This window comes from Streptomyces sp. NPDC053367, from assembly GCF_044545925.1.
Taxonomy (GTDB): domain Bacteria; phylum Actinomycetota; class Actinomycetes; order Streptomycetales; family Streptomycetaceae; genus Streptomyces.
The window spans coordinates 149,226-263,166 of the sequence record NZ_JBITYN010000003.1 but is presented as its reverse complement, the minus strand read 5'-3'; the positions used below and the strand labels follow the sequence as shown (position 1 = coordinate 263,166).

Below are 113,941 nucleotides of genomic sequence, written 5' to 3'. Positions count from 1 at the left end.
ACCCGTGCCGTTGCCCAGCGGATCGCCGCCCTGGATCATGAAGCCGCTGATGACCCGGTGGAAGACCGTGCCGTCGTAGAGCGGGGTCGCGGACTTCACACCGGTCTCGGGGTTGGTCCACTCACGCTCGCCCTGGGCGAGCTCGACGAAGTTCTTGACCGTCTCCGGCGCGTGGTTCGGGAACAGTCGAACCTCGATGTCGCCGTGATTGGTCTTGAGGGTGGCGTAGAGCTCTTCGGCCACGATGTGCCTTCCGTTGTCTTCCTGTGACCCCCCGATCCTCGCACGCCGTGCACCGTGCGTCGTCCGGCCCGGGCGTTTCCCAGCAAGACCGGGCAATCCGTGGCATTGTCGACGACAAGCTCCCGTTACTACCCGAATGCCCGCCCTCACATGCCGCGGCGCGTTCGGGGAGGCATGATCCGTAAAAGGGTGGAAAGTCGAAATACCGTACGCCACCGAGGAGGAGGATCCCGTGACCCGCATCGACAGCGTGCGCGCCGCGACCGGCTCGGCGAAGGACAGCGTGCTGCACGCCGCGGAAGTGGTGGCGCCCTACGCCGACACCGCCAAGGAAAGGGCCGCGCTGTACGCGCACGAGGCACGCCTGAAGATCGCGCCCAAGGTCTCCCAGGCCGCTGGGCAGGCCCGTGTGCAGTACGCGTCCCACGTCGCACCGCGACTGGCCGAGGCGAGGGCGCATGTGCCGCCCAAGGTCGACCATGCCGCGCAGGAGGCCGCCGCGCGCACGCGTGTCGCCGCGCGGCAGGCCGCCGAGTATTCCAGGCCCATGATCGAGCAGGCCATGGCCGCTGCCGGGCCCGCGAAGGACGAGGCCGCGGCGCGCGGTGCCGCGGCGCTGGCCGCGCTGCGCGGCCAGGTCACGGCGGAGGACATCCGCAAGCTGGTCCGCAAGCACGAGCGGCGGGCCCGCGCCGGCCGCGCCGTGAAGTTCGTCGCGATCTGCGGCGTGGTCGCCGGCGGCGCCTTCGCCGCGTGGAAGTGGTGGGACAAGCAGGCCAACCCCGACTGGCTGGTCGAACCGCCGGCCGCCACCGAGGTCCCCGAGCCGACGACGCTGACCTCCGTCGACGGCAGCGGCGTGCTGGACCCCGAGGTCGAGGCCAAGGAAGCCAAGGAGGCGGAGGAGGCGGCGGACCGCGACGACCAGCGCTGAGCGCTGTCGCGGTTCGGCGGCCCGCGAACCGGCCGCTCCCGGCGATACACCGAACCGGCCGTTCCCGGCGAAGCCTCGAACGGCCGCTTCCGGCGAACCCCGTCCGATCCGTGCGTCCGCACGCGGTCCGGCGGGGTTTCCGCCATCCGCCGCGACGGCGGCAAAAAAAGCCCTCCGAACCGCGTTCTCGCAGTTCGGAGGGCATTTCGCGCGTGGAGCCTAGGGGAGTCGAACCCCTGACATCTGCCATGCAAAGACAGCGCTCTACCAACTGAGCTAAGGCCCCGCGACAAGCGGCCCGCCGGAAGTGCCTCGCACCGGCGGGTGCCGCAGACCAGAGTACCGGGTCACCCCGGGGATCTCGCAAAAAGATTGGGGCTCCCTGCGGCCGACCACTCTCCGTAAGATGCTCGGCGTGGTTCGCTACAGCGAACCGCGTTTTGGGGAAGCGATGGGGAGACGCAATGGACGCCGCACAGCAGGAAGCCACCGCGAGAGCGCGGGAACTGCAGCGGAACTGGTACGGGGAGCCGCTGGGGGCGCTCTTCCGTAAGCTCATCGACGATCTTGGCCTCAACCAGGCTCGTCTCGCGGGGGTACTGGGACTGTCGGCACCGATGCTGTCGCAGCTGATGAGCGGTCAGCGGGCGAAGATCGGCAACCCTGCCGTCGTCCAGCGCGTGCAGCTGCTCCAGGAGCTGGCCGCGCAGGTCTCCGACGGCAGCGTGAGCGCCGCCGAGGCCACCGAGCGCATGGACGAGATCAAGAAGTCGCAGGGGGGCTCCGTGCTGAGCAACGTGACGCAGGCGACGAGCACTTCGGGTGCGCCGACCGTCAAGCGGGTCGTCCGTGAGATCCAGTCGCTGCTGCGTTCCGTCGCCGCCGCCGGTGACATCATCGACGCCGCCGACACCCTCGCCCCCACGCACCCGGAGCTCGCCGAGTTCCTCCGTGTCTACGGCGCCGGCCGCACCTCCGACGCCGTCGCCCACTACCAGGCCCACCAGGCCTGACCACCGGGTCCGGCCGGCCGAGGGGGTCGGACGGCCGGACCCGCACCGATCACCCCGGCCGGTGCCGGGGAGTACGGACGAGATGCCTGGGGAGTAAGGGGAGCGAGGGACCGGGGGCGGGGCCGACGTCGGCCGCAGGGGGAGGAGCAGCGCACAGCGATGGGTGAGGTGTTCGCCGGCCGGTACGAACTGGTCGACCCGATCGGACGCGGCGGCGTCGGAGCAGTCTGGCGCGCCTGGGACCACCGCCGGCGGCGCTATGTCGCGGCGAAAGTGCTCCAACAGCGCGACGCCCACTCCCTGTTGCGCTTCGTCCGCGAGCAGGCGCTGCGGATCGACCACCCCCATGTCCTCGCTCCCGCCAGCTGGGCGGCCGACGACGACCAGGTCCTGTTCACCATGGACCTCGTCGCCGGGGGCTCGCTGGTCCATCTCGTCGGCGACTACGGCCCCTTGCCGCCCGCCTTCGTCGCCACGCTGCTGGACCAGCTCCTGTCGGGCCTCGCCGCCGTGCACGCCGAAGATGTGGTGCACCGCGACATCAAGCCCGCCAACCTCCTGCTGGAGGCCACCGGGACCGGGCGCCCCCGGCTGCGCCTGTCCGACTTCGGCATCGCCATGCGGCTGGGCGAGCCGCGCCTGACGGAGACCAACCTCGTGGTGGGCACGCCCGGCTATCTCGCACCCGAGCAACTCCTCGGCGCGGAGCCGGACTTCTCCGCCGACCTGTTCGCCGTCGGGCTGGTCGCCCTGTATCTGCTGGAGGGCGCCAAGCCGGACACCAAGGCGCTCGTCGAGTACTTCACGGCGCACGGCACGCCGAGCGCGCCCAAGGGCATTCCCGAGCCGCTGTGGCAGGTCGTGGCGACCTTGCTGCAGCCCGATCCCGAGGCCCGGTTCCGTACGGCCACGGGGGCGCGCAAGGCACTCGCCTCCGCGGTGGAACTCCTGCCGGAGCCGGGGCCCGACGACGAGTTGATCGAGATCTTCGACCAACTCGGTCCGCTGCCCCCGGGGTTCGGGCCGCACGGGCCGCTGAAGCGGGCGCCCGGGGTGGAGGACCCTTCGGGGGAGGTGCCGAGCTCCCCAGGGCCTGGCGCGACGGCAGGTGATCCTCGTCAGGCCACGGGCTCCACGGGGTCGTCCCGGCCGCCGGCCCCCCAGGACGCCCATGACCTCCGAGCCCCTCACGCGTCCCCCGCACCTCCGACACCTCCGGCGTCCCCGGCCTCCTCGCCGTCCCCGGCCTCCTCGCCGTCCTCGGCTCACCAGGTCCGCCAGGTCTCCATGTCGGACACGGGCAGTTTCCCTCTGCCCCCGCCGATGCCGCCCGGGCCCTCGGCTTCCCACCAGCAACCCCCGCCCCAGGGACAGTCCGGGCAGCACGTACCGCACGCACATCACCCACAGCCGCCGGATCCGGCGCGCTCCGGCGACCGCCGCCCCCGCGCCCCCCTGGCACCGCCGCAGACCCGTCTCGCGCCTTCGCCGTACGAGCCCACCCACGGCCCCTTCTCCCTCCAGCCGCGTGCCGACGCCTCCACCGCCTCGTACACCGCTCGGGACCCGCAGGTTCCCGCCCCCGCGCCAGAGATCCGGCAGGCCGTGCCCCACGGCTCGGACGAAGGCCGGCAGCGTCCGCACCGTCGACGCCGTCGACGCCCTGGGCCGCCCGCCAAGGTGACCGTCCCGGTCCTGCTGCTCGCCCTGGTCTGCTACGCCGTGGGCTTCTGGGCCCTCACCCGGCTCTGACGCCCCGCCTCCGCGCCACCGCCGTCCACACCCCGAGCCCCGCCAGCAGCGCGCTGCCGCCGCCGATGCCGCCCACCGCCAGGGCCCTCATCGCGGCCTCGTCCGCCGCGCCCCCGCCGGACCCTCCCGGCAGCGAGGACGATCCGCCCGCCACGTCGAAGATCCCCCGCGGCAGGGGCTCCCCCGCGTAACCGGGCCCCGAGCCGGCCGCTCCCGAGACGCGCAGGCGCAGGGTCAGCCCCAGCGGGCCGTCGCCGAAGCGCTCGGCCACCTGGGAGGAGAGGTGGACGGCGAGGTAGTACGAGCCGGCGAACCGCATGCCGCTGACCCGGTCGGCGACGGCGAACCGGTTCTCGTGGCCGACCGGCGGCAGCGGATCCAGGTCGGCGGACTGCTGCCGCCCGTAGTAGCCGGTGCTCGTGCCCTCGACCGGACCGCGCGCCGGGTTGTAGAGGGTCAGGTCCAGCGCCCCGGCGGTCGCCCCGGTCCGCCCGGGCGAGCTGCCCAGCTCGGCGGCGACGTACACCTGCTGGCCCCAGCCCAGCGGGACCTCGTAGTACAGCGTCTGCCCCGGCCGGATCCCGTCCCGCCAGACTCCGTGGCCGAGGCGGGTGGCCCGCGCGAAGCCGGGGCCGCCGGTGCGGGCGACCGGGTCGCCGGTGAGCTCGGCCGGCGGAGCGGAGTTCCAGCTCTCGGGCGCCTCGGTCGCGCCGGTCCGGGACAGCCCCGGTTCCGACACGGTGGTCAGCTCCAGCTCCCAGTCCCCCGACACGAACGCGTCCGCCCCGTCGCGCTCCCTGCCGGCCTCCTCCACCACGACGTAGAACGTCCCCGCCTCCTGGCAGCGCGACCTCCGCGAGGTCAGCTCCCGCATCCCCCACACCGTGAGGGGACGCGCACTGCGGACGCTGCCGAAGGTCTCGGTGTCCACGGAACAGATGCCGCCGTCGACGTCCTGGACGGACACCCTGACGCCGTCGAGCGCGGAGACGTCGGCGTTCGAGGGAGGCACGGCGGTGGCGGAGACGTACGCGTTGGCGGTCGAGTCGAGTTCCAGGCGGTAGTAGGCCTTCGCGCCGTGCGGCAGGGAGCTGCGATAGGTGCCGCCGAGCTCCAGGCGCTCGGCGTCGGTGCTGCTGCCCGCCGCGGGGACGCTTCGCGCATCCTCCGTGAAGGCGAAACCGCCCGCTGGATCGGCCGCCCGGGCCGGCCCGGCCCCGAGCGCCGGCGCCAGGACCAGCGCGGCGCTCGCGCAGAGTACAGCCGCACCCGTCCGCCCGCACGCCCACGCCGTACGCCGCCGCCCCATCGCGCGCCACCCCTCCCGTCGGCCGGGGCCCATCCTGCCGCGCGCCCCGGACACACAAAACCCCGGCCGCGCGAGCGGCCGGGGTCTGCTCGAATCAGGAACTCACGAACCCGTGGGCACGGAGTCAGTCGCCTCCGTCCACAGATCCTGCTCGGCGCGATCCGCCTGGATCTGGCGGTACACGAGGAGCCCGCCGATGGCGGCCAGTGCGACCAGGAGAAGCTTCTTCACCGCGCGACCTCGTCTTTCCTTGACGTAGGGGACCTCTGGCGCCCGACTATACACACCGCCCGATATCGATCGGTGACCTGCGCGGGCCCCCCAACTCGGGTCCCGTACACCGTAGTAGACGGCCGTTCACCACGGTGATCTGAGGGTGATCACACCCCTACGGGTCGTGACCATTCGCACCGGCTTCTCCCCTCTCACGGCTTTTTACGGGCTCTTGCACCCATTCGTGTGGTGTTCATCTGAAGATCGACGCGCCGGGGGCGTCGGTCCACCACTTCCCGAGCCGCATACACATCATGAGGAAAGTACGCAAATCGCCCAACCCGAAAGTGAGGGGTCATGGCCCGGAACAAGGTCATGCAGCTGTGGACCGCCTTCGTCACCGCCTTCCTCGCGCTGTGCACGGCGCTCGGTCTCGTCACCACCACCGCCGCCACGGCCGCCGCCGCGCCGGTACCGCAGACCGAGACCCCGCGCAACAGCAGCGCCCCGCTCGCCGTGCCGGCGGCGATGCCCCTGTGGGCCTGGTCCCACGCCAGGTCACTGCCGCCCACGATGAAGCAGCGCATCCGCGCCGAGGCCCACGGCAAGAGCCCGAGCTGCCGTCACCTGCCCCTGAACGACACCGAGGACACGACCGCCCAGGAGACCGGCCCCTGCGCGGAGGACGCCGAGGGCGCCGAGACCGCCGGCAACAGGGGAAGCGGTGGCAGCACCGACAACGCCGGCCACACGGGTTACGCAGGCAGCACCGGTTACGCAGGCAGCGCCGGCACCGGCAGCACCGGCAGCACCGGCGGCACCGGCACCGTCAGCGCCCTCGGCAGCAGCGGCGCCGACCGCGCCGAGGGCACCCCCCGGCACCAGGAGCACTGAAGCCGCCCACGGCTCTCACCGCTCCAACACCCTTCAGTGCAGCACGGCTTGAAGTGACACCCCTTGTATCCCCACCGACGGACACCCTCCGTAGGCTGATGCCGATGATGAGCAGCAGCAGCCGCCACGAGCACCGGTGACCGCAGGTGACCCAGAACCCCGAGCCACCCCCTCCCCGCACCCGCGCCGTGCATGACGACCGGCGCCACCGAAGGGAGAAGGACCGTGCCCGGCAGCCCCTCGTCCGACGGACGAGCACCGGAGCCACCGAGCACGAGACCGGGCTCACCGCACAAGAACCGCCGCGAGACCTGACGCAAGACGTACCGGCCCCATCCCTGCTGACCCAGGCCCCCCTGACACAGGACCACCCGCAGGACCCGCTCCTCCACACCGAGTGCGACGCCGTGACGGCCTCCGAGGAACTCGTCGAGGCCTTCGGCGTACCCGAGGGCACGCCCCTTCCGCACCGGCGCATCACCGTCGTCACCGCGGTCCACGCGCCCTCCGCGCCCTTCCTCCGCGATGCCTACGACTCGCTGTGCGCGCAGGAGCTGCCCACGGGCTGGGACTGGCACTGGCTGATACAGGAGGACGGCCGGACCGACGCCGTGGCCCCCCATGTGCCCGGCGACGCGCGCGTGACCTTCCGCCAGGGCCGCCCGGGACGCCCCGGCGGGCCCGGAGTGGCCCGCACCCTGGCGCTGGCGCACGCCGACGGCACGTATGTGAAGGTCCTCGACGCCGACGACCGGCTCACCCCGGGCGCCCTGGCCCGCGACCTCGCCGCGCTGGAGGCGGACCCCTCGATCGGCTGGGCCACCTCACGCGTCCTCGACGCGCTGCCGGACGGCTCCACCGTGGGCTTTCCGGGCGACCCGGAACCCGGCCCGATCGAGCGCGGCGCGGTCTTGGCCGCCTGGAAGGCCGCGGGCTTCCGCGCCCCGGTCCACCCGGCCAGTCTCTTCGTACGACGGGAGCTGCTGCTCGCGCTCGGCGGCTGGATGGCGTTGCCCGCGTCCGAGGACACCGGCCTGCTGCTGGCGCTGGACGCCGTGAGCCGGGGGTGGTTCACCGCGGAGGTGGGGCTGCTCTACCGCAAGTGGGAGGGGCAGGAGACCGGTCAGGCGGCCCATGCCGACCCGGCCGAGCGGGCGGCGCGCATGGCGGTCGCGGAGGCACGCGCGCGTGCGCTGAGGGACCTGGAATGGCGGGCCGCCGTCTGACCGGCCCGGCTCGACCCGCTCCGGCTCAGTCCTCGGTCCGTATCGCCTGCGACGGGCACTTCTCCGCCGCCTCCCGCACCAGCGGGTCCGCCCCGGTGCCCTCGCGGCCCGGCAGGACGGCGCCGAACCCGTCCACGACCGTGAAGACGGTCGGCACGCGGTACGCGCAGTCGCCGGAGCCGTAGCAGAGTTCCCGGTCGATGGACACCTTCATGCGCACTCCTGCCCTCGGGGTCGACACGAGGGGTGACTGCCCAGGGACCGGTGCCCCGAACCGGCCGGTCGCCGACGACCCGTCAGACGAACCGAGGCGCAGACGAAAAGGGCCCGATCGCTGGCGACGGGGGATGCACCAGCGATCGGGCTGACACCAACCCTAACAAGGCTGTCAATGCCCGGGAACAGTGCCGTTCCGGCCGGTGTCTCAGTCGTCCCCGCACGGCGCCGAATAGGACAGCCGGGGCAGGTATTCCCGCCACTTCTCCGGCGTGAGCACTCCCCGGGTGACCCGGCAGATCCGCTCCACCGCCGCGTCGACGTCCAGGTCCCACAGCCGTACGGTGTCGGTGCCGCTGGAGACGCCGAGCATATGGCTGACCGGGCTGAAGGCCAGGAACGTGCCGGTGCGGGCGTTGGGGCTCATCGACTGCCCGATCGCGGAGGCGTCGGCCGGGTCGGACACGTCCCACAGCCGGACCGTGTCGTCGTTGCCTCCGCTGGCCAGCCTGCGGCCGTCCCGGCTGAACGTCAGCGACACGATCGCCTCGCTGTGCCCCCTGAGGGCGGACAGCGGGACCGCCCTCAGCGGGTCGGCGATGTCCCACAGCCGGACCGTGTTGTCGTCGCTGCCCGCGGCCAGGGTGCGGCCGTCCGGGCTGTACGCCAGCGCGTTCACCGGCCCCGAGTGCCCGGTCAGGGGCACCCCGAGCCGCTCGGCGCGGCGCGGGTCGGCCACCCGCCACAGCCGGATCGTGCCGTCGGCCCCGCCGCTGGCCAGGGTGCGCCCGTCCGGGCCGAACACCAGCGCGTTCACATAGCCGGTGTGCCCCTTCAGGGGCGGCCCGTAGGGGCGCGGGTGTGCCGGGTCCGTCAGGTCCCACAGGCGCACGGCACGGTCGTCGTACGCGGTCGCGAGCGTCCGGCCGTCCGGGCTGAACGCGAGCGTGCTGGGCCCGGCGAACCGGGTGCGCAGCGGCAGTGGCCGGCCGTGGGGGACCGGGCGGGCGGGGTCGGAGACGTCCCACAGCTGCACCGCACGGCTGCCGGTGACCACCGCGAGGGTACGGCCGTCGGGGCTGAACGCCAGTGACTGCGCGTCCCCTTCGGCCGGCCGGAACGGCCTGCCCAGCAGGACGGGCCGGGCGGGGCGCCGGATGTCCCACAGCCGGACGTGCTCGTCCCGGGAGGACGTGGCGAGCACCCGCCCGTCCGGGCGGAAGGCGCCGATCCGGCCGACCATGTCCGAGGTCGGGATGGACCACAGCCGTACGAGGCTGTCACCGCTGCCGGTGGCGAGGGTCCGCCCGTCGGGGCCGAAGCCGACCGCGTACATCTCCCCGCTGCTGCCCGCGAGCGGCTCGCCGACCTGCGAGGGGAAGGCCGGGTTGCGGACGTTCCACAGGCTCGCCGTGCTGTCGGCGCTGCCGGCCGCCAGCATCGTCCCGTCGGGGCTGAACGCCACGGACCACACGGGCCCGGTGTGCCCGGTCAGCGGCGAGCCCAGGGCCGTGCCCCGGCGCGCGTCCCACAGCTGCACGGTGTCGTCCGCGCTGCCGGAGGCGAGGGTGCGGCCGTCGGGACTGAAGGCAACCGAGTGCACGGTGCCCCGGTGCCCGGCCAGCGGCCCGCCCTTCTGATGCCAGTCGGCCGTGTTCCACAGCCGTACGGTGTCGTCGTCGCCGCCGGTGGCGAGGGTGCTGCCGTCCGGGCTGAAGGCGACGGCCCGCACCGCGTCCTCGTGCCCGGTCAGGACGCCGGTGCGACGCGGGCGGGACGGGTCCGCCAGGTCCCACAGGCGGACGACGTGTTCCTCGGTGGCGGCGGCGAGCGTACGGCCGTCGGGGCTGAAGGCGAGCAGGTAGACGGTGCCGTCGTCGGCGCTGACGGGCTCGCCGAGCGGGCGCGGACGCGCCGGGTCCGACACGTCCCAGCGGCGGATCGTGCCGTCGTCGGAGGCGCTGGCCAGGGTGCGGCCGTCCGGACTGAAGACGGCCGTGCTCACCCAACTGGTGTGCCCGGTCAGCGGCTTGCCCAGCGGCTTGGGGCGGGTCGGGTCGGACACGTCCCACAGGCGGACCGTGCGGTCGTAGCTGGCGGTGGCCAGGACCCGGCCGTCGGGGCGGAAGCTGGTGAGGTAGACGGCGCCCCTGTGCCCCCTCAGGGGCGTGGCCAGGGGCGCGTTGACGATCGAGACCAGCCGGTTGCCGGTGCCCTCGTCGCCGGGGCGCAGCCGGTGCGCGACCAGGTCGAGCTGCGCCGACAGCGACGGGTCGGTGTACTGCACCCGGTCCGCCTCGGCGAGGACGTGCTCGAACACCGCGTCGTCGCGCTGCTGCCACGCCACCACGGCCGCGCCGACGGCCACCACCGCGAGGACGAGCAGCGCCGACACCGCGGCCCGGCCGAGCCACACCGTGCGCCGGCGCAGCCGGACCGAGGCGGCCAGGAACTCCACCGCGCTGCGGGTCAGCAGCGTGCCCCCGGCCGACCTGGCCCAGCCGTGGGCCTGTTCCAGCCGGGAGCCCCGGTAGAGCAGGGCGGAGTCGCGGCGGGACTCCTCCCAGGCGCGGCCGTCCTCCTCCAGGCGCTGGCGCAGCAGATTGCCGGTGCGGTCCTCGTCGATCCAGTCGCGCAGCCGGGGCCAGGCGTGCAGCAGCGCCTCGTGGGTGATCTCCACCGTCTCGGCGTCCAACGTCACCAGCCGGGCCCGGACCAGCGCCTCCAGGGACTCCTCGGTCTTGTCCGGGTCGGTCGACTCCTGCGCCAGCTGGCGCCGGGTGCCGCGGCGGCGCGTGGCCTGGGTGTCCTCGCCGAGCCGGACGAGCCTGAGCAGCAGCAGCCGGGCGGCCGCGCGTGCCGCCGGGTCCAGCCCCGACCAGGCCCGCTCCGCGGTCGCCGCCACCGCGCCCTGGATGCCGCCCGCCGCGCGGTAGCCGGCCAGGGTGAGCCGGCCTCCTTTGCGGCGCTGCCAGGTGGCGAGCAGCGCGTGGGACAGCAGGGGCAGCACCCCGGCGTCGTGCGCGCCGCGCGGCCCGTCGGCGCTCACCTCCCGCACGATCAGCTCCGCGAGGCCCGGTTCCAGCTCCAGGCCGACCGCCTTGGCGGGGCCGGTGACCGCCGCGCGCAGCTCCGCCGTGGTCAGCGGGCCCAGCACCATGTGCCGGTGCTGGAGGGCGTCGGCGAGCTCGGGGTGGCTCAGGCACTGCTCGTAGAAATCGGCCCGGATGCCCAGCACGACCAGCACGGGCGCCGGTTCGCCCCCGTCTCCGGGCGCGGCCGCGGCGTGCAGCGTCCGTACGAACGTCCGCCGGGCCGCCTCGTCGGGGCAGAGGGTGAAGGCCTCCTCGAACTGGTCGACGATGACGACGGGCCGGCCGCAGGGGGAGGCCTCCCGGCCGGCCCACGCGCCGACGGCCGTCCGGACGGCGCGGGCGAAGTCGTGGCTGTCGGGGTCGGGGAGGGGAGCCGTGCGGGGGCCCAGGACCGCGCGCCCTCCTGGCGGTGCGTCAGCGCCGTCCGGTGTCCCGGGCCCGGCCGGCTCCGCCCGGGCCGTCACGGCCACGCCCGCCAGGTCCGGGATGCGCCGGATCAGCTCGGCCGTGGGGTCGGCGCCCGGGACCAGCTGGAGCACGGTGCGCGGCTGGTCGGCGTCCTCGCGCAGGGCGGGTACCAGGCCGGCGCTCAGCAGCGAGGACTTGCCCGCGCCGGAGGCGCCGACCAGCATCACCAGGCCGCCGGTGGCCTCCACCTCGCGCAGCTGGGCGACCAGCGCGGCCGTACTGCGCTCACGGCCGAAGAACCAGCGGGCGTCCTGCTGCCGGTAGGAGGCGAGCCCGCGATAGGGGCAGACACCGGAGACGGGCTGCTGCCGCTCCGGGTCCTCGCCCGGCTCGGCCGGGCCGGCCACCGCGCTCTCCCACAGCCGCTGCCACTGGGCCAGTTCGTACAGCCCGGGCGACACGGGTGTGGGCCGCAGACGGCGCGCCTGGGGTATCAGCACCTGGAGCACGGCCGCGAGGGCGGTGAACTGCGCGGGTACGTTGCGTGCGCGCCGCCAGTCGCTGATGCGCTGCGCTGAGACCCGTACGGGCCGCCCCCGCTCGTCGACCCGCTGCAGCCGCGTCACGGCCTCGGACACCCGCTTCAGCGGCGGGTTGCCGGCCTCCCTGTAGAGCAGGGCGAGACGTTCGGCGAGGGCTGTGCGTGCCTCTGAGACGGCGCTCAAGGTGTCCACCCCCTGCTTCCCTCCGCACCTCGGCGTCCGGACCGGAAAACTCACCTTATACGGCTGACCTGCGACAAAGCCTCGATCCGGACACCGGACGCTCCTCCCGGAAGGCCTCACCAGGCAGGATCATGCTGCGGTCGCGTACGCGCCGGTCAGTCCGGGGACGTACGCGCGTCCGCTCGATCCACGCCGACAGGATCGACCCGACCCCACCGTCCGGTACCGGTCCCCACGAGGGGAGGGACCGGTACCGGACGAGGGGGGCGGCAGCTCCCCCGCGGCCGTTCCACAGGACCACACGGAAACGCAGATCGGGCGCCTCCCGCAGGGGAGACGCCCGATCTTCTGCTGTGGGGCTAACAGGATTTGAACCTGTGGCCTCATCCTTATCAGGGATGCGCTCTAACCAACTGAGCTATAGCCCCGCCGCGCTCTGCGGTGTGTGTCCCGCGCGCTGACTCCTGAAGATTAGCGCACGACCGGCGCAGTCCCAAAATCGGTATCCGGCAGGTGGCGCGGGGGACCGCTCACTCGTCTCACTCGTCCTCGGCGAGCGTCAGCTCCACACCGCCCACGAAGCCCGCGGACAGGTTGTAGATGAACGCGCCGAGCGTGGCCAGCGCCGTCGCCAGGACGACGTCGATGACCGCGATGATCGTGGTGAACATCAGGACGTTCGGCAGCGACAGGAACGACTGCAGGTCGAAGCCGTTGGACTCGTTCGACCCGGTCGCCTCGGAGATGGTGCCGCCGACCGTGGAGAAGACGCCCATGGCGTCCATGACCATCCACAGCACCGCCGCGGCGACGATGGTGCAGATGCCGAGCGCGATGGAGAGCAGGAAGCTGACCTTCATCACCGACCACGGGTCGGCCTTGGCCACCCGCAGCCGTGCCTTGCGCACGCGCGGCGTGGTCCGTGCCCCGGTGCGCGGCCGGCGCACCGTGCCGGTGGACCCGCCCTGGGTCTGGTAGGCCTGCGGCGGGTGGTAGGGCCCCGCCGGCTGCTGCGGCTGCCGCTCGCCGGGCAGCGGTGACGCAGCCTGCTGGGTGTCCGTCACAGTTCCCCCCTGGGATCCATGAGTGCCGTACGAGGATGTGGGTGTGGTGGGCCCGCCGCTGGTGGCGTGCGCGGCGGAGCCACGGCCGCCGCCGTCCGTTCCGGTACCGGCAGTGGCACCGGTCGACGTACCGGACGGTCCGGCGCCCGTGGCTCCGCTCACGTGACTCACTCCTCGTGCTACTCGGCCGAGGGCGCCTCACCCTCGTCCGTGGCCGTGGGCGCTGCGCCTTCGGCGGTCTCGTCGACGGCCACGTCGCCGTCGACCTCCTCCGCCTCGCGCCCCGCCTCGGCGTTGCGTGCGATGCCGACCACGGCATCGCGCTTGCCCAGATTGATCAGTTGGACGCCCATGGTGTCACGGCCCGTCTCCCTGACCTCGTTGACTCGCGTACGAATCACACCGCCGCCGAGCGTGATGGCGAGGATCTCGTCGGTCTCCTCGACCACCAGCGCGCCGACGAGCGACCCGCGGTCCTCCACGATCTTGGCGGCCTTGATGCCGAGGCCGCCGCGGCCCTGGACGCGGTACTCGTCGACAGCGGTGCGCTTCGCGTACCCGCCGTCTGTGGCAGTGAACACGAACGTACCGGGTCGCACGACATTCATCGAGAGCAGCTCGTCGCCCCCGCGGAAACTCATGCCCTTCACACCGGAGGTGGCGCGGCCCATGGGGCGCAGGGCGTCGTCCGTGGCCGTGAACCGGATGGACTGCGCCTTCTTGCTGATGAGCAGCAGGTCGTCCTCGGCGGAGACCAGCTCCGCGCCGATCAGCTCGTCGTCGCTGCCGTCCTCGCGCTCGCGCAGGTTGATGGCGATGACACCGCCGGAGCGCGGGGAGTCGTAGTCCTTCAGCGGGGTCTTCTTCACCAGGCCCGCCTTGGTGGCGAGGACCAGGTAGGGCGCGGCGTCGTAGTCGCGGATCGCGAGGATCTCGGCGATCGCCTCGTCCGGCTGGAAGGCCAGGAGGTTGGCGACGTGCTGACCGCGCGCGTCCCGGCCGGCGTCGGGCAGCTCGTAGGCCTTGGCGCGGTAGACGCGTCCCTTGTTGGTGAAGAACAGCAGCCAGTGGTGCGTGGTGGAGACGAAGAAGTGGTCGACGATGTCGTCTTCCTTCAGCTTCGCACCGCGCACACCCTTGCCGCCGCGCTTCTGGGCGCGGTAGTCGACCGTCTTGGTGCGCTTGACGTAGCCGCCGCGCGTGACGGTGACGACGATGTCCTCCTCGGCGATGAGGTCCTCGATGGACATGTCACCGTCGTAGGGGATCAGCTGGGTCTTTCGGTCGTCGCCGTACTTCTCGACGATCGCGGCGAGTTCCGCGCTGACGATGCCGCGCTGGCGGACCGGGGAGGCCAGGATCTCGTTGTACTCGTTGATCTTCGCCTGGAGTTCGTCGTGCTCCTGGACGATCTTCTGCCGCTCCAGGGCCGCGAGGCGGCGGAGCTGCATCTCCAGGATCGCGTTGGCCTGGATCTCGTCGATCTCCAGCAGGTCCATCAGGCCGGTGCGGGCGACGTCGACGGTCGCGCTGCGCCGGATCAGCGCGATGACCTCGTCGATGGCGTCCAGGGCCTTCAGCAGACCGCGCAGGATGTGCGCGCGCTCCTCGGCCTTGCGCAGCCGGAAGCGCGTACGGCGGACGATGACCTCGATCTGGTGCTGCACCCAGTGGCGGATGAAGGCGTCCAGGGAGAGGGTGCGCGGCACGCCGTCGACCAGGGCCAGCATGTTGGCGCCGAAGTTGGTCTGCAGGTCGGTGTGCTTGTAGAGGTTGTTCAGCACGACCTTGGCGACCGCGTCGCGCTTGAGGACGATCACCAGGCGCTGGCCGGTGCGCGAGGAGGTCTCGTCGCGGACGTCGGCGATGCCGCCGATCTTGCCGTCCTTGACGAGGTCGGCGATCTTCTGCGCGAGGTTGTCGGGGTTGACCTGGTAGGGCAGCTCGGTGACCACCAGGCACTGGCGGTTCTGGATCTCCTCGACCTCGACGACCGCGCGCATGGTGATGGAGCCGCGGCCCGTGCGGTAGGCCTCCTCGATGCCCTTGCGGCCCACGACCAGCGCGCCGGTGGGGAAGTCCGGGCCCTTGATGCGCTCGATGAGCGCGTCGAGCAGCTCCTCGTGGCTGGCCTCGGGGTTCTCCAGGTACCACTGGGCGCCGGCCGCGACCTCGCGCAGGTTGTGCGGCGGGATGTTGGTCGCCATGCCGACCGCGATACCGGCGGAGCCGTTGATCAGCAGGTTCGGGAAGCGGGCCGGCAGGACGGTCGGCTCCTGGGAGCGGCCGTCGTAGTTGTCCGTGAAGTCGACGGTCTCCTCGTCGATGTCGCGGACCATCTCCATCGACAGCGGCGCCAGCTTGCACTCGGTGTAGCGCATCGCCGCCGCCGGGTCGTTGCCCGGGGAGCCGAAGTTGCCGTTGGAGTCCACCAGCGGCATCCGCATCGACCACGGCTGGGCGAGGCGGACCAGGGCGTCGTAGATGGAGGAGTCGCCGTGGGGGTGGTAGTTGCCCATGACGTCGCCGACGACACGGGCGCACTTGTAGAAGCCGCGCTCGGGGCGGTAGCCGCCGTCGTACATGGCGTACAGGACGCGGCGGTGGACGGGCTTGAGTCCGTCCCGGACGTCGGGCAGCGCACGGGACACGATGACGGACATCGCGTAGTCCAGATACGAGCGCTGCATCTCCGTCTCGAGCCCGACGGGCTCGACACGCTGGGCGATCACGCCGTCGCCCTCGGGCGGGACAGGGGTGTTCTCGTCGGCCATTGCTGGTGAAGATCCTTCCTGGTGCGGTCAGCTGAGACCGACTCAGATGTCGAGGAAGCGGACGTCCTTGGCGTTGCGCTGGATGAACTGGCGCCGGGCCTCGACGTCCTCGCCCATCAGGACCGAGAACAGGTCGTCGGCCTGGGCGGCGTCGTCGAGGGTGACCTGGCCGAGGACGCGGTGCTCCTGGTCCATGGTGGTCACGCGCAGCTCCTCGGCGTTCATCTCGCCGAGACCCTTGAAGCGCTGGATGGAGTCCTCCCGCACCCGCTTGCCGCGCTGGCGGCCCATCTCGATCAGCGCGTCGCGCTCGCGGTCCGAGTAGGCGTACTCGATGTCGTCCCGGCCCCACTTGATCTTGTAGAGCGGCGGGCGGGAGAGGTACACGTGCCCGGCCTCGACCAGCGGCCGCATGAAGCGGAACAGGAAGGTCAGCAGCAGGGTGGAGATGTGCTGGCCGTCGACGTCGGCGTCCGCCATCAGAATGATCTTGTGATAGCGGAGCTTCTCGATGTCGAAGTCCTCGTGCACGCCCGTGCCGAAGGCGGAGATCAGCGCCTGGATCTCCTGGTTCTGCAGGATCTTGTCGATCCTGGCCTTCTCGACGTTGAGGATCTTGCCGCGGATCGGGAGGATCGCCTGGTACTCGGGGTTGCGGCCGGACTTGGCCGAACCGCCGGCGGAGTCACCCTCGACGATGAAGATCTCGCACTTGGTGGGGTCGTTCGACTGGCAGTCGGACAGCTTGCCCGGCAGGGACGCCGACTCCAGCAGGCCCTTGCGGCGGGTCAGGTCGCGCGCCTTGCGGGCCGCCACGCGCGCGGTGGCCGCCTGGATGCCCTTGCGGACGATGTCCGCGGCCTCGACCGGGTTGCGGTCCAGCCAGTCGCTGAGGTGCTCGTAGACGGCCTTCTGCACGAAGGTCTTCGCCTCGGTGTTGCCCAGCTTGGTCTTGGTCTGGCCCTCGAACTGCGGCTCGCTCAGCTTGACCGAGATGATCGCCGTCAGACCCTCGCGGATGTCGTCACCCGTGAGGTTGTCGTCCTTCTCCCGCAGCAGCTTCTTGTCGCGCGCGTACTTGTTGATCAGGTTCGTCAGCGCCGCGCGGAAGCCCTCTTCGTGGGTGCCGCCCTCGTGCGTGTGGATGATGTTCGCGAAGGAGTAGACGCCCTCGGCGTAGCTGCTGTTCCACTGCATCGCGACCTCGAGGGACAGGCTCTTGTCCTTGTCCTCCGCCTCCAGGTCGATGACGGTGGGGTGCACCACGTCTCCCTTGCGGGAGTTGAGGTACCTCACGAAGTCGACGATGCCGCCCTCGTAGTGGTACGTGACCGTCTTCGGCTCGTCCTTCTCGTCCGCGCCCGCCTCGTCCGCGCCGGAGGTGGCCTTGGCCGACTCGCGCTCGTCGGTGAGCCTGATGGTCAGTCCCTTGTTCAGGAACGCCATCTCCTGGAAGCGCCGCGAGAGCGTCTCGAAGGAGTACTCGGTGGTCTCGAAGATGTCGCCGTCGGCCCAGAAGGTGACCGAGGTGCCGGTCTCGTCGGTCGCCTCGTGCTTGGCCAGGGGGGCGGTGGGCACGCCCATCTTGTATTCCTGCGTCCACCGGTGGCCGTCGGTCCTGACCTCGACGGAGACCTTGCTCGACAGCGCGTTCACGACCGAGACGCCGACACCGTGCAGACCACCGGAGACCGCGTAGCCGCCGCCACCGAACTTGCCGCCCGCGTGCAGCACGGTCAGCACGACCTCGACGGCCGGCTTGCCCTCGGAGGGGACGATGCCGACCGGGATGCCACGGCCGTTGTCGACGACGCGTACGCCGCCGTCGGCCAGGATCGTGACGTCGATGGTGTCCGCGTGGCCGGCCAGGGCCTCGTCGACGGAGTTGTCGACGACCTCGTACACGAGGTGGTGCAGTCCCCGCTCACCGGTCGAGCCGATGTACATGCCGGGTCGCTTGCGGACCGCGTCCAGACCCTCGAGGACGGTGATGGCACTGGCGTCGTACGCCGTTGCAGAGGCCTCGGCGACTCCGGCCGGGGCCTCGGTGGACGGGATGTTCTCGTTGGGGTTGCCGGAATCGGCCACGAAGCGCCCTTTCTGGCACAGCACGAGCCGAGCTCGTCGGCATTTGCCGGAGCGGCTGCGGCATGTTGCGTGGGTAAGCCTTGATCAGCGTTGCTCAGCTTCTCCCGGGCCTCCCCGCGTCGCGGGGCGGGATTGTCTTCCAGTCTACCGGTAGCACTGACACTGATGGGGGTTTGCCGGTACCTGAGTCCTCATGTGCCGCCCTGAACCGGCCTCGGCCGACTCCCGATATGCGGATGGGGGCTCCAAGAGGCTCACAGCGCCGCCTAGCGCTTCGAGCCGTCAACCCCTCGCTACTCCCGGGTCAGGTGGCGATTCGCATCCGCGTGCAGTTGTACGACAAGACGACGGAGCCTGTGGAAAGGCCGCGGGAGCGGGATCACAGATGTGATCTCGCTCACTTCGATCCCTGGCGGTGGCGGCTGTGCCGGCCTGTGGCTGTGCGCCGCGCGGACGCGAGCCCGTCAGCCGTACGTGTCCCCCGGCCCCGAACTCCCCGGCGCCCGCAGCGGCCCGTAGCGGCGGGGGGCGCTGCCTGGACCGAGCACCTTCAGCAGCCGCACCGCGCCGTGTCCGAGGTCCTGGTTCAGCCGTGCGACCAGCGTCGGCGCGAGCAGCCGCAGGTTCGTCGCCCACGCGGTGGAGTCGCAGCGCACCACGAGCACCCGCTCGTCCTCGTCGTACCGGTCCGGCACACAGTGCTTGGCCACGTCCTCGCCGACGATCTCCGGCCAGCGCCCCATGACCCCGCCCACCGCCGCCGGTGTCTCCCAGCCTCGGTCGGTGAGCAGCCGGTTGATCGCCGCGCCCAGCGCCATCGGGTCGCGTCCGTCGGCGCGCGCGCCGGAGCGCAGGCCGCCGCCCCGCCGCGCCTGCTTCCTCTGCTGCGCCGCGTCTCCACGCGCGCGTGCCGCCTCCTTCGCCGCCCGCAGCGCCACGCGCGCGAGGTCGACCCCGGAGGGTTCCTTGCCGGCAGGGGGCTTCTCGGTGCTCATACGCGTTCCACCGTCCCACCCGACACCGCGTACCGCGCGCCGGCCAGCACCTGCGGTACGTCGTCGTCGACCGCGGCCGTCACCAGCACCTGCTCGCCCGGCGCGACCAGCTCCGCCAGCCGCTCCCGGCGCCGGGCGTCCAGCTCGGCGAACACGTCGTCGAGGATCAGCACCGGCTCGTTGCCCTCGGCCCGCAGCAGGTCGTAGGAGGCGAGCCGCAGGGCCAGCGCGTACGACCAGGACTCCCCGTGGGAGGCGTACCCCTTGGCGGGCAGCTGACCGAGTTTGAGCACCACGTCGTCCCGGTGGGGGCCGACGAGCGTGACGCCCCGGTCGACCTCCTGCTTGCGGGCCTCCGCGAGCGCCGCCATGAGCTGGGCGTAGAGATCCTCACGCGTGTGCGCCTCGCCGGGCGCCGACGGCTTGTACTCAAGGCCGACCGGCCCGCCCCCGGGCGCCAGCTGCTCGTACGCCTTGTCGGCCAGCGGCTGCAGCGCCGCGATCAGGTCGAGCCGCTGTGCGAGCAGCTCGGCGCCGGCCCGCGCGAGGTGCTGGTCCCACACGTCGAGCGTGGACAGGTCCATCGACCGCCCGCCGTGCCTGCGCGCGAGCGCGGCTGTCTTCAGCAGGGTGTTGCGCTGCTTGAGCACCCGCTCGTAGTCGGAGCGCACCCCCGCCATGCGCGGGGAGCGCGCGGTGATCAGCTCGTCGAGGAAGCGCCGCCGCTCACCGGGATCGCCCTTGACCAGCGCGAGATCCTCCGGCGCGAACAGCACCGTCCGTACGATGCCCAGCACGTCACGCGGTCTGACCTGCGACGACCTGTTGATGCGGGCGCGGTTGGCCTTGCCCGGGTTCAGCTCCAGCTCGACCAGCTGCTGCCGCTCGCCCTGCCGGACCTGCGCCCGGATCACCGCGCGGTCGGCGCCCAGGCGCACCAGGGGCGCGTCGGAGGAGACGCGGTGGCTGCCGAGGGTGGCGAGGTAGCCGACGGCCTCGACGAGGTTCGTCTTGCCCTGTCCGTTGGGGCCGACGAAGGCCGTCACGCCCGGGTCCAGCGGGACCTCGACCCGGGCGTAGGAGCGGAAGTCGGCCAGCGACAGATGCGTCACGTGCATGTCGTTCGCCGACCTCCCCCGGCGTGCAGGTGCGGCCCGGGTTTCCCCAGGCTGTGGACTACTTCTTCTCGACCGCGTGGCCGCCGAACTGGTTGCGCAGCGCGGCGATCATCTTCATCTGCGGGGAGTCCTCCTGGCGGGAGGCGAACCGCGCGAACAGCGACGCCGTGATCGCGGGCAGCGGCACGGCGTTGTCGATCGCGGCCTCCACCGTCCAGCGTCCCTCGCCGGAGTCCTGTGCGTAACCGCGCAGGCCGTCCAGGTGCTCGTCCTCGTCGAGGGCGTTGACCGCGAGGTCCAGCAGCCAGGAGCGGATGACGGTGCCCTCCTGCCAGGAGCGGAAGACCTCGCGGACGTTCTCCACGGAGTCGACCTTCTCCAGCAGCTCCCAGCCCTCGGCGTAGGCCTGCATCATGGCGTACTCGATGCCGTTGTGGACCATCTTGGCGAAGTGGCCCGCGCCGACCCGGCCGGCGTGCACCGCGCCGAAGTCACCCTCCGGCTTGAGCGCGTCGAAGACCGGCTGCACCTTGGCGACGTTCTCCGCGTCACCGCCGTACATCAGCGCGTAGCCGTTCTCCAGGCCCCAGACACCGCCGGAGACACCGCAGTCGACGAAACCGATGCCCTTGGCCGCCAGCTCCTCGGCGTGCTTCTCGTCGTCCGTCCAGCGGCTGTTGCCGCCGTCCACGACCACGTCGCCGGGCTCGAGCAGCTCGGCGAGCTCGTCGATCGTCGACTGGGTGGGACCGCCGGCCGGGACCATCACCCAGACCACGCGCGGGCCCTGGAGGCTGTCCACAAGCTCTTTGAGGCTGTGGACGTCCGCGAGGTCCGGGTTGCGGTCGTAGCCGATGACGGTGTGGCCCGCGCGGCGTATGCGCTCGCGCATGTTGCCGCCCATCTTGCCGAGGCCGACGAGACCAAGCTCCATCAGTTGTTCCTTAGGTTGCTGTGGCGTGTGAGGCACCTTCGTACCCATGTCCGAGCCTAAACCCGGACGGTCACGCACAGCTGTGGGCATACGCGCTCATACGTACACCTTCGGCCGCGCCCTCACCTGCGGTTTCCCCACAGGCCGGGGACGCTTTTCCCACGGCCTGTGGACAACTCCGCTAGCGTCAGCCGCTGAGCCGCACCGGCATGATCAGGTACTTGTAGGCGTCGTCCGCCTCGGCGTCCAGCGCCGGCTTGCCGCTGAGCAGCGCCGGCTTGGTCGAGGTCGTGAAGGACAGCTGCGCCACCGGGGAGTCGATCGCGCTGAGGCCGTCCAGCAGGAAGGTCGGGTTGAAGGCGATCGAGATGTCGTCGCCCTCCAGCTGGGCGTCGACCCTTTCCACAGCCTGTGCGTCGTCGCTGGAGCCGGCCTCCAGGATCAGCACGCCCTGCTCGAAGCTGAGCCGCACCGGGGTGTTGCGCTCGGCGACCAGGGCCACACGCTTGACGGCCTCCACGAAGGGGGCGGTCTCGATCACGGCGACGGAGTTGAACTCGGTCGGGAAGAGCGTGCGGTACTTCGGGAGGTCGCCCTCCAGCAGGCGGGTCGTCGTCCGGCGGCCGGCGCCCTCGAAACCGATCAGTCCCTCGCCCGAGCCCGAGCCGGACAGCGCCAGCGTGACGCTGTCGCCGCTCGTGAGGGCCTTGGCGGTGTCCAGGAGCGTCTTGGCGGGCACCAGGGCGACCGCGGAGGCGTCCGGGTTCTCCGGCTTCCACAGGAACTCGCGGACCGCGAAGCGGTAGCGGTCGGTGGAGGCCAGCGTGACGGTGTCGCCCTCGATCTCGATGCGCACACCGGTCAGCACGGGCAGCGTGTCGTCACGGCCGGCCGCGATGGCCACCTGGGACACGGCGGAGGCGAAGACCTCGCCGGGGACCGTACCCGTCGCGTTCGGCATCTGCGGCAGCGCCGGGTACTCCTCCACAGGCAGGGTGTGGAGGGTGAACCGCGAGGAGCCGCAGACCACGGTCGCCCGTACACCGTCTGTGGAAATCTCCACCGGGCGGTTGGGGAGGGCGCGGGAGATGTCGGCCAGCAGCCGGCCGGAGACGAGGACGGTGCCCTCCTCGTCGACCTCGGCCTCGACGCTGACCCGCGCGGAGACCTCGTAGTCGAAGCTCGACAGGCTCAGCTGGCCGTCCTCGGCCTTGAGCAGCAGGCCGGCGAGGACAGGCGCCGGCGGACGGGCCGGGAGGCTGCGCGCCGCCCAGGCCACTGCCTCCGCGAGTACGTCGCGTTCCACCCGGATCTTCACGGTTAGCCGCCTCCTGCTGTTGCCGGCGCTTCTCGCCCTGCTTCGCTTCGTCGTCTGTCTCGGTGTCGGCGACCCGTGGGACGGGAAGGACACCGGGGACCAGTCTGACGCACCGCACTGACAGTCGGTGCCCCTCGGGGTCAAGTCGTGACGGGCCGCGGACAAGCGCCGGAGAGCAAGTTGTGCACAGCCCCCGCTTCGAAACGGATTCCGGGCTCTCTCTAGTCGTTCGTAGTAGTAGGGCCTGTGGATACCGTGGATAACTTCGTTTCCGCAGGTCAGGCCCCAAATTTTGTCCCCAGGCCCTGTGGGCGGAGCCGGTGGACAACCGGGGTGGTCTGTGGAGAACAGAAAGTTCTGCACACCTCGTCCCCAGGGAGGGCGGAGTTCTCCCCAGACTCGTCCCCAGCTTTACCCGGCTTTCCCACAGGGCAACCCGGCAACTTCGTGTGACGCCTTTCACTCGACCCGGTGGGCGGCTGCGTCGGGTTGCCGAACAGTGGACAGGCATGTGGAGAAGCCGGGGATCATTGGGGACAACCGGCCTCAGCCTGTGGGTTGTCGGTGGAAAACTTCATGCACAGCCTGTGGATACTTTTTTCGTCCACACCCTGTGGACAGTCTTCGTCCACGAATCCACAGGCATGTGACCTGGCCTGATGATCCTTCAACAGGCTCGCCTGTGGACAGAGTTCGGGACAACTTCAGCGTCCCCACCCTGGGGACGGAAGAAAGTCGCCGAATCTGTGGAGAGCGGCCGTAACCCCGCCCGGAATCGAACAGAGGATGACCCCGGGGAAACGAGAAGGGCGCCCCGGGAATCGTTCCCGGAGCGCCCTTGGGTGTCGTAGGAGGGCCGTGATGGGGCCGTGGTGAGGGTTGGGCGGGGCTCTGAACGGGGCGCCTGCGGTGCCCCGCGGGCACCACTGCGGCGGACCGGGGCAGGGCTGATCCACGCCTGAGCGGGTCGTGAGGCGGTCCTGAGGCGGCTGTCAGCCGGCCTTGATGCGGTTGGTGAGCTCGGTGACCTGGTTGTAGATCGAGCGCCGCTCGGCCATCAGATTGCGGATCTTGCGGTCGGCGTGCATGACCGTGGTGTGGTCGCGTCCGCCGAACAGCGCGCCGATCTTCGGCAGCGACAGATCCGTCAGCTCACGGCACAGGTACATGGCGATCTGCCGGGCCGTGACCAGCGCGCGGCCGCGCGAGGTGCCGCACAGGTCCTCCACGGTCAGCCCGAAGTAGTCCGCCGTGGCGCTCATGATCGCCGTGGAGGTGATCTCGGGGGCCGAGTCCTCGCCGCCCGGGATCAGGTCCTTCAGGACGATCTCCGTCAGGCCCAGGTCCACCGGCTGCCGGTTCAGCGACGCGAACGCCGTCACCCGGATCAGCGCGCCCTCCAGCTCGCGGATGTTCCGCGAGATCCGGGACGCGATGAACTCCAGCACCTCGGGCGGGGCGTTGAGCTGCTCCTGCACCGCCTTCTTGCGCAGGATCGCGATCCGCGTCTCCAGCTCGGGCGGCTGCACGTCGGTGATCAGGCCCCACTCGAAACGGTTCCGCAGCCGGTCCTCCAGCGTCACCAGCTGCTTGGGCGGCCGGTCGCTGGAGAGCACGATCTGCTTGTTGGCGTTGTGGAGCGTGTTGAAGGTGTGGAAGAACTCCTCCTGCGTCGACTCCTTGTCCGCCAGGAACTGGATGTCGTCGACGAGCAGGATGTCCATCTCGCGGTAGCGCTTGCGGAAGCTGTCGCCCTTGCCGTCGCGGATGGAGTTGATGAACTCGTTGGTGAACTCCTCCGAACTCACGTACCGCACGCGCGTGCCCGGGTAGAGGCTGCGCGCGTAGTGCCCGATCGCGTGCAGCAGGTGCGTCTTGCCGAGGCCCGACTCCCCGTAGATGAACAGGGGGTTGTAGGCCTTCGCGGGTGCCTCGGCGACGGCCACCGCGGCCGCGTGCGCGAAGCGGTTGGACGCGCCGATCACGAACGTGTCGAAGAGGTACTTGGGGTTCAGCCGCGCGGTCGGCTCACCGGGGCCGCCGGCCGCGGCGGACTGCCCGCTCATCGAGCCGAGCGAGGGCGATCCCGCGGAGGGAGGCGTCGCCGGGCCTCCCGGGGCCGTGCCGCCGCGGCGGACCGGACCGGAACCGGGGCCCGGCTCGGGCAGCTCACGGCGTCCGTTGCGCTGGTCGTAGTCGCCGCGCCCGCCGTCGAAGTCCGCGCGCTGCTGCTCGTACAGCGGCCGCTCCGGGGGCTTCGGGCGGTAGTCCTGGGCGCCGTAGGAGGTGTCCTGGCCGCCGTAGGTGTCCTGCGAGGAGGGCGAGGCGTACGGGTCGCGCTCGGGGAAGCCGAGGCGGGGCTGCTGCCAGCTGTACTCGTCCTGCGCGGGGCGCGGCCAGGCGCCCGGCTCGGGGCGCTGGTACTCCGAGGGGTAGGCCGGCCGCGCGGAGGGGAGCTGCTCGCCGGTGCCCGGGAGCGGCTCGGCGCGGTGGCGGCCGTAGCCGTCGTAGGAGGCCGGCTCGGACTCCTCGTAGCGGGACTGCGGCTGCGCGGGTGCCGAGGGCTCGCCCGCGGAGTCGTCGACGGTGATCGCGATACGGATCGGGCGACCGCACTCACGGCTCAGCGTCTCGCTGACGATCGGCGCGAGACGTCCTTCGAGCACGTTCTTCGCGAACTCGTTCGGTACGGCCAGCAGCGCGGTGTCTGCGACCAGCGCGAGCGGCTGGCAGCGGCGGATCCAGTGCTCGTCCTTGGCCTCGACGCCCTGTCCGCGGCCCTCGCCGAGAAGCTGCTCGAGTACTCGTGGCCACACTGCGGCAAGATCGGCAGGTACGTCAGCCACAGGGCACGCTCTCTCACAGGTCCCACGAACGTGTGGTTCGCGGAACGGCTCGGGATGTAGATCAGATGGTCGGCGGGGACGAACCCGCCGGGCCGGGGACAAGGGAACGAATCGGAGTCCAGCCACGGTAGTCAGCGCGGCGGGTACGGTTCAAGTTGTTGTCCCCAGGCTGTGGACAGTGTCTCCCGTCCGCCGTTGGTTTGACCGGATGGCGTAGCCCCGCGTACCGTAACCAGGTCGAGTTGTCGATGGCTGCTGCCGCCTGCCTCCGATGGGCACAGATCGCGTCAAGGTGATCGGAAAGCGGTGCACTCGGGCGTAACGCGAGCTACTCGTGGGCGCACGGTGACAGCCAGGACGGCACCCCGCAACTACTGATTCTTTCTGGAGCCCCCGAGTGAGCAAGCGCACCTTCCAGCCGAACAACCGTCGTCGCGCGAAGACCCACGGCTTCCGGCTGCGGATGCGTACCCGTGCCGGCCGCGCCGTCCTGGCGTCCCGCCGCAGCAAGGGTCGCGCCCGTCTGTCCGCCTGATCCCGGTCAGGTCATGACGTCGTGCTGCCCACCGAGAACCGGCTGAGGCGGCGCGAGGACTTCGCGACCGCGGTACGACGAGGACGCAGGGCCGGTCGCCCTCTGCTCGTCGTCCATCTACGAAGCGGTGCCACGGACCCGCACGCGCCTGGGGAGAGCGCTCCTCCGACGCGTGCGGGTTTCGTCGTGAGCAAGGCAGTGGGTGGAGCGGTCGTGCGCAACAAGGTCAAGCGCAGACTTCGTCATCTGATGCGCGACCGGGTGGCCCTGCTGCCCCCCGGTAGCCTGGTAGTGGTACGAGCGCTGCCCGGTTCGGGCGACGCCGACCATGAACAGCTGGCCCAAGACCTGGACGCCGCCCTTCAGCGGCTTCTGGGAGGGGGCGCGCGATGAAGTACCCGCTGCTGGCATTGATCAAGCTGTACCAGTGGACGATCAGTCCACTGCTCGGGCCGGTGTGCAAGTACTACCCGTCGTGCTCCCACTACGGCTATACGGCCATCGACCGGCACGGTGCGATCAAGGGCACGGCCCTGACCGCCTGGCGCATCCTCCGCTGCAATCCGTGGTCGCTGGGCGGTGTGGACCATGTCCCGCCGCGCAAGCGCCCGCGATGGCACGAGATGGTGCGCACTGCCTGGCGCGCACGCAAGGGCGGGCCCTCCTCCGCCGAACCGGCCACCGAGGGACAGAATGCGTTGAGCTCTTCGAGTCCTTCGAGCCCGGCCGCAGAGACCCCGTCCCATGCCCAAGGAGCATGATTAGTGGACACGATTGCCAGCCTCTTCAGTTTCATCACCACACCCGTCTCATGGGTCATCGTGCAGTTCCACAGCCTGTACGGTGCGATCTTCGGACCTGATACGGGCTGGGCCTGGGGCCTGTCCATCGTGTCCCTGGTGATCGTCATCCGGATCTGCCTGATCCCGCTCTTCGTGAAGCAGATCAAGGCGACGCGGGCCATGCAGACGCTCCAGCCCGAGATGAAGAAGATCCAGGAGCGCTACAAGAACGACCGGCAGCGCCAGTCCGAAGAGATGATGAAGCTGTACAAGGAGACGGGTACCAACCCGCTCTCCTCGTGCCTTCCCATCCTGGCCCAGTCGCCGTTCTTCTTCGCCCTGTACCACGTGCTCAACGGCATCGCGAACGGCGACACCGTCGGTGTCATCAACCAGAGCCTCCTGGAGAGCGCGCAGAAGGCGCACATCTTCGGGGCCCCGCTCGCCGCGAAGTTCACCGACAGCGGCTCCGACGTCGCCGCGCTCGACGCCTCGCTGACCAGCGTCCGCATCGTCACCGCGGTCATGATCGTCCTGATGTCGCTGTCGCAGTTCTACACGCAGCGCCAGCTGATGACGAAGAACGTCGACACCAGTGTGAAGACGCCGTTCATGCAGCAGCAGAAGATGCTGATGTACGTCTTCCCGGTCATCTTCGCCGTCTTCGGCATCAACTTCCCGGTCGGTGTCCTCGTCTACTGGCTGACCACCAACGTGTGGACCATGGGCCAGCAGATGTACGTCATCCACAACAACCCGACCCCGGGTTCCAAGGCCCAGGCCGCCTACCTGGAGCGCCTGACCAAGCACGTCACGCACCACGGCAAGGTCCGCCGGCGCAGCGAGCGCACCATTATCAAGGCCATCGTCGCCAAGGGCCGGGACCGCAACGATTACGAGCGCAAGTTCATCAACGGCCTCAGCAAGGCGGGCCTCGCGGCCCAGGCCGACGGCACCGTGGTGAAGAGCGAGACCGCTGTCGCCGTGGAGGTCGCCGAGGACGGCACGACCACGACGGCCGCCGGTACCGCCCGTCGCCAGCAGCCCAAGCGCCAGACCAAGGCCAAGCGCCAGTCCGGCGTCACCACCAAGGCGGCCGGCGAGCCCACCTCGCTGGAGAAGCCGGCGGCGGCCAAGACCTCACTGGAGAAGTCCGACGAGGCCGAGGGTCCCGCTCCGGCCGCGCAGAAGAAGGCCGCTCCCAAGGCCGGCTCCGGTGGCCGCAGCAAGGCGCAGTCCGGCCAGCGCAAGGGTCCGCAGCGCCCCAAGTCCCCGTCCAAGAAGTAAGAAGGAGTCCATCCCGTGACGGAAGGCACCACCTCCGCCGCTGCCGAGGGTGCAGACACCCTGACCCGCCTGGAGCAGGAGGGTGACATCGCGGCGGACTACCTTGAGGGTCTGCTGGACATCGCCGACCTCGACGGCGACATCGACATGGACGTCGAGGGCGACCGCGCCTCTGTCTCGATCATCAGCGACACGGGCAGCCGCGACCTGCAGAAGCTCGTCGGCCGGGACGGCGAGGTGCTGGAGGCCCTCCAGGAGCTCACGCGTCTCGCGGTGCACCGGGAGACCGGGGACCGCAGCCGCCTGATGCTGGACATCGCGGGCTACCGGGCCAAGAAGCGCACCGAGCTCGCCGAGCTGGGCGCCAAGGCCGCGGCCGAGGCCAAGAGCACGGGCTCCCCGGTGAAGATGAAGCCGATGACGCCGTTCGAGCGCAAGGTCGTGCACGACGCGGTCAAGGCGGCGGGCCTGCGCAGCGAGTCCGAGGGCGAGGAGCCGCAGCGGTTCGTCGTCGTGTTGCCCGCCTGATCGGTCCATACGTTCCACCGGCCCCGTCTGTAGCGCAGGCGGGGCCGAATTTTGTCAGCCTGATAGTTCTGGTGGTTCTGGTGTCGGCGCTTGATCGCGCTGATGCGGTACGGAAGGACGGTCCCCCGTGACGGAGGCAGCGGAGCTCCCCCCTGCGCCCGAGCAGGCACGTGAGGTGTTCGGCGATCGCTTCGCGGACGCGGTCCGGTATGCGGAGCTGCTCGCCGAGGCGGGCGTGCAGCGCGGCCTGATCGGCCCGCGCGAAGTGCCGCGCCTGTGGGAGCGGCATCTGCTGAACTGCGCGGTGCTCTCCGAGGTCGTGCCCGAGGGCGTCACGGTCTGCGACGTCGGTTCGGGGGCCGGCCTGCCCGGCATTCCGCTGGCGCTCGTCCGTGAGGACCTGAAGATCACGCTCCTCGAGCCGCTGCTGCGGCGTACGACCTTCCTGACCGAGGTCGTGGAGCTGCTCGGCCTGGACCATGTCACGGTCGTGCGCGGTCGTGCCGAGGAGGTCATGGGCAAGCTCACACCGGTGCATGTGGTGACGGCGCGTGCCGTCGCCCCGCTGGACCGCCTCGCCACTTGGGGCATCCCGCTGCTGCGGCCCTACGGGGAGATGCTCGCGCTCAAGGGCGACACGGCGGAGGAGGAGCTGAAGAGCGCGGCCACCGCGCTGAGCAAGCTCGGTGCTGTAAGCACCTCCGTCCTCCAGGTGGGCGAGGGTGTCGTCGACCCGCTGTCCACGGTCGTACGGGTGGAGGTCGGCGAGAGCCCGGGCGGCGTGCGTTTCGCGGCGAAGCGGGCGAAGGCCGCGCGCACGGGACGGACACGGCGACGCCGCTGAGCGGTACTCCACACCAGCTTCCCCTGTCACGCGTGACGGAGTGTCGCCGGGGTTCGGCCGTAGGCGCTGTGCATCGTGTTTCACGTGAAACGTCGCTCACTGCTGCACGGCATCATCAGTCGGGGCCGCGCTGCGGCCGAACCTCGCGACCGTAAGCGTCTCGGCTCGCTCGACAAGCCCACGAAGGCGGTCGAGGAGCCGGTCGGTTCACCCGATGCGGAAACGGAGTTGTCCACAGAGGTGGATTTCTCCACAGAAGCCCCGGCCTCACTGGTTCACGACCCCGAAGACATGGGAGGCTCTGTTCATTGCGAGCCTGAAGTCGAGGAGAGTGAATCCTTGCGGTCCGACGCCAACATCGCGGGACCGATGACCGATCCGGTCCCCGGTCCCCGTACCGAGTCGCCGGGGATGGATGTTTCACGTGAAACACCGCCCCCGATGGACGACACTCCAATCGGTCGTGCCGCCCAACTGGCGGTCGAGGCTCTGGGACGTGCCGGTGAGGGCCTCCCGCGGCCCGAGCAGACGCGGATCATCTGCGTGGCCAACCAGAAGGGCGGGGTCGGCAAGACGACGACGACCGTCAACCTCGCCGCTTCCCTGGCTCTGCACGGCGGCCGGGTCCTCGTGATCGACCTCGACCCTCAGGGCAACGCCTCTACCGCTCTGGGTATCGACCACCACGCCGAAGTGCCGTCGATCTACGACGTACTGATCGAGGGCAAGCCGCTCGCGGAGGTCGTGCAGCCCGTCCCCGATGTCGAGGGCCTCTTCTGCGCCCCGGCCACGATCGATCTCGCCGGTGCGGAGATCGAGCTGGTGTCCCTGGTGGCCCGGGAGAGCCGGCTGCAGCGGGCCATCCAGGCGTATGAGCAGCCGCTCGACTACATCCTCATCGACTGCCCGCCCTCCCTCGGTCTGCTGACGGTCAACGCACTCGTCGCCGGCCAGGAGGTCCTCATCCCCATTCAGTGCGAGTACTACGCGCTGGAGGGCCTGGGGCAGCTGCTGCGGAACGTCGATCTGGTGCGAGGGCACCTCAACCCCGCCCTGCATGTGTCGACGATCCTGCTCACCATGTACGACGGCCGGACCCGGCTGGCCTCCCAGGTGGCGGACGAGGTGCGCAACCACTTCGGTGACGAGGTGCTGCGGACGAGCATCCCGCGCTCGGTCCGTATCTCCGAGGCGCCGAGCTACGGACAGACGGTGCTGACCTACGATCCCGGATCGAGCGGCGCCCTGTCCTACCTTGAAGCAGCCCGAGAGATCGCGCTGCGGGGCGTGGGCATCACCTACGACCCGACCCGCGCCCACATCGGCGCACAGAGCAATCCGAACATGGTGGAGGGGATCCAGTGAGCGAGCGACGGAGGGGACTGGGCCGTGGCCTCGGCGCGCTGATCCCATCTGCCCCGACGGAGAAGACGCCAGCCGCAACGGCGGTGGGGGGTGCGGCCTATCCCTCTGCGGTGGGGGGATCGGTGCTGACCTCCGACCGTGGAGTGGCCGCCGGCAAGGTGATCGAGGCTCAGCCTGTTTCACGTGAAACAGAGCAGCCGCCGACTCCCGCCGCACCGGAGCTGCCCGCGCCTCCCATCGGCGCGCACTTCGCCGAGATCCCGCTCGACGCGATCACGCCGAACCCGCGCCAGCCGCGTGATGTCTTCGACGAGGACGCGCTGCAGGAGCTGATCACCTCCATCAAGGAAGTCGGTCTCCTCCAGCCCATCGTCGTCCGGCAGCTCGGACCCGCCCGCTATGAGCTCATCATGGGTGAGCGGCGCTGGCGGGCCTGCCGTGCCGCGGGGCTTGAGGCGATCCCGGCGATCGTGCGGGGCACCGACGACGAGAAGATGCTCCTGGACGCTCTCCTGGAGAACCTTCACCGCGCCCAGCTGAACCCGCTGGAAGAGGCGGCCGCCTACGACCAGCTGCTGAAGGACTTCAACTGCACGCACGACCAGCTGGCGGACCGCATCGGGCGTTCTCGTCCGCAGGTCTCCAACACCCTGCGTCTGCTGAAGCTGTCCCCTACGGTCCAGCGCCGCGTTGCGGCCGGGGTGCTGTCCGCCGGTCATGCGCGGGCGCTGCTCTCCGTCGAGGACCCGGAGGAGCAGGACCGCCTCGCCCACCGGATCGTCGCCGAGGGGTTGTCGGTGCGGGCGGTCGAGGAGATCGTCACCCTCATGGGGTCGCGGCCGCAGAAGCCCGCCCGTGCCAAGGGGCCCCGGGCCGGTGCCCGGCTCTCCCCGGCGCTCTCCGACCTCGCCACGCGTCTGTCGGACCGCTTCGAGACCCGGGTGAAGGTCGACCTGGGCCAGAAGAAGGGCAAGATCACGGTCGAGTTCGCCTCGGTGGAGGACCTGGAGCGCATCCTCGGCACCCTGGCCCCGGGTGAGGGGCCGGTGCTGCAGAAGAGCCTGCTGGACAACGACGCGGACGACGACTCGGAGGACTGAGCCGAGGCGCGTCGAGCGCAGGCCGAACGCCAGCAGAGCGGGCCGTGTCCGGTGTGTACCGGAACACGGCTCGCTCTTTGCTTTCTGCCGGTATCGAGCGAATCCCTGGGTGGTTACGATGCGAACGGGAAGGGATCATCCACCTGCCGCCCGTGGTGCCGCGGGCGAAGGAAGTGAGGAACAGCCTTCATGGGGCGTCGGCTCGTACCGCTCACGCTGGACAACCTTCAGGACCTTCCCCAGCGCTGCCGCTCATGCGTCTTCTGGGAGCTGGACCCCGTCAGCGGCGAGGCCGCGGTGAAGTCGGGGACATCGGCGCTGGAGAAGGAGTCGTGGATCTCCGCCGTCCTGCTGGACTGGGGTTCCTGCGGCAGGGTCGTCTATGTCGATGACGTCCCGGTGGGCTTCGTGCTCTATGCGCCCCCTGCCTATGTCCCCCGCTCCTCCGCCTTTCCCACGAGCCCTGTCTCCCCGGACGCCGTACAGCTGATGACCGGCTTCATCCTTCCCGGCTTCCAGGGGCAGGGGCTGGGCCGGGTGTTGGTGCAGACGGTGGCCAAGGATCTGCTGCGGCGCGGCTTCAAGGCGATCGAGGCGTTCGGGGACGCCCGCTGGAAGGAGCCCGCCTGTCTGCTGCCCGCCGACCATCTCCTCGCCGTCGGCTTCAAGACGGTGCGGCAGCATCCGATTCATCCCCGGCTGAGGCTGGAGCTGCGCTCCACCCTCTCCTGGAAGGAAGACGTGGAGATGGCGCTGGACCGGCTGCTGGGAGCGGTGCAGAAGGAACCGGCGCTGCGACCGCTGTGACATGAGGAAGGGCCGGCCCTCACGGGCCGGCCCCTTCATGTTTCACGTGAAACGTCGTTCCGTCTCACCCGCACATCACTCGGCGATGAAGTCCTCGAGGTCGCGCAGGATCGCGGCCTTCGGCTTGGCGCCGACGATGGTCTTGGCAACCTCGCCACCCTGGTAGACGTTCAGGGTCGGAATCGACATGACGCCGTACTTGGCAGCCGTGGCCGGGTTCTCGTCGATGTTGAGCTTGACGATCTCGATCTTGTCGCCGTACTCCTCGGCGATCTTCTCGAGCGACGGAGCGATCTGGCGGCACGGACCGCACCAAGCGGCCCAGAAGTCCACCAGGACGGGCTTGTCGCTCTTGAGGACGTCCTGCTCGAAAGAGTCGTCGGTCACGTTCTTCAGGTTGCCGGCCACGAGGGGCTCCTTAACTGATGGGGCGTGGGGCGAGTGCGGGAGGGGGTCAGACAGCGGTCTTCTCGGGCTCGGCCTTGTCGCCGTCCGAGAGGGCCGCGAGGAAGCGCTCGGCGTCCAGGGCGGCGGAACAGCCGGTGCCGGCCGCGGTGATCGCCTGGCGGTAGGTGTGGTCGACGACGTCACCGGCGCCGAACACACCCGTCAGGTTCGTCCGCGTGGAGGGGGCGTCGACCTTCAGGTACCCCTCCTCGTCCAGGTCCAGCTGGCCCTTGAACAGCTCGGTGCGCGGGTCGTGGCCGATCGCGATGAACAGGCCGGTCACCGCAAGCTCCGAGAGCTCGCCGGTCTTGAGGTTCCGAAGCTGCAGGCCGGCCAGCTTCTGCTCGCCCTGGATCTCGGCGACCTCGCTGTCCCAGACGAACTTGATCTTCGGGTCGGCGAAGGCGCGCTCCTGCATGGCCTTGGAGGCCCGCAGGGTGTCCCGGCGGTGGACGATCGTCACGGACTTGGCGAAGCGCGACAGGAAGGTGGCCTCCTCCATCGCGGTGTCGCCGCCGCCGATGACGGCGATGTCCTGGTCCTTGAAGAAGAACCCGTCGCAGGTGGCACACCAGGAGACGCCACGGCCGGAGAGCGCGTCCTCGTTCGGCAGCCCGAGCTTGCGGTGCTGGGAGCCGGTGGCGACGATGACGGCCTTGGCCTGGTGGACCGTGCCCGCGGTGTCCGTGACCGTCTTGATCTCACCGGTCAGATCGACGGAGACGATGTCGTCCGGGATGAGCTCGGCGCCGAACCGCTCGGCCTGGGAGCGCATGTTGTCCATGAGCTCGGGGCCCATGATGCCGTCCTGGAAGCCCGGGAAGTTCTCCACCTCGGTGGTGTTCATCAGCGCACCGCCCGCGGTGACGGCGCCCTCGAACACCAGGGGCTTCAGCGACGCGCGCGCGGTGTAGAGCGCCGCCGTGTAGCCGGCGGGCCCGGAGCCGATGATGATCACGTTACGGACGTCGCTCACGGCTTGATTCCTCGTCTCTGGACTGCGTCGTTCGACCGGTGGGAGCCTTTCGGAACTCTCACCCCACCCAACGGATCCTAAGGGGCGCGCATTCCCGCTGTGTCCGGGCACACGAAGGGGAGACCCACCGGTGACACAAGAGACGAGGTGAGGGGTCAGGGACGGGCGTAGGAGTCCTTCAGTAGAACCTCCGCCTTGGCGGTGGAGTCCTGCTCCACACAGCGGGCGTCGACGATGTAGACGCTGACGCGGCTGCTGTCGGAGGTGTCCGGCAGTACGACGAGGAGCGCCTCGCGACCCTTGTAGACGCCTTCCTCGGTGGCGAGCGCCGTGTCTTTGCGGCCGATGCCCTGTTGCACGCAGTCGGGCACCACGGGCTGCTGGAAGACCCTGGGCCGCCCGGTGTCGGGTCCGCCCTCCACGCCGAGGCTGTGGGGAGTGCGGGACCCCTCGCGCAGGCTCTCCTTCGTGGAGAGGAGGCCGGTGACCTCCCGCTCGAGCGTTCCCGCGGCGAAGGTGTCCGAGGCGGAGGACTGCTCGTCGCGATCGGGCGACGCCGGCGAACCCCCGCCCCACGACGACAGCAGTACGGAACCGAGCCCCAGGGCGGCCGCGGTGAAGGCGGCGCCGAGGACGGCGACCCTGCGCCTGCTGCCCGGACGGCGGCCCTTGCGGCCGGGGCCGGTGGTGGCGGTCCGGGCGTTCCCCGCGGGCCGGTCGGCCGATGTTTCACGTGAAACACGCGCGCTGTTGGCCGCGGTCGGCACGCTGCGCTCGGCGCGTTCCGTGTCCTCGGAGGCCGGCGCGGTGGAGTTCAGCAGTGCTTCCGCCGCCAGCGCCGCGTCGATCCGTCCGGCGACGTCCGCGGGCATCCGCGACGGGCCGGGGAGCGTGCCGAGCAGGCCCCGGATCTCTTCCAGGGACGCGTAGACGTCCGCGCAGAGCTCGCACTCCTCCAGATGCCGTCGTACGTCCGTACTCCGGGTCGGGGGGAGCAGACCCTCGGTGAGGTCGGAGATCTCGGCGACGTCCGGGTGCCCGGCCGTGTCCGTCGTGGAAGTCACGCTCGCCCACCTCCGCCCTTCACTGCAGCTGAGTCGCTTGGCCCGGGTTGCCGGGGACCGGCAGAGCGCGGTCCCGCTGCCGGTGGGACGGATGTCCCCTGCGTCCGGTTCCGTCCTTCGTCCTTCGAAGTGCCCTCACCGGGTCTGTCCGGCCGCAGATGGGTGAGAAGCGGCAGGAGTCTGGCTCTGCCGCGCGCGCAGCGGCTCTTCACCGTCCCGGTCGGCACATCCAGGACGCGGGCGGCCTCGGCGACCGGGTAGCCCTGCATGTCCACCAGGACCAGGGCGGCCCGCTGGTCGGGCGGGAGGGTGCCGAGCGCCTCGATGAGCTGCCGGTGCAGGTCGTTGCGCTCGGCCGGGGCCGAGGCCGACTCGTGCGGCTCCAGCAACTGCTCCAGCCGCTCGGTGTCGTCGACCGGGGCGGTCTTGCGGGAGGCGGTCTTGCGGGCACGGTCCAGGCAGGCGTTCACCGTGATGCGGTGCAGCCAGGTCGTGACGGCCGACTTTCCCTGGAAGGTGTGCGCGGCCCGGTAGGCGGAGACCAGCGCGTCCTGGACGGCGTCCGCGGCCTCCTCCCGGTCGCCCAGCGTCCGCAGGGCCACCGCCCACAGCCGGTCGCGGTGCCGCCGCACCAGCTCACCGAAGGCGTCCGGGTCCCCGGCGACATGCCGGGCCAGAAGGGCCTCGTCCGGTGGTTCCTGCCGGTCGCTGCACACGCCCGCGCCCCCGCTTCCTCAGCTGGTCACCTTGATGTCGACCACGCGGCCGCGGTACTCACCGTTGGACTGCATCGGCAGTTCGGTCAGCCAGACCAGTACATAGCGGGACTTCAGCTCCTTCGCGGGCTTGAGGTCCACCGTGTCACCCGCGCCGTCGGCGACCTTGGTGAACTCCTCGAAGGTCTGCGGCTCGACGTCCCCGTCCGCGGCGAGGAGTTCGACGGACGTGGTGCCCTCGAAGGTGACGGTCACCTTGCCGACGTCCTGGACCTTGCCGAGGTCGAGGATGACACCGACACCGCTCTTGAGGTTTCCGAACTTGGCGGCGAACTCGCCGTAGTACTTGGCCGTCTCCCAGTACGTGCCCGGCGCGCTGTCATAGACCTTGTCTATGTCGCCGGGCTTCTCGGAGCTGTCGCCGAAGGGGTCGAAGTCCCGGGCGCCCTGGATCGCGATCGGCCTGGACGGCTTGGGTTTGTTCTTGTCTCCGCCCTGGGTCGTCTGTGTCTGCGGGGTCTCGGACTTGCCGCCCCGCTCCATCAGGGCCTCCGCCAGCTGCCAGCTGCCCAGGCCGAGGGCGGCGATCAGAAGCGCGGAGACGGCCCACTTCAGGGCCTTGCCGGGGCGGCTCTGCAGCGGGGGCGGCGGGGCCGTCACCGGCTGGGTGACGCCGGGGTGCGGCGCCGGACGGCCGTAGTTGCCCTGCTGGTAGGTGGTGCGCTGGTACTCGGGCGGTGCGGTGAAGGCCGGCTCCGGCGGGCGGATGCGGGGCATCTCGCCGATGGCCTTCACCAGCTCCTCCGGCGTGGTGCACGCGGCCTCGTGCCGGGAAGCCGTCGCCCCGTCGTTGACCAGCGCCCGCATGGCGAGCTCGGACAGCCCGCGGTGCACGCCCGCCCGCACCTGGTCGGGAGCGATCAACCCGATGTCCTTGGGCAGCCCGGACAGACCGTACGCGTCGTTCTCGTACGGCCAGCGCTGGGTGAGGGAGGCGTACAGCAGGGCGCCGATCGCCTCCGTGTCGGTGCGCTGCGGGGAGTCGGAACTGGCGCCGCGCAGGGCCGCGTTGACCGCGAGGCCGCGGATGCGCCACTGGCCGGTGGAGGTGCGCAGGACGGCGTTGGGGTTGAGCCGCAGATGCGCCAGGCCCTCGCGGTGGGCGGCGGCCATCGCGCCGGCGATCTGGCTGACGAGCTGGTAGGCGTCGTGCGGCTCCAACGGCCCTGCCGCGAGCAGCGCCGTCAGTTCGGTGGCGTCGGGCAGCCACTCGTGCACCACGTACACGAGGTCGTTCTCCTCGACGGCGTCGAGGACCTGGACGAAGCGGGGATCACCCAGCAGGGCCGCGGAACGGGCCGCGGCGAGGACGGAACGGGCACGGGAGTGGTCGGCGGGCAGGATGTGGACGCCGACGGCCCGCCGGAGCTTCTCGTCGACGGCGCGCCAACTGCTGAAGCCGTCCAGACGGGTGACGCACTCTTCGAGGCGGTAGCGCCTGGCGAGCTTGTGACCGCTGTGCAGTTCGGGCGGTGAGGCCTTTCCGGGACCTTCGGTCCCGCCGCTCCCCTGTGCCTCGTCGTTGTCCGTGGTCCGCTCCCCGGTCTGGTCCGCCCCGTCGGCCGTGGACTGGTCCGCCTGGTCCGCCTCGGCGGTCAGCGGCGTCTCGCCGCTGTTGTCTGCCACGTCGACGGCAGCCCTGCTCCGTTCCGCCACCGTCGTCCTGCCTCCCCGATCCGTTGCGCGCCGTCCGACGCCGAAACCAATTGTGCCCACAGTCCGCCCCTGTGCACGACACACAGGAGCCGACGATGGTTGTGCGCCTACCCCGCCTCAGCGACCCAGTCGTCCGCGCACCATGCCGACCATCGAGTTCAGCTCCTCGATGCGCATACGTCGGGCCGCGATGTAGAAGACGCCCAGCAGCACGGCACCGCCGAGCAGCAGCGAGGCGAAGGAGCCGAGGACGCCCAGGCCGAGCGCCTGGGTGATGCCGTAACAGGCCGCGCCGCTGAGCAGGGCCGCCGGGACGGAGGCGATGCACAGCCGCGCGTAGGTGCGCAGTACGCGGGCGCCGTCCAGGTCGCCGCCGAGCCGCTTGCTCAGCCGCTGCCAGGCGACGCCGACGCCGATGACATAGGCCAGGCCGTACGAGGCGGCCATGCCGATCACGGCCCAGCGGGCGGGCAGCAGGAGGTAGCAGAGCGCCGAGGCGCCCGCGTTCACTGCGGCCACGATGACCGTGTTGTAGAAGGGGGTGCGGGTGTCTTCGTAGGCGTAGAAGGCGCGCAGGACGACGTACTGGACGGAGTACGGGACCAGACCGAGGCCGAACGCCATCAGCATGTAGCCCATGTTGGTGGCGGCCGCGGTGCCCGAGGAGCCGAAGATCAGGGTGCACATCGGGACGCCGAGCGCGACGAACCCGAAGGCGATCGGGACGATCGCGACGGCCGTGGTGCGCAGGCCCTGCGAGATGTCGTCCCGGACGGCGCCGGCGTCGTCCTCGGCGGCCGACCGGGAGATGCGCGGCAGCAGGGCGGCCATCAGCGAGACCGTGATGATCGCCTGCGGCAGGCCCCAGATGAGCTGGGCGTTGGCGTAGGCGCTGTACCCGGTGCCGCCGATGTTGCCGTCGACGATCGACGCGGTGGCGAGCTGGGACACCACCAGCGCACCCGCCTGGTTGGCCAGCACGAACAGGATCGTCCACTTGGCGAGCACCGCCGCCTTGCCGAGGCCGTGGCCCTTCCAGTCGAAGCGCAGCCGTACCTTGAACCCGGTCTCGCGCAGGTACGGGATCATCGCCAGGGCCTGGACGACCAGGCCGAGGAGGATGCCGATACCGAGGAGGCGCTGGCCCTCCGGCGGGATCGTGTCGACGGTCATGTGCGAGTTGGCCGCGCTGCCGTACACCCAGACGAACATTCCGAGGGTGACGATGATGACGATGTTGTTCAGGACCGGGGTCCACATCATCGCCCCGAACCGGCCGCGGGCGTTGAGGATCTGGCCCATCACCACATGGATGCCCATGAAGAAGATCGAGGGCAGGAAGTAGCGGGTGAAGGTGATGGCGACGTCGTTGGCCGCCGCGTCGGAGGCGACGGGGTTGGACAGGGCGCGGACCAGCAGCGGCGCGGCGAACATGCCGGCCACGGTGAGGGTGCCGAGCGCCACCATGACCAGGGTCAGCAGCCGGTTGGCGTAGGCCTCGCCGCCGTCCTCGTCGTCCTTCATGGCGCGCACGAGCTGCGGGACGAAGACGGAGTTGAGACCGCCGCCGACGGTCAGGATGTAGATCATCGTCGGCAGCTGGTACGCCACCTGGAAGGTGTCGCCGAGAAGAGCGGTGCCCAGCGCCGAGACGATCAGCACCGAGCGGATGAGCCCGGTGAGCCGGGACACCATCGTGCCCGCCGCCATCACCGCGCTGGACTTCAGCAGGCCCGACGCGCGGCCGCCCTTCCTCGCCGGGGAAGCGGGGGAAGCGGGGGGAGCGGTGGCCGCGGCAGCGGGCGCGGGCGCCGGCGCGGCCGGCTCGACGGGGGACGGCACGGGCGCCTGGTACTGCTGCGCGGCTGGGTACTGCTCCGGAGCCGCGGCCTGGGGCGTCCCGTACGGGGCCCCGGGTGCGCCCTGGTACGGCGCCGCCGCGGGCCCCGGCACGGACGGGTGGTCGGACGGATGGCCGCCGCCCTGCTGCTGGTCGCGGAAGAGATGCGCGAAGGCGTCCGGCTCGTGGTGCTCCTCGGCGGCCTGGGTCACCAGGTCGTCGACGCCCACGTACTGCGTGGTCCGCGGGTCGTCGCCGTAGGGCAGGTACTGGGTCGCGCCGTCCGGCTCGGGGGCAGGCGTCTGGGCCCATACGCGCGGATCGGGCGCGTACGGCGACTGCGGCGGCTGGGCGTACAGCGGCTGCTGCGGATAGCTGCCCGGGGGCGGCGGCGGGTGCGCGGCGCGATCGTAGAGCGCCTCGGAGACCGGGTCCTGGGCGGAGAGGTCCTGTGCCCGGTAGGGGTCCTGGTCGTAGGCGTCCTGGAGGTACATGTCCGCCGGGTGCTGCGGCGGCACCTGGCCGTGCTCGGGCGGCGGGCCCTCGGGGTGGCCCGGTTCGCCCGCGGCCCGGCCGCGGTCACCGTCGTACGGCGCGTTCATGGTTACCCCACCTCATCGTCCCGGGCCCACCGGCCACGACATCCTCAACGGTCCACTCTCTCACCCGTGCCGGACGGGTCCGTGTTTTCCGCTGCGGTGTCCGGTGTCGGGTCACTCGGCTGCTGCGGCTCGCCTGCCCGGGAGCGGGCGTCCGACTCCTCGGACGTCCCGGTCTCCTCGGTGAGACGGCCATCGGGGCCGTCCGGGTTCACCGGTCCTTCGGCGGACTCGGTCGTCTCCTCGGGGCCGTCCTCCTCGGCGTCGCGGGCCGCGGCACGCTTGCGCTGGGTGTACATCCGGAAGCCGGCCAGTACCAGCAGCAGGACACCGCCGCCGATGACGAGCATGACCGTCGCGGTGAACTCGGTGACGCGCACGTCGAAGGTGACGGGAGAGCCGTAGGGCCGGCCGTCCTCGGTGAACAGCTGGGCGATCACCGTGACCTTGCCGTTGGCGTTGGCGGAGGTGGTGAACTTCACCGACTGGCTGTGCCCGCCGGAGACGGCGACCGCCTGCTCGTCGTACGCCTCGCCGCCGATCTCCAGCCGGTTGGGGCTGGTGGAGGTGAGCCGCAGGACGAGGTGGTCGACGCCCTGCACCAGGTTGTTCTGGACCGTGACCGGGATGGTGGCGCTGCGTCCGGAGAGCTTGGTCTCGGACTTCTCGATCAGGCTGACCTGCTGCGCGATGTCGTCGAGATAGCCCTCCACGCCGTCGCGGAAGTTCTGGCCGGCGACCTTGTGGCCGCGCCAGGACGTGGACATCTCGCGGTTCATGGCCCGGCCGAACGGGGTCACCACACGGGACTCGTCGCTGAGGATCACCGTGAAGTTGTCGAGCTTCTCCTGGGTGACCGCGATCTGCTCGAACGCCGCGCGCGGCAGCTCCCGCCTGCGCAGCGATGCCGGGTAGCGCGACGCGGAGGGCACCTCGGTGGTCGCCTCGGGGTCCGGCTTGGCGGCGGCGGTGTCCGTGAGGGTCTGGGTCTCGTTCCAGGGGCTGCCCTGGAGGGCGGCGATCGCCTGGGCCATCGTGTGGGCCTGGCTGATGGTGGGGGTGCGCTGCGGCGCCACCACGATGCTGCGCTGCTTGTCCGTCTGGAGGTTCAGGGCCAGGTGCTGCGCGAGGAAGCGCTGCACGGTGAGCGTCCCGGCCGACGCCGTCGCCAGATCGCCCTGGAAGGCGGTCGACAGCCGGGCGTCCGCGACGACCGCGGTGGTGCCGCCACCGATGGGCCGCGGCGCCGACGGCGTGTAGGTCAGTCCGCTGGTCTCCTCGAGGCTGTCGCTGCGCGCGATCACCTTGTCGGCGCCCGCAGAGGTGGCGACCTTGACGATCGACGGGTCGACGGCGCCGTTCACGGGCCACGCGAAGTCCGTGGAGGGCTTCACATGGATGATCGTCTCCACCGTCCGTGCGGCGACCTCGGTGGCCTCCTTGAGGTGGCTGAGCGAGCCGGTGACCTTGGTGCCGTTGTGGGCCAGTGACGCCAGGTCGGCGTCACCGAAGGGCAGCGCGACGATCTCCTTGCCCTCGACGGCCTCCTGCAGCTCGGCCAGCCACTGCTTGGCGACGTTCTGGCTGCGGCCCGGCGTGGTGGTGCCGCCCTCGCCCTGGATCTCGTAGCTCTCCGTCATGGCGTCGACGGATGCGAGCAGGTCCGGGTCGATCACCCAGGTGACGTCGAGTTCCTTGCCGAGCGCCACCATCTGTTCCAGGCGGCCGCCGGGCGCGAGGTCCCCGGCGAGGCTGTCGTCGAGGAAGACCGGCGTCTGCTTCTCGTTGGAACCCGTCCGCGCGGTCATATGGGGCTCGGAGATCAGCGGCCACAGGAACGTCGTCCGCGTGGTGCTGTCCGCCTCGCCGGGCTGCCAGGGCAGGAAGGTCCGCTGGAAGCCCAGCACCTGCTCCCACTGCTGGATGGACGTCTCTCCGGAGAGCGCGACGCCGAGCTGGTAGACGCCCGCCTCACCGAGGTCGAGGTCCTCCACGGGCACGGAGATGCTGAAGCGCTCCGCGACACCGGGAGTGAGTTCGGGCAGCTTCTCCGCGTACTCGTCGCCGATCTCGGTGCCGTCCGAGCCCGCCGTGTACTCGCCGCCCGCGGCGGCGTCGTCGATCCCCGAGCGGGTGTCCAGCTCCGGCCCGAGGAGCAGATCGAGGCGGGCGTCCGTGATCGTCTGCCGGCCGTTGTTGGTCACGGTGCCGGAGACGGTCAGGGTGTCGTCCTCGGTGGGGACGGCGGGACTGAGCGAGTCCAGCGAGACGGCGACCGTGCGCGAGCCGGAGGCGGCCTTCGCCGAGGCGGGGGCCGCGGCCTGCGCGGTGGAACCGACGGTCAGCTGCAGCAGCCCGGCCAGCAGAGGAGCGGTGGTGAGCACGGCCGCGGTGCGCCGCAGACGGCGGCGGGCAGGTGAGGGAGTGGTCCCCTGGAAGTCTGCCGCCTCGGCCACGCGCTCGCCCGTCCCTCGTCGTCGTCAGTGGTCGTTCCCATGTGCGTCCACGCATGGTAACGATGCGCGCTGAGAGGAAGTGCCGCGGACTGCTCCACAAGATCGGTCCGGGGTGGTTGTCCGCTCTATATGTGCGCTTGGCCTGCGCAGGCGCCGAATGCGTTGAGTTACGTCACAACAGCAGGCTTTGGGTGTGTGCGACGGGTGACCGTCCGTGATCCCGCCGGAGCCGGCGACCGCTTAATGGGGGCGCTGGGCGATGCTTCGGCCACGTACCCTCTTCTTTTGTGCCGAACGCCAACGAACACCACCCCATTGCCCCGGAGCACGACCACGCGGTGACCGAGCCGCTGCAGGTCGCGCCAGTCGCCGACGACCTGGCCCGCCGTTTCCAGGCGGCCGGATTCTCGCTCGCCCTGGTCGGCGGCTCGGTACGGGACGCGCTCCTCGGCCGGCTCGGCAACGACCTCGACTTCACCACGGACGCGCGCCCCGAGGACGTCCTGAAGATCGTGCGGCCCTGGGCGGACGCCGTGTGGGACGTCGGCATCGCCTTCGGCACCGTCGGTGCGCAGAAGGACGGCTACCAGATCGAGGTGACCACCTACCGGTCCGAGGCCTACGACCGGACCTCGCGCAAGCCCGAGGTGTCGTACGGCGACTCCATCGAGGAGGACCTCGTCCGGCGTGACTTCACCGTCAACGCGATGGCGGTCGCGCTTCCGGAGAAGAAGTTCATCGACCCGCACGGTGGCCTGGACGACCTAGCCGCGCGAGTGCTGCGCACCCCGGGGACGCCCGAGGCGTCGTTCTCGGACGACCCGCTGCGGATGATGCGCGCTGCGCGGTTCGCGGCGCAGCTCGACTTCGAGGTGGCTCCCGAGGTCGTCACCGCCATGACGGAGATGGCCGACCGTATCGAGATCGTCTCCGCCGAGCGGGTGCGCGACGAGCTGAACAAGCTCGTCCTGTCCGCCCACCCTCGCAAGGGCCTGACCCTTCTGGTCGACACCGGGCTCGCCGAGCATGTGCTGCCCGAGCTGCCGGCGCTGCGGCTGGAGAGGGACGAGCACCACCGGCACAAGGACGTGTACGACCACACGCTGATCGTCCTGGAGCAGGCGATGGCGCTGGAGGAGAACGGCCCCGACCTGACACTCCGGCTGGCCGCGCTGCTGCATGACATCGGCAAGCCGCGCACGCGCCGCTTCGAGAGCGACGGCCGGGTCTCGTTCCACCACCACGAGGTGGTCGGCGCGAAGATGACCAAGAAGCGCATGACGGCGCTGAAGTACTCCAACGAACTGGTCAAGGACGTCTCGCGTCTCGTCGAGCTGCACCTGCGCTTCCACGGCTACGGCACCGGCGAGTGGACCGACTCCGCCGTCCGCCGCTACGTCCGTGACGCCGGCCCGCTTCTCGATCGTCTCCACAAGCTGACCCGCTCGGACTGCACCACGCGCAACAAGCGCAGGGCGGCGCAGCTGTCCCGGGCGTACGACGGTCTGGAGGAGCGCATCGAGCAGCTCAAGGAGCAGGAGGAGCTGGACGCCATCCGGCCCGACCTCGACGGCAACCAGATCATGGAGATCCTCGACGTCAAGCCGGGCCCTGCCGTCGGTCGCGCCTACAAGCACCTGCTGGAGCTGCGCCTGGAGCACGGGCCCATGGGCCGCGATGCTGCGGTGGAGGCCCTGAAGGAGTGGTGGGCCAAGCAGGAGCGGAACTCCTGAAGCCCGGTCAGCGAGAGGGGGCGCCATGTTTCACGTGAAACATGGCGCCCCCTTCGACGTTTCACGTGAAACACCGCTGGTTTCACGTGAAACACGGCTTCTTCGCCGCGCGTCGTGCCCTACTTGACTTCCTTCAGGCACAGAACGAGGTCGCGGCCCTCGCCCGTCTGGTAGTACGCGATCTCGGTGCCCGTCACCGTGTTGCACTTGTCGGTGTCGCTGGTGTCGTCGAACTTCTCGATCACCTTGTACTGGGCGTCACTGGACGAGCAGTCGACCGTCTCGAGGTCGGCCGAGGTCATCGAGCCCTTGTTGTGCATGCAGTCGCCGACGGCCGTGGTCTCCGCGTCGGTCTTGCCCATCTGCCACTTGACCACGGCGATGATGATGGCGACGAGGATGAAGCCGCCGATGCGCAGCAGCTTCTTCCTGAAGGGCTTGGCAGGCGCGGGCGGCGGCACGGGCGCACCCTGGGGCGGGAAGCCCGGCTGCCCCGGCTGCTGAGGCGCCATCTGCCCCTGAGCGTAGGGGTTCTGACCCTGGGCGAACGGGTTCTGGCCCTGGGGCGGCGGAGTGGACATGCGGGGGTCCCCCTTGGAGCGCGCTCGTGTGACGCACATAAGAAATGGATAAGACCCACGTAAGGTAGCGGCCCCCTCTGACAACGGGAGTGGCAGGAGGGGCTCTGTGGCATTGATGTGACACTCAGCGGTGTTCAAAACGAGCCAAAGCCACCGCAACCGCCCCGTAGACAGCAGCCACCGTCAGCACGAGCGGCACCGAGCGGCCGTCGGACGGCAGCATCAGCGCGGCCACACCCGCCGCGCCGACGAAGGCGATGTTGAACAGGACGTCGTAGACGGAGAACACCCGGCCGCGGAAGCCGTCCTCGACCGAGGACTGGATGATGGTGTCGGTCGAGATCTTCGCGCCCTGCGTGGTGAGCCCCAGGACGAAGGCGGCCGCCAGCAGCGGGCCCGTGGCGAACGGCAGCCCGAGAACCGGCTCCAGCACCGCGGCGGCCGCCGCGCACACGGCGATCCACCGCCCGGGCCCCAGCCGCCCCGCCGCCCAGGGCGTCAGCACGGCCGCCGCGAAGAAGCCCGCTGCGGAGAGGCCGAGGGCCAGACCGAGCAGCGCGAGCCCGTCATCGGACTCGGACGTCAGGGCGTACCGGCACAGCATCAGCACCATGACCGTCAGGGCGCCGTAGCAGAACCGCATCAGGGTCATCGCGCCGAGTGCCCAGGCGGCCTCGCGGCGCGGGGGCTCCGCCAGGTGACGGACGCCTGCGGCCAGGTCCCGGGCCGTGCCGGACAGGGCCGTCGCGAGCCGCGGCCGTACGAGAGCGAGGTCGGGGCCCAGCAGTTCGCGCGGGATGCGCAGTGCGGCGACGGCCCCGCAGAGGTAGAGCGCGGCGCCGAGGAACACCACGGCGGCGTCGGAGTCGGCCGCCAGCAGCCGGACGCCGAAGGCGAGGCCGCCGCCCGCGGTCGCGGCGAGGGTGCCGGCGGTCGGTGAGAGGGAGTTGGCCATGACCAGGCGCTCGCTGTCCACCACCCGCGGCAGCGCGGCCGAGAGACCCGCCAGGACGAAGCGGTTGACCGCGGTGACGCACAGGGCTGAGACGTAGAAGAGCCAGTCGGGGGCCTGGCCGACGATCAGCAGCGCGGTCACGGTCGCCAGCAGCGCGCGCAGCACGTTGCCGTGGACGAAGACCTGCCGGCGGCGCCAGCGGTCGAGGAGCACACCGGCGAACGGGCCGACGAGGGAGTAGGGAAGCAGGAGCACGGCCATCGCGGAGGCGATCGCGGCCGCGGAGGTCTGTTTCTCCGGGGAGAAGACCACGTAGGTGGCGAGTCCGACCTGGTAGACGCCGTCGGCGCCCTGGGAGAGCAGTCGTACGGCGAGCAGCCGCCGGAAGTTCCGGAGGCGCAACAGGACCCGAAGATCACCTACGACGGCCATGGGGCACAGCCTCACATACGGCGAGGGTCCCCGGGCGCGATGCCCCGGGGACCCTCGAACAGCCCGTCGGAAAGGTGAGCCCTGCTTAGCGCTCGACCTCGCCCTTGATGAACTTCTCGACGTTCTCGCGGGCCTCGTCGTCGAAGTACTGCACCGGCGGGCTCTTCATGAAGTAGCTCGACGCGGACAGGATCGGACCGCCGATGCCGCGGTCCTTGGCGATCTTCGCGGCGCGCAGGGCGTCGATGATGACACCCGCGGAGTTCGGGGAGTCCCAGACCTCGAGCTTGTACTCCAGGTTCAGCGGGACGTCACCGAAGGCGCGGCCCTCGAGGCGGACGTAGGCCCACTTGCGGTCGTCGAGCCACGCGACGTAGTCGGACGGGCCGATGTGGACGTTCTTCTCGCCGAGGTCCCGGTCGGGGATCTGGGAGGTGACGGCCTGCGTCTTGGAGATCTTCTTGGACTCGAGGCGCTCGCGCTCGAGCATGTTCTTGAAGTCCATGTTGCCGCCGACGTTCAGCTGCATCGTGCGGTCGAGGACGACACCGCGGTCCTCGAACAGCTTCGCCATGACGCGGTGCGTGATGGTGGCGCCGACCTGGGACTTGATGTCGTCGCCGACGATCGGGACGCCCGCCTCGGTGAACTTGTCCGCCCACTCCTTCGTACCGGCGATGAAGACCGGAAGGGCGTTGACGAAGGCGACCTTGGCGTCGATGGCGCACTGGGCGTAGAACTTCGCCGCGTCCTCGGAACCGACGGGCAGGTAGCAGACGAGGACGTCGACCTGCTTGTCCTTGAGGATCTGGACGACGTCGACCGGGGCCTCGGCCGACTCCTCGATGGTCTCGCGGTAGTACTTGCCGAGGCCGTCGAGGGTGTGGCCGCGCTGGACGGTCACGCCGGTGTTCGGCACGTCGCAGATCTTGATGGTGTTGTTCTCGGAGGCGCCGATGGCGTCGGCGAGGTCGAGACCGACCTTCTTCGCGTCGACGTCGAAGGCAGCGACGAACTCCACGTCACGGACGTGGTAGTCGCCGAACTGGACGTGCATCAGGCCCGGGACCTTGGACGCCGGGTCGGCGTCCTTGTAGTACTCGACGCCCTGCACCAGCGACGCGGCGCAGTTGCCCACGCCGACGATGGCTACGCGAACCGAACCCATTCCGGTTGCTCCCTGTGTGTGTACTCGGTGAAGCCCTTTTGGGACCTTCACGTGGCGGTGTCGTCGGGCGTATCCGGCCGGGGCGTGTCCCCGGACCGGGGCAGGCCGCCCGTCGCTCCAGATGTGGTGTCCTGCTGAGCGGGCTCCCCGGTGGCGGAACCCCGAAGGTCCCGCCCGGCCCGCTCGCTCTCGATGAGCTCGTTCAGCCAGCGCACTTCGCGCTCCACGGACTCCATACCGTGGCGCTGGAGCTCGAGGGTGTAGTCGTCGAGGCGCTCCCGGGTGCGCGCGAGCGAGGCGCGCATCTTCTCCAGGCGTTCCTCCAGGCGGCTGCGGCGGCCTTCGAGCACGCGCATGCGTACGTCGCGCGAGGTCTGCCCGAAGAAGGCGAAGCGGGCGGCGAAGTGCTCGTCCTCGTACGCGTCGGGCCCCGTCTGCGACAGCAGCTGCTCGAAGTGTTCCTTGCCTTCCGCCGTCAGCCTGTAGACGATCTTGGCGCGCTTGCCGGCGAGGGAGGCGGCCAGGGCGTCCTCGGGGGCGCTCCCCGGCTCCTCGATCAACCAGCCGTTGGCGACCAGCGTCTTCAGGCAGGGGTAGAGCGTCCCGTAGCTGAACGCACGGAACACACCCAGTGACGTATTGAGTCGTTTGCGCAGCTCATAGCCGTGCATAGGGGATTCGCGGAGCAGGCCGAGTACGGCGAACTCGAGGATCCCGGAACGCCGGCTCATTGTCGCCTCCTCTCTGCCGCGACCCGCGTGACGGGCCCTTTGACGGTTCTTATGTCGTGCTGATGTATCGACTCGATACATCAGCACGATAGAACGGCGGTGCTGGTGCGACAAGAGGGGGGATGGTGAGCGGCGTCACATCACTGATTCGCCGGGGGCAAGTTGCCTGATTTGGGGTGAACTCCGGGGCTAGGCAGGTTTTGGCGGTGCGTAGTCTGTGCGGCATGCATACCGCCGGGAACCGCGTGACGCCTGGGGACGTCCTGGTCCCTGGTGCAGTACGGGTGAATGCGGAACAGACCGCGTCCGTACTTCGGGGGGACCGGAAACCAGCTGCCGTTTCCAGGCGCGCAGGGGTGCGCCTGCCCGAGGAGTAGTCGTTCGATGAGCGAGCACCGTCGCAAACCGCCGCAGCCGCAGGGAGGCGGACGGGCCGCGGCCAGACGCGGCCCGTCCGGCTCGTCCTCCGGCCGCCGAGCGGCACCGCGAGGCGCCACCGGATCTCCTTCCGACGCGTACGGGCCGGGAGGCGAGGAGCCTATGTACGGCGGCCGCGCCGAGGCCCGGCGCGCGGCACAGCGCAGTGGAGGCGGCCGTCGCCGGGCCGCCGAGCCCGGCCGTGGCGGCCGGCGCGCTGCCCCCGGTCCGGGTGGCCCCGGGCGGGGCAGGGCGCGGGCCGCGGATCCCGGCCGCAAGCGGTTCATCGACTACCCGCGCGCGGGCCGGTACGGCTGGAAGCGCTGGATGCCGTCCTGGAAGCTCGTCTCCGGCCTGTGCCTCGCCTTCCTGGGCGGCCTGGTCGCGATCGCGGGCGTCGGCTACGCGCTGGTGACCGTCCCGAACGTGCAGGACACGGCGACCGCGCAGAACAACGTCTACTACTGGTCCGACGGCACCGAGATGGTCGCCACGGGCGGTGAGACGAACCGGCAGATCATCAACCTGTCGCAGATCCCCGAGGAGATGCAGAACGCCGTCATCTCCCAGGAGAACAAGACGTTCCGCACCGACAAGGGCGTCGACCCCAAGGGCATCGCCCGAGCCATGTTCAACATGGCACGCGGCGGCAGCACCCAGGGCGGCTCGACCATCACCCAGCAGTACGTCAAGAACGCGATGCTGGGCGACCAGTCGCAGACGCTGTCCCGGAAGTTCAAGGAGCTCTTCGTCTCGATCAAGGTGGGCGCCAAGCTCTCCAAGGACGAGATCATGGAGGGCTACCTCAACTCCGCCTACTACGGCCGTAACGCCTACGGCATCCAGGCGGCGGCCCGTGCGTACTTCAACAAGGACGCCATCGACCTGAACCCCGGCGAGTGCGCCTTCCTCGCGGCCACCCTCAAGGGCGCCACGTACTACGACCCCGCGGGCGCCCCCCAGATCGACCCCGCGGAGGCCACGAGGGAGAAGAACCAGCGCCGGGCACTGCGCCAGCAGCAGGACACCCTCAACAAGATGGTCGAGTACGGCCACCTCGACCCGGCCACGCGCGCCAAGTACAAAGAGCTGCCCAAGATCCAGAACCCGCGCTTCAACACCGCGCTGAGCGGCCAGATCGGTTACCTGGTCGACCTCGCCAACGGCTACATCGTCAGCCACAGCGAGGAGACCGGGATCACCCAGGACAAGCTGCAGCAGGGCGGCTACTCCATCTACACGACCTTCGACAAGAAGAAGGTCAAGGCGCTGGAGGCCGCGGTCAAGAAGGTCCGCAAGGAGAACATCGACCCCAAGAAGCGCCCCGACAAGGACTCGCACGTCCAGTTCGGCGGTGCCTCCGTGGACCCGGCGACCGGTGCGATCAGGGCCATCTACGGCGGTGAGGACGCCACCAAGCACTTCACCAACAACGCCGACGAAACCGGTGCCCAGGTCGGTTCGACCTTCAAGCCGTTCGTGCTCGCGGCGGCGATGACGTGGGGCGTCCGGGATCCTGACGGCCCCGAGGTGCAGGCTCAGGACGAGCGCACGGTCGTCTCCCCCAAGAGCCTGTACAGCGGCCAGAACAACCTCAAGATCAAGAAATACGACGGGTCGGTCTGGACGAACGAAGAGGGCAAGGAGTGGCTCCAGGAGAACGACGGCAAGGAGTCGGTCGGCAAGGCGCCCAAGTACATGATCGACCTGCGTGAGGCGATGCGTCAGTCGGTGAACTCCGCCTTCGTGCAGCTCGGCATGGACGTCGGCCTGGACAAGGTCAAGGAGGCCGCGGTCGCCGCCGGCCTGCGCGAGGACAGCCTGGCCGGTACCGGCTACCCGTCCTTCTCCATCGGTATCTCCGACCCCAGCGCCATCCGCATGGCCGGCTCCTACGCCACCTTCGCCGCCAGCGGCAAGCAGCGTGAGCCGTTCTCGGTGCAGAAGGTCACCAGCAAGGACGGCGCGGTCTACACGCACAAGACGCAGACCAAGCAGGCGTTCACCTCGAAGGTGGCCGACAACGTCACCGACGTGCTGAAGACCGTCGTCGAGGAGGGCACGGGTACCAACGCGGCGCTGCCCGGCCGGGACGTGGCCGGTAAGACCGGTACCACCGACGAGAACAAGTCGGCCTGGTTCGTGGGCTACACGCCGCAGCTGTCGACCGCGATCACCATGTTCCGGTACCCGGACGACGAGAAGATGAAGAACCGTACGTTCCTGCCGATGTACGGCACCGGTGACCAGGACTCGATCCACGGTGCGTCGTTCCCCTCGGAGATCTGGCACGACTACATGGACGAGGCGCTGGACGGGCTGCCGGCGGTGAAGTTCCCGGAGCCCGAGCCCATCGGTGAGGTCATCAACGCGGAGCCGACGCCGACGCCCACGCCCTCGCCGACCGAGTCGGAGGAGGAGCCGACCCCGACGCCGTCGCCCTCCAAGGACAACAAGCCCGAGCCGTCGCCCACGCCGACCCCGAGCGACACCTGCAACAACTGGTGGAAGTGTGACGACACCACCACGGGCGGCACGGACACCGGAGGCACCGACACGGGAGGCCTGGACACGGGCGGTACCGACGGTGGGGTGAGTACGTCACCGACGCCCTCACCCACGGACGGTGGCAACGGCAACGGCAACGGCGGCAACAACAGCGGAGGAATCTTCGAAGGAACGACCGGTTAGCCACCGTCGGCTTCCGTAAGCCGTCGTTCGTTGCCGTTTCGCCAGGAGCGGGTGTTTCACGTGAAACAGCCCTCGATCCGCCGAAGCAGGTGTTTCACGTGAAACATCGGGCCGCCGCACCCACCCGGGTGCGGCGGCCCTCGGCGTTTTCCCAGCCATCTACGGCAGGATGTGCCCCATGCCCAGTGCAGAAGGAACGCAAGCCCGTCCGACCGACCCGGTGGCGCCGAGCCGGGCCGACTCGGTCGCCGCGAGTGGCAGCGAGCTGATCGGCGGTCCCCTCGGACGGCACGCCCTGCTCGGCACGTCGTGGTGGACGCCCGTGCGGATCATCGCGCTCGTGGCGATCGGCATGTTCGCCCTCGGCCTGGTCCAGAAGGCGCCCTGCTACAACGGGGGCTGGTTCTTCGGCGCCAGTACGCAGTACACCCATGCCTGCTACTCCGACATCCCGCACCTCTACAACGGGCGCGGTTTCGCTGACGGGCTCGTGCCGTACTTCGACCGGCTGCCCGGCGACATGGAGTACCTCGAATACCCGGTGCTGACCGGTGTGTTCATGGAGGTCGCCGCCTGGCTGACACCCGGCAGCGGCAGCATCCAGGACCAGGAGCAGTGGTACTGGATGGTCAACGCCGGGATGCTGATGGCGTGCGCGGCGGTCATCGCCGTCTGCGTCACCCGCACCCATGCCCGTCGGCCCTGGGACGGTCTGCTGGTCGCGCTGGCGCCCGCCTTCGCGCTCACGGCGACCATCAACTGGGACCTGCTGGCGGTCGCCCTGACGGCCTCGGCGATGCTGATGTGGTCCCGTGGGCGGGCCCTGGCCTTCGGAGTGCTGCTGGGGCTCGCCACGGCCGCCAAGCTGTATCCGTTCCTGCTGCTGGGGCCGCTGCTCGTCCTGTGCTGGCGAGCGGGGAAGTGGCGGGAATTCGGCACGGCCCTGGCAGGTGCCGCCGGGGCCTGGGTGGTGGTGAACCTGCCGGTGATGGTCTTCGCCTTCGACGGGTGGTCGAAGTTCTACACCTTCAGCCAGGAGCGGGGCGTCGACTTCGGCTCCTTCTGGCTGATCATGGCGCAGAACTCGAAGGACCCGCTGGAGACCGACACCGTCAACACCCTCGCCACCCTGCTGATGCTGCTGTGCTGCGCGGGTGTCGCCGCACTCGCGCTGATGGCGCCGCGCCGGCCCCGCTTCGCCCAGCTGGCGTTCCTGATCGTCGCGGCGTTCATCCTCACCAACAAGGTCTATTCGCCGCAGTACGTGCTGTGGCTGGTGCCGCTGGCCGTACTGGCCCGGCCCCGGTGGCGCGACTTCCTGGTCTGGCAGGCGTGCGAGGTCGCGTACTTCCTCGGGATCTGGCTGTACCTCGCGTACACGACCAGCGGCGACGCCCACAAGGGCCTGCCCACCGACGGCTACCACTGGGCGATCGGCGTACACCTGGCGGGGACGCTGTACCTGTGCCTCGTGGTCGTCCGCGACGTCCTCATGCCGCACCGGGACGTGGTCCGCCGGGAGGGAGACGACGATCCCTCGGGCGGCGTCCTCGACGGTGCGGAGGACGTCTTCGCCCTCGGCCGCGCGGCCCGTCCCCCGCGGCACGCGGCTCACTTCGAGGGGCCGCAGGTGGAGTGGGGCGCCTCGGAGAAGAGTTCGCCCTGAGCGAACAGGGCACGGCAGCCGTCACGGCGGCGGGCCCTGCGCGGCCACGCCCTTGCAGCCGGCCAATGCAGAAGGCCGTACACGGAGGTCCGTGTACGGCCTTCTTGCGTGTCCTGCGGGGTGAACCCCCTGGAGCCTCAGCGGTCGACGAGCCGGTCGAACTGCGTGGTGGTGTGCCGCAGATGGGCCACCAGTTCGTCGCCGACCTTCGGCTCGGGGGCGTCGGCCGGCACGAACAGGATCGACACCTGCATGTGCGGCGGCTCCGCGAACCAGCGCTGCTTGCCGCCCCAGACGAACGGGGAAAGGTTCCGGTTGACCGTGGCGAGGCCGGCGCGTGCGACCCCCTTGGCGCGCGGCATGACGCCGTGCAGCGCCTTGGGGGCCTCCAGGCCCACGCCGTGGGACGTGCCGCCCGCCACGACCACCAGGAAGCCGTCCGAGGCCGCCTTCTGCTGGCGGTAGCCGAAGCGGTCGCCCTTGGCCACCCGCGTGACGTCCAGGACGGCCCCGCGGTACTCGGTGGCCTCGTGGTCGCCCAGCCACAGCCGGGTGCCGATCCGCGCGCGGAACCGGGTCTGCGGGAACTGCTGCTGGAGCCGGGCCAGTTCGTCAGCCTTGAGGTGGCTGACGAACATCGTGTGCAGCGGCAGCCGGGCCGCGCGCAGCCGGTCCATCCAGCCGATGACCTCCTCGACGGCGTCCGAGCCGTCGGTGCGGTCCAGGGGCAGGTGGATGGCGAAGCCCTCAAGCCGGACGTTCTCTATGGCGGCGTGCAGCTGCGGCAGGTCCTGCTCGCTGATGCCGTGCCGCTTCATCGAGGACATCACCTCGATGACCACCCGGGCGCCCACCAGGCCGTACACGCCGTCCACCGACGACACCGAGCGGATGACCCGGTCCGGCAGCGGCACCGGCTCCTCGCCGCGCCGGTAGGGCGTCAGCACCAGCAGGTCACCGCCGAACCAGTCCTTGATGCGCGCGGCCTCGTAGGTCGTGCCGACGGCCAGGACGTCGGAGCCGAGCCGCGTGGCCTCCTCCGCGAGGCGCTCGTGGCCGAAGCCGTAGCCGTTGCCCTTGCAGACCGGCACGAGCCCCGGGAACTGCTCCTGCACGTGCTTGTGGTGCGCCCGCCAGCGCGCGGTGTCGACGTAGAGCGTGAGCGCCATGGCCGGACCTGGAACCTTTCTCGTGGCTGCGGTGTGTCAGAGGTAGGGGAGCTGTCGACGGTACCGAAGCGCGTGACGCGCGGTCGGTGACGCGACGAGAAGCGCCGGGACGGCTGCTCGGTCAGCGGCGCGACATGTAGATGTCGAGCGCCTTGTGCAGCAGCTTGTTCAGCGGGAAGTCCCACTCGCCGAGGTACTCGGCGGCCTGTCCGCCCGTGCCCACCTTGAACTGGATCAGGCCGAAGAGGTGGTCGGACTCGTCCAGCGAGTCGGAGATGCCGCGCAGGTCGTAGACGCTCGCGCCGAGCGCGTAGGCGTCGCGCAGCATCCGCCACTGCATCGCGTTCGAGGGCCGGACCTCACGGCCGATGTTGTCCGAGGCGCCGTAGGAGTACCAGACGTGCCCGCCGACGATCAGCATGGTCGCCGCGGACAGGTTGACGCCGTTGTGGCGGGCGAAGTACAGCCTCATCCGGTTGGGGTCCTCGGAGTTGAGGGCCGTCCACATGCGCTGGAAGTACGACAGCGGGCGGGGCCGGAAGTGGTCGCGCACCGCGGTGATCTCGTAGAGCCGCTGCCACTCCTCGAGGTCGTGGTAGCCGCCCTGGACGACCTCGACGCCGGCCTTCTCGGCCTTCTTGATGTTGCGGCGCCACAGCTGGTTGAAGTTCTTGTGGACCTCTTCCAGGGACCGGTTGGCCAGCGGCACCTGGTAGACGTACCGGGGCTGTACGTCGCCGAAGCCGGCGCCGCCGTCCTCGCCCTGCTGCCAGCCCATGCGGCGCAGCTTGTCGGCCACCTCGAAGGCGCGCGGCTCGATGAAGTCGGCCTCGATGTCGCGCAGGCGCTTCACGTCCGGGTTCTGGATGCCGGCCTTGATGGAGCCCGCTTCCCAGCGCCGGATGATCACCGGCGGGCCCATCTTCACCGAGAAGGCGCCCTGCTGCTTGAGGTGGGCCAGCATCGGCTGGATCCAGTCGTCGAGGTTCGGCGCGAACCAGTTGATGACCGGGCCCTCGGGCAGATAGGCGAGGTAGCGCTTGATCTTGGGCAGCTGCCGGTAGAGGACCAGGCCCACGCCGACCAGCTCGCCGGTCCGCTCGTCGAACCAGCCGAGGTTCTCCGAGCGCCACTCCGCCTTGACGTCGGCCCATGCCGGGACCTGCATGTGGCTCGCCGACGGCAGGCTCTGGATGTAGGCCAGATGCTGCTCGCGGCTGATGGTCCTCAGGGTCAGGCTCATTCGGGGCGCTCCTCGGGCTGGTGTGTCCCCATGGGTACAGGGGCTCCGGCTCTCGCGCCGAAGCCTACTGCGCCTTGCGAGCGCCCTCACTGGGACGTACGGGGGCAACGCCCCGGTCCGTGGGCCACCGGGGCGTGCCGGGACGTGTCGTCAGCGGTCCCTCAGCGCCGTTGCGGCGCGGGTGTCCTCACCACAGGCTGCCGAAGAGGCCCCCGTGCGCCATGCCGAGGAAGAAGCCGACGGCGCATGCACCGAGGCCCAGGATCAGCCCGAAGCGCTCACGGGTGGTCTCGGAGACCCACTGTCCGTAGGCGCCGGTGATGATCCCCACCAGACCCGTCCAGGAGCTGAGCAGATGGAGGTTGTGGAACATCGCCGTGATGAAGGAGATCAGCCCCAGTACGACGGTCACGGCGAGCAGCGTGTCCTGGAGGGGGTGGGGCTTGCCGTCAGTGGCGAAGAGGGATCCGGCGGTGTTGGGTCGCAATGCTTGTGCCATGGGGCACCTCCTGCGGAGAACGGCGCATCGTAGCGCCATACACACCCGATGTGTACAGATTGACGGTCCCCGCGGCCTGATTTCAACCGGAAGCCGGTGTGCGGGTACTCTGTACCGTCTGCACCGGTGTCTGCCCAGACCGCGGCCAGGGAATCGCCCAGCGGGAACCTGATTGTCAGTGGTGGCCGATACCGTTGTCCACGCATCACAACCCTCCTGCCACGGAACGACCGTGGCCGCTGAGTCCAAAGGAGGTGGGTTCCACATGCGTCACTACGAGGTGATGGTCATCCTCGACCCCGATCTCGAGGAGCGCTCTGTCTCCCCGCTGATCGAGAACTTCCTTTCTGTCGTCCGTGACGGTGGCGGAAAGGTCGAGAAGGTCGACACCTGGGGCCGTCGTCGTCTCGCGTACGAGATCAAGAAGAAGCCCGAGGGCATCTACTCGGTCATCGACCTGCAGGCCGAGCCTGCGGTCGTCAAGGAGCTCGACCGCCAGATGAACCTGAACGAGTCGGTCCTCCGGACCAAGGTCCTCCGTCCCGAGACCCACTGAGCTTCCACGCCCAGCTGATCTCGGGTTTCGAGTAGTACCGCAAGCAGCCAGCAGCAAACCCGCCGAGAGGTTCCCCCATGGCAGGCGAGACCGTCATCACGGTCGTCGGCAACCTTGTCGATGACCCCGAGCTGCGCTTCACCCCCTCGGGTGCGGCGGTCGCGAAGTTCCGCATCGCGTCCACCCCCCGCACCTTCGACCGTCAGACGAACGAGTGGAAGGACGGCGAGAGCCTGTTCCTGACCTGCTCGGTCTGGCGTCAGGCGGCGGAGCACGTCGCCGAGTCGCTCCAGCGAGGCATGCGCGTCATCGTGCAGGGCCGGCTGAAGCAGCGGTCGTACGAGGACCGTGAAGGTGTCAAGCGCACGGTCTACGAGCTGGACGTCGAGGAAGTCGGTCCCAGCCTGCGCAACGCCACGGCCAAGGTCACCAAGACCGCCGGCCGCGGTGCCCAGGGTGGTGGCGGCGGCTTCGGCGGCGGCGGTGGCGGCGGCCAGCAGGGCGGCGGCTGGGGCGGCGGCTCCGGTGGCGCCCAGCAGGGCGGCGCTCCGGCCGACGACCCCTGGGCGACCGGCGCTCCCGCCGGTGGCCAGCAGGGTGGCGGCGGTGGCTGGGGCGGTGGCTCCGGCAACGGCGGCGGCTACTCGGACGAGCCCCCCTTCTAGACCCTCGGTCTGAGGCGGGGCTTACCCCAACTTCTTGATCACACAGGAGAAACACCATGGCGAAGCCGCCTGTGCGCAAGCCTAAGAAGAAGGTCTGCGCGTTCTGCAAGGACAAGGTCACGTACGTGGACTACAAGGACACGAACATGCTGCGGAAGTTCATTTCCGACCGCGGCAAGATCCGTGCCCGCCGCGTGACCGGCAACTGCACGCAGCACCAGCGTGACGTCGCCACGGCCGTCAAGAACAGCCGTGAGATGGCGCTGCTGCCCTACACCTCCACCGCGCGATAAGGGAAGGGTGACCGAAACATGAAGATCATCCTCACCCACGAGGTCTCCGGCCTCGGTGCCGCGGGCGACGTCGTCGACGTCAAGGACGGTTACGCTCGCAACTACCTGATCCCGCGGAAGTTCGCGATCCGCTGGACCAAGGGCGGCGAGAAGGACGTCGAGCAGATCCGCCGCGCTCGCAAGATCCACGAGATCCAGACCATCGAGCAGGCCAACGCTGTCAAGGCCCAGCTCGAGGGCGTGAAGGTCCGTCTGGCCGTCCGCTCCGGCGACGCCGGCCGTCTCTTCGGCTCCGTCACCCCGGCCGACATCGCTTCGGCGATCAAGGCCGCCGGTGGCCCCGAGGTCGACAAGCGTCGCATCGAGCTCGGTGCGCCGATCAAGACCCTGGGCGCCCACGAGACGTCCGTGCGTCTGCACCCCGAGGTTGCCGCCAAGGTCAACATCGAGGTTGTCGCGGGCTGATGACCGCGATCGGCTGAACAGCTGACAGGAAGGGGCCGCATCCCATGGGGTGCGGCCCCTTCTGTGTGCCCGATGCGGTTCCGTCCGGGGCTTGGACGCGGTTACAGCCGGCTCGCCGCCGCGGTTCCTTCCGTAGCTCGATACGGCTCCTCCCGGGTGCCCGACGCGCTTCCGTCCGGCCTGTTTCACGTGAAACGTCGGCTCTCGGCAGGAGCGGTCGGCAGCGACAGCCCTGGCCGGGAGGGGTCAGCGTGTCGCACCCGTGACGAGCCAGCGGCCTGAGCGGGTGCGCAGCCACAGGGTCGCCATCCGCACGGTCATCATCAGGGTCATGGCTGCCCAGAGGGCCGTGAGGCCTCCGCCCAGGGCGGGCACGAGCAGCGCGACCGGGGTGAACACTGCCAGGGTCACCAGCATCGCCCAGGCGAGATACGGGCCGTCCCCGGCGCCCATGAGCACCCCGTCGAGGGTGAAGACCACACCGCAGACCGGTTGGGACAGCGCCACGACGATGAGCGCGGGCAGCGCGGCGTCCGTCACGGTGGTGTCGCTGGTGAACAGTGGCAGGAACACCGGCCGGGCCGCGACGACCAGAGCGCCGAGCAGCACGCCGACCCCGATGCCCCACTGCACCATGCGACGGCAGGCGTCACGGGCGCCCTGGCTGTCTCCGGCGCCGAGGTAGCGGCCGATGATGGCCTGTCCGGCGATCGCGATGGCGTCGAGGGCGAAGGCGAGCAGGCTCCACAGCGACAGGATGATCTGGTGTGCGGCGACCTCGGCGTCTCCCAGGCGGGCCGCGACCGCGGTGGCGATCATCAGGATCGCCCGCAGCGACAGCGTGCGTACGAGCAGCGGTACACCCGCGTGCGCGGAGGCCTTGATCCCGGCGGTGTCGGGACGCAGTGACGCTCCGTGCCTGCGGGCTCCGCGGACCACGACCACGAGATAGGCGGCGGCCATGCCCCACTGGGCGATGACCGTGCCCCAGGCGGAGCCGGCGATGCCCAGGTCGGCGCCGTAGACGAGGCCCGCGTTCAGGGCGGCGTTGGCGACGAAGCCCGCGACGGCGACATAGAGCGGTGTCCTGGTGTCCTGCAGGCCGCGGAGCACTCCGGTGGCGGCGAGCACGACGAGCATGGCCGGGATGCCGAGGGCGGAGATCCGCAGATAGGTCGTCGCGTGCGGAGCGGCTGTCTGGGAGGCACCGAAGAGGTCGATCAGGAATGCCGCGGTCGGCAGGACGACGGCTATGACGCCGGCGCCGAGCAGCAGGGCCAGCCAGATGCCGTCCATGCCCTGGCGGATGGCGGCCTGGAGGTCGCCGGCGCCGACCCGGCGGGCGACCGCGGCCGTGGTGGCGTAGGCGAGGAAGACGAAGACGCTGACGGCTGTCGCCAGGAGGGCCGAGGCGACGCCGAGCCCGGCGAGCTGTGCGGTGCCGAGGTGGCCCACGATGGCGCTGTCGGCCATGAGGAAGAGGGGCTCGGCGACGAGTGCGCCGAAGGCCGGGACGGCCAGCGCGAGGATCTCGCGGTCGTGCTGTCGTCGGGTGGCCTCGGGGGGCGCGGGAGCCTGCGTCATGACTGCCAATGTAGTCGTCCACAGGTAAGAGATGCAAAGCATTAGCACCCCTTACTCGTCGTCACTGTGAGTGTGCTTCCCCACAGGTTCAGAGCTGATCTTGGCCCGACTGGGGAAGTTTTTCTTCTGCACAGCCGGTGGATGGGAAAACCGCAGGTCAGCGCCGTGCCCGCGCAGACTCTGGGGGCTTGTTCACAGGGCTGTCCACCGGGTCGTGCACAGGTTTCGCGGAGTTCTCCACAGCATCTGGGCCGTCGTCCACATGGCCTGTGGATAACCAGATTGGCTGACGGTGCCCGGGGGCCTACCGTGGTCCGGCGCCCGCTCCGTCCGTCGGTCGTGCAAACGACACAAAACCGACGTGCCAGAAACGGAGTTGGGCTTCTCGTTTTGTCAGTGCCGTGCCGTAGAAAAGAGGGGCACGGCGAGGTCCGCTCGGCGGACGGGAGGAGGTGGCTCGGTTGAGCATTTCCGAGCCCTTGGACGACCCGTGGGCCGACAGTGGGCCGGGGGATCGTCTGCCGGCCTCCCGCAGGCGCAGCGACGGCGGCCGAGGCCGCGAGGAGCAGCACGACCGCGGTGAGTGGGAGGGCGGGGGCCAGGCCTTCGAACGCGTGCCGCCGCAGGATCTGAACGCCGAGCAGTCCGTCCTGGGCGGCATGCTGCTCTCCAAGGACGCGATCGCCGACGTCGTGGAGATCCTCAAGGGCCACGACTTCTACAAGCCCGCCCACGAGACGATCTTCCAGGCGATCCTCGACGTCTACGCCAAGGGCGAGCCGGCCGACCCCATCACGATCGCCGCCGAGCTCACCAAGCGCGGCGAGATCAACAAGGTCGGCGGCGCCTCGTATCTCCACACCCTCGTCCAGACCGTCCCGACGGCCGCGAACGCCGAGTACTACGCCGAGATCGTCCACGAGCGGGCCGTGCTGCGCCGCCTGGTCGAGGCGGGCACCCGTATCACCCAGATGGGATACGCGGGCGAAGACGACGTCGACGAGATCGTCAACCGCGCCCAGGCGGAGATCTACGCCGTCACCGAGCAGCGCACCAGCGAGGACTACCTCCCGCTCGGCGACATCATGGAGGGTGCCCTCGACGAGATCGAGGCGATCGGCTCGCGCAGCGGCGAGATGACCGGTGTCCCCACCGGCTTCACCGACCTCGACTCGCTCACCAACGGCCTGCACCCCGGCCAGATGATCGTCATCGCCGCGCGTCCCGCCATGGGTAAGTCCACACTCGCGCTGGACTTCGCCCGCGCCGCGTCCATCAAGCACAACCTGCCGAGCGTCATCTTCTCCCTCGAAATGGGCCGCAACGAGATCGCGATGCGTCTGCTGTCCGCCGAGGCCCGCGTCGCCCTGCACCACATGCGGTCCGGCACGATGACGGACGAGGACTGGACCCGGCTGGCCCGCCGGATGCCCGAGGTGTCCTCGGCGCCCCTCTACATCGACGACTCCCCGAACCTGTCGATGATGGAGATCCGCGCGAAGTGCCGTCGGCTGAAGCAGCGCAACGACATCAAGCTCGTGATCATCGACTACCTCCAGCTGATGCAGTCCGGCGGCTCCAAGCGTGCCGAGAGCCGTCAGCAGGAGGTCTCGGACATGTCCCGTAACCTCAAGCTCCTCGCCAAGGAGCTGGAGGTCCCGGTGATCGCGCTCTCGCAGCTCAACCGTGGTCCCGAGCAGCGCACGGACAAGAAGCCGATGGTGTCCGACCTGCGTGAGTCCGGCTCCATCGAGCAGGACGCCGACATGGTGATCCTGTTGCACCGCGAGGACGCGTACGAGAAGGAGTCGCCGCGCGCGGGCGAGGCCGACATCATCGTCGGCAAGCACCGTAACGGCCCCACCGCGACCATCACGGTCGCCTTCCAGGGCCACTACTCCCGCTTCGTGGACATGGCTCAGACCTGATCCACGCCGAGGCCAAGGGGCGCGGCGCTCGGCAGCCGGAAGCCGCCGGCGGACAGTGAGCGGGTGGGAGTCCGCCGAGGACGCTGTCACGCCTCGGGCCGAAACCGGCTCGACGGGGAGCCGTCCCGGCGGGTGGACTGGGCCCATGACACCAGCTCAGGAAGACCTTCTGCCCGCCACGCGCCGGGCGCTGCTGCACCGCGTCGCCGTCGGTCAGGCCGAGGGGCGGGCCCCGTCGCTCGTGGCGGCCGTGGTACGCGGCGGGCGGGCCGTGTGGCACGGCTCGAGGACGTCGGTCGAAGGCCATGGCCCCGACGAGAACGTGCAGTACAGGATCGGCTCGATCACCAAGACCTTCACCGCAGTGCTCGTCATGCGCCTGAGGGACGAAGGGGTGCTCGACCTGGGCGACCCCCTGGAGAAGCATCTGCCTAGCACAGGTGCCGGAGAGGCGACGATCCGGGAACTGCTCGCCCACACCGGCGGACTGGCCGCGGAGTCCCCGGCGCCGTGGTGGGAGCGCACACCGGGCTCACTGCGCCCAGAGCTCTCCGACGTGCTGGGCGAGCGGCCCTTTGCGCACCCGGCGGGCGCGCGGTTCCACTACTCCAACCCCGGCTATACGTTGCTCGGCGCGCTCGTCGAGAAGTTGCGAGGGGCGCCCTGGGAGGACGTGCTGCGCCGTGAAGTGCTCGAACCCCTCGGTCTGGAGCGCACCGGAGGACAGCCGCAGGCTCCTCACGCGGGCGGCTGGGCGGTTCATCCGTGGGCCGATGTGATGATGCCGGAACCCCTGGAGGACCTCGGCCGGATGGCACCCGCAGGGCAGCTCTGGTCCACCAGCGGTGACCTGGCCCGTTTCGCGGTCTTCCTCGCCCGGGGCGACGAGCGGGTGCTGAGCGCGCAGAGCCTCCGGGAGATGCGGACCCCCGCGGCGCCGGCCGAGGCCACGGAAGTGGTGGACGGCACCGCCTACGGGCTCGGTCTGCAGATCCAGCACCGGCACGGCCGGCTGCTCGTCGGCCACTCGGGATCACTTCCGGGCTTCCTGGCCAACCTCACCATCAGCGTGGCCGACGACGTGGCTGCAGTGGTCCTCGCCAACTGCACCTCGGGTCCGCAGATCGCGGCGCTGGGTGCCGACCTGGTCCGGCTCGTGGCCGAGGCCGAGCCGCGCATCCCCGAGCCCTGGCGGCCCCTGCGCGAGGCCGACTCGGCGACGCTGGACCTGGCCGGTCCGTGGTACTGGGGAACCAGCGCCTTCGGGCTGCGCCTGACGGCCGACGGACTGCTCTGGCTCGGTCCGCTATCGGGAACGGGCCGCCGCTCGCGGTTCCGGGCGAACGGCGACGGTACCTGGACGGGCCTGGAGGGCTACTTCGCCGGCGAGGTGCTGCGAGCCGTGCGACGGCCGGACGGTTCCGTGAGCCATCTCGACCTCGGCTCGTTCGTGTTCACTCGTAAGCCGTACGACGAGACAGCCGATGTGCCCGGCGGGGTGGACCCGGGCGGCTGGCGGGGGATCGGCTGACGCGCTCGTGGCGCTCCAGGGGCTGTGTTTCACGTGGAACGACGAAGGGCTCTCGTTTCACGTGAAACAACATGAAGGGTTCGGAGCCCCTGGGCGCCCCGGCTCTCACAGGGGGAGCTTGAAGCCCACGTGGGAGGCGACGAAGCCCAGCCGCTCATAGAAGCGATGGGCGTCGGTACGGGTCACATCAGACGTCAGTTGCACCAACTGGCAGCGCTGGCGCCGCGACTCCTCGATCGCCCACTCGATGAGCTGGGTACCTAGTCCGCTGCCGCGCTCGTCGGCGTGGACCCGGACGCCCTCGATGACCGACCGGGTGGCGCCGCGGCGGGAGAGGCCGGGGATGACGGTCAGCTGAAGCGTGCCGACGACGGCGCCGTCGCGCACGGCCACGACCACATGCTGATTCGGATCGGCGGCGAGCCGCTCGTACGCCGTCAGATAGGGCGTCAGATCGTCGGGCGACTCACGCTGGGCCCCCAGCGGGTCGTCCGCGAGCATGGCGACGATCGCGGGGATGTCCTCCGCCGTGGCCCGGCGTATCTCAAGATCTTCCATGCCCGCAGCCTAGGCGGGCACCTTCAGAGACTCCACGACCCGCACCAACGGGGCCAGTTCAGGGTTTCTGGCGGCCTCGTCGAGCGCTTCCCGCAGAGCGGTGTCGTTGGTCGGCCGGGCCTCCTCCAGGAGCTTCAGGCCGGCCGGGGTGACGTTGGTGTAGATGCCGCGTCGGTCGGTGGGGCACAGATAGCGCTCCAGCAGCCCGCGGTCCTCCAGCCGGGTGACCAGGCGCGTGGTGGCGCTCTGGCTGAGGACGACCGCGTCGGCGACCTGCTTCATCTGCAGATGGCCGCCCTCTCCGTCGTGCTGCCGGCTGAGGACGTCCAGCAGGGAGTACTCGCGCACGCTCAGGTCGTGCCCCGTCTGCAGGGCGCGCTCGATGTGCGCCTCGATCCTCCCGTGGAGCAGGGAGAGGGCGCACCAGCCCTGGGACAGGGCGGTGAGCGCGGGGTCCGTCGCTGTCATGGGCGTTCCTCCTCCGAAGCGGCTGCTACCAGGGTAGAGCACCGATGCAATAGCCCGCTCTTGCATCTAACGCGCGTCTGCAACTATTGTGAGGACACGTAAAGCGCACCTGCAAACGTCTGGGAAGGTCTACCCCCATGCCTCTCGCGCTTCTGGCCCTGGCCATCGGGGCCTTCGGAATCGGCACGACCGAGTTCGTGATCATGGGTCTGCTGCCCGAGGTCGCGAGCGACTTCGGGGTCTCCATCCCCACCGCCGGCTTCCTCGTGACCGGTTACGCACTGGGCGTGATGTTCGGCGCCCCGCTGATGACGGTCCTCGGCACCAAGATCCCGCGCAAGCGGATGCTGATGCTGCTGATGGGCCTGTTCATCGCAGGCAACCTGCTCTCCGCCCTGTCCCCGGCCTTCTCCTTGATGCTGGCCGGACGCGTGGTCGCCTCACTCGCCCATGGAGCCTTCTTCGGTATCGGCGCGGTCGTCGCCGCCGAACTGGTCGCGCCGGACAAGAAGGCCGGTGCCATCGCGATGATGTTCACCGGTCTGACCGTCGCCAACGTCGTCGGCGTCCCGCTCGGCACCCTCGTCGGACAGTCCCTCGGCTGGCGCGTCACCTTCGGTCTCGTCGCCGCCCTCGGTGTGGTCGGCCTCGCCGGCATCGCCCGGCTGGTCCCCGACCTGCCCAAGCCGGAAGGCGTCCGGCTGCGCCATGAGCTGGCCGCGTTCAAGAACGTCCAGGTCCTGCTCGCCATGGCGATGACCGTCCTCGGTTTCGGCGGCGTCTTCGCGGCCATCACCTACATCGCGCCGATGATGACCCATGTCACCGGCTTCGCCGAGGGCTCCGTGACCTGGCTGCTGGTCCTCTTCGGGCTCGGCATGGTCGGCGGCAACCTCGTCGGCGGCAAGTTCGCCGACCGGGCCCTGATGCCCATGCTGTACGTGTCCCTGGGCGCGCTCGCCGTCGTCCTCACCCTGTTCACGCTCACCGCGCACGACAAGATCCTGTCGGCCGTGACGATCACCCTGATCGGCGCCCTGGGTTTCGCCACCGTGCCGCCCCTCCAGAAGCGCGTCCTGGACCAAGCGCACGGCGCGCCCACGCTGGCCTCGGCCGTCAACATCGGTGCCTTCAACCTGGGCAACGCCCTGTCCGCCTGGCTCGGCGGCCTCGTCATCGCGGCCGGTCTCGGCTACACCGCCCCGAACTGGGTCGGTGCCGTGCTCGCCGCCTCAGCGCTGGTTCTCGCCGTCCTCTCTGCCGCCCTGGAGCGCCGGAGCGGCAGCCCGAGCACCGTGGTCGCCCGGTCCACGGCAGACACGGAGCGGGTCGCCGTACACGGCTGACCCCGCCCGGAAGAGTCGCCGTCCCCGGCTTCTCCGCCAGAAGACACGTGAGCGCCGGTCCCCACGCAGGGACCGGCGCTCACGACGTCTTCGACGTCAGCCCGCCGCCACCGTCAGCGGAGCGAACCGGCGGCTCCAGTCACCCGGCAGCTCCCCGATGCCGTACGTCATGACGGCGTTGAAGGCGACGGACTGCAGGCCCCGCTCCTTGGCCCAGCCGATCAGCTCGCTGTGCCGTACGTCGATGTCGGTGCGCAGCGGCCGGTCGGTGCGTGCGGCGAGCGAGGTGATGAGGGCCTTGGCCGTGTCGGTGTCACGGGCGATCAGTGGGCCTACGACATGGGTGTCCATGTTGGGCCAGGCGGCGGCGTAGCCGATGATCCGGCCGTCCTCCTCGGCGACGTGGAGCAGATCGGCGAAGGCCGGCAGCCGAGTGATCATGTGCGTGCGGTCGGTGCCGAAGACCGGCTCGTCGAGCCGCAGGACCGAGGTGAGGTCCTCGGCGGTGGCCGCCCTGGTCGAGACCCCGGGCCCCGCGCTCTCGGGGCTGAAGCGGCCGCGCAGCATCTCGGCCCGCCCGACGGCCTTGAACCCGAGCTCCTCGTACAGCGGGCGACCGTGGGGAGTCGCGTGCAAGGTCAGGGGGGTGGTGCCCATGGTCGCGACGACATGCCGCATCAGACGGCGTCCGACGCCCTGCCGGGCGTACCGCTCCGAGACCAGGACCATGCCGATGGCCGCCAGATCGGGGCGGTCCTGTGGGCCGTACTCGGTGACGACGCAGGCGCTCACGAGCCCGCCGTCGGGGTCGTCGATGCCGTACCCCCTGCCGGCCGTGAGGAGCAGGCCCCACTTGTGCTCCTCGCGCGGCCACCCCCTGTTCTCGGACAGGTCGGCGCAGGCGGTGAGATCGCGGAGCGTCAGACGGCGGATGGGCAGAGCGGAGAGGGAAGGTGTCGGCACGCAGGTCAGGCTGTCCGACGGGGACCCTCGGCGTCCACCTGTTTGGGCCGAGACGTAGGCCCTTTTGGCCACGCTGTGGCGCACTGCACGGCCGGTCGGCGGATATGCGCCGTTTCACGTGAAACAACGGCGAACACCGGGCGACCGACGCCTGACGCTCAAGGGCGAACGGGGAGGGGAGCCTCGCTCAGGGACCGGACGCAGGGCCTCCTCGATCACCGACCCCGTTAGCCTCAGGGCTCATGGCACGCCTTCACCTCTTCGATCTCGACGGCACTCTGCTCCATGGCACGAGCGCGCCGCGGGAGATCTCCCGGCAACTCGGTCTGGAGGCCGAGACGGTCGCCCTGGACCGCGCGATCTCCACGGGGCTCATAGAGCCGCCGGAGTACGCGCTGCGTGTGCACACCCTGTGGGCGAATCTGACCGAAGAGCATGTGGCTGCGGCCTTCGAGTGCGCGCCCTGGCTGACCCGTATCCGTGAGGTGTGGGCCGAGATAAGGAGCCGGGGCGAGTACTGCGCCGTTGTCTCGCTGTCCCCGTCGTTCTTCGTGGAGCGGCTCACGGACTGGGGTGCCCACGCCGCCTACGGCTCTCGCTTTCCCGCCGTGCCCTTCACCGAGCCGGTCGATCCGGCCGGGGTGCTGAGCGCGGCGGCCAAGGTGATGATCGCCGACCGGCTGTGCGCGGAGTTCGGCGTGAGCCGGTCGGCGTGTGTGGCGTACGGAGACTCGCTGTCGGACAAGGATCTGTTCGCCGTGGTGCCGACCTCCGTCGCCGTCAACGCGGACGATCACCTGGCGGGCCTCGCCACCCACGCGTACGCGGGCAGGGACCTGTGGGACGCCTACGCCCTGGTCCGGGACCCACGCTAGGCGGCTCGGCCCGGAAGCGGCGGGCGGCGGCTCAGCCCAGATCCGGCGCGTGCATCGCGCGGACGCCCTCGATGTTGCCGTCCAGGTAGTGGCGCAGCGACAGCGGTACGAGGTGGACGGAGGCGATGCCCACGCGCGTGAAGGGCACCCGGACGATCTCGTACTCGCCCAGGGGCTCGTCGATCTCGGGGCCGTGGCGCAGCGTGGGGTCCATGGACTCCAGTCGGCAGACGAAGAAGTGCTGGACCTTCACTCCGGTCGCCCCGCCGTCCTCGCCGATGTGCTCGACGGTGTCGACGAAGCAGGGCACCACATCGGTGATCTTCGCGCCGAGCTCCTCGTGCACCTCCCGGTGCAGGGCGTCGACGACGGTGGGGTCCTCGGGCTCGACGCCGCCGCCGGGGGTGAGCCAGTAGGGATCCATGCCGGGCTTGGTGCGCTTGATCAGGATCAGGTCGTCGCCATCCAGCAGGACGGCGCGGGCGGTGCGCTTGACCACGGGTCGGACGGTCATGGGAGAAATGTGGCCCCGGTTGTTCCACGTGAAACATCGCGAAGCGTCACCGACCGAGCTCGCGGCGTGACAGGGGTGGTGGCCGGCTCAGGACCAGTCGGCCGCCGCGCGCAGCAGCCACTCGTGCGCCCGTGCGATGTGCGGCATGGCGAGCGTCCCGGTGCGGACGACCAGGAAGTACGTCCGCAGCGGCGGCACGGCGGGGTGGTGCAGGGCGACCACGTCCCCCTGCTCCAGGGCGGGCGCACACAGATAGCGGGGCAGCACCGCGAGCCCGGCGCCCCCGATCGCGCAGGAGAGCACCGCGCGAAGGTCCGGGACGACGACCGTGCCGGAGGCGGCCGGGCGGCAGTCGAAGACGGAGGCCCAGTAGCGGGAGACGAAGGGCAGCGACTCGTGCACCTCCACGACAGGGAGGTTCTCCAAGGCGGCGGCGTCCTTGTCGTTCAGGGCTCCCGGGCCGATCCAGTCCGCCCAGCGCGGGGCGGCGACCAGGACATGCTCCTCGTCACACAGCGCAGTCGCGGTGAGCAGAGCGCCGCGTGGCTGGGCCGTGCTGATGGCGAGATCGTGATGCCCGGCGGCCAGGCCCTCCAGGATGTCGTCGGCGTTGCCGAAGGAGACGCGCAGCGCGAAGCCCTGGCCGTCGTCACCGGTCAGCTCCACCAGTGCGGGCAGCGCGCGCTCCGCGGTGAACTCGGGCGGCCCGGCGAGATGCAGGGTCCTCAGCGAGGACTCGTCGTCGAGGCCGGACTCCGCGATCTTCACCAGGGCGTCGAGGTGCGGCGCGGCCTTGTGGGCGAGTTCGTCGCCGATCGTCGTGGGGGTCACTCCGCGGGCCTGGCGCAAGAACAGCGGGCGTCCCAGTTGCCGCTCCAGCGTGCGGATCTGGGAGGTCACGGCCGGCTGGGACAGACCCAGCAGGGCGGCGGCGCGGGTGAAGGAACCGGCCCGGTGCACGGTCACGAACGTGCGCAGCAAGGCCAGATCCATGGCACGCCCTCTCCTTCTCCGCTCTCCCGAAATCTTGGGAAGGGGCCAACTATAAATTTGTCGATAGGCCTCTGTCGCTACCGTGATTGGACACTGACACGCAGTCAACTAGCCTTGGTCGCGCGGTTCTTCGCGCGCAGAACCGAGGGCGGTCCGAGCCACGAGGGGGGAGGCTCGGACCGTCCGATCGCCGCGGCGGGCTCCGTTCGAGTGTCCTGACAGCCGGTCACTCCGCCGACTCCGCCAGCGCCCGCAGGACGTCCGCCACCAGGTCCTCGGCGTCCTCCGCACCGACCGACAGCCGGACGAACCCCTCCGGCACCGCGTCCCCTCCCCAGCGCCCGCGCCGCTCGGCGGTGGACCGTACGCCACCGAAGCTCGTCGCTTCGTCCACGAACCGCAGCGCCTGCAGAAAACGCTCGGCACGTGCCCGCGTGGGCAGCGTGAACGACACCACGCACCCGTAGCGGCGCATCTGCCGTGCGGCGATCTCGTGCGAGGGATCGCCCGGCAGGCCCGGGTAGCGCACGCCGAGATCCTCGGGCCAGTCGCGCAGCGCCTCGGCGACCGCGAGGGCGGTGGCGCTCTGCCGGTCGACGCGCAGCTGAAGCGTGGCCAGCGAGCGATGCGCGAGCCACGCCTCCATCGGCCCCGGAATCGCTCCGACGATCTTCCGCCAGCGCCGTACCGCCGTCATCGCCTCACCCGTGCGACCGGCCACATAACCGAGGAGGACGTCCCCGTGCCCGGTCAGCTGCTTGGTGCCGCTGGCCACCGCGAAGTCGGCACCCAGCTCCAGCGGGCGCTGGCCGAGCGGGGTGGCGAGGGTGTTGTCCACGGCCACCACGGCGCCACGCGCGTGTGCCGCCTCGACGAGCCGGCGCACGTCGCACACGTCGAGCCCCGGGTTGGACGGTGTCTCCAGCCAGAGCAGCCGCGCCCCGTCCAGCACACCGAGCTGGGCGTCCCCGCCGGTAGGCGCGGTGCGCACCTCGATGCCGTACGCCTTCAGCTGGGCGCGCACCAGCGGCAGCGCCTGGTAGCCGTCGCCGGGCAGCACGACTGCGTCGCCCGCGCGCAGCTGGGAGAAGAGCACCGCCGAGACGGCGGCCATCCCGGAGGCGAACACCAGCGTCTCGACGCCGTCCTGACCCGGAGCCTCGAGCTCGCCGACGGCCCGCTCCAGATGGGTCCAGGTCGGATTCTCGTCACGGCCGTAGGTGTACGGCCCCGTCGGCTCGCCCGGCAGATGGAAGTGCGCGGCGAACACCGGCCCTGGCAGGGTCGGCTCGTACTTGACCGGATCGGGAAGCCCCGCCCGCGCCGCGCGCGTGCCCTCACCCTGCCCGGGGCCGGTCATGCCGCCCGCCCTTCCAGCCGCGCACGGACCGCGTCGAGCAGCCCGGTGCTCGCCGACTCCACCATCTCCAGACACTCCTCGAAGCCGTCCATCCCGCCGTAGTACGGATCCGGTACGTCGAGATCGTCGCGCGCGGCAGGATCGTAGGAACGCAGCAGTCGTACTTTCGCCGCGTCCTGCTCGGTGGGTGCCAGGCGGCGCAGGGCCGTGAGGTGGCCGGCGTCGAGGGCGATCACAAGGTCGAGCCGGGAGAACCAGGAGGCGTGGAACTGCCGGGCGACATGGTCGCCGTCGTAGCCGTGCTCCTCCAGGACGGCCACCGTGCGCGGGTCGGCCGGGTCGCCCTCGTGCCAGCCGCCCGTGCCGGCGCTGTCCACCACCACCTCGCCGTCCAGCCCGGCCTCCGCCACCCGCGCGCGGAAGACGGACTCGGCCATCGGCGAGCGGCAGATGTTGCCCGTGCAGACGAAACAGACGCGGTACGTCATATCTGCTCAGTCCTGGTCGGGCAGGACGACGTTCAGCGCCCAGGAGACGATCGAGATGATCAGGCCGCCCAGGACGGCGGTCCAGAACCCCTCGACATGGAAGCTCAGGTCGAGCTGGTCGGCCAGCCACGACGTGAGCAGCAGCATCAGCGCATTCACGACCAGCGTGAACAGGCCGAGCGTCAGGATCAGAAGCGGCAGGCTCAGCAGCTTCACCAGCGGCTTGACCAGGGAGTTCACCAGACCGAAGAGCAGCGCCACGAGCAACAGCGTGCCGACCTTCTTGCCGGTGCTGTCACCGGTCAGGGTGATCTTGTCCAGCAGCCACACGGCGACGGCCAGAGCGCCGGCGTTGGCGAGCGTCTTGACTAGGAAATTCATCATGTGTCTGATCGTGGCAGACCAGATCCGCTACGAGCAGGGGCGCGAGGCAACAAGGCGATGAAGGCATTCCGGCTGGACGAACTGGAGGCGGAGCGCGCCGCCAACGAAGGCGCCTACCTGCAGTTCCTGCGGGAGCGGAACATGTCGGTCGGTCTGTACGCGCTGGCCGCGGGCGAGCAGGACCCGCAGCAGCCGCACAACCAGGACGAGGTGTACTTCGTCGTCAGCGGCCGCGCCTCGATCACCGTGGGCCCGGAGACCACCCAGGTGGCCCGCGGCAGCGTCGTCTACGTCCCGGCCGGAGTGCCGCACAAGTTCCACCACATCAGCGAGGATCTGCGGGTTCTCGTGGTGTTCTCTCCGCCCGAGAGCTGAGGTCCGGCCCCTGGATTCCCTAGGGGATCGGTCAGGGGAGGACAAGGGGTGCGAGGCCCCCGTCCGACCCCTCCACCGCCCTAGCATCGAGGCAGGACATCGGGAGAACCCGAAGGGCGACAGGAGCCCCACGGGACACGAGAGAAGGACGAGGGCGATGCGAGAGATCTTCGCGGGGCTGCCGTGGTGGGTGAAGTGGGTCGCGGTGCCGGTCATCGCTCTGGTGCTGTTCGGCGGGCTGATAGCCGCGGTCGCCAAGTTCGTCGTGGTCCTGCTGTTCAAGCTGCTGATCTTCGTGGCGCTGATCGGCGGACTCATCTACGTCGTACGGAAGTTCACCGCAGGCTCCTCCTCACGCGGCGACTGGTGACGGTGCGGGGAGCCGGTGGACGGCAATAGGAACCACCGGTTCCCTCGGGCGAGGGAAGTTTCGCGGGCAGGTCGTCCGCGGGCGCTGACGGGCCGTTAAAGTCCGGAACTCGACGCGGGGAATCCCCCGCGAACGGCGTACACCCCCGTACACCCCTCCCGTGTCCCCCCGCACGGGCAGCACCCTCGCGCTTCGGGAGTGACCCCTTGGCCACGGTTGACACCAGCACCCCCGCTTCCCCCCACGCACCGCCCGACGCCGCCCGGATCCTCACCAGGCCCCCCGAGCAGCCGGCCCCGGCGGGAGCACGGCCCCCGCACCCGGCCACCACCCTCATCAGCTCCGTCCAGCGAGCGATGCGCCTGCTGGAGTGCGCCGCCGGACACCAGCACGGCGCCCCCGCCAAACAACTGGCCAGGGAGACCGGCCTGGCCCTGCCGACCGCCTACCACCTGCTGCGGACCCTGGTGCACGAGGGCTATCTGCACCGGGACAAGGGCCTGTTCTTCCTGGGCGAGGCAGCCGAACGCCTCAGCAGCAACGGAGCGCAGCAGAAACGTCGCAGCACGGTGGTCGAGGCTCTTGCGCAATGGCGTGATTCGATCGGTGTGCCGGTGTACTACGCCCAGTACCGCGACGGCGAGATCGAGGTCGTCTGCGTCTCCGACACCCCCGGCAACCCCGCTGTGGAGGAGTGGGCCGACTTCCGCGAGACCGGGCACGCGCACGCCATCGGCCAGTGTCTGCTCTCCCAGCTGGACCAGGAGGCCCGCCGCGACCACCTGGACCGCTACCCCGTCCAGCCCATCACCCCGTACACCGTGCGGGACACCGGTGCCATACTGCGCCGCCTCGACCGGACGGAGCGGATGGGTCCGGTGACCGAACGTCAGGAGTACGCCCTGGGCACGGTCTGCGCGGCCATTCCGATCACTGTGGGTAGCACCGCGGCGACGATGGCCATCTCCCTGCCGGTCCAGCATGAGGCCCGTCTGCTCTCGGCGGCCAGGCAATTGCAGTGCGAGGTCGGGCGTCTGCTGGGGTCGCTGGCGATCTCTATCAGTATCTGAAAACTCACTCCTTGTGATCTGGTGTGCACGTTGAGCAAGATGCCACCACGATCAGGGTTCATTCCCGGCCAGTCGACGGCGAAGACGGGGTAGGCGATGCGCGAGTCGGTGCAGGCAGAAGTCATGATGAGCTTTCTCGTCTCCGAGGAGCTCTCCTTCCGGATCCCGGTCGAGCTGCGCTACGAGACCTGTGATCCCTACGCCGTTCGGCTGACCTTCCATCTTCCCGGGGATGCCCCGGTCACCTGGGCGTTCGGGCGCGAGCTGCTCATCGACGGCGTGGGCCGGCCGAGCGGCGAGGGCGATGTGAGGGTCGCGCCGGTCGAACCGGAGTCCCTGGGCGAGGTGCTGCTCCGGCTTCAGGTCGGCAGCGACCAGGCGCTGTTCCGCTCCTCCACAGCGCCGCTGGTGGCGTTCCTCGACCGCACGGACAAGCTGGTGCCGCTCGGTCAGGAGACCTCGCTGGCCGATTTCGACACCCATCTCGACGAGGCCCTGGACCGGATCCTCGCGGAGGAACAGAGCGCGGGGTGACGCGTGACGTCCAGGGAGGTGGCGTAACGCTTCACCACGGAGAGCGTGGGGCGGGGCGGGGCGCCTGGCCATTGGGCCGGGTCGGTGGCCGGGGGATGGGCTGGGGCCGGTGACCGTACGCCCGGTCCGGGCCGGTGACCGTGTGTCGGGTCCGGGTCGGTGACCGTATGCCGTCCGGGCCGGTGACCGTTCGCCGGGTCGGCAGGCCGTGAGAGGGCGCTGGGCCGGGAGGCTGTGACCTGCGCACTGGGCACCGGTCCGTGATCCGCGCACTGGGCACCGGTCCGTGACCCGCGCACGGGGGCGCCAGCTCGTGACCGCGCCCCCGGTCGGCCGGCCCCCGGCCGTGCTCCGGGCAGCTGCCGCTGAAGGTGCCGCCGAGCGTGCGGCGGCACTCAGCGCTTGCGCCGCCTGCCCCTGCCGGTCCGGACCGCCACGGCGGGCGACGGGCTGGCCTCCGAGGGCGCGAGCGCCGGACGGTCGGCGGAGACCATGAGCGCGGCCAGGGCGGTCGTGACCGGAACGGACGCCACCAGGCCGATCGAGCCGACCAGCGTGCGCACGATCTCCTCCGCGACCAGCTCGCTGTTGACGACCGCCCCCACGCTGCTCTGCGCGATCGAGAACAGCAGCAGCAGCGGCAGAGCCGCGCCCGCGTAGGCGAGGACGAGCGTGTTGACGACCGAGGCGATGTGATCGCGGCCGATCCGGATGCCCGCCCGGTACAGGCCGCGCCAGCCCATCGTCGGGTTGGCCTCGTGCAACTCCCACACCGCCGACGTCTGGGTGACGGTCACGTCGTCCAGGACCCCGAGCGAGCCGATGATGATGCCCGCCAGCAGCAGACCGCTCATGTCGATCGACGGGTACAGCCCGTGGATCAGGCCGGTGTTGTCGTCCGTGTTGCCGGTGAGGGCGGCCCAGTCGATGAACCACGAGCCGAGCACGCCGATCAGCAGCAGGGAGATCAGGGTGCCGAGCACGGCCACCGAGGTCCGGGCGGACAGGCCGTGACACAGATACAACGCGATCAGCATGATCGCGCTCGCCCCGACCACCGCCACGACCAGCGGGTTCGAGCCCTGAAGGATCGCGGGCAGGATGAAGAAGTTGAGCACCACGAAACTCATGGCCAGAGCGACCAGCGCCATCACCCCGCGCATCCGGCCCACGAGCACGACGGCGATCGCGAAGATGCCGGCGAGCACACCCAGCGGAAGCCGGCGGTTCACATCCACGACGGAGTACTGCAGGTCCTTCGGCGCGGAGGGCTCGTAGGCGACCACGACCTCCTGGCCCTCGTGCAACTGCCGTGACTGGTCCGGCTGCACGATCTCGGTGAACGTGCGCCCGCTGTCCTCGCCGGAGTCGACCCGGATCGTCGCCCGCTTGCAGGTGCCGTTCTCCTGCTGCTGCGCCGAGGAACCCTCCGCGGTGGAGGTGTCGCCTGTCGGGGGGACGCCGGAGGCATTGACCGACTTGCAGTCCAGCTCCTCGACCTTGGTGACCGTCGCCTGTTCCGTCTGCCGGTCGAAACCGACACCGGTGCGCTCGTGTGGCGGCGCACCGCCGGGCCACAACACCGCGAGGCCCACCACGACCGCGGCCGCGAACGGGACGAGGATCGCCGCGATCACCTTGCGCAGATGCTTGGAGACGGGCGCGGCCGGTCCATGACTGTGACTGTGCGAGTGACCGCCTCCGTGGCCGCCTCCGTGGCCGCCTCCGCCACCGTGACCGCCTCCGTGGCCGCCGCCGCCTCCGTGACCACCTCCGCCTCCGTGGCCGCTGCCTGACCCGTGACCGCCTCCGTGGCCGCCGCCGCCTCCGTGACCACCTCCGCCTCCGTGGCCGCTGCCTGACCCGTGACCGCCGCTCACGTCGCGGCCGCTGCCACGTCCGTGCCGTCCAGCGAGACCATGCCCGCCCTCGGCACCGCCTCCACCACCGGAGCCGTAGCCCCCGTCTCCACCGCCGAAGCCGTAGCCGCCGCCGGCCTCGTGTCCGCCGCCAGAGCCAGGGCCGTCTCCGGAGCCAGGGCCGCCACCGGCCCCAGGACCGCCACCGGCCCCGGTCCACCCGCTCTCTCCACGCCCGTGCCCGTGCCCCTGGCCATGGCCACCGTCACCCGGTCCGTGTGCCTGCCCGCCCTCGGAGCCTGCCGCGGTGCCGGGCGCCGCGCCGCCTCCGGTGCCGTATCGGCCGCTCCCGTCGCCCGGGAAAGAGGGTCCGGGCCCGTGCCCGGAACCGTGTCCGTTTACGGCTGCGGGGCCGGCCCCGCAGCCGCCGATGTGACGACCGCCGGAGGCCCTCGCGGTGGGTCCGTCACGGCGCGGTTCGGGCGGCGGGAACGGGGGCTGCTGTGTCGTGGTCACTGACCGATCATCGCAAGAACGACAGGGGCCCCCTGTTCACCGCGCCCGAAGTGACGCTAGCGTGGAGGCACCTTTGTACACGCGGGAGCTCGGAGCACCGGGCTGAGAGGGCGCTGACCTCCGTCTTCGCGATGTTTCACGTGGAACACGTGGTGTTCCACACGAAACACCGGGAGACGGTGACCGCTGCGTCGACCGCCGAACCTGTTACCGGGTAATGCCGGCGTAGGGAGTAGGTCTCATGACCAGCAAGGACGTACGCACGCCTGCCTCCACGCAGCAGGGGACCTCCGCGGTCTCCGAGAGCGACGACGTCAGGAAGTCCATCGGATGGCACAAGGCGTATGTCGAGGGCTCGCGCCCCGATATGCGCGTGCCGGTCCGTCAGGTGCACCTCACCAACGGCCAGTCGGTCACGTTGTACGACACATCAGGCCCTTACACCGATCCATCCGTCGAGACGGACGTCCGCAGGGGCCTGGCGCCGCTGCGGGAGAACTGGATCATCGCCCGTGGCGACACCGAGGAGTACGCGGGCCGTCCCGTCCGCCCCGAGGACGACGGCCTCAAGCACACCTCGCCGCGTGGTGGACTGCGCAATCTCGACGCGGTCTTCCCGGGCCGCCCCCGGCTGCCGCGCCGCGGCCGCAGCGGTCAGGCGGTCACGCAGCTGGCCTATGCGCGCCGGGGCGAGATCACGCCCGAGATGGAATACGTGGCCATCAGGGAGAACGTTTCCCCCGAGGTGGTGCGCGAGGAGATCGCGGCAGGCCGGGCCGTGCTGCCGGCGAACGTGAACCACCCGGAGATCGAGCCGATGATCATCGGCAAGCGGTTCCTGGTGAAGGTCAACGCCAACATCGGCAACTCCGCGGTGACGTCCTCCATCGAGGAGGAGGTCGAGAAGATGACCTGGGCGACCCGCTGGGGCGCCGACACGGTCATGGACCTGTCCACCGGCCGCAACATCCACACCACCCGCGAGTGGGTGCTGCGCAACTCCCCCGTGCCCATCGGCACGGTGCCGCTCTACCAGGCCCTGGAGAAGGTCGACGGCCGGGCCGAGGAGCTGACCTGGGAGATCTACAAGGACACGGTCATCGAGCAGGCCGAGCAGGGCGTGGACTACATGACCGTCCACGCGGGCGTCCGGCTGCCGTACGTGCCGCTGACCGCCAACCGCAAGACGGGCATCGTCTCGCGCGGTGGCTCGATCATGGCCGCGTGGTGCCTGGCGCACCACAAGGAGAGCTTCCTCTACGAGAACTTCGAGGAGCTCTGCGAGATCCTCGCCGCGTACGACATCACGTACTCGCTCGGCGACGGCCTGCGCCCGGGTTCGATCGCGGACGCCAACGACGAGGCGCAGTTCGCGGAGTTGAGGACGCTCGGGGAACTCAACCGGATCGCCAAGCGTTTCCATGTGCAGACGATGATCGAGGGCCCCGGTCACGTCCCGATGCACAAGATCAAGGAGAACATCGACCTTCAGCAGGAGATCTGTGATGAAGCTCCGTTCTATACGCTCGGCCCGCTGACCACGGACGTCGCGCCCGCGTACGACCACATCACTTCCGGCATCGGTGCCGCGATGATCGCCTGGTGGGGCACGGCCATGCTGTGCTACGTCACGCCCAAGGAGCACCTGGGCCTGCCCAACCGTGACGACGTCAAGACCGGCGTCATCACCTACAAGATCGCCGCGCACGCCGCCGACCTCGCCAAGGGGCACCCGGGGGCGCAGGAGTGGGACGACGCGCTGTCCGACGCCCGGTTCGAGTTCCGCTGGGAGGACCAGTTCAACCTGGCCCTCGACCCGGACACGGCACGGGAGTTCCACGACGAGACCCTCCCGGCCGAGCCTGCCAAGACGGCTCACTTCTGCTCCATGTGCGGGCCGAAGTTCTGCTCGATGAAGATCTCCCAGGACATCCGCCGTGAGCACGGCGGCAGCAAGGCGGAGATCGAGGAGGGCATGGCCCAGAAGTCGAAGGAGTTCGCGGCGGCCGGCAACCGGGTGTACCTGCCGCTCGCGGACTGACACCGACAGGCGGCCGACCGGGTCGTACGGCCATGGGTCCGCGGACCTGCCGTACGCCTCGGGTCGGCGGCCTGCCGAAGCTCCCGGTGGCCCGGTGTGCGGCTTGCGCTCCCCTGGGCGGGCGGCGCAAGCCGGGGTCAGTCCGGCTGGTGCTCGGGGCCCCCGAAGTCGGGGCTGCTGAAGTCGGGACTGGTGTAGCTCGGGCGAGGGCTCGCGGAGGCGCCCTCGCCGGGGCTGGTGAAACCCGGGCGGTCGTAGCCGAGATGGGGCATGCGCCCGGCCGGTGTCGGTGGACTCGTGCGGGGCAGGGCGACCGGGCTCGACGCGGCGAGCGCGTCGCGCAGGAACGGCACGATGCCGCGCTCCAGCAGGGCCTCCCGCCAGGCCTGCCTGGCCTGGTCCAGCTCCCCGCCCGGATCGTCGTAGGAACTCGGGCTTGGTGTGGGCCTGTTGCGCAGGGCGGTGAGCAGCAGGCCGACGGCGGCGACCAGGATGGCGACGGCGGTCAGGGCGCCGAACGCCCATCCGGTCGTGAGCATGGTGTCGGCGAAGGACCGGTCCGGATCGAGCACCTTCAGGAGGTAACCGACGAGCAGGAAGATCGCGGCGGCGGTTCCGGCCAGGACAGGGGCGAGGACGGCGACGACCGCGACGGCCCCCGCGCCGGCGGTCTCGGTGACCTCCCCCATGACGGAGGCGAGTCCGCCCGTGCCCGCACCGGGCTCGGAGCCGGACTCGCGCAGGGACGACGAGGTGGGTGGTGTGGGCCGGCGCAGTTCCTCGCGGACCTTCACATAGTGCTGGTACTCGGTCGCCGCGGCGGCCGTGATGAGAGCGGTGGCGCCCAGCGCCATGGTGCGCAGTTGTTCGGGGTTGAGCCGCTGACCGACAGCGGCCAGTTCAGGACGGTGCGGGGCGGAGCGCAGCGCCTCATCGAGGATCCGCTCGTACTCCTGGCGGTCCTCGCTCAGCAGGTGCTGCGGAACGCTGTTCATGTGCATCCCCCGATGCTCCGTAGGGCTTGGGGCTCGCACGCTGACGAGCCGTCGGGCAGAAACGGAGGGGAGCCTGCTACGGATAAGCCGATGGTAGAGCGGTGACGGCACACGTCGACAGGGGGTTTGCAGAAATTGCCCTCCGGTCCGCGCCCTCGGGCTCGCGCTGTCACCTTCCGGGCCTGCGACGGGGTACCACGGCCCGGTGAAGTCTCACTTGTCCAGCGGGAGTTGCTGCACGAGCAGCTTTCCGGCCATGGTCACTCCGCCGTCCATGGCGATGGCGAGGCCGTCGGCGTAGACGTGCGGTCCCTCGACCACGGGGCCGGCGTTGTCCTCGCCGTCCTCGGAGCCGACCTCGCCCAGGAGGTAGGGGATGGGGCTGTGGCCGTGGACGATGCGGCTGCCGCCGAAGACCTCGAGCAGCGAGCGCACATGGTCGGCGCCGCCCTCGTCACGGAAGGAGAAGCGCTTGGTGAACTTGCGGAACAGATCCCAGACCTCGTCCGCGTCGTTGCGGGTGAGGGTCTCGCGGATCGTGTCGTTGACTTCCTCGATGGAGTCGCCGTAGTCCAGATAGGCGGTGGTGTCGGAGTGCACCAGCAGATGGCCGTCGACCTGCTCCAGGGCGTCGAGGCGGGACATCCACTGCAGATGGTGGTCCTGGAGGCGGTCCATGTCGGTCTTCTGGCCACCGTTGAGCAGCCAGGCCGCCTGGAAGGTGGCGGTGCCCGCGCCGGAGTTGACGGGGGTGTCGCCGAACCGCTTGGCGCCGATGAGCAGCAGCTCGTGGTTGCCCATCAGGGCCTTGCAGTAGCCGCCGGCCGCTGCCGCCTCGGCGGACAGCCGCATCACGAGGTCGATGACGCCGATGCCGTCCGGACCGCGGTCGGTGAAGTCGCCGAGGAACCACAGCCGGGCGGTGCCCGCGCACCAGTGACCCGCGGCGTCGATCAGGCCCTTCTCCTGAAGAGCGGCGATCAGCTGGTCGAGGTAGCCGTGCACGTCGCCGACCACGAACAGCGGGCCGGGGCCGGCCGCGGGCTGGGGGACGGGCGCGGGGGCCGGGTCGACGGTGACCTGGAGAGTGTCACCCCGGTTGATGACGGGCAGGTCGCGCTGGGTGGGCGTGTACCCCTCCGGGTAGTCCACCGGCTCCGGGACGGGGGCGGCCGTCTCACCGGGGTGGCTGCCCTGGGCGGGGTACGGGCCGGTCTCATGGACGTACGCGGGCACCCGGAAGTCGCGCAACGTCGCCGTCCGCTCCACCTCGGGTCCCTGACCGGCCCCCTGAGTCATCGACCCCTCCACCATCGCGCCGCAGCTGCACCGATCGGACTGCCTGGTCGCAGCGGCCCGCGGTGCCGTGGGCCCATCATAGGAATGCGGATCGTGCCATGTGATGACCCAGGGGTGGTGAAAAGAAGCAGGACTCCGGTTTCACCGTGGCTTTCGCCCCGATTGGGCCGGGCTTCGCCCGAGCCGTCGGCCGGTCCGGCGCTATCCCTCTTCCGGGGAGCGCGGGGGGCTGACGGTCCGGCGCGGCGGGCGCCGTTGCGAAGAGGTGCGCACGATCAGCTCCGTCGGTATCACCTGTTCGACGGGATGATCCGACTCGACTCCCTCGATGGCGTCGATGAGGAGCTGGACGACGGCCGTGCCGATGCGGCGCGGCTTGAGCGACAGCGTGGTGATGGGCGGCTCGGTGTTGGCGTACACGGTGGACTCGCTGCAGCACACCAGCAGCAGGTCCTCGGGCACGCGCAGGCCGTAGCGGCGGGCGGCGGCGAGCAGGTCGGTGCCGTTGGGGTCGAACAGCCCGTAGACGGCGTCGGGGCGGTCGGGCCTGGCCAGGAGCCGGTCGGCGGCGACGGCGCCGGCGCAGGGGTCGTGCGCCGGGTAGGCCTCGTAGACCGGGTCCTGGCCGACGCGCTCGCACCAGCGCAGATAGGCCGTGGTCGACAGGTGGGTGTAGGTGTCGGTGGTCGTGCCGGTCAGCAGGCCGATCCGGCGGGCGCCCGCGTCGGCCAGATGGTCGAGGATGCCGAGGACGGCGGCCTCGTGGTCGTTGTCGACCCAGGCGGTGACGGGAAGGGAGCCGGCCGGGCGGCCGTCGGAGACGACCGGTAAACCCTGCCGGACCAGCTCGCTGACCACCGGGTCCTGGTCGGAGGGGTCGATGACGACCGTGCCGTCCAGGGCGACGTTGGACCACACGTCGTGGCGGGAGGTCGCGGGAAGGATGACGAGGGCGTAGCCGCGGGCGAGCGCGGCGGAGGTGGCGGCACGTGCCATCTCCGCGAAGTACGCGAACTCGGTGAAGGTGAAAGGTTCATCCCCGTACGTCGTCACGGTCAGGCCGATGAGTCCCGACTTGCCGGTACGGAGGGTTCGGGCGGCTGCCGAGGGGCGATATCCCAGTCGGTCGGCGACCTCGCGGACATGGCGGCGGGTGGCGTCCGGGAGCCGGCCCTTGCCGTTGAGGGCATCGGAGACGGTTGTGATGGAGACCCCGGCGGCGGCGGCCACATCTCTGATGCCCGCCCGTCCCGGCCGGCTGCCTCGGCGTGAGGTTTCCGCGCGGCTCACCTGGTGCTTCCCTGCTGCTGTCATGGCGTGCCGATAGTAGGGCTCATGCGGTGGGGTAGTGCGGACGCATATGCACCCGTTGACAGGCACGATTCTGCAAGGCTGTCAGGCCGGAAAAACCTTTGAAAGCAAGGGAGTTGGCGGCTTCTGCTGTAGGACGTGGCGTCTCGGCGCGTGCACGCCTGCCAACTGCCCGATGTTTCGAAGAGGTCTCAACTCACCTTCACGAGGGACGCGCGCCACGGCGCAAGCCACCGGCGCATAGATATATGTATGGTGCGCCCCCGATTCATGGCCCTTCGTACGGTGATGCCCCTGTTGTCAGTGGGGCTGCTGGGACATCCCCGCTCGGCGCCTGCCTCGCGCCCGCTCCGGGCCCACCCGGTCCAGGTGGTGGACGCGGACCCATTCGCAGCGGGCCCGAATCCTCTTAAGGTGAGAAGCATTGGAAGCCGGCGGTGCTGACGGTCCGCCGGTGATCGCGAGGAGGACTGCGGTGAGCGAGACGAGCCCGAAGCTGCGCGCCGAGCTGGAGGGTATCCCCACCTACAAGCCGGGCAAGCCTGCCGCGGCCGGGGGGCCGGTGGCGTACAAGCTGTCCTCCAACGAGAACCCCTATCCCCCGCTGCCGGGCGTCATGGAGAGCGTCACCGCCGCAGCCGCGTCCTTCAACCGCTACCCGGACATGGCCTGCATGGGGCTGATGGAGGAGCTGGCCGAGCGCTTCGGTGTGCCGGTCTCGCACCTGGCCACCGGCACCGGTTCGGTCGGTGTCGCCCAGCAGCTGCTCCAGGCCACGTCCGGCCCCGGCGACGAGGTCATCTACGCCTGGCGGTCCTTCGAGGCGTATCCGATCATCACCCAGATCAGCGGCGCGACCTCGGTGAAGGTGCCGCTGACCCCGGGCGATGTGCACGACCTCGACGCGATGGCGGACGCCATCACCGACAGGACCCGCCTGATCTTCGTCTGCAACCCCAACAACCCGACCGGTACGGCCGTGCGCCGGGCCGAGCTCGAGCGCTTCCTGGACCGGGTGCCCGGCGATGTGCTGGTCGTGCTGGACGAGGCCTACCGCGAGTTCGTGCGGGACACGGAGGTGCCCGACGGCGTCGAGCTGTACCGCGACCGGCCGAACGTCTGCGTCCTGCGGACCTTCTCCAAGGCGTACGGCCTCGCCGGCCTGCGCGTCGGGTTCGCGATCGCGCATGAGCCGGTCGCCGCGGCGCTGCGCAAGACGGCCGTCCCGTTCGGCGTCAGCCAGCTCGCGCAGGACGCGGCGGTGGCCTCGCTGCGGGCCGAGGACGAGCTCCTGGGCCGGGTCGGCTCGCTGGTGTGCGAGCGCACGCGTGTGGTCGACACGCTGCGCTCCCAGGGCTGGACGGTGCCGGACACCCAGGCCAACTTCGTGTGGCTGCGGCTGGGGGAGAGCACGGTGGCGTTCGCGGCCGCCTGTGAGCAGGCGGGGGTCGTGGTGCGGCCGTTCCCCGGCGAGGGTGTGCGGGTCACGATCGGCGAGACCGAGGCGAACGACATCTTCCTGAAGACGACGGAGGGCTTCCGCAAGGAGCTCCAGGGGTGAGGAGTCCTCGGACCCGATCCGGTCGGTGGCACTAGTCGGTGATCGCTTCGACCCGGATCGGGTCGCCTGCGCGCACGGTCGCCAGTCGGCGGGGGTCCCCGTCGAGGCGGCCGAGGACGTTGCAGGGGCTCGCGAGGCGACACTCGTCGCCTCGCGAGATCGGGGTGGGGCCATAGGGAAGTGCGAGGGCGTCGCCGTCGGTCCAGAAGGCGACCGTGCCCGGCTCGACGACCTGTCGGGCGTCCGTTTCACGTGAAACCGACACGCTTGTGTCGAAGTAGACCTCCTCACCCCAGGTCTGGGCGGTGGAGGTGAAGGGAAGCGCCTCCATCAGGGCCTGAGTGGTCGGGGTGCTGTCGAGGCTCGCGGTGAGATGCCCCGCGGGCCAGGAGATCCGTATACGGGTCGGTGAGTGCTGCGTCTGCATGGCGCGCAATTCAACAAGACGTTGAAGTCTCTGCCAAGGGATTGACGCGGAGGCCAAGGAGGGACCCCCCCTCCCGGGCCGAAAATCAGTGCGTCATAATTGCTTGTGAATGTGAACGCGTTCACAAGCAAGTCCCGGTTGTTCCATGTTGCGTGTGACAAAAGGGGCGAACCGCCGCTGTGTCCACGGCGAGTAAGGAGACGACGACGTGGAATTGGCTTTGGCGCCGGAGACTCTGGCGCGTTGGCAGTTCGGCATCACCACCGTCTACCACTTCCTGTTCGTTCCGCTGACGATCTCGCTCGCCGCCCTCACGGCCGGCCTGCAGACCGCCTGGGTCCGGACGGAGAAGGAGAAGTACCTCAGGGCCACCAAGTTCTGGGGCAAGCTGTTCTTGATCAACATCGCCATGGGTGTGGTCACCGGCATCGTGCAGGAGTTCCAGTTCGGCATGAACTGGTCCGACTACTCCCGCTTCGTCGGTGACATCTTCGGCGCCCCGCTCGCCTTCGAGGCGCTGATCGCCTTCTTCTTCGAGTCGACCTTCATCGGCCTGTGGATCTTCGGCTGGGACAAGCTGCCCAAGAAGATCCACCTGGCCTGCATCTGGATGGTGTCGATCGGCACGATCCTGTCGGCGTACTTCATCCTCGCGGCCAACTCCTGGATGCAGCACCCGGTCGGCTACCGGATCAACGAGGCCAAGGGCCGGGCGGAGCTCACCGACTTCTGGCTGGTCCTCACGCAGAACACCGCGCTCGCCCAGGCCTTCCACACCCTCTCCGCGGCCTTCCTCACCGGTGGCGCGTTCATGGTCGGCATCTCCGCCTTCCATCTGCTGCGCAAGAAGCACATCCGCGAGATGAAGACCTCACTGCGGCTCGGCCTGGTCACTCTGGTGATCGGCGGAATGTTCACCGCGGTCAGCGGTGACGTCCTCGGCAAGATCATGTACGAGCAGCAGCCGATGAAGATGGCCGCCGCCGAGGCACTGTGGGACGGCGAGGCTCCCGCGCCGTTCTCCGTCTTCGCCTACGGCGATGTCGAGAAGGGCCACAACAAGGTCGCCATCGAGATCCCGGGCCTGCTGTCCTTCCTGGCCAAGGACGACTTCAGCTCGTACGTCCCTGGCATCAACGACGTCAACAAGGCCGAGCAGGAACGGTTCGGCCCCGGTGACTACCGGCCCAACGTGCCCGTCGCCTACTGGGGCTTCCGCTGGATGATCGGCTTCGGTATGAGCTCCTTCACCCTCGGCCTGGCCGGGCTGTGGCTGACGCGGAGGAAGTTCCTGCTCCCCCAGCACCTGAGGGTGGGTGAGGACGAAGTGCCGCATCTGGTGCTGTTCAAGAACAAGACCCTCAGCCCGAAGCTCACCACCTGGTACTGGCGCATCGCGTTCTGGACCGCGGCCTTCCCGCTGATCGCCAACTCCTGGGGCTGGATCTTCACCGAGATGGGCCGCCAGCCGTGGGTCGTCTACGGCGTGCTCCAGACCCGTGACGCGGTCTCGCCCGGGGTGTCCCAGGGCGAGGTGCTCACCTCGATGATCGTCTTCACCACGCTCTACGCGATCCTCGCCGTCGTCGAGGTCAAGCTCCTGGCCAAGTACGTCAAGGCCGGCCCGCCCGAGCTGACCGAGGCCGACCTCAACCCGCCCACGAAGATCGGCGGCGACACCCGTGACGCCGACAAGCCGATGGCCTTCTCGTACTAGGCCGAGGGAGCTGCACAGTCATGGAACTGCACGACGTCTGGTTCGTCCTGATCGCCGTCCTGTGGACCGGTTACTTCTTCCTGGAGGGCTTCGACTTCGGGGTCGGCATCCTCACCAGGCTGCTGGCGCGCAACCGGCTGGAGAAGCGGGTGCTGATCAACACGATCGGCCCCGTCTGGGACGGCAACGAGGTCTGGCTCCTCACGGCGGGCGGCGCGACCTTCGCCGCCTTCCCGGAGTGGTACGCCACCCTCTTCTCCGGCTTCTACCTGCCGCTGCTGCTCATCCTGGTCTGCCTGATCGTCCGGGGCGTCGCCTTCGAGTACCGCGCCAAGCGGCCCGAGGAGAACTGGCAGCGCAACTGGGAGACCGCGATCTTCTGGACCTCGCTGATCCCGGCGTTCCTGTGGGGCGTCGCCTTCGCCAACATCGTGCGCGGCGTGAAGATCGACGCCGACTTCGAGTACGTCGGCGGAGTCCTGGACCTGCTCAACCCGTACGCGTTGCTCGGCGGTCTGGTCACGCTGACGCTGTTCACCTTCCACGGCACGGTGTTCACCGCGCTGAAGACCGTCGGTGAGATCCGGGAGCGGGCGCGCGCCCTGGCCCTGAAGGCCGGCCTGGCGACCGCCGTGGTGGCGCTGCTCTTCCTGTTGTGGACCCAGGTCGACAGCGGGGACGGCAAGAGCCTGGTGGCTCTGGCTGTGGCGGTCGCCTCCCTGGTCGCCGCGCTCCTGGCCAACCAGGCCGGGCGTGAGGGATGGTCGTTCGCCCTGTCCGGCGTCACCATCGTGGCTGCCGTGGCGATGCTGTTCCTGTCGCTCTTCCCGGATGTCATGCCGTCCTCGCTCGACGAGAACTGGAGCCTCACGGTCACCAACGCCTCGTCGAGTCCCTACACCCTGAAGATCATGACCTGGTGCGCGGCGATCGCCACGCCGATCGTCCTGCTCTACCAGGGGTGGACCTACTGGGTCTTCCGTAAGCGCATCGGTACGCAGCACATCGCTGTCGAAGCCACGCACTGAGTCCCACCGGGAGGGTGTTTCACGTGAAACAAGCCGTGGCGTTGCACGTGAAACACCGTCAAACAGCCTCCCAGGACCGAAGGGCATGTTTCACGTGAAACCGATCGATCCCCGTCTCCTGCGTCACGCCCGAGCCACTCGGTTGTTCCTGTCGGCGGCCGTCTCCCTGGGCGCCGTCGGGGCGGGGCTGGTCGTCGCCCAGGCGATGCTCATCGCCGAGGTCGTGGTCGGCGCCTTCCAGCGTGGCCTGTCGGTCGGTGAACTGCGCACTCCCCTGCTGCTGCTCGTGACCGTGGCGGTCGGCCGTTCGCTGATCGCCTGGCTCACCGAGCTCGCCGCTCACCGTGCCAGCGCGGCCGTGAAGTCCGAGCTGCGGAGGCGGCTGCTGGAACGTGCCGTCCAACTTGGGCCGGGCTGGCTCAGTGGGCAGCGGACCGGATCGTTGGTGGCGCTCGCCACACGGGGAGTGGACGCGCTCGACGACTACTTCTCCCGCTATCTGCCGCAGTTGGGTCTCGCGGTGGTGGTGCCGGTGGCCGTGCTGGCCCGCATCGTCACCGAGGACTGGGTCTCCGCCGCGATCATCGTCGGGACCCTGCCGCTCATCCCCGTCTTCATGATGCTGATCGGCTGGGCCACCCAGGCGCACATGGACCGTCAGTGGCGGTTGCTGTCCCGGCTGTCCGGACACTTCCTGGACGTGGTCGCCGGGCTGCCGACGCTGAAGGTGTTCGGGCGGGCCAAGGCGCAGGCCGACTCGATCCGGCGGATCACCGGCGAGTACCGCCGGGCGACCATGCGGACGCTGCGGATCGCCTTCCTCTCCTCCTTCGCCCTGGAACTGCTCGCCACGATCTCGGTGGCGCTGGTCGCCGTGACGATCGGCATGCGGCTCGTCCACGGCGAGATGGACCTCTACACCGGCCTGGTCATCCTGGTCCTCGCTCCTGAGGCATATCTGCCGCTGCGGCAGGTGGGGGCGCAGTACCACGCGGCGGCGGAGGGGCTCGCGGCGGCCGAGGAGATCTTCGAGGTCCTGGAGACGCCGGTACCGGACTCGGGCACCCAGCCGGTGCCCACGGGTGCACCGGACTCCGGCACTCGGGCGGTGTCCCCGGGGTCGCTCGCCTTCGACGGCGTCACCGTCCGCTATCCCGGGCGGTCCGAGGACGCCGTCACGGCGGCCACCTTCACCGTGGAAGCGGGGGAGACGGTGGCGCTCGTCGGACCCAGCGGGGCCGGCAAGTCGACGCTGCTGAACGTCCTGCTGGGCTTCGTACGCCCGACCGCCGGGCAGGTGCGGATCGGTGGCACGGACCTCGCCGACATCTACCCGGAGCAGTGGCGTGCGCAGGTCGCCTGGGTGCCGCAGCGGCCTCATCTGTACGCGGGGACGATCGCGGAGAACGTCCGGCTCGCACGGCCCGACGCAGACGACACGGCCGTACGGCAGGCCCTGCGCGACGCGGGGGCGCTGGACTTCGTGGACGCGCTGCCGCTCGGTGCGGGCACCCTGCTCGGCGAGGACGGGACGGGGCTCTCGGCCGGGCAGCGGCAGCGGCTCGCGCTCGCCCGGGCCTTCCTCGCCGACCGTCCGGTGCTGCTGCTCGACGAGCCGACGGCCGCGCTCGACGGGGAGACCGAGGCGGAGGTCGTGGCCGCGGTACGGCGGCTGTCGGCCGGACGTACCGTCCTGCTGGTGGTCCACCGGCCGGCCCTGCTGTCGGTGGCGGACCGGGTGGTGCGGCTGGAGCCGACGGGGGTGCCCTCCGGGAGCCCTGCGCGGCCGGTCGCCACCCAGCCGGCGAGGCCGGCTCCCACCCCCCTCTCGGAGCCGTCCGGCGTCCAGGAGAGCGAAGAGGCTCCTGCTGAAGCGGGCCCTCGTGGCCCCCTCGCCCGGGTCCGGGCCATGGCCGCGCCCCGGCGCGGCCGGCTGCTTCTCGCCCTGCTGCTCGGAAGCCTGGCGCTGGGCAGTGCCGTCGGGCTGATGGCGACCTCCGGGTGGCTCATCTCGCGGGCCTCTCAGCAGCCGCCGGTGCTGTATCTGATGGTGGCCGTGACGGCGACCCGGGCCTTCGGGATCGGCAGGGCCGTGTTCCGGTACGGCGAGCGGCTCGTGTCGCACGACGCGGTGCTGCGGATGCTGGCCGACACCCGGGTCGCGGTCTACCGGCGCCTGGAGCGGCTGGCGCCCGCCGGGTTGCGCGACACGCGCCGGGGCGATCTGCTGAGCCGTCTGGTGGCGGACGTGGACGCGCTGCAGGACTACTGGCTGCGATGGCTGCTGCCCGTCGGCGCGGCGACACTGGTGTCGGCCGGGTCCGTCGCCTTCACGGCCTGGCTGCTGCCGGAGGCGGGCGCGGTGCTCGCGGTCGGCCTGCTGGCTGCCGGTGCCGGGGTTCCCCTGCTCACGGGCGCGGTCGCACGGCGGGCCGAACGCCGGCTCGCCCCCGCCCGAGGAGTGCTGGCCACCAGCGTGGCCGACCTGCTCACCGGCACTGCCGAACTGACCGTCGCGGGTGCCCTGCCCCTCCGTACGGCCCAGGCGCGCAAGGCGGACGCGGAGTTGACCCGGATCGCCTCGCGCACCGCCACCGCGACCGCGCTCGGCGACGGGCTCACCGCGCTGATCTGCGGTCTGACCGTCGCCGCGGCCGCTCTCGTCGGTGCCCAGGCGGTGGCCGCCGGGCGGCTGAGCGGTGTGGTCATGGCCGTCGTGGTGCTGACCCCGCTGGCCGCGTTCGAGGCCGTCCTCGGGCTGCCGCTCGCCGTGCAGTTCCGACAGCGGGTGCGCAAGAGCGCCGAGCGGGTCCACGAGGTGCTGGACGCCCCTGTGCCCGTACGGGAGCCGGAGCGTCCGCGGCAGGCGCCCGCCTCGCCGTTCCCGCTCGTCGTCAGGGGGCTGACCGCCCGGCACACGGGCCAGGACCGCGACGCCCTGGCGGGCCTCGACCTGAGGCTGGAGCAGGGACGTCGGGTGGCCGTGGTCGGCCCGTCCGGTTCCGGCAAGACCACGCTGGCCCAGGTGCTGCTGCGCTTCCTGGACGGCGAGACCGGCTCGTACACGCTGGGCGGCGTGGACGCCTGCGCGCTGGACGGCGACGACGTGCGGCGGCTGGTCGGCCTGTGTGCGCAGGACGCGCACCTCTTCGACAGCTCCGTCCGCGAGAATCTCCTGCTGGCCCGGCGGGAGGCGACCGACGCCGAGCTGCGCGACGCGCTGGACCGGGCGCGGCTGCTGGACTGGGTGGAAGGGCTGCCGGACGGACTGGACACGCTCGTGGGGGAGCACGGGGCCCGGCTGTCCGGTGGGCAGCGGCAGCGGCTCGCGCTGGCCCGCGCACTGCTCGCCGACTTCCCCGTCCTCGTCCTCGACGAGCCCGCCGAGCATCTCGATCTGCCCACCGCCGACGCGCTCACCGCCGACCTGCTGGCCGCCACCGAGGGCCGTACGACGCTGCTGATCACACACCGGCTGGCCGGTCTCGACGACGTCGACGAGGTGATCGTGCTGGATCGCGGCCGGGTGGTGCAGCGGGGCGCCTTCAAGGAGCTGACCGCCGTGGCGGGGCCGTTGCGGGAGATGGCGGCGCGCGAGGCGGCGGCGGAGGGCCTGTTGGCGGAGACACACGACTGAAGGACCTCCTTCGGCGGCGGCTTCCGGTACGGCCGCCGCGCGTCACCGAGTTGACGGCCAATCACCCCGTAGGCACCCCATTTGCAGCAACGCGTCCCCCAGGCGTACGACGTGAACGGGACGCGGAGCACCGGGGCGGGTCACGATCGCTGACATGCGTTCACCTCGCCGCCGCCATCCACTGCTCGTTCCGGCGCTGTTGTGCGCGCTCGCCGTACTCGCGGCCCGCCCCACCGCCGCCTCGGGCTCGGCGGAGACGGGTGCCGACGGGGGGACGGCGGTGGAGGTGGCACGGCTGTACGCGGACGTGGCGGTGGCCACCCAGCGGTACGAGGAGGGGCGGCGCGAGGCCGACGCGCAGCGAGCCCTCGCCCAGCGCTACGAGGAGCTGCTGGACGGCCGCCGACGGGAGATCGCGGTGCTGCACGAGGACCTGGGCCGGATCGCGCGGGCCCAGTACCGCGAGGGTGGTGGGCTGCCGGTCGCCGCGCAGATCGTTCTCGCGGGCACCCCCGAGGAACTCCTGCGCGGCCAGCACGTGTTCTCCCAGGCCGACACGGTGCTCGACAACGCGATCGACAAGAGCCGCCGGGCGGAGGAGCGGCTCGCGGCGGACGAGGCGAGGGCCGCGGCGGCGTGGCAGGAGCTGGAGAAGCGCAACGGCGAGCTGGCCCGGCTCAAGCGGTCCATCGAGCACAACCTGGAGGAGGCACGCTCGCGGCTCCAGGGCGAGGCGGACGCCGCGGCCCTCGCGGGCTCCTGCCGGGGCGCGGTACGGCTGGAGCAGCCGCCCGCCTCGTACGCGCAGGGCTGGGTCGCGCCGGTGGAGGCGTACGAGCTGTCGGCGGGCTTCGGCAGCGGGGGCGAGCGCTGGGCGAACCGGCACACCGGGCAGGACTTCGCCGTGCCGATCGGGACGCCTGTGCGGTCGGTCGGCGAGGGCCGGGTGGTGAGCGTGTCCTGCGGGGGCTCGTTCGGCATCCAGATCGTCATCGAGCACCCCGGCGGCTACTACACGCAGTACGCGCATCTCGCCTCGGTCGCGGTGGACCCGGGCGAGCGGGTGACGACCGGGCAGTGGATCGGGCAGGCGGGCACGACCGGCAACTCCACCGGCCCGCACCTGCACTTCGAGGTGCGGGTCACGCCGGAGCTGGGGTCGGGGGTGGACCCGGTGCCGTGGCTGGCGGCGAGAGGCGTGAACCTGGGGTAGGCCCCTGGTCAGGCGCCCTTCGCCTCCACCAGCAGCTGCTCGATCACCACGGCGACGCCGTCCTCGTTGTTGGCGACCGTGCTCCCGGAGGCAGCGGCGATCACATCCGGGTGGGCGTTGCCCATCGCGTAGGAGCGGCCGGCCCAGGTGAGCATCTCGACGTCGTTCGGCATGTCACCGAAGGCGACGACCTCCTCGTGCGAGATGCCGCGCTCGGCGCAGCACAGGGCGAGTGTGCTGGCCTTGGAGACCTCGGGACCGCTGATCTCCAGCAGGGCGCTGGGGCTGGACCGCGTGACGTTCGCGCGGTCGCCGATGGCGAGACGGCCCACGGTGAGGAAGGCGTCGGGGTCGAGCGTGGGGTGGTACGCGAGGATCTTGAGCACGGGCTCGTCGGCGCCGGGCGCGTCCGGTCCCAGCAGTTCCTCGGCCGGCGCCAGGGTGTCCGGGATCTCCATGTGCAGCTTGGGATAGTCCGGCTCCTGGTTGAAGCCGTACGTCTGCTCGACCGCGTACACGGTGCCGGGCGCCGCGTCCCGCAGCAGGCGTACGGCGTCCAGCGCGTTCTCCCGCGCCAGCTCGCGCACCTTGACGAACCGGTGGGCGCCGGGACCGCCGTGCAGGTCGACCACGGCGGCGCCGTTGCCGCAGATGGCGAGGCCGTGGCCGTGGACGTGCTCGCTGACGACGTCCATCCAGCGGGCGGGGCGGCCGGTGACGAAGAAGACCTCGATGCCGGCCTCTTCGGCGGCGGCCAGCGCGGCGACGGTCCTCGGGGAGACCGACTTGTCGTCGCGCAGCAGTGTGCCGTCGAGGTCGGTGGCGATCAGCCGCGGGCGGATCGGGGCGTCGGGGGAGTCCGGGGGCTCGGGCTTTCTCGTCGCTGAGGTCACCCCGTCATTCTCGCGCATATGCCCGCACGGGCGTGCGGGCATCCGCACATCTGAGGGCCGCCGGGTCCGGCCTGGGCTCAACCCGGCTCTCGGGACGGGCCGATGGCCTGGCTCGGCCGGGCTCCGCATACGGCCCCGCCCCGGAAACAGCCCGGCCCGGAAACAGCCCGGCCCGGAAACAGCCCGGCCCGGAAACAGCCCGGCCCGGAAACAGCCCAGCCCGGAAACAGCCCGGCCCGGAAACAGCCCGGCCCGGAAACAGCCCGGCCCAGTTCAAAGACGCCTTCTTCGGACACAGCCCGGCCCGAACGCAGCCCCGCCCAGTTCGAAGACGCCTTCGGACACAGCCCTCGCTCGGTTCAGATACGCTCCGGACCCAGCCCGACCCGGCCGCCAAGCCGGCCGCCCCGCTCCGACTCAGCCCAGCTCCGCGGCCGCCTCCATCGCGATCTGCTCGAACACCTTCTGGTCGGCGGCGAAGACCGAGTCCGGGATGGGCCAGTGGATCACGATCTCGGTGAAGCCCAGCTCCCGGTGGCGTCCCGCGAAGTCGACGAACGCCGACAGCGACTCCAGCGGACGCCCCCGATCCGGGGTGAAGCCGGTGAGCAGGATCTTGTCGAGCTGGTCCGCGTCCCGCCCGATGGACGCGCACGCGTCGGCCAGCTTCTCGGTCTGCTCCCGGATGGCTCGCACCGACTGCTCGGGCGTGCCGGTCTCGTACAGCTTGGGGTCACCGGTCGTCACCCAGGCCTGGCCGTACCGCGCGGCCAGCTTCAGCCCGCGCGGGCCGGTCGCGGCCACCGCGAAGGGCAGCCGGGGCCGCTGCACACAGCCGGGGATGTTGCGCGCCTCGTGCGCCGAGTAGTAGTCGCCCTCGTACGACACCGATTCCTCGGTCAGCAGCCGGTCCAGCAGCGGCACGAACTCTCCGAACCGGTCGGCCCGCTCGCGCGGGGTCCACGGCTCCTGGCCGAGCGCGGTGGCGTCGAAGCCGGTGCCGCCCGCCCCGATGCCGAGGGTGAGCCGGCCGCCGGAGATGTCGTCGAGGGAGATCAGCTCCTTGGCCAGCGTCACGGGGTGCCGGAAGTTCGGCGAGGTGACGAGCGTGCCCAGACGGAGTCGCTCGGTGATCGCCGCGGCCGCGGTCAGCGTCGGTACGGCACCGAACCAGGGCCCGTCCCGGAAGGTGCGCCAGGACAGATGGTCGTAGGTGTAGGCGGTGTGGAAACCGAGTTCCTCGGCACGCTGCCATGCCTCACGACTTCCCTCGTGCCACCGGCGGTACGGAAGGATCACAGTGCTCAGACGCAGACTCATGCGTCGAGCGTATGTGGCCGCCCGGTTTCACGTGAAACAGTCACGGAACGCGACCGGGGAACCACCCGCAGACCATTGATCACGCTTGTCAGTGCGACGGGGCACCGCTCCGTGCGACGGGGCACCGCTCCGTGCGGCGCGGAAAACCGCTCTGTGCGAAGCGAGTAACCGCTCAGCGCGGCGCCGGCAACCGCTCAGTGCGCCGAGGGGAACCGCAGATACCGCGGCGGCACGGCCTTGGTCAGCCACACCCCGTTGGCGCTGACGTGGAAGACATGGCCGTCCCGGTGCATGGCAGCCGCGTCCACGGCCAGCACGACGGGGCGTCCACGGCGGGCGCCGACCCGGGTGGCGGTCTCCCGGTCGGGGGACAGATGCACGTCGTGGCGGTTCATGGGCCGCAGCCCCTCGGCGCGGATCGCGTCCAGGTTGCGGGCCACGGTGCCGTGATAGAGGTACGGCGGCGGGGTCGCCGGCGCGAGGCCGAGGTCGACCTCGATGCTGTGGCCCTGGCTGGCGCGGATGCGGGTGCCCTCGACGGCGAAGCGCTTCTTGTCGTTCGCGGCCACCACATGGTCCAGCTCCTCGCGCGTGAAGCGGAACCCGTGCGCGGCGGCCGCCTCGATCAAGGCGTCGATCTCCACCCAGCCGCCCTCGTCCGGCGTCAGCCCGATCCGCTCCGGCTGGTGGCGGAGATGCTTGGAGAGGTACTTCGACACCTTCACGGTGCGTTGTTCGTCCATGGGCCTCAGCATGACGACCGAGACGCGGATCACGCGACGAGTTTTGCGGACCAGGTTTGATCCACAAGCAACTCGGTTTATCCACAGTCCACTTGACTTAACTGTGGACAACCCGTGGCCGGTCTGAGGTAGTTCGCGAAGTCTTGGGCTTAGGGTGGGCGTTGGGCAACACCGGCCACGCTTGCTCTGCTTGTCCGTCAGAGCTTCGGCTGCACGCGAGCCAGCCGCCTCAACAGCCCTGGAGCAAAACGAGACAAAGCGTGTGCGCCGCGCGCCTCTGGGGTCACCGGGACAACCGCCTCGTTGCGCACCACGGCCCGCAGGATCGCCTGAGCGACCTTCTCCGGCGGGTAGTTGCGCCTCCCGTACAGCCGCGCGGTGTTCTTCTGCCGGCGCTTCTCCTCTTCCTCGCCGACTCCGACGAAGCGTGCCGTGGAGGTGATGCCGGTGTTCACCAGTCCGGGGCAGATCGCGCTCACCCCGATTCCCTGGCCCGCCAGTTCGGCGCGCAGGCACTCGCTGAGCATCAGCACGGCCGCCTTGGAGGTGCAGTACGCGGGCAGCGCGCGTGAAGGCTGGAACGCGGCCGCGGACGCCGTATTGACGATGTGGCCGCCTTGGCCGCGCTCGGCCATCTGCCGTCCGAAGAGGCGGCAACCATGGATGACGCCCCACAAGTTGACGTCGAGGACCTTCTTCCAGTCCTCGGGGCTGGTGTCGAAGAAGGAGCCGGACAGTCCGATGCCGGCGTTGTTCACGAGCACGTCGACCACGCCGTACTCCAGCGCGACCTTCTCGGCGAGCTTCTCCATCGCCTGCGCGTCGGACACGTCGACGGTCTCCGCCCAGGCGGTCGGCGCGCCGATCAGCTGGGCCAACTCCCCGGTGCGAGCGGCGCTTTCCGCGTCGCGGTCGACGGCGATGACACGGGCCCCGGCCTCGGCGAACGCGAACGCCGTGGCGCGGCCGATGCCGCTGCCCGCACCGGTGACGAGGACCAACTGGCCGCCGAACCGGTCGAAGTGGCACCCGGTCGCCGCCACCTCCGTTCGGCCGCCCTCGACGCCGCTGACGAACTCGGTGATCCAGTTCGCCAGTTGCTCGGGCCGGGTGCGGGGGATCCAGTGCTTGTCGGGCAGGGTGCGGCGCGTGAGCTGCGGCGCCCACAGCTCCAGTCCGTCGTAGAGCCGCTCGGAGAGGAACGCGTCACCCTGCGGGGTGATGAGCTGCACGGGCACATGTGCGTAGGCGTCCGGGCGCGGCCTGCGCAGCCGTGCGCGGACGTTGTCCCGGTACAACCAGGCGCCGTGGGCGGCATCCTGGGGCAGCGACGAGGTCGGGTAGCCGCCGGCGGGCACCCGCTCGACGCGCTCCAGGATGCGCGGCCAGCGCTTGCCGAGGGGGCCGCGCCAGGCCAGCTCGGGCAGGAGGGGCGTGTGCAGCAGGTAGACGTACCAGGACTTGGCGCCCTGGCCGAGGAGTTGGCCGACCCGGCGCGGGGTGGGGCGCTTCACGCGCTGCTTGATCCAGTGGCCGAAGTGGTCGAGGGACGGGCCGGACATCGAGGTGAAGGAGGCTATCCGTCCCTCGGTGCGCTCGACCGTGACGAACTCCCAGGACTGCACCGAGCCCCAGTCGTGGCCGACCAGGTGCACGGGCCGGTCGGGGCTCACCTCGTCGGCGACGGCCAGGAAGTCGTCCGTCAGCTTCTCCAGCGTGAACCCGCCGCGCAGGGGTTGCGGGGCGGTGGACCGGCCGTGGCCGCGGACGTCGTAGAGGACGACATGGAAGCGGTCGGCGAGGCGCGGCGCGACCTCGGACCACACCTCCTTGCTGTCCGGGTAGCCGTGCACGAGCATCACCGTCGGCTGCTCCGGGTCACCCAGTTCGGCGACGCACAGCTCGACGCCGCCGGTCCGCACCCAGCGCTCACGCGCGCCTTCGAGCATGGTCACTTCTCCTCCGCCCAGCGCCGCACGTGCGGCAGATCGTCGTCCAGCCAGAAGGCGCTCTCCTCGGGGTCCCGCGAGTCGGTGACGACCAGGATCTCCTCGAACTTCGCGCCGGTCCCCCGGAAACCGAGATGGGGCTCGACCGCCCACAGGCCCGGCTGCGGCGGGTGATCGGAGAAACGGTACGGCGACCACAGCGGCGACCATCCCTCACGATGGCCGTGCAACGCGTCGGACGCGAGCCCCTTGAGGGACTGGGTGCCGAAGCCGAAGACGTGCGGCGAGAAGCGGCGGGCCTTGACCCGGTCGACCTTGTGCGCGATCACCCCGAAGGGGTAGGCGCGGTGCCGGTTGGCGTAACCCTGGCGGACCATGAGGCGCTCCACGTCCTCGTAGATCTCGCGCAGCGAGCGGCGTTCGCGCACCTCGCGCAGGATCAGCTCGCGGTGCGCCTTGAGGTCGTCCATGAGCCGGTCCTGCACCGGGTTGAGGCCGAGGGAGCCCGAGTAGCCGATGTCCGCGGTGCAGCCCTCGTAGACGGGGGCCATGTCGAGGATGAACGGCATGCCCGGCTCCAGGGCGCGGTCGGTGGGGAAGAACTGCAGCGGGATGCGGAAGTTCGTGAACGCGGTGCGGTCGCCGAACCAGGCGAAGGGCAGGTGGAACCAGTCCTTCACGCCGCGCTCGCGCAGCCACGCGCGCTGCATCCGGGCCGCCTCGCGCTCGGTGACACCGGGCTCGAGCTGGGCCGCCACCGCCTCCGCGCACTCGTAGGCCAGCCGCTGCACCGTCCTGAATCCGCGGAGTTCCGCGGAGATCTCGTCTGCCACTGCCGTCGTCATGCCGCCCCGTCCCACCCGGTCCACACTGACTGCGGTACGTGTCCGTAACTTGACACCGCCGAATCTCGCACCTTGTTAGAGGCGGCGTCAATAGGGAGGCTGCCGCCCGATGCGTCACCTCGATGCGCCACCTCGTCACCTCGATGCGTCACCTCGTCACCTTGATGCGCCACCTCGTCACCTCGATAAGCCTCACGTGGCCCCTCATGCGGCGCCCGACCTCAGGGTGACCCTGAGTTCCCCGTACGACTCCAGGGTGACCCCAAGACGGCTCTGGAGTCTGACGACGTCCGTGGCGCGCGTCACTACTGTCGAAGACGTGACTGTGATCGCGACCGAAAGCCTGAGCAAGCGGTTCCCCAGGGTGACCGCGCTCGACCGGCTGTCCGTGGACATCGGAGCCGGTGTGACCGGACTCGTCGGAGCCAACGGCGCCGGCAAGTCCACGCTCATCAAGATTCTCCTGGGCCTGTCCCCCGCCTCCGAGGGCCGTGCCGCCGTGCTCGGACTCGACGTCGCCACCGAGGGCGCCGCGATCCGCGAGCGCGTGGGATACATGCCGGAGCACGACTGCCTGCCGCCCGACGTCTCGGCCACCGAGTTCGTCGTGCACATGGCCCGCATGTCCGGCCTGCCGCCCACCGCCGCCCGTGAGCGCACCGCGGACACCCTGCGGCACGTCGGGCTGTACGAGGAGCGCTACCGCCCCATCGGCGGCTACTCCACCGGCATGAAGCAGCGCGTCAAGCTCGCCCAGGCCCTGGTGCACGACCCTCAGCTGGTGTTCCTGGACGAGCCCACCAACGGCCTCGACCCGGTCGGCCGGGACGAGATGCTCGGCCTCATCCGGCGCATCCACACCGACTTCGGCATCTCGGTCCTGGTCACCTCCCACCTGCTGGGCGAACTGGAGCGCACCTGCGACCACGTCGTCGTCATCGACGGCGGCAAGCTCCTGCGCTCCAGCTCCACCACCGACTTCACCCAGATCACCACCACCCTCGCGATCGAGGTCACCGACACCGACGAGCACCCGGACGGCACCCGCGCGGTGCGCGAGGCGCTGCACGCGCGCGGGGTCACCGTCCAGGACGGCAGCGGCCTGCCCGGCGCCGGACACCTGCTGCTGCTCACCGCGCAGGGCGAGGAGACCTACGACCTGGTCCGCGACACCGTCGCCGACCTCGGCCTCGGCCTGGTGCGCATGGAACAGCGCAGGCACCACATCGCCGAGGTCTTCACCGACGAACACGATCAGCGAAAGGAGGCCGTCGGCCATGGCAGTTGAGCAGCCCCTGTCCCAGCCCCTGGCAGCGGGCGACCAGACCCGCATCCACAACATCGGCTACCGCTCCTACGACGGCCCCCGCCTGGGCCGCTCCTACGCCACCCGCTCCCTGTACTCGCAGTCCCTGCGCGGCGCCTACGGCCTCGGCCGTTCGGTGAAGTCCAAGGTGCTGCCGATGCTGCTGTTCGTGGTGATGTGCGTCCCCGCGGCCATCATGGTCGCCGTCGCGGTCGCCACCAAGGCGAGCAAGCTGCCGGTGGACTACACGGAGTACGCGATCTTCCTCCAGGCCGTCATCAGCCTGTACGTCGCCTCGCAGGCGCCCCAGTCCGTGTCGCGGGACCTGCGCTTCAAGACGGTCCCGCTGTACTTCTCGCGGCCCATCGAGACCGCCGACTACGTCCGCGCCAAGTACGCGGCCCTGGCCTCGGCGCTGTTCATCCTCACCGCGGCCCCGCTGCTGGTGCTCTATGTGGGCGCGCTGCTCGCCAAGCTGGACTTCACCGACCAGACAGAAGGATTCGGGCAGGGACTCGTGTCCGTGGCACTGCTCTCGCTGCTCTTCGCCGGGCTGAGCCTGGTGATCGCCTCCGTCACCCCGCGCCGCGGCTTCGGCATCGCCGCCGTCATCGCGGTGTTCACCATCTCCTACGGCGCCGTCTCCGCCCTCCAGGGCATAGCCGAGCTCCAGAACAGCAGTGACGCGATCGCCTGGATCGGACTGTTCTCGCCGGTCACCCTCATCGACGGCGTGCAGACCGCCTTCCTCGGCGCTTCCTCCTCCTTCCCCGGAGGCGCCGGCCCGTCCGGCGCGGAGGGCGCGGTGTACGTGCTGTTCACCCTCGGCCTGATCGCCGCGTCCTACGGCCTCCTGATCCGCCGCTACAAGAAGGTGGGCCTGTGACCACCCTCAAGATCGACCACGTCTCCCGCTGGTTCGGCAACGTGGTCGCCGTCAACGACATCACCATGACCATCGGCCCCGGCGTCACCGGCCTGCTCGGCCCCAACGGCGCCGGGAAGTCCACCCTCATCAACATGATGGGCGGCTTCCTCGCCCCCTCCACCGGCACGGTCACCCTCGACGGACAGCCGGTGTGGCGCAACGAGGCCATCTACCGGCACATCGGCATCGTCCCCGAGCGCGAGGCGATGTACGACTTCCTCACCGGCCGGGAGTTCGTCGTCGCCAACGCCGAACTGCACGGCCTGGGTGCCAAGGCGGCCCAGAAGGCGCTGGCCACGGTCGAGATGGAGTACGCGCAGGACCGCAAGATCTCCACCTACTCCAAGGGCATGCGCCAGCGCGTGAAGATGGCCAGCGCCCTGGTGCACGAGCCCTCGCTGCTGCTGCTCGACGAGCCGTTCAACGGCATGGACCCGCGCCAGCGCATGCAGTTGATGGACCTGCTGCGCCGCATGGGCGACGAGGGCCGCACGGTGCTGTTCTCCTCCCACATCCTCGAAGAGGTCGAGCAGCTCGCCTGGCACATCGAGGTCGTCGTCGCCGGCCGGCACGCGGCCAGCGGTGACTTCCGCCGGATCCGCCGTCTGATGACGGACCGCCCGCACCGCTACCTCGTGCGCTCCAGCGACGACCGCGCCCTCGCGGCCGCGTTGATCGCCGACCCGTCCACGTCCGGCATCGAGGTCGACCACGCCGAGGGCGCCCTGCGCATCCAGGCCGTCGACTTCGGCCGTTTCACGGCCCTGCTGCCGAAGGTGGCCCGGGACCACGGCATCCGGCTGCTGACGGTCTCGCCGTCCGACGAGTCGCTCGAGTCCGTCTTCTCTTACCTGGTCGCGGCGTAGGAGGCCGAAGATGTACGACCCCACAGTCGCCCGGCTCACCTATCGAGCCCTGCTCGGCCGTCGCCGGGCCCTCGTCCTCGGCGCGCTGCCGCTGCTGCTCATCGGGATTTCGGTGGTGGTGCGCGGCCTCGCCGGAGCCGACGACCAGACCGCGTCCGACCTGCTGGGCGGGCTCGCGCTCGCCACCATGGTGCCGATCATCGGCGTCATCGCCGGCACCGGTGCGATCGGCCCGGAGATCGACGACGGCTCGGTCGTCTACCTGCTGTCCAAGCCGGTGAAACGGCCCACGATCATCTTCACCAAGCTGATCGTGGCGATCGCGGTGACGATGGTCTTCTCCGCACTGCCGACCTTCGTCGCCGGGTTCATCCTCAACGGCAACGGCCAGCAGATAGCCGTCGCCTACACGGTCGCCGCGCTGGTCTCCTCCATCGCCTACGCGGCCCTGTTCCTGCTCCTCGGCACGGTGTCGCGGCACGCGGTGGTCTTCGGGCTCGTCTACGCGCTCGTCTGGGAGGCCCTGTTCGGCTCCCTGGTGCCGGGGGCACGCACCCTCAGCGTCCAGCAGTGGTCGCTGGCCGTGGCCCACAAGGTCTCCGGCGGTGAGCTCGTCACCTCCGACGTCGGGCTGACCACGGCGACGGTGCTGCTGGTCGCGGTGACCGTGCTCGCCACCTGGTACGCCGGGCAGAAGCTGCGGTCGCTGACGCTGGCGGGCGAGGAGTAGACGCGCCGCTCACTGACGGGGACTTCACCCCCGTCCGGGCACAGTGGACACGACGGGCACCACGGCCTCCTCGCCGTCGGTGCTCGGGCGCCGCCAGGGCGCCACGGGGGACGTACGCCTGGGAGGACGGCGATGGCAGACGCTGAGCACGACGGTCGTGAACAGCCCGGTGGAGCGTGGGACGACCTCGTCCTGGACGAGGACTTCGTCCGCGCCGCCGAGACCACCGAGCCGTCCGCCCGTGCCCGCATGCTCGCCGCCCGCTGGCGTGAGGAGGAGCCCGAGCCCCAGCCGTGGCGCTCCGACGAACCGCCGGCGGGCTGGTTCTTCGCCAGGGCCCGGCGCCGGTGGAGGCGGCGCCGCTAGCCGGTCGTCGTACGCCTGTCTTATTCGGTGGCGTCCAACTCGCCCACAGGGCAAAGTGGTTGGTGCCCGACTTCACGGGCCGGGCGCCACGAACCGGGAGAGGGGTGAGGCGATGTCCATGCACGGCAGTACGCCGAGCTCCCGACAGGGCAGCCGGCGGCAGGCTCCGGTGTAGTTACCCCACCGTCGAGCCATCGCAGCTGTTGCCCGGGGCGGCCGCTTCGAGCACGCGAATCCCACTCGCGTGAGGCCGCCCACCCGGAGGATTGGCCGAGTGGCAAGGCACCGGCTTGCTAAGCCGTGGTCGGGGGAAACCCCGCGCACGTTCGATCCGTGCATCCTCCGCGAGACGTACCCACCGAGGCCTGGCGGGCTTCCCGTAGTCACGGCGTCGGCCGGCCGGTGCAGGAACGGTCGGACCGAAGTATGAGCGTATGTGCCGCACGGGGTTGCCTGGCCGGGGGATGCCGGGCGAGAGAGCACCCGTACGGCCGTATGGTCAGCGCGTTCCGGTACGGGAGGTTTTGCCGCTTCTAGCATGTGCGGACATGATCTCCCCTCCTCATGGCCCTCTCCGCGGCCGTCTTCATCGCCTTCGTCGGCTGCCGGTCCGGGCCGGTGCCGCGGCCGCCGCGGCGCTGGCGCTCCTGCTCGCCTCGCCCGGTCCCGCGCACGCCGCCTCCGGCGACCTCGATCCCTCGTTCGGCGGCAACGGAAGAGTGGTCACCCCCGACATCATCTACGCGCCGGAGGAAGGGCACGGTCTCGCCGTACAGGACGACGGCAAGCTGGTCGTGGTCGGAAGCTTCTACGGCGAGGGCACCGGCCCCGACTTCGCGATGGAGCGGTACAACCCCGACGGCACCCCGGACACCGACTTCGGAAACCAGGGGGTCGTCACCACCGACTTCCAGCAGGGCGAGGAAGTGTCCCGCGGTCTCGCACTGCAACCTGACGGCAAGATTGTCGTCGTCGGCATCTCGCAACGGCCCGGGTCCGAGGACTGCTGCTGGTTCACGGTGGCCCGCTTCGAGTCCGACGGGGATCTGGACACAGAGTTCGGCGACGGCGGTCGTACGATCGCCGACTTCGGCGACGGCGGCGCCGCGGACGCCTACGCGGTCACCGTCCAGTCCGACGGCAGGATCGTCGCCGTCGGCCAGTCCGGCGGTGACATCGCGGTGGCCCGCTTTGACGCCGACGGCGACCCGGACCCCACCTTCAGCGGGGACGGCCGGCTGACCACGCACTTCTCGGGGGGTGACATCTCGATCGCCCAGGACGTGGCGGTGCAGCCCGACGACAGGATCGTCGTCGCCGGCGGGGTCGGACTCGGCAACCCCGGTTACCGGCCGGCCTTCGCACTCGCCCGCTACGACACGAACGGCAGCCTCGACACAGGGTTCGACGGCGACGGCAAGCGGGTCGTCAGCTTCGGCGGAGAGGCCCAGGGATACGGGCTGGTCCTCATCCCGGGCGGGGACATGGCGGTCGCCGGGTACGTCACTCCCTCCGGCGGCATCAGCCGGTTCGCGCTCGCCCGGCTCAACTCCGACGGCTCCCTGGACACCGGGTTCGACGGTGACGGCAAGGCGACGACGCCGTTCGCGGCCGCCGCCCGCGCGCACGATCTGGCGCTCCAGTCCGACGGCAAGCTGGTCGCCGCCGGCAGCCGCGGCGGTGACTGGGCGCTGACGCGCTACAACACGGACGGCTCCCTGGACACCGGGTTCGACGGTGACGGCAAGGTGGTCACCGACTTCAGTGTCGGGGTGGCCGACCACGGACGCGACGTCCTGGTGCAGCCCGACGGCCGGATCGTGGTCGCCGGGGACGCCGGTTCGTACTTGGCGCTGGCCCGCTACCTGCCCTGACGGCACCCTTGACGCGGAAACCCGAGGCGGCGGCCCGCTAGCGGAGCAGCCGCTCCAGGACGACCGCGATGCCGTCCTCCTCGTTGGAGGCCGTCACTTCGTCCGCCACCGCCTTCAGCTGCTCATGGGCGTTGGCCATCGCCACACCCCGCCCGGCCCAGGCGAACATCGGGATGTCGTTGGGCATGTCGCCGAAGGCGATCGTCTCCGCGGCCTTCACCTTCAGGCGGCGGGCCGCCAGAGACAGCCCCGTGGCCTTGGACAGACCGAGCGGCAGCAGCTCGACGATGCCCGCGCCCGCCATCGCGACGTTGACGAAACCGCCCGCGGCCTGGCGGGAGACCTCCGCCAGTTCGTCGTCGGAGAACTCCGGGTGCTGTATGTAGATCTTGTTCAGCGGGGCCGACCAGAGATCGGCCGCGTCCGTGAACGGGGTTCCGGGGAGCTCACCGCTGAGCGCGTATCCCGGCCCGACCAGCACGTCGCCGTCGAGACCGTCACGGCTGGCGGCCAGGTGCAGCGGGCCGACCTCCGCCTCGATCTTGGCCAGGGCGACACCGGCGAGCTGCCGGTCCAGCGTGACCGAGGTCAGCAGGCGGTTCTCCCCGGCGTGGTAGACCTGCGCGCCCTGCGCGCACACCGCGAGGCCCTGGTAGTCCAGGTCCTCCAGGATGTGCCGGGTCCAGGGCGCGGAACGCCCCGTGACGACGATGTGCGCGGCGCCCGCCGCGGTGGCCGCGGCGAGCGCGTCACGGGTGCGCGGGGAGACCGACCCGTCGGAGCGCAGGAGCGTTCCGTCGAGGTCGGTGGCGATCAGCCGGTAGGGGAACCCGGAGGTCACTTGGCCACCGGCTCCAGCACCTCGCGGCCGCCGAGGTACGGGCGCAGCATCTCGGGCACGCGCACGGAGCCGTCGGCCTGCTGGTGGTTCTCCAGGATCGCCACGATGGTGCGCGGGACGGCGCACAGGGTGCCGTTGAGCGTGGCCAGCGGCTTGACCTGCTTTCCGTCACGCACCCGCACCGACAGGCGGCGGGCCTGGAAGCTGTCGCAGTTGGAGGCCGAGGTCAGCTCGCGGTACTTGCCCTGCGTGGGGATCCACGCCTCGCAGTCGTACTTGCGGGAGGCGGAGGCGCCCAGGTCGCCCGAGGCCACGTCGATCACCTGGAAGGGCAGCTCCAGGCCGGTCAGCCACTGCTTCTCCCACTCCAGGAGCCGCTTGTGCTCGGCCTCGGCGTCCTCCGGAGCGACGTACGAGAACATCTCGACCTTGTCGAACTGGTGGACGCGGAAGATGCCGCGGGTGTCCTTGCCGTAGGTGCCCGCCTCGCGGCGGAAGCACGGCGAGAAGCCGGCGTAGCGCAGCGGCAGCTGGTCGGCGTCGATGATCTCGTCCATGTGGTACGCGGCGAGGGGGACCTCGGAGGTGCCGACGAGATAGAAGTCGTCCTTCTCCAGGTGGTACACGTTCTCCGCGGCCTGGCCGAGGAAGCCGGTGCCCTCCATGGCGCGCGGGCGGACCAGCGCGGGGGTCAGCATCGGGATGAAGCCGGCCTCGGTGGCCTGGGCGATGGCCGCGTTGACCAGCGCCAGCTCCAGCAGGGCGCCGACACCCGTCAGGTAGTAGAAGCGCGAGCCGGACACCTTGGCGCCGCGCTCGACGTCGATGGCGCCCAGCGCCTCGCCGAGCTCCAGGTGGTCCTTGGGCTCGAAGCCCTCGGCGGCGAAGTCGCGGATGGTGCCGTGCGTCTCCAGGACGGTGAAGTCCTCCTCGCCGCCGACCGGGACGTCGGGGTGGACGAGGTTGCCGAGCGCCATGGCCAGACGCTTGGTCTCCTCGTCGGCCTCGTGCTGCGCGGCGTCGGCGGCCTTGACGTCGGCGGCCAGCTGGCTCGCCTTCTTCAGCAGCTCGGCCTTCTCGTCGCCGGTGGCCTTGGGGATCAGCTTGCCGAGCGCCTTCTGCTCGGCACGGAGCTCGTCGAAGCGGACGCCGGACGACCTGCGCCGCTCGTCGGCAGACAGGAGAGCGTCGACGAGCTCGACGTCCTCTCCACGGGCACGCTGGGACGCGCGCACACGGTCGGGGTCCTCACGGAGCAGGCGAAGGTCAATCACGTGCTCAAGGCTACCGGGGACGGATGACGGGCCACGACTCACTATTCCGACCCACGGCTTACGTACCGTTATGGGGGAATTGCCGCTCGTGTCGGGGGCTGTCAATAAAGAGTGTCTCACTCCCTGGGACGGGGCACACCCCGGGCGCTCCGTTGACCGGATCCCCTTGCGGAGAACGGGACTTGAGGCAGCCCGGGCCCGGCTTTGTCCACAGGGGCGCGCGATTGCCGAAAGTTATCCACAGGCTGTGTGGAAGATCTGTGGATGTCGGAATTGATCACTCCGCTAAGCGCTGTCGCCCCCTGCGATTCCCTGGGCAAACCTTCTTTAGGCCCACCTTCGAGTGGAAATGCGTCGCCCCAAAGGATTGATCAAAGGAAACGAGTGGACGAAGGGTGACGTACGTCCGGGTGGACGCACTTGATCCACATAGGGCGATTTGTCGACTGCATGCTGCTTCGTTGTCGACTTGTGCACAGGTCGAGAAGCGGACCTGTGGATAACTTCTGTGGATAACGAAAATCAGACCGGGCGGGACGAGGAACGGAGGGGTGGAACGAGAAACGGACGGGCGGGACTAGAAACGGCCGTCCTGGCAGCGGGCCACCCAGTCGGCCGCCGCGACGAACTCCTCGTCCGACGTCCCCTGCCGCGGCGCGCTCACGTCCCCCGCGCCGGCGTCCGCGCGCGGGTAGGACCCCAGGTAGCGGACCTCCAGACAGATCCGCTTCAGCCCCATCAGGGCCTCGGCGACCCGCCGGTCGGAGATGTGGCCCTCGGCGTCGATGCAGAAGCAGTAGTTGCCGATGCCGGCGCCGGTCGGCCGGGACTGCAGCAGCATCAGGTTGATGCCGCGCGTGGCGAACTCGCCGAGCAGGTCGCGCAGCCCGCCCGGGTGGTCGTCGCGCTGCCAGAGCACCACCGACGTCTTGTCGGCCCCCGTCGGCGCGGCGGGCCGGGCGGGGCGCCCCACCAGCACGAACCGCGTCTGCGCGTTCTCCGCGTCGTGGATCCCCGTCTCCAGGGGCTCCAGGCCGTAGCGGGCGGCCGCGAACTCACCGGCGAACGCGGCGTCGTACCGGCCCTCCTGGACCAGCCGGGCGGCGTCCGCGTTCGACGCGGCCGACTCCCAGTGGACGTCCGGGAGGTTGTTCTTCAGCCAGTTGCGCACCTGCGGCTGGGCGGCCGGGTGCGCGGACACCGTCTTGATCTCCGACAGCTTGGTGCCCGGCCGGACCAGCAGCGCGAAGGTGATCGACAGCAGCACCTCGCGGTAGATCATCAGCGGCGCGCCCGCGACCAGCTCGTCGAGGGTGGTGGTGATGCCGCCCTCGACGGAGTTCTCGATCGGCACGAACGCCGCCTCGGCCTCCCCGGTGCGCACCGCGTCCAGCGCCGACTGCACGGACACATAGGGGACCAGCTCCCGGGTCGCCGCCTCCGGGAGCGTGCGCAGGGCGACTTCGGTGAAGGTGCCCTCGGGGCCGAGATACGCATAGCTCGCTGGCATGTCCTCACCCTAATGGCCGCAGAGCCGCCCGGCGGGCCCGTCTCGGCACAACCGCTCGTAAGGGTGGTTTGAAACCCGAAAGCCCAAAAGCCGCCGCCGAGCCGGCTCGGGCCTCCGCCCTCGGCCCTCCGCCCTCGGCCCTCGGCCCACCACCCGCAGCCCTCGATCCTCAGCCCTCAGCTCTCCAGGAGACGCTGCCCCACGTACTCCCCCTCGGCCGCCCCGCCCGGCACCGCGAACAGCCCGCTCGCCTCATGCCGGACGAACCGCGACAGCGCGTCCCCGCGGTCCAGCTTGCGCTGCACCGGGACGAAGCCGCGCAGCGGATCGGCCTGCCAGCAGATGAACAGCAGGCCCGCGTCCGGCACCCCGTCCGCGTCGATGCCGTCGTGGAAGGAGAAGGGCCGCCGCAGCATCGCCGCACCGCCGTTCTGGTCCGGCCGGCTGATCCGCGCGTGCGCGTTGATCGGCACCACCAGGTTGCCCTCGGCGTCGACCTTCTCCAGGTCCATCTCGGTCTTCTCCGAGCCACCCGACAGCGGAGCCCCGTCCGCCTTGCGGCGCCCGATGACGTCCTCCTGCGCCTTCACCGACAGCTGCTCCCAGTCGTCGAGAAGCATGCGGATCCGGCGTACGACGGCGTAGGAGCCGTTCGCCATCCACTCCGGGTCCTTCGCACCCGGGGAGCCGGCGGCGGGCACGAAGATCCGCTGGTCGAAGTCGGGCTCGGACGGCTTCGGGTTGCGTGTGCCGTCGACCTGGCCCATGAGGTTGCGGGCCGTCATGGGATGCGCGGTGGCGCCCGGCGACCGGTTGAAGCCGTTCATCTGCCAGCGCACCCGGGCCGCGGACCCCGCGTCCTTCTGGATCGCGCGCAGGGCGTGGAAGGCGACCAGGGCGTCGTTCGCGCCGATCTGCACCCACAGGTCGCCGTTGCTGCGCGCCTTGTCCAGCCGGTCGGAGGAGAAGTCCGGCAGCGGATCCAGGGACACAGGGCGCTGCTGCTGAAGGCCCGTACGGCCGAAGAAGCTGTGCCCGAAGCCGAAGGTGACGGTCAGGGACGAGGGGCCGGCGTCCCGCGCGATGCCCGTGTCGTCCTGGGCGGAGGGCTCGCCCGCCATCAGTCGCCGGGCCGTGTCCGACCAGCGCCGCAGCAGCGCGGCGGCCTCCCTGCGCCCGGCGCCGGGGGCCAGGTCGAAGGCGACGAGATGACCGCGGGACTGGAGCGGGTCGGTGATGCCGGGCTGATGTTTCCCGTGAAACATCGCCCGCCCGGCCCCCACCGAGCTGAGCGGGGCCGCCTCGGCGGGCGCGGCCGCGTAGCCGACGGCACCGCCGGCCGCGCCGAGCGCGAGCCCGGTCGCCCCTGCGGTGGCGAGCAGGGTGCGGCGCGAGACGCCCTCGCCGGTCGCGGCCTGCCGAGCGGGGGGCGCCTCCACGGAGGCCCTGGCCTGGGGAATGGACTGGTCAGCCATGGTGGTTCAGCCGATCTTCGCGTTCTTGTCCACGGTCGCCTGGTCGATGTCGGAGGTCCGCACGGTCACGGCGACCTTCCAGTCGCCGGCCATGGGGATCTGCACCCCGCTCGCCGCCCAGTGTCCGGTGGTGATGTGATCCGGGACGACGGGCAGCGGCCCGACGCCCTTCGACTCGAGGGTGAGGGACAGCTTCACCTCGGGGACGTCGAAGGCGCGGCCGTTGGGCCGTTCGACGTAGACGTGCAGTTCGTTGCCGCCGACCCGCGCCGGGTCGAGGTCGATGCGGACGACGCCCTTGCCGTCCTCGCCGCCGGTGTCGAACGGCATGTCCAGCGTGAGCGTGCCGGACGCCGAGACCTGCGCCGCCGACGCCTTGGCGGCGTCGGCCTCCTCCTCGGTACGGCCCGGCTCGGTGGACGTCAGCATGGTGGTCACGGCCAGCACGACGACCGCCACGGCCGCCTCGGCGAGCACCGAGCGCCGCAGCCCGAACCGCCGCGGGTCGGCGTCCCGGGCCTGCTTGCGCCGCGCGGCCTCGGCGGCGGCCCTCTGCCGCGCGAGCTGAGCGGCCCGCTCGGGACCGGCGTCCTCGGCAACGGTGTCCCGGGCGTCCGACGCGGCAGCCGCTACGGCTCCCCGCTCGGTCGCGGCGGTGCCCGCAACGGTGCCCCCGGCGTCCGACGCGGCAGCCGCTACGGCTCCCCGCTCGGGACCGGCGTCCTCGGTAACGGTGTCCCGGGCGTCCGACGCGGCAGCCGCTGTGGCTCCCCGCTCGGCCGCGGCGGGGCCCTCGCCCTGCCGCGTTCCGGCCGCCATGGCCATCCGCTCCGCCTCGACCGGCGCCTGCGCCAGCCGGGAGGTCCACCGCCGGGAGATCCACGCCAGGCCCACCAGCAGCACCACGAGCCCGGTCTTCACCAGCAGGAGCTGCCCGTAGCGCGTGCCGGTCAGCGCCGACCAGGAGCCGACCTGCCGCCAGCTCTGGTAGACCCCGGTCGCCACCAGCGCGGCCACGCTGCCGAAGGCGACACGGGAGAAGCGGCGTACGGCGGCCGGGCCCAGCGGTGTCTCCACCGGCGCCCGGTACAGCGAGACCAGCAGCGCGCACAGCCCGCCGAGCCAGGCGGCCACGGCCAGCAGATGGACGACGTCGACCGGCATGGCGAGGCCCGGCTGCAGCCCGGTCGAGGCGTGCTCGGCCATCGCCCAGCTCGCCGCGAGCCCGGCGGCCACGACACCGCCGCCGACCCCGAGCCCGAACACCAGGTCCCGCTTCTCCTGCCCCTCCCGGCGGTCGTACGCCCCGAAGAGCACGGCGAGGAACAGCGCGGCCGCCGCGAGCAGCAGCAGCCGGGACACCAGGGCGGCTCCGGTCTTGGTCTGCAGCACCTGGCCGAGCAGGTCCAGGTCGAAGACGTCGCCGAACTCCGACGAGGTGGTGTACGAGCCGCGCAGGAGCAGCAGCGTCAGCGTGGCCGCGGTCAGGGCGACCCAGCCGGAGACGACCAGCCGCTGCACGGCCCGCACCCCGGCGCCGCGCGGCCAGCAGGCCGGCACGAACGCGCAGCCGCCGACCAGGACGACGAACCCGGCGTACGACACGAAGCGCCCGAGTCCGTAGAGCCGTCCGACCAGGCCCTCGCCGGCGGCCGCCCGGCTGTCGACGGAGACGGCCGTCGAGGAGGGCGCACCGATGGAGAAGGTGAAGGCCCCGGAGACGGGATGGCTGTCGGCGGAGACGACCTGGTAGGTCACCGTGTAGGTGCCGTCGGGCAGCCCCGGGTGCAGCTTCACGGCGTACGTCGTCCCGCCGGTGCCCGAGGCCCTGCCGGTGTCGGCGCGCTTGCCCTTGGGGTCGAACACGCGCAGCGCGTCGTCGGAGAGGGACACGCTCTCGGAGAAGGTGAGCGAGACCTGCTGCGGGGCCTGGTCGACCACCGCCCCCTGCCGGGGGTCGCTGCCGGTGAGCGCGGCGTGTGCGGAGGCCGGTGCGGCTCCGGCCAGCAGCGCGCCGGCGACGGCGAGGAGCAGCAGCACCAGCGTGCGCGCGCGTGGGGCGATGGCCTGCGTCAAGGTGGTCTCCCCCTCAGTTCCCGGACGTGGGACGGTAGGTGGCCGGCTTGACCGGCAGGTCGACCTCGACCGGGTCGAGGCCGGTGAAGTGCAGCGTGACCTGGACGGTCTGCCCCTCCCGCGGCTTCTGCGGGAGCTTCTCGAACATCAGGTGGCTGCCGCCGCTGCGCAGGACCAGGGTGCCGTGGGCGGGCACGTCGAGGGAGGCGACCTCGCGCATGGCGCCGCCGTCGCTCTCGTGCACGGTGACCTCGCCGAGGTCGCTGGTGACCTCGGTCAGCTTCGCGTCCTCGTCGCCCTTGTTGGCGATGGTCAGGAAGCCCGCCGCCATGTCGGAGACCGGCTGGGGCATGTAGGCGCCGCTGACGGACAGCTCGGGCCCGGCGGACTCGCCGCCGCCGCAGCCGGTCAGCGTCAGCAGCAGCACGCCGGCCGTGACCAGGGGGCGCCTCACGGGTTCTCCCCCTTGATCAGCTTCGGCAGGTCCTCGGTGTAGTCGTCGACGGTGGCGTCCTCGCCGTAGAGGACGTACCCGGCGTCGGTCTTCGGGGAGAAGGCGACGACCTGGGTGCCGTGCATGGAGACGACCTTGCCCTTCTCCTTCTTCGGCGCCTCGATGGTGATGCCGAGGGTGCGGGCGCCGGCCTGGACGGTGGCGAAGTCGCCGCTGAGGCCGACGACCTGGGGGTCGATGCCCTTGAGCCACGCGCCGAGCGCCGCGGGCGTGTCCCGCTCTGGGTCGGTGGTGACGAACACGATCCGCAGCTGGTCCTGCTGGGCCTTGGGCAGCGACTTCTTGGCGACGGCGATGTTGTTCATCGTCAGCGGGCACACGTCGGGGCAGTTGGTGTAGCCGAAGTAGATCAGCGTGGGCTTGCCGGCGGTCTCCTTGCGGAGGTCGTACGGCTTGCCGCTGGTGTCGGTGAGCACCATGTCCGGCTTCTCGAACGGGTTCTCCGACAGAACGGTGGAGGCCTTGTCGGCGCCGGGCTCCTCGGAGACCACGGAGACGGGCGAGGTGGCGCTGTCGTCGTCCCCGCCGCACGCGGTCAGGGTGAGGGAGGCCACGGCGAGCAGCGCGGCGGCGGCGAGCTTGTTGTTGCGGAAGGAGTGCATGGAGAGATGTCCCGGAGGTGAGTGCTCCGGCGGGCGCCGGGACCCGCGAGGTCCCGGCGCCCACCGGTGTGGGTGGGTCAGGCGGAGCGCCGGCGTCCGGCGAGGACGCCGTAGGCGACACCGGCGGCGCCCACGACGATGCCCACGACGCCGAGCACACGGGCGGTGGTGTCGGAGTCGTCGCCGGAGGAGTCCTCGGCGGAGGCGGAGGTGTGGGCGGCGGCCTGGCCGGCGTCGTCGGAGGACTCCTCGGACGGCTCGTCGGACGGCTCGACGGTGGCGGCGCCCGAGCCGTGGTGGCCGTCCTCCTCGGCGGCGGACAGCGTGAGCACCGGCGCCGGGTTCTCAGGCTCCTCCTCGCCCTGCTGCACCTCGATCCAGCGCACGACCTCGTTGTTGGAGTACGTCTGGATCGCCTTGAACACCAGCTCGTCCGCGTCCTCGGGCAGGGCGCCGATGTTCACGGGGAACTTCTGGAAGAAGCCGGGCTTGATGCCGCCGCTCTTCGCCGTCCAGGTCACCTTGGTGACGGCCTCGGTGATCTGCCGTCCGTGCACCTCCAGAGGCTTGGCCAGCTTCGACTTGGTGGTCTTCACCGTCCAGCCCGGGATCTCCTCCGGCATCACCGAGGACAGCGGGTGCTCGGCGGGGAAGTTGACCTCGACCTTGGTGGTGGAGGCGTTGTCGCGCTCGTTGGGCACCTTGAAGTCGACGACCGCGTAGCCGCCCTTGGCCGCGGTGCCCTCCGGCTGGACGCTGACGTGCGCGAGCGCGGGGGAGGACAGGGCGAGGACGGCGGTGCCGGCGACGGCGCCGGCGGCGGCGATACGGGAAACCTTCATGACAGCAAGCACTCCACTTCGGGACTTCTGGGGATCCGGTGATCCGGTGATGAAGAGGGATACGAGCGCGCGCAGGTGACCACCGGTCACGGGAAAGCACGTCACAGCGGACCGGAGCTGTCCCGGCGGACCGGAGCGTGTCCCGGAGGACGGGAGGTTGTCCCGGAGGACGGGAGGTTGTCCCGGCGGACCGGAGTGTGTCCCGGCGGACCGGAGTGTGTCCCGGCGGACCGGAGTGTGTCCCGGCGGACGGCGGTGATCTGCGCACACGCGTGTGCCGCGGAGCGCGGCCGGCCCTCCTACCGGATCGCGGAGGATCCCCGGGTGGTGCGGTCGCGTCAGGCGGCGAGGGCGAGCGCGCCGGCGGGCGGACCGCGCCGGATCACCGTGTGCTGGAGTGCGGTGGTACGGAGCTCAGGGGGCGCGGGCGAAGAGGCGCGCGCCGGTCGCGGACCCGCCACGGGCGCGCCCGGAAGCCCGGCCCGCAGCGCGCGCACCAGCGCGAGCGCCCCGCGCAGGGAACGTACGAGCGCCGCCTCGGCGACCCCGTGCGCCGACAGGCGGACCAGCCGCAGCAGGGCGAGATCGCCGTGGCGCATCAGCCAGCCGACGGCCAGCGCCGCGAGGACGTGGCCGAGCAGCATCGGCAGCGAGGGCAGCAGGGACGCGGAGGAACCGGCCGTGGTGGACAGGGCGTCCGCCGGGTCGTGCGCCGTGTGCAGACCGGCACCGGCACCCGCGCCCGGGCCGCCGCTCGGCAGCAGGCGCGCGTCCGTGAGGATGCGCTGGGCCTGAGCGGGGCTGAGCGCCGCCGCGGTGGTCCCGCACAGCAGCCGCGCGGCCCGGTCGACCAGTGCCGCGTCGCTCCCGGCGGGGGCGGACATGACCGCCGTACCGTGCTGGCCCAGTCCGAACAGGGTGTGCAGCACCGTCTGCCCGACCGTCAGCAGGGCCGCGATCCCGGGCAGGGTGCGCTCGCGCCCGGCGAGCGGCGCCGCCACCGCGAGCACGGCCAGGAAGCCCGCGCCCAGCGCCCACAGCGGTACCGCGGCGCACGAGGCGAAGGCGTGTCCGGCCCCGGACAGCACGACGCAGACCGCGGCGAACACCGCGGCCCGCAGGATCCGGAGCCGGGCTCCGGAGCGCATCGCGCGCGCGTGGGGGGCAGACATGGCGGGCCCATCATCGCACTGGCCTTGTGGCCGCCATACGGCAGGTCCGCAAGATTCCGTACGCGGCCTACGATCCGGAAGATCACCTTCTGGCCGGACAGCTCCCCTCCGGCCGTTTCCCGCCTCACATACACCGAATGGCACGCGCGGCACATCCCCCATATGGGCGGCATCACGCTGAATGAACGCTTACGTTCGGGCACTCGTGGCAATAGGTATCGGTATGTCGAGCCGCGGCCAGGAGGCTGGAGCATGAGCATCTGGTGGTCACTCCACTTGCGGCGCGAGGCCGCGAGCGTCCCGCTCGCCCGGCGTCTGCTGCTCGGCACCATGGAGACCGCGGGGGTGGATCCGGATGTCTCCTACGACCTGTCGGTCGCCCTGACCGAGGCCTGCGCCAACGCCGTCGAGCACGGCGGCGGGGGGACCGCCGAGGGGGGCACCTCGGAGGCGTACCGGGTCACCGCCTACCTCGACGGCGAGAAGTGCCGTATCGAGGTGGCCGACACGGGGCCGGGCTTCGCGCGTTCCGCGGCCCGGCCGGCCCACTCGGACGCCGAGCACGGGCGGGGCCTGTGGCTCATCGAGGAGCTCGCCGACCATGTCCACATCGGCAACAAGCCGGGCCGGGGCGGGGCGGTGGTGAGCTTCGACAAGATGCTCAAGTGGCGGGACAACGCTCCCCTGGTGCCGGCGTCCTGACCTCGGCCCGGAGCACCGCCGCCGCGGCGGCCCGGCGTGACGCGGGACCCATCGCGTACGACGCGGCCACCGTCGCCGTGCCCAGCAGCAGCCAGCCCGGCGTGCCCCACTCCACCAGCAGCGCCGTCAGCACCAGCGGGCCGAGCGTGCGGGCGACGGTCACCCCGGTGCCGAAGAGGCCCTGGTACTCACCGACCCGCCCCTCGGGCGCCAGGTCGAACGACAGCTGTCAGGACGCCGCGGACTGCCCCATCTCGGCGATCACCTGAAGCACCGCGCCCAGCACCAGGAACCCGACGGCCGCCCACAGCGTGGCCCCCGCCGACAGCGCGAACACCGCGCACGCCGCCAGCATCACCCAACCGGCGTGCCGCAGCGCCCGGTTCGCCGAGGCGACCCCGGTGACCCGCCGGGCGGCCCGCACCTGGAACAGCATCACCGCACCGGTGTTGAGCACGAACAGCGCCGACACCAGCCACGCCGGGGCGTCGGTCCGCCGCGTGATCCACAGCGGCAGCACCAGGCTCAGCAGCGGCAGCCGCAGCAACAGCACGGTGTTCAGCAACGCCACCAGCGCGTACGGCCGGTCCCGCAGCACACCGAGCCGGTCCCGCAGCACACCGAGCCGGTCCCGCAGCACACCGAGCCGGTCCCGCAGCACACCGAGCCGGTCCCGC

Annotated in this window: 99 protein-coding genes, 3 tRNA genes, 1 pseudogene and 1 riboswitch (1 of these 104 running past the window's edge); of the genes and pseudogenes, 43 read left to right on the top strand and 60 right to left on the bottom strand. The window is 70.5% G+C overall.

What is annotated here, in order from left to right:
* Positions 1–243, bottom strand: the beginning of a protein-coding gene (locus tag ACIGXJ_RS10840) for a peptidylprolyl isomerase (RefSeq protein WP_399643018.1). It extends 285 nt beyond the left edge of the window; 243 of the gene's 528 nt are visible here — the first part of the coding sequence; its start codon is at positions 241–243; its stop codon lies off the left edge, out of view.
* Between the two features lie 232 nt (positions 244–475).
* Between ACIGXJ_RS10840 and ACIGXJ_RS10835 the strand changes: the two genes are divergently transcribed.
* Positions 476–1,177, top strand: coding sequence for a DUF5324 family protein (locus tag ACIGXJ_RS10835; RefSeq protein WP_399643016.1), 702 nt, complete (start codon positions 476–478; stop codon positions 1,175–1,177).
* Positions 1,178–1,390: 213 nt separating this feature from the next.
* Here ACIGXJ_RS10835 and ACIGXJ_RS10830 read toward each other — a convergent pair.
* Positions 1,391–1,463 (bottom strand) — tRNA-Ala (locus ACIGXJ_RS10830).
* A gap of 178 nt (positions 1,464–1,641) precedes the next feature.
* Between ACIGXJ_RS10830 and ACIGXJ_RS10825 the strand changes: the two genes are divergently transcribed.
* Together ACIGXJ_RS10825 and ACIGXJ_RS10820 are read left to right on the top strand one after the other, a co-directional pair.
* Positions 1,642–2,190, top strand: a complete 549-nt coding sequence (locus ACIGXJ_RS10825) for a helix-turn-helix domain-containing protein (protein WP_399643014.1) — start codon at positions 1,642–1,644, stop codon at positions 2,188–2,190.
* Between the two features lie 159 nt (positions 2,191–2,349).
* Positions 2,350–3,942, top strand: a complete 1,593-nt coding sequence (locus tag ACIGXJ_RS10820; RefSeq protein ID WP_399643012.1) for a protein kinase — start codon at positions 2,350–2,352, stop codon at positions 3,940–3,942.
* Here ACIGXJ_RS10820 and ACIGXJ_RS10815 read toward each other — a convergent pair.
* Entirely contained in the window at positions 3,929–5,251 is a 1,323-nt protein-coding gene (locus ACIGXJ_RS10815) for a hypothetical protein (RefSeq protein WP_399643010.1), read from the bottom strand. The genes ACIGXJ_RS10820 and ACIGXJ_RS10815 overlap by 14 nt on opposite strands.
* Positions 5,252–5,353: 102 nt before the next feature.
* The gene (locus ACIGXJ_RS10810; protein WP_003999697.1) at positions 5,354–5,482 is read right to left on the bottom strand and encodes a DLW-39 family protein; all 129 of its coding nucleotides are present in this window, start codon (positions 5,480–5,482) and stop codon (positions 5,354–5,356) included.
* A gap of 339 nt (positions 5,483–5,821) precedes the next feature.
* On the opposite strand from ACIGXJ_RS10810, the gene ACIGXJ_RS10805 reads away from it, so the two are divergent.
* Positions 5,822–6,358, top strand: a complete 537-nt coding sequence (locus tag ACIGXJ_RS10805) for a DUF6344 domain-containing protein (RefSeq protein WP_399643008.1) — start codon at positions 5,822–5,824, stop codon at positions 6,356–6,358.
* A 476-nt stretch (positions 6,359–6,834) separates the two neighbouring features.
* Positions 6,835–7,584 carry a glycosyltransferase family 2 protein gene (locus tag ACIGXJ_RS10800; protein WP_399643679.1) on the top strand — a complete coding sequence of 250 codons (750 nt, stop codon included), beginning with the start codon at positions 6,835–6,837 and terminating at the stop codon, positions 7,582–7,584.
* A gap of 25 nt (positions 7,585–7,609) precedes the next feature.
* On the opposite strand, the gene ACIGXJ_RS10795 is transcribed toward ACIGXJ_RS10800, so the two are convergent.
* The 11 genes from ACIGXJ_RS10795 to dnaA form a co-directional block, all read right to left on the bottom strand.
* Complete coding sequence (locus tag ACIGXJ_RS10795; protein WP_399643006.1) at positions 7,610–7,798, bottom strand: ferredoxin; 189 nt, start codon at positions 7,796–7,798, stop codon at positions 7,610–7,612.
* Between the two features lie 210 nt (positions 7,799–8,008).
* Positions 8,009–12,037 (bottom strand): AAA family ATPase, encoded by a 4,029-nt coding sequence (locus tag ACIGXJ_RS10790; protein WP_399643005.1) that lies wholly within the window; start codon positions 12,035–12,037, stop codon positions 8,009–8,011.
* Positions 12,038–12,382: 345 nt separating this feature from the next.
* Positions 12,383–12,456: transfer RNA gene (locus ACIGXJ_RS10785), tRNA-Ile, on the bottom strand.
* 111 nt (positions 12,457–12,567) lie between these two features.
* The gene (locus ACIGXJ_RS10780; RefSeq protein WP_399643004.1) at positions 12,568–13,254 is read right to left on the bottom strand and encodes a DUF3566 domain-containing protein; all 687 of its coding nucleotides are present in this window, start codon (positions 13,252–13,254) and stop codon (positions 12,568–12,570) included.
* 17 nt (positions 13,255–13,271) lie between these two features.
* Complete coding sequence (gene gyrA / locus ACIGXJ_RS10775; RefSeq protein WP_399643003.1) at positions 13,272–15,866, bottom strand: DNA gyrase subunit A; 2,595 nt, start codon at positions 15,864–15,866, stop codon at positions 13,272–13,274.
* Between the two features lie 42 nt (positions 15,867–15,908).
* Positions 15,909–17,978, bottom strand: a complete 2,070-nt coding sequence (gyrB, locus tag ACIGXJ_RS10770) for a DNA topoisomerase (ATP-hydrolyzing) subunit B (RefSeq protein ID WP_399643002.1) — start codon at positions 17,976–17,978, stop codon at positions 15,909–15,911.
* Between the two features lie 440 nt (positions 17,979–18,418).
* The gene (locus ACIGXJ_RS10765) at positions 18,419–18,949 is read right to left on the bottom strand and encodes a DUF721 domain-containing protein (RefSeq protein WP_399643001.1); all 531 of its coding nucleotides are present in this window, start codon (positions 18,947–18,949) and stop codon (positions 18,419–18,421) included.
* Positions 18,946–20,067 carry a DNA replication/repair protein RecF gene (gene recF, locus ACIGXJ_RS10760; RefSeq protein WP_399643000.1) on the bottom strand — a complete coding sequence of 374 codons (1,122 nt, stop codon included), beginning with the start codon at positions 20,065–20,067 and terminating at the stop codon, positions 18,946–18,948. Before recF ends, ACIGXJ_RS10765 begins: the two co-directional genes overlap by 4 nt.
* A 58-nt stretch (positions 20,068–20,125) precedes the next feature.
* Entirely contained in the window at positions 20,126–21,001 is an 876-nt protein-coding gene (gnd, locus tag ACIGXJ_RS10755; RefSeq protein ID WP_399642999.1) for a phosphogluconate dehydrogenase (NAD(+)-dependent, decarboxylating), read from the bottom strand.
* A gap of 187 nt (positions 21,002–21,188) precedes the next feature.
* Positions 21,189–22,319, bottom strand: a complete 1,131-nt coding sequence (dnaN, locus tag ACIGXJ_RS10750; RefSeq protein ID WP_399642998.1) for a DNA polymerase III subunit beta — start codon at positions 22,317–22,319, stop codon at positions 21,189–21,191.
* A gap of 992 nt (positions 22,320–23,311) precedes the next feature.
* A complete protein-coding gene (gene dnaA / locus ACIGXJ_RS10745) occupies positions 23,312–25,165 on the bottom strand; it encodes a chromosomal replication initiator protein DnaA (protein WP_399642997.1) in 1,854 nt (617 codons plus the stop codon).
* 397 nt (positions 25,166–25,562) lie between these two features.
* Between dnaA and rpmH the strand changes: the two genes are divergently transcribed.
* The 9 genes from rpmH (at position 25,563) to ACIGXJ_RS10700 (ending at position 32,413) form a co-directional block, all read left to right on the top strand.
* Positions 25,563–25,700: a 50S ribosomal protein L34 gene (gene rpmH, locus ACIGXJ_RS10740; protein ID WP_016644655.1), complete on the top strand. Its 138-nt coding sequence runs from the start codon at positions 25,563–25,565 to the stop codon at positions 25,698–25,700.
* Between the two features lie 21 nt (positions 25,701–25,721).
* A complete protein-coding gene (rnpA, locus tag ACIGXJ_RS10735; protein WP_399642996.1) occupies positions 25,722–26,093 on the top strand; it encodes a ribonuclease P protein component in 372 nt (123 codons plus the stop codon).
* Positions 26,090–26,461 (top strand): membrane protein insertion efficiency factor YidD, encoded by a 372-nt coding sequence (gene yidD, locus ACIGXJ_RS10730; protein WP_399642995.1) that lies wholly within the window; start codon positions 26,090–26,092, stop codon positions 26,459–26,461. Before rnpA ends, yidD begins: the two co-directional genes overlap by 4 nt.
* Positions 26,462–26,464: 3 nt before the next feature.
* Complete coding sequence (gene yidC / locus ACIGXJ_RS10725; protein WP_399642994.1) at positions 26,465–27,769, top strand: membrane protein insertase YidC; 1,305 nt, start codon at positions 26,465–26,467, stop codon at positions 27,767–27,769.
* 15 nt (positions 27,770–27,784) lie between these two features.
* Entirely contained in the window at positions 27,785–28,297 is a 513-nt protein-coding gene (locus ACIGXJ_RS10720) for a protein jag (RefSeq protein WP_399642993.1), read from the top strand.
* A gap of 127 nt (positions 28,298–28,424) precedes the next feature.
* Positions 28,425–29,141, top strand: a complete 717-nt coding sequence (rsmG, locus tag ACIGXJ_RS10715) for a 16S rRNA (guanine(527)-N(7))-methyltransferase RsmG (RefSeq protein WP_399642992.1) — start codon at positions 28,425–28,427, stop codon at positions 29,139–29,141.
* Positions 29,142–29,432: 291 nt separating this feature from the next.
* Positions 29,433–30,506 (top strand): ParA family protein, encoded by a 1,074-nt coding sequence (locus tag ACIGXJ_RS10710; RefSeq protein WP_399643676.1) that lies wholly within the window; start codon positions 29,433–29,435, stop codon positions 30,504–30,506.
* Positions 30,503–31,606 (top strand): ParB/RepB/Spo0J family partition protein, encoded by a 1,104-nt coding sequence (locus ACIGXJ_RS10705; protein ID WP_399642991.1) that lies wholly within the window; start codon positions 30,503–30,505, stop codon positions 31,604–31,606. The genes ACIGXJ_RS10710 and ACIGXJ_RS10705 overlap by 4 nt, the downstream gene beginning before the upstream one ends.
* A gap of 189 nt (positions 31,607–31,795) precedes the next feature.
* Entirely contained in the window at positions 31,796–32,413 is a 618-nt protein-coding gene (locus tag ACIGXJ_RS10700) for a GNAT family N-acetyltransferase (protein ID WP_399642990.1), read from the top strand.
* A 75-nt stretch (positions 32,414–32,488) separates the two neighbouring features.
* On the opposite strand, the gene trxA is transcribed toward ACIGXJ_RS10700, so the two are convergent.
* The 7 genes from trxA to ACIGXJ_RS10665 all read right to left on the bottom strand — a co-directional run bounded on the left by trxA (position 32,489) and on the right by ACIGXJ_RS10665 (position 42,227).
* A complete protein-coding gene (gene trxA, locus ACIGXJ_RS10695; RefSeq protein ID WP_399643673.1) occupies positions 32,489–32,875 on the bottom strand; it encodes a thioredoxin in 387 nt (128 codons plus the stop codon).
* A complete protein-coding gene (trxB, locus tag ACIGXJ_RS10690) occupies positions 32,868–33,836 on the bottom strand; it encodes a thioredoxin-disulfide reductase (RefSeq protein WP_399642989.1) in 969 nt (322 codons plus the stop codon). The genes trxA and trxB overlap by 8 nt, the downstream gene beginning before the upstream one ends.
* Before the next feature lie 155 nt (positions 33,837–33,991).
* Positions 33,992–34,900, bottom strand: coding sequence for a hypothetical protein (locus tag ACIGXJ_RS10685; protein ID WP_399642988.1), 909 nt, complete (start codon positions 34,898–34,900; stop codon positions 33,992–33,994).
* The gene (sigM, locus tag ACIGXJ_RS10680; protein WP_399642987.1) at positions 34,897–35,616 is read right to left on the bottom strand and encodes an RNA polymerase sigma factor SigM; all 720 of its coding nucleotides are present in this window, start codon (positions 35,614–35,616) and stop codon (positions 34,897–34,899) included. Before sigM ends, ACIGXJ_RS10685 begins: the two co-directional genes overlap by 4 nt.
* Before the next feature lie 18 nt (positions 35,617–35,634).
* Positions 35,635–37,332, bottom strand: a complete 1,698-nt coding sequence (locus ACIGXJ_RS10675; protein ID WP_399642986.1) for a protein kinase family protein — start codon at positions 37,330–37,332, stop codon at positions 35,635–35,637.
* Between the two features lie 117 nt (positions 37,333–37,449).
* Positions 37,450–39,774 (bottom strand): murein biosynthesis integral membrane protein MurJ, encoded by a 2,325-nt coding sequence (gene murJ / locus ACIGXJ_RS10670; RefSeq protein ID WP_399642985.1) that lies wholly within the window; start codon positions 39,772–39,774, stop codon positions 37,450–37,452.
* 44 nt (positions 39,775–39,818) lie between these two features.
* Positions 39,819–42,227, bottom strand: coding sequence for a DUF6049 family protein (locus ACIGXJ_RS10665; protein WP_399642984.1), 2,409 nt, complete (start codon positions 42,225–42,227; stop codon positions 39,819–39,821).
* Positions 42,228–42,514: 287 nt separating this feature from the next.
* Between ACIGXJ_RS10665 and ACIGXJ_RS10660 the strand changes: the two genes are divergently transcribed.
* Entirely contained in the window at positions 42,515–43,960 is a 1,446-nt protein-coding gene (locus ACIGXJ_RS10660) for a CCA tRNA nucleotidyltransferase (protein WP_399642983.1), read from the top strand.
* A gap of 119 nt (positions 43,961–44,079) precedes the next feature.
* Here ACIGXJ_RS10660 and ACIGXJ_RS10655 read toward each other — a convergent pair whose 3' ends face one another.
* The 4 genes from ACIGXJ_RS10655 to ACIGXJ_RS10640 all read right to left on the bottom strand — a co-directional run bounded on the left by ACIGXJ_RS10655 (position 44,080) and on the right by ACIGXJ_RS10640 (position 47,827).
* A complete protein-coding gene (locus ACIGXJ_RS10655; RefSeq protein WP_399642982.1) occupies positions 44,080–44,541 on the bottom strand; it encodes a hypothetical protein in 462 nt (153 codons plus the stop codon).
* Between the two features lie 124 nt (positions 44,542–44,665).
* The gene (locus tag ACIGXJ_RS10650; RefSeq protein WP_399642981.1) at positions 44,666–45,928 is read right to left on the bottom strand and encodes an MFS transporter; all 1,263 of its coding nucleotides are present in this window, start codon (positions 45,926–45,928) and stop codon (positions 44,666–44,668) included.
* Between the two features lie 85 nt (positions 45,929–46,013).
* Positions 46,014–47,096, bottom strand: coding sequence for an inositol-3-phosphate synthase (locus tag ACIGXJ_RS10645; protein WP_399642980.1), 1,083 nt, complete (start codon positions 47,094–47,096; stop codon positions 46,014–46,016).
* Between the two features lie 47 nt (positions 47,097–47,143).
* Positions 47,144–47,827: a PadR family transcriptional regulator gene (locus ACIGXJ_RS10640; RefSeq protein WP_399642979.1), complete on the bottom strand. Its 684-nt coding sequence runs from the start codon at positions 47,825–47,827 to the stop codon at positions 47,144–47,146.
* 384 nt (positions 47,828–48,211) lie between these two features.
* Here ACIGXJ_RS10640 and ACIGXJ_RS10635 point away from each other — a divergent pair, with 384 nt between their 5' ends.
* Both ACIGXJ_RS10635 and ACIGXJ_RS10630 read left to right on the top strand, forming a co-directional pair.
* Entirely contained in the window at positions 48,212–50,935 is a 2,724-nt protein-coding gene (locus tag ACIGXJ_RS10635) for a transglycosylase domain-containing protein (RefSeq protein ID WP_399642978.1), read from the top strand.
* Positions 50,936–51,104: 169 nt separating this feature from the next.
* Positions 51,105–52,601, top strand: a complete 1,497-nt coding sequence (locus ACIGXJ_RS10630) for a glycosyltransferase family 87 protein (protein WP_399642977.1) — start codon at positions 51,105–51,107, stop codon at positions 52,599–52,601.
* 137 nt (positions 52,602–52,738) lie between these two features.
* Here the strand turns inward: ACIGXJ_RS10630 and ACIGXJ_RS10625 are convergent, their stop codons facing one another.
* The 3 genes from ACIGXJ_RS10625 to ACIGXJ_RS10615 all read right to left on the bottom strand — a co-directional run bounded on the left by ACIGXJ_RS10625 (position 52,739) and on the right by ACIGXJ_RS10615 (position 55,512).
* Entirely contained in the window at positions 52,739–53,770 is a 1,032-nt protein-coding gene (locus tag ACIGXJ_RS10625; RefSeq protein ID WP_399642976.1) for an alanine racemase, read from the bottom strand.
* Between the two features lie 121 nt (positions 53,771–53,891).
* On the bottom strand, positions 53,892–55,013 hold the full coding sequence (femX, locus tag ACIGXJ_RS10620) for a peptidoglycan bridge formation glycyltransferase FemX (protein WP_399642975.1): 1,122 nt from the start codon (positions 55,011–55,013) through the stop codon (positions 53,892–53,894).
* A gap of 187 nt (positions 55,014–55,200) precedes the next feature.
* Positions 55,201–55,512 (bottom strand): hypothetical protein, encoded by a 312-nt coding sequence (locus ACIGXJ_RS10615; protein WP_399642974.1) that lies wholly within the window; start codon positions 55,510–55,512, stop codon positions 55,201–55,203.
* A gap of 265 nt (positions 55,513–55,777) precedes the next feature.
* Here ACIGXJ_RS10615 and rpsF point away from each other — a divergent pair, with 265 nt between their 5' ends.
* The 4 genes from rpsF to rplI all read left to right on the top strand — a co-directional run bounded on the left by rpsF (position 55,778) and on the right by rplI (position 57,491).
* Positions 55,778–56,068 carry a 30S ribosomal protein S6 gene (rpsF, locus tag ACIGXJ_RS10610; protein ID WP_009189556.1) on the top strand — a complete coding sequence of 97 codons (291 nt, stop codon included), beginning with the start codon at positions 55,778–55,780 and terminating at the stop codon, positions 56,066–56,068.
* A gap of 77 nt (positions 56,069–56,145) precedes the next feature.
* Positions 56,146–56,733, top strand: coding sequence for a single-stranded DNA-binding protein (locus tag ACIGXJ_RS10605; RefSeq protein ID WP_399642973.1), 588 nt, complete (start codon positions 56,146–56,148; stop codon positions 56,731–56,733).
* 56 nt (positions 56,734–56,789) lie between these two features.
* A complete protein-coding gene (gene rpsR / locus ACIGXJ_RS10600) occupies positions 56,790–57,026 on the top strand; it encodes a 30S ribosomal protein S18 (protein WP_003949403.1) in 237 nt (78 codons plus the stop codon).
* Between the two features lie 18 nt (positions 57,027–57,044).
* On the top strand, positions 57,045–57,491 hold the full coding sequence (gene rplI, locus ACIGXJ_RS10595; RefSeq protein WP_399642972.1) for a 50S ribosomal protein L9: 447 nt from the start codon (positions 57,045–57,047) through the stop codon (positions 57,489–57,491).
* 246 nt (positions 57,492–57,737) lie between these two features.
* Here rplI and ACIGXJ_RS10590 read toward each other — a convergent pair whose 3' ends face one another.
* Positions 57,738–59,075, bottom strand: coding sequence for an MATE family efflux transporter (locus tag ACIGXJ_RS10590; protein ID WP_399642971.1), 1,338 nt, complete (start codon positions 59,073–59,075; stop codon positions 57,738–57,740).
* A 461-nt stretch (positions 59,076–59,536) separates the two neighbouring features.
* On the opposite strand from ACIGXJ_RS10590, the gene dnaB reads away from it, so the two are divergent.
* On the top strand, positions 59,537–61,003 hold the full coding sequence (dnaB, locus tag ACIGXJ_RS10585) for a replicative DNA helicase (RefSeq protein WP_399642970.1): 1,467 nt from the start codon (positions 59,537–59,539) through the stop codon (positions 61,001–61,003).
* A 145-nt stretch (positions 61,004–61,148) separates the two neighbouring features.
* Positions 61,149–62,534 carry a serine hydrolase domain-containing protein gene (locus ACIGXJ_RS10580; RefSeq protein ID WP_399642969.1) on the top strand — a complete coding sequence of 462 codons (1,386 nt, stop codon included), beginning with the start codon at positions 61,149–61,151 and terminating at the stop codon, positions 62,532–62,534.
* 105 nt (positions 62,535–62,639) lie between these two features.
* On the opposite strand, the gene ACIGXJ_RS10575 is transcribed toward ACIGXJ_RS10580, so the two are convergent.
* Both ACIGXJ_RS10575 and ACIGXJ_RS10570 read right to left on the bottom strand, forming a co-directional pair.
* The gene (locus ACIGXJ_RS10575) at positions 62,640–63,092 is read right to left on the bottom strand and encodes a GNAT family N-acetyltransferase (RefSeq protein WP_399642968.1); all 453 of its coding nucleotides are present in this window, start codon (positions 63,090–63,092) and stop codon (positions 62,640–62,642) included.
* A 9-nt stretch (positions 63,093–63,101) separates the two neighbouring features.
* Positions 63,102–63,560 (bottom strand): MarR family winged helix-turn-helix transcriptional regulator, encoded by a 459-nt coding sequence (locus ACIGXJ_RS10570; protein ID WP_399642967.1) that lies wholly within the window; start codon positions 63,558–63,560, stop codon positions 63,102–63,104.
* 137 nt (positions 63,561–63,697) lie between these two features.
* Here ACIGXJ_RS10570 and ACIGXJ_RS10565 point away from each other — a divergent pair, with 137 nt between their 5' ends.
* Positions 63,698–64,906, top strand: coding sequence for an MFS transporter (locus ACIGXJ_RS10565; RefSeq protein ID WP_399642966.1), 1,209 nt, complete (start codon positions 63,698–63,700; stop codon positions 64,904–64,906).
* A gap of 96 nt (positions 64,907–65,002) precedes the next feature.
* On the opposite strand, the gene ACIGXJ_RS10560 is transcribed toward ACIGXJ_RS10565, so the two are convergent.
* Positions 65,003–65,869: a GNAT family N-acetyltransferase gene (locus ACIGXJ_RS10560; RefSeq protein ID WP_399642965.1), complete on the bottom strand. Its 867-nt coding sequence runs from the start codon at positions 65,867–65,869 to the stop codon at positions 65,003–65,005.
* A gap of 242 nt (positions 65,870–66,111) precedes the next feature.
* Between ACIGXJ_RS10560 and ACIGXJ_RS10555 the strand changes: the two genes are divergently transcribed.
* Positions 66,112–66,744: an HAD family hydrolase gene (locus ACIGXJ_RS10555; protein ID WP_399642964.1), complete on the top strand. Its 633-nt coding sequence runs from the start codon at positions 66,112–66,114 to the stop codon at positions 66,742–66,744.
* Between the two features lie 31 nt (positions 66,745–66,775).
* Here the strand turns inward: ACIGXJ_RS10555 and ACIGXJ_RS10550 are convergent, their stop codons facing one another.
* The 5 genes from ACIGXJ_RS10550 to ACIGXJ_RS10530 all read right to left on the bottom strand — a co-directional run bounded on the left by ACIGXJ_RS10550 (position 66,776) and on the right by ACIGXJ_RS10530 (position 70,483).
* Entirely contained in the window at positions 66,776–67,258 is a 483-nt protein-coding gene (locus ACIGXJ_RS10550; protein WP_399642963.1) for an NUDIX domain-containing protein, read from the bottom strand.
* 87 nt (positions 67,259–67,345) lie between these two features.
* Positions 67,346–68,251, bottom strand: a complete 906-nt coding sequence (locus ACIGXJ_RS10545) for a LysR family transcriptional regulator (protein WP_399642962.1) — start codon at positions 68,249–68,251, stop codon at positions 67,346–67,348.
* A gap of 226 nt (positions 68,252–68,477) precedes the next feature.
* Positions 68,478–69,611, bottom strand: a complete 1,134-nt coding sequence (locus tag ACIGXJ_RS10540; RefSeq protein WP_399642961.1) for a cystathionine gamma-lyase — start codon at positions 69,609–69,611, stop codon at positions 68,478–68,480.
* Positions 69,608–70,099, bottom strand: a complete 492-nt coding sequence (locus ACIGXJ_RS10535; protein WP_399642960.1) for a low molecular weight protein-tyrosine-phosphatase — start codon at positions 70,097–70,099, stop codon at positions 69,608–69,610. Before ACIGXJ_RS10535 ends, ACIGXJ_RS10540 begins: the two co-directional genes overlap by 4 nt.
* A gap of 6 nt (positions 70,100–70,105) precedes the next feature.
* Positions 70,106–70,483: a phage holin family protein gene (locus tag ACIGXJ_RS10530; protein ID WP_399642959.1), complete on the bottom strand. Its 378-nt coding sequence runs from the start codon at positions 70,481–70,483 to the stop codon at positions 70,106–70,108.
* 57 nt (positions 70,484–70,540) lie between these two features.
* Here ACIGXJ_RS10530 and ACIGXJ_RS10525 point away from each other — a divergent pair, with 57 nt between their 5' ends.
* The 4 genes from ACIGXJ_RS10525 (at position 70,541) to ACIGXJ_RS10510 (ending at position 72,832) form a co-directional block, all read left to right on the top strand.
* The gene (locus ACIGXJ_RS10525) at positions 70,541–70,858 is read left to right on the top strand and encodes a cupin domain-containing protein (RefSeq protein ID WP_399642958.1); all 318 of its coding nucleotides are present in this window, start codon (positions 70,541–70,543) and stop codon (positions 70,856–70,858) included.
* A gap of 157 nt (positions 70,859–71,015) precedes the next feature.
* Positions 71,016–71,228 (top strand): DUF5326 family protein, encoded by a 213-nt coding sequence (locus ACIGXJ_RS10520; protein WP_399642957.1) that lies wholly within the window; start codon positions 71,016–71,018, stop codon positions 71,226–71,228.
* 206 nt (positions 71,229–71,434) lie between these two features.
* Positions 71,435–72,298 carry an IclR family transcriptional regulator gene (locus ACIGXJ_RS10515; RefSeq protein WP_399642956.1) on the top strand — a complete coding sequence of 288 codons (864 nt, stop codon included), beginning with the start codon at positions 71,435–71,437 and terminating at the stop codon, positions 72,296–72,298.
* Positions 72,299–72,394: 96 nt separating this feature from the next.
* The gene (locus tag ACIGXJ_RS10510) at positions 72,395–72,832 is read left to right on the top strand and encodes an SsgA family sporulation/cell division regulator (RefSeq protein WP_399642955.1); all 438 of its coding nucleotides are present in this window, start codon (positions 72,395–72,397) and stop codon (positions 72,830–72,832) included.
* 395 nt (positions 72,833–73,227) lie between these two features.
* On the opposite strand, the gene ACIGXJ_RS10505 is transcribed toward ACIGXJ_RS10510, so the two are convergent.
* A complete protein-coding gene (locus ACIGXJ_RS10505; protein WP_399642954.1) occupies positions 73,228–74,712 on the bottom strand; it encodes a YibE/F family protein in 1,485 nt (494 codons plus the stop codon).
* Positions 74,709–74,948, bottom strand: coding sequence for a hypothetical protein (locus ACIGXJ_RS10500; protein WP_399642953.1), 240 nt, complete (start codon positions 74,946–74,948; stop codon positions 74,709–74,711). The genes ACIGXJ_RS10505 and ACIGXJ_RS10500 overlap by 4 nt, the downstream gene beginning before the upstream one ends.
* A gap of 330 nt (positions 74,949–75,278) precedes the next feature.
* A riboswitch (TPP riboswitch) is annotated at positions 75,279–75,456 on the top strand.
* On the opposite strand from ACIGXJ_RS10500, the gene thiC reads away from it, so the two are divergent.
* A complete protein-coding gene (gene thiC / locus ACIGXJ_RS10495; protein ID WP_399642952.1) occupies positions 75,449–77,248 on the top strand; it encodes a phosphomethylpyrimidine synthase ThiC in 1,800 nt (599 codons plus the stop codon). Its footprint overlaps the riboswitch before it by 8 nt.
* A 137-nt stretch (positions 77,249–77,385) precedes the next feature.
* On the opposite strand, the gene ACIGXJ_RS10490 is transcribed toward thiC, so the two are convergent.
* From ACIGXJ_RS10490 to ACIGXJ_RS10480, 3 genes are all read right to left on the bottom strand, one after another.
* A complete protein-coding gene (locus ACIGXJ_RS10490; protein ID WP_399642951.1) occupies positions 77,386–78,249 on the bottom strand; it encodes a hypothetical protein in 864 nt (287 codons plus the stop codon).
* A 207-nt stretch (positions 78,250–78,456) separates the two neighbouring features.
* Positions 78,457–79,557 (bottom strand): metallophosphoesterase, encoded by a 1,101-nt coding sequence (locus ACIGXJ_RS10485; protein WP_399642950.1) that lies wholly within the window; start codon positions 79,555–79,557, stop codon positions 78,457–78,459.
* 186 nt (positions 79,558–79,743) lie between these two features.
* A complete protein-coding gene (locus tag ACIGXJ_RS10480) occupies positions 79,744–80,856 on the bottom strand; it encodes a LacI family DNA-binding transcriptional regulator (RefSeq protein WP_399642949.1) in 1,113 nt (370 codons plus the stop codon).
* Positions 80,857–81,328: 472 nt separating this feature from the next.
* Between ACIGXJ_RS10480 and hisC the strand changes: the two genes are divergently transcribed.
* The gene (gene hisC / locus ACIGXJ_RS10475) at positions 81,329–82,414 is read left to right on the top strand and encodes a histidinol-phosphate transaminase (protein WP_399642948.1); all 1,086 of its coding nucleotides are present in this window, start codon (positions 81,329–81,331) and stop codon (positions 82,412–82,414) included.
* Between the two features lie 31 nt (positions 82,415–82,445).
* On the opposite strand, the gene ACIGXJ_RS10470 is transcribed toward hisC, so the two are convergent.
* Positions 82,446–82,841, bottom strand: a complete 396-nt coding sequence (locus ACIGXJ_RS10470; protein WP_399642947.1) for a cyclophilin-like fold protein — start codon at positions 82,839–82,841, stop codon at positions 82,446–82,448.
* A gap of 208 nt (positions 82,842–83,049) precedes the next feature.
* On the opposite strand from ACIGXJ_RS10470, the gene ACIGXJ_RS10465 reads away from it, so the two are divergent.
* The 4 genes from ACIGXJ_RS10465 to ACIGXJ_RS10450 all read left to right on the top strand — a co-directional run bounded on the left by ACIGXJ_RS10465 (position 83,050) and on the right by ACIGXJ_RS10450 (position 90,436).
* Positions 83,050–84,558 (top strand): cytochrome ubiquinol oxidase subunit I, encoded by a 1,509-nt coding sequence (locus tag ACIGXJ_RS10465; RefSeq protein WP_399642946.1) that lies wholly within the window; start codon positions 83,050–83,052, stop codon positions 84,556–84,558.
* Between the two features lie 20 nt (positions 84,559–84,578).
* A complete protein-coding gene (gene cydB, locus ACIGXJ_RS10460; RefSeq protein ID WP_399642945.1) occupies positions 84,579–85,586 on the top strand; it encodes a cytochrome d ubiquinol oxidase subunit II in 1,008 nt (335 codons plus the stop codon).
* Between the two features lie 94 nt (positions 85,587–85,680).
* Positions 85,681–89,223, top strand: a complete 3,543-nt coding sequence (gene cydD / locus ACIGXJ_RS10455) for a thiol reductant ABC exporter subunit CydD (RefSeq protein WP_399643671.1) — start codon at positions 85,681–85,683, stop codon at positions 89,221–89,223.
* A 154-nt stretch (positions 89,224–89,377) separates the two neighbouring features.
* On the top strand, positions 89,378–90,436 hold the full coding sequence (locus tag ACIGXJ_RS10450; protein ID WP_399642944.1) for a peptidoglycan DD-metalloendopeptidase family protein: 1,059 nt from the start codon (positions 89,378–89,380) through the stop codon (positions 90,434–90,436).
* Between the two features lie 8 nt (positions 90,437–90,444).
* Here ACIGXJ_RS10450 and ACIGXJ_RS10445 read toward each other — a convergent pair whose 3' ends face one another.
* From ACIGXJ_RS10445 to ACIGXJ_RS10425, 5 genes are all read right to left on the bottom strand, one after another.
* Entirely contained in the window at positions 90,445–91,329 is an 885-nt protein-coding gene (locus ACIGXJ_RS10445; RefSeq protein ID WP_399642943.1) for an HAD hydrolase family protein, read from the bottom strand.
* A 417-nt stretch (positions 91,330–91,746) separates the two neighbouring features.
* Entirely contained in the window at positions 91,747–92,649 is a 903-nt protein-coding gene (locus ACIGXJ_RS10440) for an LLM class flavin-dependent oxidoreductase (RefSeq protein WP_399642942.1), read from the bottom strand.
* 194 nt (positions 92,650–92,843) lie between these two features.
* The gene (locus tag ACIGXJ_RS10435) at positions 92,844–93,392 is read right to left on the bottom strand and encodes an RNA 2'-phosphotransferase (RefSeq protein WP_399642941.1); all 549 of its coding nucleotides are present in this window, start codon (positions 93,390–93,392) and stop codon (positions 92,844–92,846) included.
* Between the two features lie 197 nt (positions 93,393–93,589).
* On the bottom strand, positions 93,590–95,341 hold the full coding sequence (locus ACIGXJ_RS10430; protein WP_399643669.1) for an SDR family oxidoreductase: 1,752 nt from the start codon (positions 95,339–95,341) through the stop codon (positions 93,590–93,592).
* 2 nt (positions 95,342–95,343) lie between these two features.
* Positions 95,344–96,186 carry a M24 family metallopeptidase gene (locus tag ACIGXJ_RS10425; protein ID WP_399642940.1) on the bottom strand — a complete coding sequence of 281 codons (843 nt, stop codon included), beginning with the start codon at positions 96,184–96,186 and terminating at the stop codon, positions 95,344–95,346.
* A gap of 325 nt (positions 96,187–96,511) precedes the next feature.
* On the opposite strand from ACIGXJ_RS10425, the gene ACIGXJ_RS10420 reads away from it, so the two are divergent.
* The 7 genes from ACIGXJ_RS10420 to ACIGXJ_RS10390 all read left to right on the top strand — a co-directional run bounded on the left by ACIGXJ_RS10420 (position 96,512) and on the right by ACIGXJ_RS10390 (position 102,256).
* Complete coding sequence (locus ACIGXJ_RS10420) at positions 96,512–97,474, top strand: ABC transporter ATP-binding protein (protein WP_399643667.1); 963 nt, start codon at positions 96,512–96,514, stop codon at positions 97,472–97,474.
* The gene (locus ACIGXJ_RS10415; protein ID WP_399642939.1) at positions 97,464–98,378 is read left to right on the top strand and encodes an ABC transporter permease; all 915 of its coding nucleotides are present in this window, start codon (positions 97,464–97,466) and stop codon (positions 98,376–98,378) included. Before ACIGXJ_RS10420 ends, ACIGXJ_RS10415 begins: the two co-directional genes overlap by 11 nt.
* Positions 98,375–99,286, top strand: coding sequence for an ABC transporter ATP-binding protein (locus ACIGXJ_RS10410; protein ID WP_399642938.1), 912 nt, complete (start codon positions 98,375–98,377; stop codon positions 99,284–99,286). The genes ACIGXJ_RS10415 and ACIGXJ_RS10410 overlap by 4 nt, the downstream gene beginning before the upstream one ends.
* 10 nt (positions 99,287–99,296) lie before the next feature.
* Complete coding sequence (locus tag ACIGXJ_RS10405; RefSeq protein ID WP_399642937.1) at positions 99,297–100,016, top strand: ABC transporter permease subunit; 720 nt, start codon at positions 99,297–99,299, stop codon at positions 100,014–100,016.
* Between the two features lie 132 nt (positions 100,017–100,148).
* Entirely contained in the window at positions 100,149–100,382 is a 234-nt protein-coding gene (locus ACIGXJ_RS10400) for a hypothetical protein (protein WP_399642936.1), read from the top strand.
* Positions 100,383–100,642: 260 nt separating this feature from the next.
* Positions 100,643–100,727 (top strand) — tRNA-Ser (locus ACIGXJ_RS10395).
* Between the two features lie 203 nt (positions 100,728–100,930).
* The gene (locus tag ACIGXJ_RS10390; protein WP_399642935.1) at positions 100,931–102,256 is read left to right on the top strand and encodes a delta-60 repeat domain-containing protein; all 1,326 of its coding nucleotides are present in this window, start codon (positions 100,931–100,933) and stop codon (positions 102,254–102,256) included.
* Positions 102,257–102,293: 37 nt separating this feature from the next.
* Here ACIGXJ_RS10390 and ACIGXJ_RS10385 read toward each other — a convergent pair whose 3' ends face one another.
* The 9 genes from ACIGXJ_RS10385 to ACIGXJ_RS10345 all read right to left on the bottom strand — a co-directional run bounded on the left by ACIGXJ_RS10385 (position 102,294) and on the right by ACIGXJ_RS10345 (position 112,562).
* On the bottom strand, positions 102,294–103,097 hold the full coding sequence (locus ACIGXJ_RS10385) for an HAD family hydrolase (protein WP_399642934.1): 804 nt from the start codon (positions 103,095–103,097) through the stop codon (positions 102,294–102,296).
* Positions 103,094–104,371: a serine--tRNA ligase gene (gene serS / locus ACIGXJ_RS10380; protein ID WP_399642933.1), complete on the bottom strand. Its 1,278-nt coding sequence runs from the start codon at positions 104,369–104,371 to the stop codon at positions 103,094–103,096. Before serS ends, ACIGXJ_RS10385 begins: the two co-directional genes overlap by 4 nt.
* A gap of 577 nt (positions 104,372–104,948) precedes the next feature.
* Positions 104,949–105,881 carry a prephenate dehydratase gene (gene pheA / locus ACIGXJ_RS10375; RefSeq protein WP_399642932.1) on the bottom strand — a complete coding sequence of 311 codons (933 nt, stop codon included), beginning with the start codon at positions 105,879–105,881 and terminating at the stop codon, positions 104,949–104,951.
* Positions 105,882–106,057: 176 nt separating this feature from the next.
* The gene (gene efeB / locus ACIGXJ_RS10370) at positions 106,058–107,356 is read right to left on the bottom strand and encodes an iron uptake transporter deferrochelatase/peroxidase subunit (protein ID WP_399642931.1); all 1,299 of its coding nucleotides are present in this window, start codon (positions 107,354–107,356) and stop codon (positions 106,058–106,060) included.
* Positions 107,357–107,362: 6 nt separating this feature from the next.
* Positions 107,363–109,432, bottom strand: a complete 2,070-nt coding sequence (locus ACIGXJ_RS10365) for a copper resistance CopC/CopD family protein (protein ID WP_399642930.1) — start codon at positions 109,430–109,432, stop codon at positions 107,363–107,365.
* Between the two features lie 13 nt (positions 109,433–109,445).
* Positions 109,446–109,886 (bottom strand): copper chaperone PCu(A)C, encoded by a 441-nt coding sequence (locus ACIGXJ_RS10360; protein WP_399642929.1) that lies wholly within the window; start codon positions 109,884–109,886, stop codon positions 109,446–109,448.
* A complete protein-coding gene (locus tag ACIGXJ_RS10355) occupies positions 109,883–110,548 on the bottom strand; it encodes an SCO family protein (protein WP_399642928.1) in 666 nt (221 codons plus the stop codon). The genes ACIGXJ_RS10360 and ACIGXJ_RS10355 overlap by 4 nt, the downstream gene beginning before the upstream one ends.
* 77 nt (positions 110,549–110,625) lie before the next feature.
* On the bottom strand, positions 110,626–111,390 hold the full coding sequence (locus tag ACIGXJ_RS10350) for a YcnI family protein (RefSeq protein ID WP_399642927.1): 765 nt from the start codon (positions 111,388–111,390) through the stop codon (positions 110,626–110,628).
* A gap of 338 nt (positions 111,391–111,728) precedes the next feature.
* Positions 111,729–112,562, bottom strand: a complete 834-nt coding sequence (locus tag ACIGXJ_RS10345) for a hypothetical protein (protein WP_399642926.1) — start codon at positions 112,560–112,562, stop codon at positions 111,729–111,731.
* A gap of 252 nt (positions 112,563–112,814) precedes the next feature.
* On the opposite strand from ACIGXJ_RS10345, the gene ACIGXJ_RS10340 reads away from it, so the two are divergent.
* A complete protein-coding gene (locus ACIGXJ_RS10340; protein WP_399642925.1) occupies positions 112,815–113,264 on the top strand; it encodes an ATP-binding protein in 450 nt (149 codons plus the stop codon).
* Here ACIGXJ_RS10340 and ACIGXJ_RS10335 read toward each other — a convergent pair.
* Complete coding sequence (locus tag ACIGXJ_RS10335) at positions 113,224–113,427, bottom strand: hypothetical protein (protein WP_399642924.1); 204 nt, start codon at positions 113,425–113,427, stop codon at positions 113,224–113,226. The genes ACIGXJ_RS10340 and ACIGXJ_RS10335 overlap by 41 nt on opposite strands.
* Positions 113,428–113,493: 66 nt before the next feature.
* Positions 113,494–113,941, bottom strand: a pseudogene (locus ACIGXJ_RS10330) (hypothetical protein); the annotation flags it as partial.

What these genes read in the sequence shown, in the direction of transcription:
- murJ (WP_399642985.1), bottom strand. Translation starts at nt 39,774, where the DNA reads ATGAACGCGCCGTACGACGGTGACCGCGGCCGGGCCGCGGGCGAACCG.
- recF (WP_399643000.1), bottom strand. Translation starts at nt 20,067, where the DNA reads ATGCACGTGACGCATCTGTCGCTGGCCGACTTCCGCTCCTACGCCCGG.
- ACIGXJ_RS10645 (WP_399642980.1), bottom strand. Translation starts at nt 47,096, where the DNA reads ATGGGTTCGGTTCGCGTAGCCATCGTCGGCGTGGGCAACTGCGCCGCG.
- rpsF (WP_009189556.1), top strand. Translation starts at nt 55,778, where the DNA reads ATGCGTCACTACGAGGTGATGGTCATCCTCGACCCCGATCTCGAGGAG.
- ACIGXJ_RS10825 (WP_399643014.1), top strand. Translation starts at nt 1,642, where the DNA reads ATGGACGCCGCACAGCAGGAAGCCACCGCGAGAGCGCGGGAACTGCAG.
- ACIGXJ_RS10345 (WP_399642926.1), bottom strand. Translation starts at nt 112,562, where the DNA reads ATGTCTGCCCCCCACGCGCGCGCGATGCGCTCCGGAGCCCGGCTCCGG.
- ACIGXJ_RS10405 (WP_399642937.1), top strand. Translation starts at nt 99,297, where the DNA reads ATGTACGACCCCACAGTCGCCCGGCTCACCTATCGAGCCCTGCTCGGC.
- ACIGXJ_RS10650 (WP_399642981.1), bottom strand. Translation starts at nt 45,928, where the DNA reads ATGGCCGTCGTAGGTGATCTTCGGGTCCTGTTGCGCCTCCGGAACTTC.
- ACIGXJ_RS10545 (WP_399642962.1), bottom strand. Translation starts at nt 68,251, where the DNA reads ATGGATCTGGCCTTGCTGCGCACGTTCGTGACCGTGCACCGGGCCGGT.
- gnd (WP_399642999.1), bottom strand. Translation starts at nt 21,001, where the DNA reads ATGGAGCTTGGTCTCGTCGGCCTCGGCAAGATGGGCGGCAACATGCGC.
- cydB (WP_399642945.1), top strand. Translation starts at nt 84,579, where the DNA reads ATGGAACTGCACGACGTCTGGTTCGTCCTGATCGCCGTCCTGTGGACC.
- ACIGXJ_RS10535 (WP_399642960.1), bottom strand. Translation starts at nt 70,099, where the DNA reads ATGACGTACCGCGTCTGTTTCGTCTGCACGGGCAACATCTGCCGCTCG.
- ACIGXJ_RS10580 (WP_399642969.1), top strand. Translation starts at nt 61,149, where the DNA reads ATGACACCAGCTCAGGAAGACCTTCTGCCCGCCACGCGCCGGGCGCTG.
- ACIGXJ_RS10630 (WP_399642977.1), top strand. Translation starts at nt 51,105, where the DNA reads ATGTGCCCCATGCCCAGTGCAGAAGGAACGCAAGCCCGTCCGACCGAC.
- ACIGXJ_RS10530 (WP_399642959.1), bottom strand. Translation starts at nt 70,483, where the DNA reads ATGATGAATTTCCTAGTCAAGACGCTCGCCAACGCCGGCGCTCTGGCC.
- thiC (WP_399642952.1), top strand. Translation starts at nt 75,449, where the DNA reads ATGACCAGCAAGGACGTACGCACGCCTGCCTCCACGCAGCAGGGGACC.
- ACIGXJ_RS10435 (WP_399642941.1), bottom strand. Translation starts at nt 93,392, where the DNA reads ATGGACGAACAACGCACCGTGAAGGTGTCGAAGTACCTCTCCAAGCAT.
- ACIGXJ_RS10500 (WP_399642953.1), bottom strand. Translation starts at nt 74,948, where the DNA reads ATGGCCAGGGGCACGGGCACGGGCGTGGAGAGAGCGGGTGGACCGGGG.
- ACIGXJ_RS10765 (WP_399643001.1), bottom strand. Translation starts at nt 18,949, where the DNA reads ATGAGCACCGAGAAGCCCCCTGCCGGCAAGGAACCCTCCGGGGTCGAC.
- ACIGXJ_RS10605 (WP_399642973.1), top strand. Translation starts at nt 56,146, where the DNA reads ATGGCAGGCGAGACCGTCATCACGGTCGTCGGCAACCTTGTCGATGAC.
- gyrA (WP_399643003.1), bottom strand. Translation starts at nt 15,866, where the DNA reads ATGGCCGACGAGAACACCCCTGTCCCGCCCGAGGGCGACGGCGTGATC.
- ACIGXJ_RS10640 (WP_399642979.1), bottom strand. Translation starts at nt 47,827, where the DNA reads ATGAGCCGGCGTTCCGGGATCCTCGAGTTCGCCGTACTCGGCCTGCTC.
- ACIGXJ_RS10470 (WP_399642947.1), bottom strand. Translation starts at nt 82,841, where the DNA reads ATGCAGACGCAGCACTCACCGACCCGTATACGGATCTCCTGGCCCGCG.
- ACIGXJ_RS10430 (WP_399643669.1), bottom strand. Translation starts at nt 95,341, where the DNA reads ATGCTCGAAGGCGCGCGTGAGCGCTGGGTGCGGACCGGCGGCGTCGAG.
- ACIGXJ_RS10540 (WP_399642961.1), bottom strand. Translation starts at nt 69,611, where the DNA reads ATGACCGGCCCCGGGCAGGGTGAGGGCACGCGCGCGGCGCGGGCGGGG.
- ACIGXJ_RS10490 (WP_399642951.1), bottom strand. Translation starts at nt 78,249, where the DNA reads ATGCACATGAACAGCGTTCCGCAGCACCTGCTGAGCGAGGACCGCCAG.
- ACIGXJ_RS10400 (WP_399642936.1), top strand. Translation starts at nt 100,149, where the DNA reads ATGGCAGACGCTGAGCACGACGGTCGTGAACAGCCCGGTGGAGCGTGG.
- ACIGXJ_RS10575 (WP_399642968.1), bottom strand. Translation starts at nt 63,092, where the DNA reads ATGGAAGATCTTGAGATACGCCGGGCCACGGCGGAGGACATCCCCGCG.
- ACIGXJ_RS10655 (WP_399642982.1), bottom strand. Translation starts at nt 44,541, where the DNA reads ATGTCCACTCCGCCGCCCCAGGGCCAGAACCCGTTCGCCCAGGGTCAG.
- ACIGXJ_RS10550 (WP_399642963.1), bottom strand. Translation starts at nt 67,258, where the DNA reads ATGACCGTCCGACCCGTGGTCAAGCGCACCGCCCGCGCCGTCCTGCTG.
- rpsR (WP_003949403.1), top strand. Translation starts at nt 56,790, where the DNA reads ATGGCGAAGCCGCCTGTGCGCAAGCCTAAGAAGAAGGTCTGCGCGTTC.
- ACIGXJ_RS10425 (WP_399642940.1), bottom strand. Translation starts at nt 96,186, where the DNA reads ATGACGACGGCAGTGGCAGACGAGATCTCCGCGGAACTCCGCGGATTC.
- ACIGXJ_RS10570 (WP_399642967.1), bottom strand. Translation starts at nt 63,560, where the DNA reads ATGACAGCGACGGACCCCGCGCTCACCGCCCTGTCCCAGGGCTGGTGC.
- ACIGXJ_RS10350 (WP_399642927.1), bottom strand. Translation starts at nt 111,390, where the DNA reads ATGAAGGTTTCCCGTATCGCCGCCGCCGGCGCCGTCGCCGGCACCGCC.
- ACIGXJ_RS10415 (WP_399642939.1), top strand. Translation starts at nt 97,464, where the DNA reads ATGGCAGTTGAGCAGCCCCTGTCCCAGCCCCTGGCAGCGGGCGACCAG.
- ACIGXJ_RS10625 (WP_399642976.1), bottom strand. Translation starts at nt 53,770, where the DNA reads ATGGCGCTCACGCTCTACGTCGACACCGCGCGCTGGCGGGCGCACCAC.
- ACIGXJ_RS10525 (WP_399642958.1), top strand. Translation starts at nt 70,541, where the DNA reads ATGAAGGCATTCCGGCTGGACGAACTGGAGGCGGAGCGCGCCGCCAAC.
- ACIGXJ_RS10710 (WP_399643676.1), top strand. Translation starts at nt 29,433, where the DNA reads ATGGGAGGCTCTGTTCATTGCGAGCCTGAAGTCGAGGAGAGTGAATCC.
- ACIGXJ_RS10355 (WP_399642928.1), bottom strand. Translation starts at nt 110,548, where the DNA reads ATGCACTCCTTCCGCAACAACAAGCTCGCCGCCGCCGCGCTGCTCGCC.
- ACIGXJ_RS10635 (WP_399642978.1), top strand. Translation starts at nt 48,212, where the DNA reads ATGAGCGAGCACCGTCGCAAACCGCCGCAGCCGCAGGGAGGCGGACGG.
- ACIGXJ_RS10450 (WP_399642944.1), top strand. Translation starts at nt 89,378, where the DNA reads ATGCGTTCACCTCGCCGCCGCCATCCACTGCTCGTTCCGGCGCTGTTG.
- ACIGXJ_RS10590 (WP_399642971.1), bottom strand. Translation starts at nt 59,075, where the DNA reads ATGACGCAGGCTCCCGCGCCCCCCGAGGCCACCCGACGACAGCACGAC.
- ACIGXJ_RS10480 (WP_399642949.1), bottom strand. Translation starts at nt 80,856, where the DNA reads ATGACAGCAGCAGGGAAGCACCAGGTGAGCCGCGCGGAAACCTCACGC.
- ACIGXJ_RS10700 (WP_399642990.1), top strand. Translation starts at nt 31,796, where the DNA reads ATGGGGCGTCGGCTCGTACCGCTCACGCTGGACAACCTTCAGGACCTT.
- ACIGXJ_RS10820 (WP_399643012.1), top strand. Translation starts at nt 2,350, where the DNA reads ATGGGTGAGGTGTTCGCCGGCCGGTACGAACTGGTCGACCCGATCGGA.
- ACIGXJ_RS10440 (WP_399642942.1), bottom strand. Translation starts at nt 92,649, where the DNA reads ATGAGTCTGCGTCTGAGCACTGTGATCCTTCCGTACCGCCGGTGGCAC.
- femX (WP_399642975.1), bottom strand. Translation starts at nt 55,013, where the DNA reads ATGAGCCTGACCCTGAGGACCATCAGCCGCGAGCAGCATCTGGCCTAC.
- ACIGXJ_RS10520 (WP_399642957.1), top strand. Translation starts at nt 71,016, where the DNA reads ATGCGAGAGATCTTCGCGGGGCTGCCGTGGTGGGTGAAGTGGGTCGCG.
- ACIGXJ_RS10805 (WP_399643008.1), top strand. Translation starts at nt 5,822, where the DNA reads ATGGCCCGGAACAAGGTCATGCAGCTGTGGACCGCCTTCGTCACCGCC.
- ACIGXJ_RS10555 (WP_399642964.1), top strand. Translation starts at nt 66,112, where the DNA reads ATGGCACGCCTTCACCTCTTCGATCTCGACGGCACTCTGCTCCATGGC.
- ACIGXJ_RS10510 (WP_399642955.1), top strand. Translation starts at nt 72,395, where the DNA reads ATGCGCGAGTCGGTGCAGGCAGAAGTCATGATGAGCTTTCTCGTCTCC.
- pheA (WP_399642932.1), bottom strand. Translation starts at nt 105,881, where the DNA reads ATGCCAGCGAGCTATGCGTATCTCGGCCCCGAGGGCACCTTCACCGAA.
- rplI (WP_399642972.1), top strand. Translation starts at nt 57,045, where the DNA reads ATGAAGATCATCCTCACCCACGAGGTCTCCGGCCTCGGTGCCGCGGGC.
- ACIGXJ_RS10795 (WP_399643006.1), bottom strand. Translation starts at nt 7,798, where the DNA reads ATGAAGGTGTCCATCGACCGGGAACTCTGCTACGGCTCCGGCGACTGC.
- ACIGXJ_RS10485 (WP_399642950.1), bottom strand. Translation starts at nt 79,557, where the DNA reads ATGGTGGAGGGGTCGATGACTCAGGGGGCCGGTCAGGGACCCGAGGTG.
- efeB (WP_399642931.1), bottom strand. Translation starts at nt 107,356, where the DNA reads ATGGCTGACCAGTCCATTCCCCAGGCCAGGGCCTCCGTGGAGGCGCCC.
- ACIGXJ_RS10615 (WP_399642974.1), bottom strand. Translation starts at nt 55,512, where the DNA reads ATGGCACAAGCATTGCGACCCAACACCGCCGGATCCCTCTTCGCCACT.
- yidD (WP_399642995.1), top strand. Translation starts at nt 26,090, where the DNA reads ATGAAGTACCCGCTGCTGGCATTGATCAAGCTGTACCAGTGGACGATC.
- ACIGXJ_RS10390 (WP_399642935.1), top strand. Translation starts at nt 100,931, where the DNA reads ATGATCTCCCCTCCTCATGGCCCTCTCCGCGGCCGTCTTCATCGCCTT.
- ACIGXJ_RS10565 (WP_399642966.1), top strand. Translation starts at nt 63,698, where the DNA reads ATGCCTCTCGCGCTTCTGGCCCTGGCCATCGGGGCCTTCGGAATCGGC.
- ACIGXJ_RS10340 (WP_399642925.1), top strand. Translation starts at nt 112,815, where the DNA reads ATGAGCATCTGGTGGTCACTCCACTTGCGGCGCGAGGCCGCGAGCGTC.
- ACIGXJ_RS10815 (WP_399643010.1), bottom strand. Translation starts at nt 5,251, where the DNA reads ATGGGGCGGCGGCGTACGGCGTGGGCGTGCGGGCGGACGGGTGCGGCT.